Source organism: Halobacillus litoralis (assembly GCF_020524025.1).
GTDB classification, from domain to species: domain Bacteria; phylum Bacillota; class Bacilli; order Bacillales; family Halobacillaceae; genus Halobacillus; species Halobacillus litoralis_D.
In genome coordinates, this window is the sequence record NZ_JAIVKN010000001.1 from 346030 (window position 1) to 460136 (window position 114107).

At 40.9% G+C, this 114107-nt stretch carries 128 protein-coding genes, 1 other RNA gene, 2 pseudogenes and 1 other annotated feature (1 of these 132 running past the window's edge); of the genes and pseudogenes, 102 read left to right on the plus strand and 29 right to left on the minus strand.

All coding sequences use genetic code 11. The annotated features are described in order from the left end of the window. Positions 1–354: 354 nt before the first annotated feature. Positions 355–2583 (plus strand): YhgE/Pip domain-containing protein, encoded by a 2229-nt coding sequence (locus LC036_RS01880; protein ID WP_226577431.1) that lies wholly within the window; start codon positions 355–357, stop codon positions 2581–2583. An 88-nt stretch (positions 2584–2671) separates the two neighbouring features. Here LC036_RS01880 and LC036_RS01885 read toward each other — a convergent pair whose 3' ends face one another. Further along, the gene (locus LC036_RS01885) at positions 2672–3178 is read right to left on the minus strand and encodes a hypothetical protein (protein WP_226577434.1); all 507 of its coding nucleotides are present in this window, start codon (positions 3176–3178) and stop codon (positions 2672–2674) included. 48 nt (positions 3179–3226) lie between these two features. Here LC036_RS01885 and LC036_RS01890 point away from each other — a divergent pair, with 48 nt between their 5' ends. The 15 genes and pseudogenes from LC036_RS01890 to LC036_RS01960 all read left to right on the plus strand — a co-directional run. Continuing rightward, positions 3227–3433: a hypothetical protein gene (locus LC036_RS01890; RefSeq protein WP_226577437.1), complete on the plus strand. Its 207-nt coding sequence runs from the start codon at positions 3227–3229 to the stop codon at positions 3431–3433. A 39-nt stretch (positions 3434–3472) separates the two neighbouring features. Continuing rightward, positions 3473–4495 (plus strand): DUF2332 domain-containing protein, encoded by a 1023-nt coding sequence (locus tag LC036_RS01895; protein ID WP_319004422.1) that lies wholly within the window; start codon positions 3473–3475, stop codon positions 4493–4495. A gap of 19 nt (positions 4496–4514) precedes the next feature. Continuing rightward, positions 4515–5036: a GNAT family N-acetyltransferase gene (locus LC036_RS01900; protein WP_226577443.1), complete on the plus strand. Its 522-nt coding sequence runs from the start codon at positions 4515–4517 to the stop codon at positions 5034–5036. Between the two features lie 107 nt (positions 5037–5143). After that, entirely contained in the window at positions 5144–5584 is a 441-nt protein-coding gene (locus tag LC036_RS01905; RefSeq protein ID WP_226577446.1) for a hypothetical protein, read from the plus strand. A 119-nt stretch (positions 5585–5703) separates the two neighbouring features. Further along, on the plus strand, positions 5704–6783 hold the full coding sequence (locus LC036_RS01910) for a phosphotransferase (RefSeq protein WP_226577450.1): 1080 nt from the start codon (positions 5704–5706) through the stop codon (positions 6781–6783). Between the two features lie 360 nt (positions 6784–7143). After that, a complete protein-coding gene (locus LC036_RS01915; protein ID WP_226577451.1) occupies positions 7144–7422 on the plus strand; it encodes a hypothetical protein in 279 nt (92 codons plus the stop codon). Between the two features lie 100 nt (positions 7423–7522). After that, positions 7523–7672, plus strand: a complete 150-nt coding sequence (locus LC036_RS01920) for a hypothetical protein (protein ID WP_226577454.1) — start codon at positions 7523–7525, stop codon at positions 7670–7672. Positions 7673–7744: 72 nt separating this feature from the next. Continuing rightward, the gene (locus LC036_RS01925; protein ID WP_226577457.1) at positions 7745–8038 is read left to right on the plus strand and encodes a hypothetical protein; all 294 of its coding nucleotides are present in this window, start codon (positions 7745–7747) and stop codon (positions 8036–8038) included. Positions 8039–8331: 293 nt separating this feature from the next. Further along, entirely contained in the window at positions 8332–9516 is a 1185-nt protein-coding gene (gene nagA, locus LC036_RS01930) for an N-acetylglucosamine-6-phosphate deacetylase (RefSeq protein WP_226577462.1), read from the plus strand. Beyond that, a complete protein-coding gene (nagB, locus tag LC036_RS01935; RefSeq protein WP_226577465.1) occupies positions 9513–10253 on the plus strand; it encodes a glucosamine-6-phosphate deaminase in 741 nt (246 codons plus the stop codon). The genes nagA and nagB overlap by 4 nt, the downstream gene beginning before the upstream one ends. Positions 10254–10295: 42 nt before the next feature. Next, positions 10296–10521, plus strand: a binding site (T-box leader). Positions 10522–10582: 61 nt separating this feature from the next. Beyond that, entirely contained in the window at positions 10583–11827 is a 1245-nt protein-coding gene (gene tyrS / locus LC036_RS01940; RefSeq protein ID WP_226577468.1) for a tyrosine--tRNA ligase, read from the plus strand. A gap of 35 nt (positions 11828–11862) precedes the next feature. Next, positions 11863–12180 (plus strand): antibiotic biosynthesis monooxygenase, encoded by a 318-nt coding sequence (locus tag LC036_RS01945; RefSeq protein ID WP_226577471.1) that lies wholly within the window; start codon positions 11863–11865, stop codon positions 12178–12180. Continuing rightward, entirely contained in the window at positions 12170–12793 is a 624-nt protein-coding gene (locus LC036_RS01950) for a nucleotidyltransferase domain-containing protein (RefSeq protein WP_226577473.1), read from the plus strand. The genes LC036_RS01945 and LC036_RS01950 overlap by 11 nt, the downstream gene beginning before the upstream one ends. Before the next feature lie 223 nt (positions 12794–13016). Beyond that, positions 13017–13274, plus strand: a complete 258-nt coding sequence (locus tag LC036_RS01955) for a hypothetical protein (RefSeq protein WP_226577476.1) — start codon at positions 13017–13019, stop codon at positions 13272–13274. 116 nt (positions 13275–13390) lie between these two features. Beyond that, positions 13391–13564, plus strand: a pseudogene (locus LC036_RS01960) (alpha/beta hydrolase); the annotation flags it as partial. A 62-nt stretch (positions 13565–13626) separates the two neighbouring features. On the opposite strand, the gene LC036_RS18430 reads toward LC036_RS01960, so the two are convergent. Further along, entirely contained in the window at positions 13627–13749 is a 123-nt protein-coding gene (locus LC036_RS18430; RefSeq protein WP_264188058.1) for a hypothetical protein, read from the minus strand. 215 nt (positions 13750–13964) lie between these two features. Between LC036_RS18430 and LC036_RS01965 the strand changes: the two genes are divergently transcribed. Beyond that, on the plus strand, positions 13965–14180 hold the full coding sequence (locus tag LC036_RS01965; protein WP_226577479.1) for a hypothetical protein: 216 nt from the start codon (positions 13965–13967) through the stop codon (positions 14178–14180). A 108-nt stretch (positions 14181–14288) separates the two neighbouring features. Here the strand turns inward: LC036_RS01965 and LC036_RS01970 are convergent, their stop codons facing one another. Continuing rightward, on the minus strand, positions 14289–15173 hold the full coding sequence (locus LC036_RS01970; RefSeq protein WP_226577482.1) for an NAD(P)-dependent oxidoreductase: 885 nt from the start codon (positions 15171–15173) through the stop codon (positions 14289–14291). A gap of 153 nt (positions 15174–15326) precedes the next feature. Here LC036_RS01970 and LC036_RS01975 point away from each other — a divergent pair, with 153 nt between their 5' ends. The 4 genes from LC036_RS01975 to LC036_RS01990 all read left to right on the plus strand — a co-directional run bounded on the left by LC036_RS01975 (position 15327) and on the right by LC036_RS01990 (position 18814). After that, on the plus strand, positions 15327–15539 hold the full coding sequence (locus tag LC036_RS01975) for a hypothetical protein (protein WP_226577483.1): 213 nt from the start codon (positions 15327–15329) through the stop codon (positions 15537–15539). Between the two features lie 35 nt (positions 15540–15574). After that, positions 15575–15877, plus strand: coding sequence for a DUF3784 domain-containing protein (locus LC036_RS01980; protein ID WP_226577486.1), 303 nt, complete (start codon positions 15575–15577; stop codon positions 15875–15877). A 119-nt stretch (positions 15878–15996) separates the two neighbouring features. Then, on the plus strand, positions 15997–16293 hold the full coding sequence (locus LC036_RS01985) for a hypothetical protein (RefSeq protein ID WP_226577489.1): 297 nt from the start codon (positions 15997–15999) through the stop codon (positions 16291–16293). Between the two features lie 628 nt (positions 16294–16921). Then, positions 16922–18814, plus strand: a complete 1893-nt coding sequence (locus tag LC036_RS01990; RefSeq protein WP_226577492.1) for an LTA synthase family protein — start codon at positions 16922–16924, stop codon at positions 18812–18814. Between the two features lie 66 nt (positions 18815–18880). Here LC036_RS01990 and LC036_RS01995 read toward each other — a convergent pair whose 3' ends face one another. Next, the gene (locus tag LC036_RS01995; protein WP_226577494.1) at positions 18881–19501 is read right to left on the minus strand and encodes a TetR/AcrR family transcriptional regulator; all 621 of its coding nucleotides are present in this window, start codon (positions 19499–19501) and stop codon (positions 18881–18883) included. 240 nt (positions 19502–19741) lie between these two features. On the opposite strand from LC036_RS01995, the gene LC036_RS02000 reads away from it, so the two are divergent. Continuing rightward, positions 19742–20893 carry a YhgE/Pip domain-containing protein gene (locus LC036_RS02000; protein ID WP_226577496.1) on the plus strand — a complete coding sequence of 384 codons (1152 nt, stop codon included), beginning with the start codon at positions 19742–19744 and terminating at the stop codon, positions 20891–20893. Positions 20894–21283: 390 nt separating this feature from the next. Here the strand turns inward: LC036_RS02000 and LC036_RS02005 are convergent, their stop codons facing one another. The 6 genes from LC036_RS02005 to LC036_RS02030 form a co-directional block, all read right to left on the minus strand. After that, entirely contained in the window at positions 21284–21748 is a 465-nt protein-coding gene (locus LC036_RS02005; RefSeq protein ID WP_226577499.1) for a DMT family transporter, read from the minus strand. A gap of 28 nt (positions 21749–21776) precedes the next feature. After that, a complete protein-coding gene (locus LC036_RS02010; protein ID WP_226577503.1) occupies positions 21777–22208 on the minus strand; it encodes a DMT family transporter in 432 nt (143 codons plus the stop codon). 80 nt (positions 22209–22288) lie between these two features. Next, entirely contained in the window at positions 22289–22603 is a 315-nt protein-coding gene (locus tag LC036_RS02015) for an ArsR/SmtB family transcription factor (RefSeq protein ID WP_226577506.1), read from the minus strand. Between the two features lie 259 nt (positions 22604–22862). Continuing rightward, entirely contained in the window at positions 22863–23228 is a 366-nt protein-coding gene (locus LC036_RS02020) for a GntR family transcriptional regulator (protein WP_226577509.1), read from the minus strand. Continuing rightward, positions 23228–23881 (minus strand): ABC-2 transporter permease, encoded by a 654-nt coding sequence (locus tag LC036_RS02025; protein ID WP_226577512.1) that lies wholly within the window; start codon positions 23879–23881, stop codon positions 23228–23230. Before LC036_RS02025 ends, LC036_RS02020 begins: the two co-directional genes overlap by 1 nt. Then, on the minus strand, positions 23874–24728 hold the full coding sequence (locus LC036_RS02030; protein WP_226577515.1) for an ABC transporter ATP-binding protein: 855 nt from the start codon (positions 24726–24728) through the stop codon (positions 23874–23876). The genes LC036_RS02025 and LC036_RS02030 overlap by 8 nt, the downstream gene beginning before the upstream one ends. A gap of 312 nt (positions 24729–25040) precedes the next feature. On the opposite strand from LC036_RS02030, the gene LC036_RS02035 reads away from it, so the two are divergent. The 8 genes and pseudogenes from LC036_RS02035 to LC036_RS02070 all read left to right on the plus strand — a co-directional run bounded on the left by LC036_RS02035 (position 25041) and on the right by LC036_RS02070 (position 30586). Next, complete coding sequence (locus LC036_RS02035; RefSeq protein ID WP_226577518.1) at positions 25041–25523, plus strand: DUF2975 domain-containing protein; 483 nt, start codon at positions 25041–25043, stop codon at positions 25521–25523. A gap of 10 nt (positions 25524–25533) precedes the next feature. Continuing rightward, positions 25534–25758, plus strand: coding sequence for a helix-turn-helix domain-containing protein (locus tag LC036_RS02040; protein ID WP_226577521.1), 225 nt, complete (start codon positions 25534–25536; stop codon positions 25756–25758). A gap of 333 nt (positions 25759–26091) precedes the next feature. Beyond that, entirely contained in the window at positions 26092–26520 is a 429-nt protein-coding gene (locus LC036_RS02045; protein WP_226577524.1) for an ester cyclase, read from the plus strand. A gap of 104 nt (positions 26521–26624) precedes the next feature. After that, positions 26625–27128: pseudogene (locus LC036_RS02050) on the plus strand (DinB family protein). A gap of 206 nt (positions 27129–27334) precedes the next feature. Then, entirely contained in the window at positions 27335–28090 is a 756-nt protein-coding gene (locus tag LC036_RS02055) for an SDR family oxidoreductase (protein ID WP_226577527.1), read from the plus strand. A gap of 301 nt (positions 28091–28391) precedes the next feature. Further along, entirely contained in the window at positions 28392–29228 is an 837-nt protein-coding gene (locus tag LC036_RS02060) for an STAS domain-containing protein (protein ID WP_226577528.1), read from the plus strand. A gap of 327 nt (positions 29229–29555) precedes the next feature. After that, the gene (locus tag LC036_RS02065; protein ID WP_226577531.1) at positions 29556–29909 is read left to right on the plus strand and encodes a DUF2200 domain-containing protein; all 354 of its coding nucleotides are present in this window, start codon (positions 29556–29558) and stop codon (positions 29907–29909) included. A gap of 503 nt (positions 29910–30412) precedes the next feature. Beyond that, complete coding sequence (locus LC036_RS02070; protein ID WP_226577533.1) at positions 30413–30586, plus strand: hypothetical protein; 174 nt, start codon at positions 30413–30415, stop codon at positions 30584–30586. A 670-nt stretch (positions 30587–31256) separates the two neighbouring features. Here the strand turns inward: LC036_RS02070 and LC036_RS02075 are convergent. After that, positions 31257–31436 carry a hypothetical protein gene (locus LC036_RS02075; RefSeq protein WP_226577536.1) on the minus strand — a complete coding sequence of 60 codons (180 nt, stop codon included), beginning with the start codon at positions 31434–31436 and terminating at the stop codon, positions 31257–31259. 168 nt (positions 31437–31604) lie between these two features. Between LC036_RS02075 and LC036_RS18435 the strand changes: the two genes are divergently transcribed. After that, positions 31605–31739, plus strand: coding sequence for a hypothetical protein (locus tag LC036_RS18435; RefSeq protein WP_264188059.1), 135 nt, complete (start codon positions 31605–31607; stop codon positions 31737–31739). 46 nt (positions 31740–31785) lie between these two features. On the opposite strand, the gene LC036_RS02080 is transcribed toward LC036_RS18435, so the two are convergent. After that, positions 31786–32097, minus strand: coding sequence for a TIGR04104 family putative zinc finger protein (locus tag LC036_RS02080; protein WP_226577539.1), 312 nt, complete (start codon positions 32095–32097; stop codon positions 31786–31788). 284 nt (positions 32098–32381) lie between these two features. Between LC036_RS02080 and LC036_RS02085 the strand changes: the two genes are divergently transcribed. The 4 genes from LC036_RS02085 to LC036_RS02100 all read left to right on the plus strand — a co-directional run bounded on the left by LC036_RS02085 (position 32382) and on the right by LC036_RS02100 (position 36253). Next, positions 32382–33278 carry a S66 peptidase family protein gene (locus LC036_RS02085; RefSeq protein ID WP_226577542.1) on the plus strand — a complete coding sequence of 299 codons (897 nt, stop codon included), beginning with the start codon at positions 32382–32384 and terminating at the stop codon, positions 33276–33278. A gap of 171 nt (positions 33279–33449) precedes the next feature. Beyond that, positions 33450–35099 (plus strand): FAD-binding dehydrogenase, encoded by a 1650-nt coding sequence (locus LC036_RS02090; protein WP_226577544.1) that lies wholly within the window; start codon positions 33450–33452, stop codon positions 35097–35099. A gap of 122 nt (positions 35100–35221) precedes the next feature. Next, the gene (locus tag LC036_RS02095) at positions 35222–35527 is read left to right on the plus strand and encodes a hypothetical protein (RefSeq protein ID WP_226577546.1); all 306 of its coding nucleotides are present in this window, start codon (positions 35222–35224) and stop codon (positions 35525–35527) included. Positions 35528–35992: 465 nt separating this feature from the next. After that, positions 35993–36253, plus strand: coding sequence for a hypothetical protein (locus LC036_RS02100; protein ID WP_226577549.1), 261 nt, complete (start codon positions 35993–35995; stop codon positions 36251–36253). Positions 36254–36324: 71 nt separating this feature from the next. Here the strand turns inward: LC036_RS02100 and LC036_RS02105 are convergent, their stop codons facing one another. Continuing rightward, positions 36325–37842, minus strand: a complete 1518-nt coding sequence (locus LC036_RS02105; RefSeq protein ID WP_226577553.1) for a BCCT family transporter — start codon at positions 37840–37842, stop codon at positions 36325–36327. Between the two features lie 291 nt (positions 37843–38133). Here LC036_RS02105 and LC036_RS02110 point away from each other — a divergent pair, with 291 nt between their 5' ends. The 8 genes from LC036_RS02110 (at position 38134) to LC036_RS02145 (ending at position 43683) form a co-directional block, all read left to right on the plus strand. After that, positions 38134–38703, plus strand: a complete 570-nt coding sequence (locus LC036_RS02110; protein WP_226577556.1) for a GNAT family N-acetyltransferase — start codon at positions 38134–38136, stop codon at positions 38701–38703. Between the two features lie 316 nt (positions 38704–39019). Then, a complete protein-coding gene (locus LC036_RS02115) occupies positions 39020–39211 on the plus strand; it encodes a hypothetical protein (protein WP_226577559.1) in 192 nt (63 codons plus the stop codon). Positions 39212–39658: 447 nt separating this feature from the next. Beyond that, the gene (locus tag LC036_RS02120; protein WP_226577561.1) at positions 39659–39961 is read left to right on the plus strand and encodes a hypothetical protein; all 303 of its coding nucleotides are present in this window, start codon (positions 39659–39661) and stop codon (positions 39959–39961) included. 37 nt (positions 39962–39998) lie between these two features. Continuing rightward, on the plus strand, positions 39999–40421 hold the full coding sequence (fosB, locus tag LC036_RS02125; protein WP_226577565.1) for a metallothiol transferase FosB: 423 nt from the start codon (positions 39999–40001) through the stop codon (positions 40419–40421). Between the two features lie 123 nt (positions 40422–40544). Continuing rightward, the gene (locus tag LC036_RS02130; protein WP_226577568.1) at positions 40545–41645 is read left to right on the plus strand and encodes an NADH:flavin oxidoreductase; all 1101 of its coding nucleotides are present in this window, start codon (positions 40545–40547) and stop codon (positions 41643–41645) included. A gap of 163 nt (positions 41646–41808) precedes the next feature. Continuing rightward, a complete protein-coding gene (locus LC036_RS02135) occupies positions 41809–41997 on the plus strand; it encodes a hypothetical protein (RefSeq protein ID WP_226577571.1) in 189 nt (62 codons plus the stop codon). Positions 41998–42227: 230 nt separating this feature from the next. Next, positions 42228–43229, plus strand: a complete 1002-nt coding sequence (locus tag LC036_RS02140; protein ID WP_226577574.1) for an aldo/keto reductase — start codon at positions 42228–42230, stop codon at positions 43227–43229. A 229-nt stretch (positions 43230–43458) separates the two neighbouring features. Beyond that, complete coding sequence (locus tag LC036_RS02145) at positions 43459–43683, plus strand: hypothetical protein (protein ID WP_226577577.1); 225 nt, start codon at positions 43459–43461, stop codon at positions 43681–43683. A 130-nt stretch (positions 43684–43813) separates the two neighbouring features. On the opposite strand, the gene LC036_RS02150 is transcribed toward LC036_RS02145, so the two are convergent. Further along, complete coding sequence (locus tag LC036_RS02150) at positions 43814–45076, minus strand: hypothetical protein (protein ID WP_226577580.1); 1263 nt, start codon at positions 45074–45076, stop codon at positions 43814–43816. A 361-nt stretch (positions 45077–45437) separates the two neighbouring features. On the opposite strand from LC036_RS02150, the gene LC036_RS02155 reads away from it, so the two are divergent. Continuing rightward, positions 45438–45650 (plus strand): hypothetical protein, encoded by a 213-nt coding sequence (locus LC036_RS02155; protein WP_226577582.1) that lies wholly within the window; start codon positions 45438–45440, stop codon positions 45648–45650. Between the two features lie 124 nt (positions 45651–45774). On the opposite strand, the gene LC036_RS02160 is transcribed toward LC036_RS02155, so the two are convergent. Next, positions 45775–46143 (minus strand): VOC family protein, encoded by a 369-nt coding sequence (locus LC036_RS02160; protein ID WP_226577585.1) that lies wholly within the window; start codon positions 46141–46143, stop codon positions 45775–45777. 284 nt (positions 46144–46427) lie between these two features. Then, positions 46428–47654 (minus strand): hypothetical protein, encoded by a 1227-nt coding sequence (locus tag LC036_RS02165; protein ID WP_226577587.1) that lies wholly within the window; start codon positions 47652–47654, stop codon positions 46428–46430. A 359-nt stretch (positions 47655–48013) separates the two neighbouring features. Between LC036_RS02165 and LC036_RS02170 the strand changes: the two genes are divergently transcribed. Continuing rightward, positions 48014–48664 carry a hypothetical protein gene (locus LC036_RS02170; protein WP_226577590.1) on the plus strand — a complete coding sequence of 217 codons (651 nt, stop codon included), beginning with the start codon at positions 48014–48016 and terminating at the stop codon, positions 48662–48664. 101 nt (positions 48665–48765) lie between these two features. On the opposite strand, the gene LC036_RS02175 is transcribed toward LC036_RS02170, so the two are convergent. After that, complete coding sequence (locus tag LC036_RS02175; protein WP_226577593.1) at positions 48766–48954, minus strand: YjzC family protein; 189 nt, start codon at positions 48952–48954, stop codon at positions 48766–48768. Positions 48955–49266: 312 nt separating this feature from the next. Between LC036_RS02175 and LC036_RS02180 the strand changes: the two genes are divergently transcribed. The 9 genes from LC036_RS02180 (at position 49267) to LC036_RS02215 (ending at position 55114) form a co-directional block, all read left to right on the plus strand. Next, on the plus strand, positions 49267–50628 hold the full coding sequence (locus LC036_RS02180; protein WP_226577595.1) for a DUF2254 domain-containing protein: 1362 nt from the start codon (positions 49267–49269) through the stop codon (positions 50626–50628). Positions 50629–50813: 185 nt separating this feature from the next. Next, on the plus strand, positions 50814–51089 hold the full coding sequence (locus LC036_RS02185) for a hypothetical protein (RefSeq protein ID WP_226577598.1): 276 nt from the start codon (positions 50814–50816) through the stop codon (positions 51087–51089). A gap of 45 nt (positions 51090–51134) precedes the next feature. After that, positions 51135–51590 carry a hypothetical protein gene (locus tag LC036_RS02190; protein WP_226577601.1) on the plus strand — a complete coding sequence of 152 codons (456 nt, stop codon included), beginning with the start codon at positions 51135–51137 and terminating at the stop codon, positions 51588–51590. Between the two features lie 86 nt (positions 51591–51676). Next, positions 51677–52654 carry an HD domain-containing protein gene (locus LC036_RS02195; RefSeq protein WP_226577604.1) on the plus strand — a complete coding sequence of 326 codons (978 nt, stop codon included), beginning with the start codon at positions 51677–51679 and terminating at the stop codon, positions 52652–52654. Between the two features lie 63 nt (positions 52655–52717). Beyond that, positions 52718–52840, plus strand: coding sequence for a hypothetical protein (locus LC036_RS18440; protein WP_264188060.1), 123 nt, complete (start codon positions 52718–52720; stop codon positions 52838–52840). Between the two features lie 60 nt (positions 52841–52900). Then, positions 52901–53347, plus strand: a complete 447-nt coding sequence (locus tag LC036_RS02200) for a hypothetical protein (RefSeq protein WP_226577607.1) — start codon at positions 52901–52903, stop codon at positions 53345–53347. A gap of 152 nt (positions 53348–53499) precedes the next feature. Continuing rightward, positions 53500–53958, plus strand: coding sequence for a GNAT family N-acetyltransferase (locus LC036_RS02205; protein WP_226577610.1), 459 nt, complete (start codon positions 53500–53502; stop codon positions 53956–53958). Between the two features lie 131 nt (positions 53959–54089). Next, positions 54090–54566 (plus strand): GNAT family N-acetyltransferase, encoded by a 477-nt coding sequence (locus LC036_RS02210; protein ID WP_226577613.1) that lies wholly within the window; start codon positions 54090–54092, stop codon positions 54564–54566. A 122-nt stretch (positions 54567–54688) separates the two neighbouring features. After that, positions 54689–55114, plus strand: a complete 426-nt coding sequence (locus LC036_RS02215; RefSeq protein ID WP_226577616.1) for an NUDIX hydrolase — start codon at positions 54689–54691, stop codon at positions 55112–55114. A gap of 200 nt (positions 55115–55314) precedes the next feature. Here the strand turns inward: LC036_RS02215 and ssrS are convergent. After that, positions 55315–55491, minus strand: a non-coding RNA gene (gene ssrS / locus LC036_RS02220) — 6S RNA. A gap of 633 nt (positions 55492–56124) precedes the next feature. On the opposite strand from ssrS, the gene LC036_RS02225 reads away from it, so the two are divergent. The 3 genes from LC036_RS02225 (at position 56125) to LC036_RS02235 (ending at position 57632) form a co-directional block, all read left to right on the plus strand. Beyond that, positions 56125–56376, plus strand: a complete 252-nt coding sequence (locus LC036_RS02225; RefSeq protein WP_226577620.1) for a hypothetical protein — start codon at positions 56125–56127, stop codon at positions 56374–56376. A gap of 332 nt (positions 56377–56708) precedes the next feature. Beyond that, a complete protein-coding gene (locus LC036_RS02230; RefSeq protein WP_226577623.1) occupies positions 56709–57290 on the plus strand; it encodes a type 1 glutamine amidotransferase family protein in 582 nt (193 codons plus the stop codon). Positions 57291–57344: 54 nt separating this feature from the next. Then, a complete protein-coding gene (locus tag LC036_RS02235) occupies positions 57345–57632 on the plus strand; it encodes a hypothetical protein (protein ID WP_226577626.1) in 288 nt (95 codons plus the stop codon). A gap of 126 nt (positions 57633–57758) precedes the next feature. On the opposite strand, the gene LC036_RS02240 is transcribed toward LC036_RS02235, so the two are convergent. Together LC036_RS02240 and LC036_RS02245 are read right to left on the minus strand one after the other, a co-directional pair. Then, positions 57759–63305 (minus strand): lamin tail domain-containing protein, encoded by a 5547-nt coding sequence (locus LC036_RS02240; RefSeq protein WP_226577629.1) that lies wholly within the window; start codon positions 63303–63305, stop codon positions 57759–57761. Between the two features lie 241 nt (positions 63306–63546). After that, the gene (locus tag LC036_RS02245; protein WP_226577633.1) at positions 63547–63900 is read right to left on the minus strand and encodes a hypothetical protein; all 354 of its coding nucleotides are present in this window, start codon (positions 63898–63900) and stop codon (positions 63547–63549) included. A gap of 199 nt (positions 63901–64099) precedes the next feature. Between LC036_RS02245 and LC036_RS02250 the strand changes: the two genes are divergently transcribed. From LC036_RS02250 to LC036_RS02325, 16 genes are all read left to right on the plus strand, one after another. Continuing rightward, complete coding sequence (locus tag LC036_RS02250; RefSeq protein ID WP_226577635.1) at positions 64100–64567, plus strand: hypothetical protein; 468 nt, start codon at positions 64100–64102, stop codon at positions 64565–64567. A 306-nt stretch (positions 64568–64873) separates the two neighbouring features. Beyond that, positions 64874–65020 (plus strand): hypothetical protein, encoded by a 147-nt coding sequence (locus tag LC036_RS02255; protein ID WP_226577638.1) that lies wholly within the window; start codon positions 64874–64876, stop codon positions 65018–65020. 147 nt (positions 65021–65167) lie between these two features. Then, the gene (locus tag LC036_RS02260; RefSeq protein WP_226577641.1) at positions 65168–65794 is read left to right on the plus strand and encodes an FMN-dependent NADH-azoreductase; all 627 of its coding nucleotides are present in this window, start codon (positions 65168–65170) and stop codon (positions 65792–65794) included. A 180-nt stretch (positions 65795–65974) separates the two neighbouring features. Beyond that, entirely contained in the window at positions 65975–67021 is a 1047-nt protein-coding gene (locus LC036_RS02265) for a zinc-binding dehydrogenase (RefSeq protein WP_226577644.1), read from the plus strand. A gap of 151 nt (positions 67022–67172) precedes the next feature. Continuing rightward, complete coding sequence (locus LC036_RS02270; RefSeq protein WP_226577646.1) at positions 67173–67547, plus strand: DUF4440 domain-containing protein; 375 nt, start codon at positions 67173–67175, stop codon at positions 67545–67547. A 168-nt stretch (positions 67548–67715) separates the two neighbouring features. Next, the gene (locus LC036_RS02275; RefSeq protein WP_226577649.1) at positions 67716–67880 is read left to right on the plus strand and encodes a hypothetical protein; all 165 of its coding nucleotides are present in this window, start codon (positions 67716–67718) and stop codon (positions 67878–67880) included. A gap of 243 nt (positions 67881–68123) precedes the next feature. Then, positions 68124–68363, plus strand: coding sequence for a hypothetical protein (locus LC036_RS02280; RefSeq protein WP_226577651.1), 240 nt, complete (start codon positions 68124–68126; stop codon positions 68361–68363). Positions 68364–68631: 268 nt separating this feature from the next. After that, the gene (locus LC036_RS02285) at positions 68632–69873 is read left to right on the plus strand and encodes a Vpr/Vpx protein (RefSeq protein WP_226577655.1); all 1242 of its coding nucleotides are present in this window, start codon (positions 68632–68634) and stop codon (positions 69871–69873) included. An 83-nt stretch (positions 69874–69956) separates the two neighbouring features. Continuing rightward, positions 69957–70910: an NAD-dependent epimerase/dehydratase family protein gene (locus LC036_RS02290; RefSeq protein ID WP_413229844.1), complete on the plus strand. Its 954-nt coding sequence runs from the start codon at positions 69957–69959 to the stop codon at positions 70908–70910. Next, entirely contained in the window at positions 70898–71824 is a 927-nt protein-coding gene (locus LC036_RS02295; RefSeq protein WP_226577661.1) for a lysylphosphatidylglycerol synthase transmembrane domain-containing protein, read from the plus strand. The genes LC036_RS02290 and LC036_RS02295 overlap by 13 nt, the downstream gene beginning before the upstream one ends. 1 nt (position 71825) lies before the next feature. After that, on the plus strand, positions 71826–73322 hold the full coding sequence (locus LC036_RS02300; RefSeq protein ID WP_226577664.1) for an alkaline phosphatase family protein: 1497 nt from the start codon (positions 71826–71828) through the stop codon (positions 73320–73322). Further along, positions 73285–74043, plus strand: coding sequence for a glycosyltransferase family 2 protein (locus LC036_RS02305; RefSeq protein WP_226577666.1), 759 nt, complete (start codon positions 73285–73287; stop codon positions 74041–74043). The genes LC036_RS02300 and LC036_RS02305 overlap by 38 nt, the downstream gene beginning before the upstream one ends. 67 nt (positions 74044–74110) lie before the next feature. Further along, positions 74111–74869 (plus strand): hypothetical protein, encoded by a 759-nt coding sequence (locus tag LC036_RS02310; protein ID WP_226577671.1) that lies wholly within the window; start codon positions 74111–74113, stop codon positions 74867–74869. A gap of 27 nt (positions 74870–74896) precedes the next feature. Further along, positions 74897–75844, plus strand: a complete 948-nt coding sequence (locus tag LC036_RS02315; RefSeq protein ID WP_226577674.1) for an FTR1 family iron permease — start codon at positions 74897–74899, stop codon at positions 75842–75844. 164 nt (positions 75845–76008) lie between these two features. Beyond that, positions 76009–77493 carry a nucleoporin-interacting protein gene (locus LC036_RS02320; RefSeq protein ID WP_226577678.1) on the plus strand — a complete coding sequence of 495 codons (1485 nt, stop codon included), beginning with the start codon at positions 76009–76011 and terminating at the stop codon, positions 77491–77493. A 128-nt stretch (positions 77494–77621) separates the two neighbouring features. Then, entirely contained in the window at positions 77622–78122 is a 501-nt protein-coding gene (locus LC036_RS02325) for a GNAT family N-acetyltransferase (RefSeq protein ID WP_226577680.1), read from the plus strand. Between the two features lie 336 nt (positions 78123–78458). Here the strand turns inward: LC036_RS02325 and LC036_RS02330 are convergent, their stop codons facing one another. From LC036_RS02330 to LC036_RS02340, 3 genes are all read right to left on the minus strand, one after another. Beyond that, the gene (locus LC036_RS02330; RefSeq protein WP_413229812.1) at positions 78459–79403 is read right to left on the minus strand and encodes a glycerophosphodiester phosphodiesterase; all 945 of its coding nucleotides are present in this window, start codon (positions 79401–79403) and stop codon (positions 78459–78461) included. 223 nt (positions 79404–79626) lie between these two features. Beyond that, positions 79627–79800, minus strand: a complete 174-nt coding sequence (locus LC036_RS02335; RefSeq protein WP_226577683.1) for a hypothetical protein — start codon at positions 79798–79800, stop codon at positions 79627–79629. A gap of 278 nt (positions 79801–80078) precedes the next feature. Then, positions 80079–80261 (minus strand): sporulation histidine kinase inhibitor Sda, encoded by a 183-nt coding sequence (locus tag LC036_RS02340; protein ID WP_226577686.1) that lies wholly within the window; start codon positions 80259–80261, stop codon positions 80079–80081. Positions 80262–80518: 257 nt separating this feature from the next. Here LC036_RS02340 and LC036_RS02345 point away from each other — a divergent pair, with 257 nt between their 5' ends. Then, positions 80519–80809 (plus strand): hypothetical protein, encoded by a 291-nt coding sequence (locus tag LC036_RS02345; RefSeq protein ID WP_226577690.1) that lies wholly within the window; start codon positions 80519–80521, stop codon positions 80807–80809. Between the two features lie 188 nt (positions 80810–80997). On the opposite strand, the gene LC036_RS02350 is transcribed toward LC036_RS02345, so the two are convergent. Continuing rightward, positions 80998–82365 carry a DUF2254 domain-containing protein gene (locus LC036_RS02350; RefSeq protein WP_319004423.1) on the minus strand — a complete coding sequence of 456 codons (1368 nt, stop codon included), beginning with the start codon at positions 82363–82365 and terminating at the stop codon, positions 80998–81000. A gap of 281 nt (positions 82366–82646) precedes the next feature. Here LC036_RS02350 and LC036_RS02355 point away from each other — a divergent pair, with 281 nt between their 5' ends. The 3 genes from LC036_RS02355 to LC036_RS02365 all read left to right on the plus strand — a co-directional run bounded on the left by LC036_RS02355 (position 82647) and on the right by LC036_RS02365 (position 84395). Next, on the plus strand, positions 82647–83096 hold the full coding sequence (locus LC036_RS02355) for a GNAT family N-acetyltransferase (protein ID WP_226577692.1): 450 nt from the start codon (positions 82647–82649) through the stop codon (positions 83094–83096). 76 nt (positions 83097–83172) lie between these two features. Further along, positions 83173–83961, plus strand: a complete 789-nt coding sequence (locus LC036_RS02360) for a GNAT family N-acetyltransferase (RefSeq protein ID WP_226577695.1) — start codon at positions 83173–83175, stop codon at positions 83959–83961. A 74-nt stretch (positions 83962–84035) separates the two neighbouring features. Continuing rightward, positions 84036–84395 carry a hypothetical protein gene (locus LC036_RS02365; protein WP_226577699.1) on the plus strand — a complete coding sequence of 120 codons (360 nt, stop codon included), beginning with the start codon at positions 84036–84038 and terminating at the stop codon, positions 84393–84395. 230 nt (positions 84396–84625) lie between these two features. Here LC036_RS02365 and LC036_RS02370 read toward each other — a convergent pair whose 3' ends face one another. Then, on the minus strand, positions 84626–86341 hold the full coding sequence (locus tag LC036_RS02370; RefSeq protein ID WP_226577701.1) for a choice-of-anchor I family protein: 1716 nt from the start codon (positions 86339–86341) through the stop codon (positions 84626–84628). Between the two features lie 517 nt (positions 86342–86858). Between LC036_RS02370 and LC036_RS02375 the strand changes: the two genes are divergently transcribed. The 6 genes from LC036_RS02375 (at position 86859) to LC036_RS02400 (ending at position 90061) form a co-directional block, all read left to right on the plus strand. After that, on the plus strand, positions 86859–87062 hold the full coding sequence (locus tag LC036_RS02375) for a hypothetical protein (protein ID WP_226577703.1): 204 nt from the start codon (positions 86859–86861) through the stop codon (positions 87060–87062). Further along, positions 87059–88294: an aminopeptidase gene (locus LC036_RS02380; protein ID WP_226577706.1), complete on the plus strand. Its 1236-nt coding sequence runs from the start codon at positions 87059–87061 to the stop codon at positions 88292–88294. The genes LC036_RS02375 and LC036_RS02380 overlap by 4 nt, the downstream gene beginning before the upstream one ends. 137 nt (positions 88295–88431) lie before the next feature. Beyond that, the gene (locus LC036_RS02385) at positions 88432–88584 is read left to right on the plus strand and encodes a hypothetical protein (RefSeq protein ID WP_413229813.1); all 153 of its coding nucleotides are present in this window, start codon (positions 88432–88434) and stop codon (positions 88582–88584) included. Between the two features lie 23 nt (positions 88585–88607). Beyond that, positions 88608–88793, plus strand: a complete 186-nt coding sequence (locus LC036_RS18600) for a GNAT family N-acetyltransferase (protein ID WP_226579952.1) — start codon at positions 88608–88610, stop codon at positions 88791–88793. A 53-nt stretch (positions 88794–88846) separates the two neighbouring features. Continuing rightward, complete coding sequence (locus tag LC036_RS02395; protein WP_226577710.1) at positions 88847–89623, plus strand: GNAT family N-acetyltransferase; 777 nt, start codon at positions 88847–88849, stop codon at positions 89621–89623. A gap of 156 nt (positions 89624–89779) precedes the next feature. Further along, positions 89780–90061: a hypothetical protein gene (locus tag LC036_RS02400; protein ID WP_226577713.1), complete on the plus strand. Its 282-nt coding sequence runs from the start codon at positions 89780–89782 to the stop codon at positions 90059–90061. Between the two features lie 66 nt (positions 90062–90127). Here LC036_RS02400 and LC036_RS02405 read toward each other — a convergent pair whose 3' ends face one another. Beyond that, positions 90128–90568, minus strand: a complete 441-nt coding sequence (locus tag LC036_RS02405) for a cell wall hydrolase (RefSeq protein WP_226577716.1) — start codon at positions 90566–90568, stop codon at positions 90128–90130. A 281-nt stretch (positions 90569–90849) separates the two neighbouring features. Here LC036_RS02405 and LC036_RS02410 point away from each other — a divergent pair, with 281 nt between their 5' ends. Together LC036_RS02410 and LC036_RS02415 are read left to right on the plus strand one after the other, a co-directional pair. Next, positions 90850–91038, plus strand: a complete 189-nt coding sequence (locus LC036_RS02410; protein WP_226577719.1) for a DUF6366 family protein — start codon at positions 90850–90852, stop codon at positions 91036–91038. Between the two features lie 42 nt (positions 91039–91080). After that, complete coding sequence (locus LC036_RS02415) at positions 91081–91314, plus strand: hypothetical protein (protein WP_226577722.1); 234 nt, start codon at positions 91081–91083, stop codon at positions 91312–91314. Between the two features lie 123 nt (positions 91315–91437). On the opposite strand, the gene LC036_RS02420 is transcribed toward LC036_RS02415, so the two are convergent. Further along, entirely contained in the window at positions 91438–91764 is a 327-nt protein-coding gene (locus tag LC036_RS02420) for a YnfA family protein (protein WP_226577724.1), read from the minus strand. A 285-nt stretch (positions 91765–92049) separates the two neighbouring features. Here LC036_RS02420 and LC036_RS02425 point away from each other — a divergent pair, with 285 nt between their 5' ends. The 16 genes from LC036_RS02425 (at position 92050) to LC036_RS02500 (ending at position 111381) form a co-directional block, all read left to right on the plus strand. Then, entirely contained in the window at positions 92050–93588 is a 1539-nt protein-coding gene (locus LC036_RS02425; RefSeq protein ID WP_226577727.1) for a response regulator transcription factor, read from the plus strand. Between the two features lie 58 nt (positions 93589–93646). Further along, the gene (locus LC036_RS02430; protein WP_226577729.1) at positions 93647–95410 is read left to right on the plus strand and encodes a sensor histidine kinase; all 1764 of its coding nucleotides are present in this window, start codon (positions 93647–93649) and stop codon (positions 95408–95410) included. Positions 95411–95532: 122 nt separating this feature from the next. After that, entirely contained in the window at positions 95533–96828 is a 1296-nt protein-coding gene (locus LC036_RS02435; RefSeq protein ID WP_226577732.1) for an ABC transporter substrate-binding protein, read from the plus strand. A 435-nt stretch (positions 96829–97263) separates the two neighbouring features. Then, positions 97264–98196: a carbohydrate ABC transporter permease gene (locus tag LC036_RS02440; protein ID WP_226577735.1), complete on the plus strand. Its 933-nt coding sequence runs from the start codon at positions 97264–97266 to the stop codon at positions 98194–98196. Further along, positions 98193–99020, plus strand: coding sequence for a carbohydrate ABC transporter permease (locus LC036_RS02445; RefSeq protein ID WP_226577738.1), 828 nt, complete (start codon positions 98193–98195; stop codon positions 99018–99020). Before LC036_RS02440 ends, LC036_RS02445 begins: the two co-directional genes overlap by 4 nt. 127 nt (positions 99021–99147) lie before the next feature. Then, entirely contained in the window at positions 99148–100884 is a 1737-nt protein-coding gene (locus tag LC036_RS02450; RefSeq protein ID WP_226577740.1) for a glycoside hydrolase family 35 protein, read from the plus strand. A gap of 95 nt (positions 100885–100979) precedes the next feature. Then, the gene (locus LC036_RS02455; protein WP_226577742.1) at positions 100980–103208 is read left to right on the plus strand and encodes an alpha-galactosidase; all 2229 of its coding nucleotides are present in this window, start codon (positions 100980–100982) and stop codon (positions 103206–103208) included. Between the two features lie 212 nt (positions 103209–103420). Further along, positions 103421–103762: a hypothetical protein gene (locus tag LC036_RS02460; protein WP_226577746.1), complete on the plus strand. Its 342-nt coding sequence runs from the start codon at positions 103421–103423 to the stop codon at positions 103760–103762. Between the two features lie 224 nt (positions 103763–103986). Next, on the plus strand, positions 103987–104367 hold the full coding sequence (locus tag LC036_RS02465) for a VOC family protein (RefSeq protein WP_226577748.1): 381 nt from the start codon (positions 103987–103989) through the stop codon (positions 104365–104367). Between the two features lie 43 nt (positions 104368–104410). Then, positions 104411–104728 carry a hypothetical protein gene (locus tag LC036_RS02470; protein WP_226577751.1) on the plus strand — a complete coding sequence of 106 codons (318 nt, stop codon included), beginning with the start codon at positions 104411–104413 and terminating at the stop codon, positions 104726–104728. Positions 104729–104950: 222 nt separating this feature from the next. Next, on the plus strand, positions 104951–106882 hold the full coding sequence (gene fbp, locus LC036_RS02475) for a fructose-1,6-bisphosphatase (RefSeq protein ID WP_226577754.1): 1932 nt from the start codon (positions 104951–104953) through the stop codon (positions 106880–106882). Between the two features lie 359 nt (positions 106883–107241). Further along, positions 107242–108177: a cytochrome aa3 quinol oxidase subunit II gene (gene qoxA, locus LC036_RS02480; protein WP_226577757.1), complete on the plus strand. Its 936-nt coding sequence runs from the start codon at positions 107242–107244 to the stop codon at positions 108175–108177. Positions 108178–108201: 24 nt separating this feature from the next. Next, positions 108202–110145, plus strand: a complete 1944-nt coding sequence (gene qoxB / locus LC036_RS02485; RefSeq protein WP_226577760.1) for a cytochrome aa3 quinol oxidase subunit I — start codon at positions 108202–108204, stop codon at positions 110143–110145. A gap of 1 nt (position 110146) precedes the next feature. Then, positions 110147–110752 (plus strand): cytochrome aa3 quinol oxidase subunit III, encoded by a 606-nt coding sequence (gene qoxC / locus LC036_RS02490; RefSeq protein WP_226577763.1) that lies wholly within the window; start codon positions 110147–110149, stop codon positions 110750–110752. Between the two features lies 1 nt (position 110753). Next, on the plus strand, positions 110754–111131 hold the full coding sequence (gene qoxD / locus LC036_RS02495) for a cytochrome aa3 quinol oxidase subunit IV (protein ID WP_226577765.1): 378 nt from the start codon (positions 110754–110756) through the stop codon (positions 111129–111131). Between the two features lie 28 nt (positions 111132–111159). Next, positions 111160–111381 carry a hypothetical protein gene (locus LC036_RS02500; protein WP_226577768.1) on the plus strand — a complete coding sequence of 74 codons (222 nt, stop codon included), beginning with the start codon at positions 111160–111162 and terminating at the stop codon, positions 111379–111381. Between the two features lie 36 nt (positions 111382–111417). Here LC036_RS02500 and LC036_RS02505 read toward each other — a convergent pair whose 3' ends face one another. Both LC036_RS02505 and LC036_RS18540 read right to left on the minus strand, forming a co-directional pair. After that, positions 111418–111714, minus strand: coding sequence for a hypothetical protein (locus tag LC036_RS02505; protein ID WP_226577771.1), 297 nt, complete (start codon positions 111712–111714; stop codon positions 111418–111420). A gap of 368 nt (positions 111715–112082) precedes the next feature. After that, complete coding sequence (locus tag LC036_RS18540) at positions 112083–113501, minus strand: cell wall-binding repeat-containing protein (RefSeq protein ID WP_226577773.1); 1419 nt, start codon at positions 113499–113501, stop codon at positions 112083–112085. 395 nt (positions 113502–113896) lie between these two features. On the opposite strand from LC036_RS18540, the gene wrbA reads away from it, so the two are divergent. Continuing rightward, positions 113897–114107, plus strand: partial view of an NAD(P)H:quinone oxidoreductase gene (gene wrbA, locus LC036_RS02515; RefSeq protein WP_226577775.1) — the start only. Its footprint extends 401 nt past the window's final position; only the first 211 of its 612 coding nucleotides appear in the window; the start codon lies at positions 113897–113899; its stop codon lies off the right edge, out of view.

Here is a 114107-nt window from a genome sequence, read left to right on the forward strand (position 1 = left end):
GTCATACTAAAAACAGTTAAGAATATATGTTTAGATTTATTCTCTATGTTTAAAGGATTTACGTATGGATTCCTTATGGTCGGATTATTCATTATCATCGGGGGTGCTTTGCTTTACGGGGTCTTGTATTTGAAAAATATAGTTTTATAAAAGTACTTTTGGAAGGAACTTCTGAAGACTAAGAAAAGCCGGTACATTTCATTCCCATCGTTCGTTAAAAATTTTTCCCTTTACATCCTCCCCGCTTAAGCGTTTACATTAAAATGACATGTAGCAAACTCCTGTAAAAAGGAGTATAATGAACAATTGTTCAATGAATGAACGTTCATTATTATGTATACAGGAGCATCACGTATGAAACAGATATGGAAAATTTTCGCTAGAGATTGGAAAAGTATTTCGACAAACTGGGTGGCTATGATATTAATTGGTGGATTGATTGTTCTGCCTTCTTTATACGCCTGGTTTAACATTAAGGCTTCGTGGGATCCCTACAGTCAGACCGATCAGCTGCCTGTTGCCGTCGTTAATGAAGATGAAGGGGCCACAATAAGAGATACAGAAATAGATGTAGGAAATGATTTAGTGGAGAAACTGAAGGATAATGACAGCTTTGACTGGCAGTTTACCGATCGTGAAACGGCCATGGACAAAGTAGAGTACGGGGATTATTACGCCGTTATCGTCATCCCGGATAATTTTTCGGAGAAACTGGAAACTGTGATCAGTGATAAACCAGAAAAGTCCCAGGTGGAATATTATGTGAATGAAAAGATCAATGCCATTGCACCTAAGATTACGGAAAAAGGGGCAAGCGTCATCGTTGATCAGATTACCAGTGAGTTCATCTCGGTAGTGAACGGAACAGTCGCTGAGCTGTTTAACGAGCTTGGTTTAGAACTTGAAAAAGACCTGCCTGACATTAAGCGCTTTGAAGAATATATCTTTAAGCTGGAGGAAAATTTACCTGAGATTTATGATCTGATTTCCAGCGCTTATGATGATTCGAAAAGTGCAGCATCCATCATTAATGATGTACAAGGCCTCCTGCCCAGGGCGGAGAGAGTAACGGACCAAAGTCTTGACACAATAGAGGAAACAACAAACTTCTTAAATGATGCAGAAAAAAGGTTAAACGAAGTTGCGCCTCAAGTTCAATCTGACTTAAAGAGTGCGCAGCAAACAGCAGAAGATGTTAACAGCTTTATCAATGACGTCCAATCTGTAGATCTTGATCTAAGTGCCGTTACTCAATTGAAGGATGGCATCAACCAACGGACGAACGAGGCGTTGGAGCAGCTGAACACGGTGGAAGATTTACTGAAGCAGGTGCAGCAGCGACAGCAAGAGCAGCAGCAACAGCAGACCGAAGAAGATCCTGAAAATGGAGAAGAGAACCAGAACCAACAGCCTGGTCAAGAGCAGTCTCAAGAAGCCATTAATCAGGCTTTATCAGATATTGGGCTTATTCGCGAGGGACTGCAGAACGTCCAAAGTGACGCGGGTCAACTTGATTCAAGGTTAAAGGAAAGTCAACAGGAGATTGATAACACGCTGACGACTCTCGAGGAGAAATCTGGAGAGACGGCTGATCGAATCGATGCTTTTCTTAAGGAATACAATGAAAATATTGAACCAAGGGTGCTGAATGAAATCAATCAAGCCCAGCAAACCTTATCCGATGCCCGCAGCATCCTGACTGAGGCTCAATCGACGATCCCCCGGATCGATCGGATTCTAGGAAATACCGAAAGTAATATCGCAGAAGGTCAGGATATTCTTGAATACATGTTGAATGAATATCCTTATGTCAACGAGAAAGTCAATCAGATGGCCGATCGGATCCGAGATATCCAAGGGGAAACGGATATTAATGAAATCATCGAGCTTTTGAAAAATGATCCTGAAGCAGAAGAAAGCTTTTTTGAAGAGCCGGTAAGCTTGAATAAGAATGCCCTCTTCCCAATTGAAAATTACGGGACAGGGATGACTCCGTTCTATACGGTGCTGGCTTTATGGGTAGGGGCTCTTCTTTTGGTTTCGTTGTTAGCGACCGAACCGGTGCACCCTTCTGAGTATCGATCATTTGAGCAGTACTTTGGTAAGCTTGCGACTTTTGTAAGCATTGGCTTACTGCAGACCTTAGTTGTTACCTTAGGGAATCTATTTATATTAAAGGTCGGGATTGCTGAATCTCTATACTTTGTACTCTTTGGATTTGCGATCAGCTTTGTTTTCATGACGATTGTCTTTACACTCGTATCCGTTTTGGGAGATGTAGGTAAAGCGGGAGCCATTGTCTTTCTTGTCCTTCAAATCTCAGGTTCAGGCGGTACGTACCCGGTGGCACTGCTTCCGGAATTCTTCCAGAACATTCATCCATTCCTCCCATTCTCCTATGCGGTTGATTTAATGAGGGAAGCGGTTGGAGGAATAGTTGTGGAACGCGTTAAAACAGATGTTTTCTTCTTATCTGGATTTGCTGCTTTGTTCCTGGCGATTGGAACCTTCTTAAAAGGACCACTGCATGAAAATTCAAGAAAACTGATGAAAAAATCAAGAGAATCAGGTTTATTCCATTAAAAGTAGAGAATGTTATTCCTACTATTAAGACTTTAAAAAAGGAACTTCCAATTTGGAAGTTCCTTTTTTGTATTCAAGCAGAATGTAATTAACGAAAGTCTAATATCTGATGGTACCCGATGAATAAACCAATCACATACCAAAGCGTGACGATAACTACAATAATGATTTCTTTATAGACCTCTTTGATTGCACCGCGGAACGTCAGCTTGGTTTTTTCGATGCTTTCCACTGGCTGGAAGGGTATTCTAAGAAGGAGGCTCATAAGAAATAAAAAGACATTTTTGATTTTTCGATGACCAGAAATCATTGCGATTTTGTAGAAGATATAAAAAGTTAGGAAGAACGTAAGAAACAGATAAACCATGGTAGCAATAAAGATATAAAATTCGACCTGTGATGCACTTTTCGCTTCAGGAAACAAGCTTTCGTCCACCCTTTCTGTAGAAGACTGCTGATGATACCTTATCGGATCAACAGGATCCACACAATTGGTAACTTGTGGTAGGATAAAATGGAGGCAGCTAACGTAAAAGCAGTTTAAAAAGTACCTATCGTTTTTAATGACCAGACACCCAACAGCTCTTAGATGCATTGAATGATCTGATTTCCGTTGTCCATCTTTTTTGAAAGGGGTACGGGTATGGATTTTCTGAATTGGTTTGACTGGGTTACACCGACAAGTGCAGCCGCTTCCATCTTTTTTGGTCTGGTGTTTACGCTTATCCTGGGAATAATGGTGTGGGCGGAAACAAAAGAAAGAAAAACCGTCATAATCATCGGAGCTGCAGGAGCTGTGGTCACTTTTCTTGGGGTAACCGTCCTGCAGTTTGCAGGTTTTTACGGATAGAGCAGGAGATTCTAATAAGAGCAGAGAGGAGAAGGTATGATGAGGGACTTGCAGCAGAAGTTTAAGAATTTTGGTTTGCTTGAGTGTGAAGGATCGAGTCCTTTTTATCAGTCGCTCTCTTTAAAAATAGCAGAGGACGACCAGCTGCTTCAATTAGCTGATCGTACACAAGAAGGACAGCCGGTTCCGAACATGTTTTTTGGAGCTGTCCACTATCTGCTGATGAAAGGGTATGATCATCCGCTTCGTCAGTTTTATCCAAGCCTGGTATCTCATCCACGTCCTGAACAGGAAGCCTTTCCTCCCTTTAAAAGCTTCTGCCTTGAAAATAAAAGGGATATTCTATCGCTGCTTAAACAGAAGAGGGTACAGACAAATGAAGTCGGAAGGTGCGCGTATTTATATCCAATTTTCTGCTATATTCAGCAGAAAGCAAATCAAAAGTTAGCCCTTATTGAAATTGGCACGAGTGCTGGACTTCAGCTCCTATGTGACCGATACGCGTATTCTTATGGAGGGGAATCTGTTTATGGGAATCCTTCTTCTTCTCTTACGATCTCTTCAAAAGTGAGAAGGGGAACTTTTCCTGCCTTCCTCACGCAGCCGCCAGTGATCGCAGAGAGAGTAGGTGTTGATTTACATATCAACGATTTGTCTAAAAAGGAAGATGAGCTTTGGCTGAAAGCTCTCATCTGGCCGGAACATAGTGACCGGAGGGAAAACTTTGAGCAGGCCGTCCGGCATTGGCTGGCCGCTCCTCCTGAATTAAGGGAAGGAGACGGCGTAAATGAGATAACTGAACTATCTGCTGATATCCCCTCTGACCGTGCTCTTTGTATTTTTCATACTCATGTAGCTAATCAGATACCGGAAAACGCCAAGAAAGAGCTTCTACATAATATAGAAAAGATTGGACGCACCCGTACAACTTTTCATGTCTATAACAATATCCATGACAACAGGCTGTATATAGATGCTTATGTCAATGGAAGAAAAGAGCAGAAAATCGTGGGAGAAACGGAAGGCCACGGGCGATGGTTCGATTGGTCCTTCGATTTTTAAGAAAAGAGTGAGATGACAAATGAATCCATCGTTTATAAAATTAACAACGCCGACAAACGAGCAGATTGCATCCTTTAATCGCTGGAATAATGATCCGGCACTTATCCCGTTGACTCGTCCGAATAAGAATCAGGAGGAGCTTGACCGGCGCGGGGAAGTGACGTTAGAAGACTTGAGAAATCACCTCGTAAATCATGAGACGTATTTTATCTATTGGAATCATCAGCTGGTAGGTGAAATGAATTATATGATTGATCCGCCCCACCTTCACAGAAAAATTCCAGGCACTGCATGGATCGGCATTACGATCGGCGAAGAAAAAGGACGCGGGAAGGGCATTGGATTAAAAGCGATGGAATACCTGGAGGGACAGATTAAAGAGGCAGGCCTTGGCCGGATGGAGCTTGGAGTGTTTGAGTTTAATGAAACCGCTCAGCGTCTTTATCAAAAGCGAGGGTTCAAGCCATTTGCCCGTTTAGAAAACTTCACCTATTGGAAAGAAAAGATGTGGGCGGACATCCGGATGGAGAAACTACTTTAACACAAGGCTGAAGATATGAATAAACCTGAACTTCTTCTCTGTAGAAGTTCTTTCATTATGGTTTTTACCTCAACATACTTAAAATATTGATAAAAAAGGTGGAGAAGATGGATAGAAAGAAAATGGTTATGAATTTGTTTTTAATCTTAGGAGTGATAAGCGGGGGATCGGGCTTCCTTTATCGTATGCTCATTACTTCTGATATTCCTGTTACCTACTCTATTTCAGAAGCTCTTGCTGTGCATGTGCTGTTTGCCTTATCGGCTGTATGTTTTTTAATCGGTTCAAGCTTATTACAGACCCTGAAAGAAAATGCCGTCGCAGGGATGTGTTTCGCATTTATATTAATTGTGAACTTGCTGTTCCTAAGCGTCCATATAGGAGCGGAGTACTTCAATTCTTCCTTTGCACAGCTGGAACTTTCAAGTTTGCTTTATTCAAGTGTCGTGCTGCTTTATAACGGTTACCTGATCATCAATCAGGTGGTTCGTACCAGACAACGTTCCTCTTACACTATGAACGGTTCATTTATTAGAGAGGATAGATGAAGTTAAAAGGTAATTGTCATTCGTTTATAGCTGTGTTGAATAATAGATAACGAATCACATGTCTGTACTGAAATTAAAAGGTGAAAACATAGTTACTATGTAGAAAAGAGGGGGATCTCATGCAGGATGAACTTATATGGAAGGAAGATTTAGTTAAGGCAAAAGAAGCGAAGCAATGGTTAAGTTCAAATATTCCAGGTGTTACAAGTGTGGAGGGGCCGGTTCAAGTATTCAGGTCCAACGACTGGGGAATGACAGCTTTATTTAAAGTTGTCAAAGCAGGTGAAACGAAAGAAGTGGTCTTAAAGGTAGGGTTTTTACCTCTATTTAAGACATCCCCATCCATATATGAAGCGTTGGAAAGCTTACATTCTAAGCATGTCCTATCCTATATCAAAGGGGAAGTAAAGGGTTCTCAAACGTGGCTGCTTTTTGAAAAATTCGAAGGGAAACAAGTGAGGGAGTTAAACAATCCGGATTTGATCTATGAAATGGCCGGAACAATGGCACGTTTACAATCGGAGTTTGAAAAACTAGATGAACCGCTTAAAAAAGGTATTCCTGTATATGACTATCAGGAGTTAAAACATACGCTGAAGACTTATATCATTAAGGCAATGAATGAATTTGCCCCCGTGTGGAAGTCTGATTCCTTACAATTACATAAACAGTTTCATTTGTCTCTCGAAGACCTCGAAGAAATTTCCAACCCCAACCATCTCATGAAAATGATCGAACTCACTCAAGAGATTTGTGATGAATTATCCATTATGGATGCTCCTTTATCCATCTACCATATCGATTTTCATACAAACAATGCTGTTGTAACCAAGGAGCAGGAAATCATGCTTTATGATTTTGAAGAGGCCGTCATTTCAAACCCGTTCTTTTCATTGGACAAGTTATTGAATGAAGTTACCAAATACGAGGTAGAGTCAGATGAGGAATATATTTATATCCAATGGACGCCTGCCCAAAGAGAGCTCAGGAATGCTTATTTAAAGGAATGTAATCACTCGAGTGAGTTGTTGAAATTGAAAATGTTTGATTTGGCGATGATGGTGTCCCCGCTCTTTTATGGTTATCTAGGTCAGTTCTTCCTTAAGCAGGTAGGCTGGGAAAAGTCGATGCCGGGCTTGATGGCAGAAAGCTTCATTACTGCAAATGCGCGGATGAAACGTTATAAGAATAGACTCTGAAGTATATATAGACAAAGGTGGTGAAAAGTTTCTATGCGTATGTTTATCAGCAGAGTCTCTAAACTTTTAATCTCTTTGTTTCTATTCTATATGTTCATAACAAATGATAATTGGCTGGACTTTATCTATGTGAACACTTTAATCTATACCACTATCGTATTACTCTTTCTTTTAGGTGCTTTCTGGATCGGACGGCATTTAGTTCAATAGACAAACCCCCTGCGCTTTTCGTTTTTTATACAAGGGGTTTTAAGTCTCTGCATCATTCTTTTCTTTACTTACCAGATGTTTACGCCTTATTTCTACACAACGAGTTATTTGCAGAGGGTGGGTGAGGAAAACGTTGAAGGGTATTACGACTTGTCAAACAAAGAACAAAACAACAGAGAACAGAAGAAAATGAGGAAATCCTTATTAAGTGAAACGATGGCTTTATCAATGAATCCCCATAAATTTTTCTCTGGAAAAGATTTAGTGGCTATTGAGATAGTAGAAATCAGCCGAAGCTATTACCTATACTACATGACAGCTGAATTAATAGAGAAAACGGATGGGAAAACCAGACCACATACATACCGGTTCACATTTATTAAAGAGTACGGAGGGTTTAAGCTGGAAGGCTTTGAAGAGGTCACTTGAGAAGGGATGTCTGGAAGCCCCTTTCTTAAAAGTTGTCCTTTATTAGTCTGAGGGATCCTCTGACTCATTTGATGGTCTAAAGATGCGTTAGGAGGAAATAATGGGATTATTTATGCTTGTATTAATCATCATCGTTTTGTATCTTCTTTTCACAATCAGTGATATGAAAAGAATGATAAAAAAACAGCAGACCGAAATCGAAGAGGTTAAATCCTTGATGAAAGTGATGATAAAAGGAAACCAAAAATGATGCGTACATAGAAAACAGCCGGACAGTTAGAGTACGAAGCTTTTATAATCAATGATGAGAAAGGAACCAACAATGAAGTTTATTTATTTTTTCTTGTACAGCTTCTTTCTGCATACCGTTTTTCAATTAGCTTTCTTCTATGCAGAGGACAACTTTCGAAAGCCCCTGGGTGGTTTCAGTCAGCCTGACATGTTTAGGGTGCTCCTGATCCTTGTCGTTCTGCTTTCGTATTTTCGCTTAATTCCTCAGTTATTTGACCGGTTTGAGGAACTATCAAAGAGATCTAAACTTGGTTTGACTATTTTATCTTTTATCGTCTCTACTGTCTGTACCGGCTTTTTACTTGCTGTTTATTTTGAAAGGTAATTAAAAGCTGATACTCGTAAAAGGGTGCCGTCTTTATACTAAAATAAATAAAAATACGTTAGTGAAGGAAGAAGAGGAAGCGCTGTGGTTTGTTTTACACCTTATAATTGGTATAGATAACTATAATTTGTCTATCTACTGACAAGAATGTCCAACGCTTATAGCGGGGGAATTTCTATACATAGAATACCGTTAGGCCAGGGGATAATGGTTTCTGCTTCCCTCTTTTGTGGGAAAAGAAAAATTAGAATAGATTGGAAGTTATTCAGTGTGGATGGAAGGGAGCAGGCGTCATGAGTGATCTAATCATAACCAACGTGAAGATTATCAGCGAAGGTGGGACAATCCCAGCCGGGACGATCCGTATCACATCCGGTAAAATAGAAAGCATTTCACAGGTAAGCAAGGAGGTGCATGATGCGCACGTGATTGATGGGAAGGGAGAAACGTTCACTCTGGTGCCTGGTTTTATCGATGTTCATATTCATGGTTCCAGTGGTCATGATGTGATGGATTCCTCCAAAGAAGCCCTTGGAGGAATCGCTGCTCAACTGCCAAAAGAAGGGACAACGAGCTTCTTGGCGACCACGATGACTCAATCCGAAGAAAATATCCACCAGGCGGTGCAGACGGCTGGAGATTATCTGGAATCACAGCCGGCAAATGGACAAGCTGAATTGCTTGGTATCCATCTGGAGGGTCCTTTTTTATCAAAGAAAAAAGCAGGGGCCCAGCCGCTCGATCATATTATTGCTCCTTCTCTTAAGCTTTTCAATAAGTGGCAGGAAGCAAGCAGAAACAGTATCCGTCTTGTTACGCTTGCTCCTGAAATAGAAGGAGCGCTATCGTTTATTAAAAATGTGAGCGGTACTGGAGTCATTTGTTCCTTAGGACACAGTGATGCGAGTTTGCATGAAGCAAGTGAAGCGGTGGCGTGCGGAGCGAGTCACGTTACTCATTTATACAATCAGATGAGTGGTCTGCATCATAGAGAGCCGGGACTTGTTGGAGCGGCATTGACTCATCCGCAGCTGATGGTAGAGCTGATCGTTGATTTCATTCATGTTCACCCGGAAGCGGTTAAACTTGCGTATCAACTGTTAGGCCGGGAACGTACGGTTTTAATTACGGATGCCATGCGGGCAAAGTGTCTGTCTCCTGGCATGTATGATCTCGGCGGACAGGATGTCATTGTGAAGGACGGTGAAGCACGACTTTCCGATGGTACGCTTGCCGGAAGCATCCTGACGTTGGAGGAAGCTGCCCAAAAGATGAAACAGGCTGTAGGTGTAACGACAGAGGACCTGGTTCAGATTACTTCAACGAATGCGGCGAGAGAGCTTGGAATCGATGAACGAAAAGGCAGTATTGCAGTAGGAAAGGACGCAGACCTGGTGCTGCTTGATGAAAACGGCAGGGTTGTGATGACGGTTTGTAGAGGAGTCATCAGCTATGATGGAAGGGAGCGTTGGGCGTGAATATCATTGTCGTTAAAGATTATAAGGAGCTGAGTGAGCGGGCTTGCTCTATTATTGAAAATCAGATAGAGATGAGAGCGGCTTCTGTATTAGGTTTAGCTACCGGTAGTACGCCGCTCGGCACCTATCAAGAACTGATACAGGGGTATGAGGAAGGACGGACGGATTACAGCCGGGTTTCAACTTTCAACTTGGATGAGTATATTGGTCTCAGCCCTGATCACCCCCAGAGCTACCGTTATTTTATGAATCAAAAATTGTTCTCCCACATTAATATATCTGATGAGAACACGTATATTCCTGACGGGAAGGCAGAAGATCTACAAAAGGAATGCATCCGGTATGAGCGACTGGTTGAAGAGATCGGACCGCCTGATTTACAGCTGTTGGGCATTGGTGAAAATGGACATATCGGCTTTAATGAGCCTGGTACGTCGTTTGAAAGTGAGACGCATATCGTTCAATTAACGGATTCAACGAGAGAAGCAAACGCCCGCTTTTTTTCATCAATGGAAGACGTACCTACACAAGCGGTGACAATGGGAATCCGCTCCATATTAAAAAGTCGGCGCATCCTTCTATTAGCTTCAGGTGAGAGGAAAGCGACTGCCATTAAGCAGTTTATTGAAAGTGAACGGACGGAACAATTTCCAGCCTCCTCGTTAAAAGATCATCAGGATATGACCCTGATTGTCGATCAAGCTGCCTATCAAAAGGCAATTGAAAAAGAAACTTGACAGGGATGAGGAATAAAAGTAACATTATTCTAAATTTAATAAAAAATGGTGATGACAGAACGAAGTAGTGCAGATATCCCTGTTTCAGAGAGTCGGTGGCTGGTGAGAACCGATACAAATAGCTGGACGAATTACTTTCTTGAGCTTCTTTTACGAAATGAATAAGAGTAGTAAAAGACGGATAATCCGATATCTTTTTGAGGGGAAGAAAGAGGGAAATCTCATTCTTCAACTTGGGTGGTAACGCGTGATAAGACACGTCCCAATCGATGGGGCGTGTCTTTTTTATTGGCCATTTTTCATAAAAAAACTTGTTGGAGGGGTAGAGAATGAATCATATCGAACAGTTAGACCAGAATCAAAAACAGGAATTAACGAGACAGTATGAGATTCTCTCCTACGGGGTGGAAACGATTCTTCCCGCAGATGAATTTAAACAGAAAATCGCTAAGTCCATCCATACAGGAAAACCTCTAAAGGTGAAACTGGGTCTCGACCCCACGGCCCCCGATGTTCATATCGGTCATACGGTTGTGTTAAATAAATTAAAGCAGTTCCAACAGCTCGGCCACACCGTCCAGTTGATTATCGGTGATTTTACAGGGAAGATCGGTGATCCAACTGGAAAAACCGCCACACGTACGGCACTGACTGACGAAGAAGTCCAGCATAATGCAAAAACATACTTTGAACAGTTCGGAAAAGTGGTGGATATGGACAAAGTGGAACTGCATTATAACAGTAAGTGGCTCGCAGGTCTTGGCTTTGCGGAAATTCTGCAGCTCGCAAGTACGGTCACCGTTGCACGCATGCTTGAAAGAAATGATTTTCATAATCGATACCAGGCAAATAAACCGATTCATCTGCATGAATTCTTTTACCCGGTCATGCAGGGCTATGATTCTTTTGCGTTAGAATCGGACATCGAACTAGGTGGAACCGATCAGGAGTTCAACGTCCTGTTTGGACGACAGATACAGGATCATTACAGTCAGGAAAAACAAGTGATTCTCACACTGCCGCTTTTGGAGGGCCTTGATGGGGTAGAGAAAATGTCGAAGTCTAAGAACAACTATATCGGGATTGATGAACATCCGAATGAGATCTTCGGAAAAACGATGTCGATTCCAGATAAGCTGATTGTAAAGTACTTCCGTCTGGCTTCCAATCTTTCTATAGAAGCCGTTGGTGAGTTGGAGGAGAAACTTGCAAACGGTACGCTGCATCCAAGAGATGCGAAGGTCCAATTGGCTCAATCTTTTGTCGAGTTATTTTATGATAAGAAGACGGCCGGACAGGCGAAAGAACATTTCCAAAACGTCTTCCAGAAAAATAAAATCCCGACGGATCTACCTGAAGTATTGTGGGAAGGCGAATCTCCTATTTCCATCGTTGATCTGGTGAAGGAACTGGATTTACTGCCGTCGAAAAGTGAGGTAAGACGGATGATCAAAAACGGAGGGGTCCGGTTAAATCAAGAGAAAGTAATTGACCCTTCTCTAGAGATTACCGTTACAGACGGTCTCATTCTGCAGGTTGGCAAGAGGAAATTCGTTCAGTTGAAACGAAAGTAAAGCTTCATAGACTTCACAAAAAAGGAGGAACACACATGTATGTAAAAGTGTATACCTATCATGTCCAGCCGGATAAAACGTCTGAATTTCTAGACATTCTTAAACAGGCGCAGGCGATTTATGAACGGGAAATAAGCACAGAGATGACGGTCCTACAAAGCAAAGATGACCCGGCGAAGTGGATGGAAATCAGCCGTTACAATAGTGAAGAAACTTATAGAAAGGGAATGGAACAACTCGAGGGGGATGAAGAGATTCGAAAGCTCTTCATAGCCTTTCAGTCAGTTCTAATACCAGAAAAAAATGACGTACAGGAAGGGAGTTTTGAGGAGGTGTCCATCCATGATCGTTAAAGAATTAATCAACGATATCACCGCCCGCTTGAAAGAGAAATACCAGTGTCATACGGTTATTCTCTATGGCTCCTATATGACAGGGGACTATACAAAGGAAAGTGACATTGACCTCCTTGGATTTACCGATACAACAGAGCAGGAGGAGAATGAAGTTGATCTCTTTCAAGGGAAGCAGCTGGATGTTTGGGTTCATCCAACTCCTCACATGGATAATCCCGGCCGGTTTCTAAAAGCTCATCAAGGACAGATCGTGCTTGATGAAAAGGGAAAAGCGGCTTTGTTTCTATCAGAAGTTCACCGTGTTTTTGAGGAGGGCCCAAAGAAGCTTTCTGGAGAAGAAAAAACGTTTTTAAGGACATGGCTCAGGAAAATGGAAGTAAGGTCGCAAAAAGGGGACCTGGAAGGAAATTACCGGTTCCATTGGATGCTGAAAGATAGTCTTGAAATCTATTTTGAACTGAATGACCGCTGGTATTTAGGTCCGAAGAAGTCGTTTGAGTGGCTGAAGAAAAATGATCCGGAGGCGCATGATCTTTTTCAAAGGTCTTTACAGGAATCATGGGAGAAAGATCACGTCTCTCGTCTTATTAATTACATAACCAGCGAGTAATCTGCCACTTCCTTTTGGTTCCCGGACTCAAAGAAAACGTAGTACAGCCGATAAACAAGGAGAGAAAAAGGGAATTCCAGGCGTTCCATCAGCCTTAAATGACAGAAATGAAAAGGATGAAACAGCAATTTCAAATTTTTTCAATAAAAAGATTGTTTTATATTCCAAATTTTGAAATAATTACATTTGTGTTAAATTTATAGAACAGATAGGTGGGACGTGGATGAAACAAGTCGTTGCGATGTGGAAAGATGAGAAAAACAACCTTGGGGTTATAGAAGTGAAAGACCATATATTTGGTTCATCCTTCCATCCCGTTGCTTTTAATTCTGGTCAACCGTATGAATACGAGATTATCAATAATCTCTGGTATACGACCTATCATGGGGCTCGGCAGTTTTTTAGGTCAAAGACAAATACATATAAAGGCAACGGGCGGATGAGGAAGATTGGTCAAGAGAAAGAGCAGGAAATTTGCTGATGCATTCTTTTAGAAATCGAAACGGGCGGCACAGGGGATAGTTGTGTGGATAATCTTAAAGATCACCAAATATACTCTGTGTTTGACAGCCTGTACTCGGAAGGGGCAGCATAGAGATGAAAGTGGATGTGAAAACAAAAAAGACCGGGGATAAGGAAATCCGCTACACACATATTCAAAATGAATCTGAAACGATCTGCTTTATGTTCTCCGGGGCTGGCTATTCCTATGACCGGCCGTTATTCTACTATGCGACAATGGCGATGCTTGAGGAAAAAGATGATGAGATAGTAAAGAAAGAAACCATCCAGCTCCTGCAGATATCCTCTGAAAACCCCCATATTCACAACTATTAGCCGCTCACGACAGCGGGAATGCCATTAACTACGGCATCCAAGAAGATACAAGCATCCATCCTGGAAGCGGTCTCCGTTGTACCTGTGATTAAATAACTTAGAATAGTTTGTTCAATCAAGGCAATGACCTGACCATTCAGCTCTGAACGGCTTTTTTGGCATGGTACTTTTTCAATTGGGCTAAAGAAAAAAGAAGCTGTTTAAGCCGAGGTTATCATAATGTACATAAGACAGTGCCTGTTTATTATAAGAAAGTTCCATAATTTGTGAAACCTTTTCATCCCTATACCCGTATACAAGGGAAAGGAACGAATAAGAAAGGACGGGACAATTTATGTATCTCATCTTAGGTTTTGTCGGAATTATAGGTGGTCTTCTCCTTTTTGGGTGGATTCGGGATGAATTGGGATGGAACACCAACAAGTTTTATGGTGATGAAGCAAATAAGAATAAACGGACACCGAAGGAAGAAGCTTTTGATAAGAGCTCCCGGTATTATGCCAGCGCGAAAAATCAGAGCTTTGGAAGTTCAGACGGACCCGGAGATTAATAGAATAGGCACACAACATGAAAAGAGCTCAGCGGTAAAGGATACGCTGAGCTCTTTTAGTGAATTGATCTATTTATCCAAATCGTTATGATAATAAAAGAATATTTGTCAGCTCTCTGCCATCATATGCTTGTAGTAAGTATACAAGGCCTGCGTTCCTTTGTTCGCTCCACCTGCTTCACTGAGTTGATCATACAGTTGTTTAGCGAGTTTTAAACCAGGAACAGGGACGTTCATTTCTTCAGCAGCATCAATGGCAATCTGCATATCTTTAATAAAATGTTTAACATAAAATCCAGGGTCAAAATTCTGGTCTATCATCCGCGGGGCAAGGTTGGATAACGACCAGCTCCCGGCTGCACCAAATGAAATACTCTTAAGCACTTTCTTTGGGTCAAGCCCCGCTTCTTCCGCATAGAGAACCGCTTCAGTTACACCCATCATTCCGGAAGCGATAGCAATCTGGTTCGACATCTTTGTGTGCTGACCGGCGCCTGCTTCCCCTTGAAGGACAATGTTTTCCCCCATCACTTCAAAGATCGGGAGGACCTCTTCAAACAAGCCTTCCTCTCCACCGACCATAATCGTTAAAGCGGCATTCCTTGCTCCGACATCTCCACCGGATACCGGTGCATCATAGGCATGAATTCCTGCTTCTTTTGCTTTGTTGTAAATCTTTTCAGCAAGTTTTGGTGAAGAAGTAGTCATGTCAATCACATAGGAACCTTGCTTTGCGTTATGTAGAAGGCCATCTTCCCCAAAATAGATCTCTTCTACATCTTTTGGGTAACCAACAATCGTAATGATGACATCAGATGCCTGCGCGAGCGATGCCGTATCTTCTTTCCATTCGGCGCCTGCCTCAAGTAAGTCGCTGGCTTTTTCTTTTGTCCGTGTGAATACATTTAGGGAATAACCTGCTTCCATTAAGTTTTTCGCCATGCTTTTTCCCATAACTCCTGTACCAATAAAGCCGATGGTTTTCTTTGTCATTATGCCTCTCCCACTTTCTGCTGGTTGTATAAACCTTTACATAAAAGTATAGCAAGGAACCAGCAGCAGCCACAAATAGAAAAGGGGCTGTTTTAAAAATAAGGGAACTTTTTCCTTTTTCATTCGTAAATCATTAGGAGGGGAGGGGTCGTTATGAAACATATAAAGAATCTAGGGATATTAAAATACATGATTGCTGTGTTTAGCCTTATTCTATTAGCGGGGTGTCTCGGTTTTCTGACGATCTATAACAGCCACCTGAAAGTAAGAGAATTAACCAATGAGTGTTATGACAAAGGCGGAATGCCTTCAATAGAAAAATCAGGTATTAGAATCGTAGACTTTTCCTGCGATGTGAGCTCGTAGAAGATTAGACCCTATGAGATAAAGAGGTGATCCGAATGCTGGTTTCCATTATGACTTGTTTTCTACTTGGAATGTTGATTCTGTTCACAGGGTATCTCACATGGTGTAAAAAGAAGCTTTTTCTTATTGCCGGTTATGATCCAAAAGCTTACAAGGGGGATAAGGACCAGTTAGCGAGGCGGAGCGGTCTCTATTCTATCCTGGTTGGACTTTGTACGATCCTTCTGCCATTCGGGCTTGAGTACGTAGGCCCTGTAACGGGTGTCCTATACGGGGGGATTGCCTTTATTCCAGGCATTTTTCTAGCTGTTCATGTTCTACGAAAACAGATGGGATAAACGATAGACGTTGTATTTATGAAGATGAAAATAAAACGCTTTTGGGATTATATCTATTGAGGAGATCACGACTACGAATCCTGAAGTACCTGCCCTTTTATTTATAAAGGAGGGATATTTTGAAGAAAATCTATATTCATATTTTAAACATAGCTGCTTTGATTGTATTATTAGTATTTAATTTTTTTGCTTACCTTGGTATGAATTTCACTCCACCAACGGAACCCTATACGGCAGAATATACTTTTTTAGCTAGTTTCTATCTAATTTGGGGGATTTTTTATTATCTGCAAGTAAAACAAAACTCATTTAAAAAATTTCTAGTCTTAATTTTGATTGAGTTGATCTTCCTTTTCGCGTGGGGATCATTCTGGGGGTCGTTTGGACATACATTACTAGAAAACTTACTGGAATAACTTCTCAAAATACATGGAGTTAATGAAAGTGTGTAGGAAATGAACACAGGGGTGGTCTTGTATTCAAGCCTCTCAGAAACGGAGGAGTTTTTGGAAGACTCGCTGCTGGTGAAGGTTCCTATTATACTTCTAATTTCGGCACTGCAAATACGCTTTGAAGATATACGCTTCTGGTGATAATGTAAACTTCTTAAAATTCACAAGTAGACCATTTTTATATAAGAGTTTATGATCCTTGAATTTTAATTCCATAAAGTGGTTTTAATGCCAAATAATTAGAATTTAACAGTTTTCGTTGTCTATGTATAAAAGGAATAGAAAAGCAGTTCCATCAGTACTTCTCTTACTCTAATACAGGCGGATCCACTTTTAAACCACCAGGTATGAAATGGGAAGGATGGTTGCAATTCTAAAATGGATCATTATAATGCTGTGAGGGTAGTGGTTCAATTTCATGTTTAAGCCCTGCTCCAGTCGGTTATAACTATACGTGCTGATAGAAAACTACTAAGCTTACATTGTAACAAATCCTTAACAACTTGGAACCTTTATGTAGTTTACTTCATGTAATTTTTCTGTTAAATTATATAAATATTTACCTATCGTTAGGTACATCAGGAGGTTAATCATGTTTAACCAAAAACAAAATCTATTAAACAAAGGCTGGTTTTTCTTTGCCATTGCCGCTTTCTTTCTTTGGGCAAAGACGTACTACGCCCTGCAGACTGCATTTACGTTAGATATTGAAAATGGGATTCAACAATTTATTTTAATCATTACACCAATAAGTTCATTGCTGTTTTTCCTGGGACTTTCCCTTTTCTTCTCACCGAAAAGACGGAACAAAGCATTTATGACTATTTATTTCTTATTATCTTTCGCTCTTTATGCGAACGTTGTGTATTACCGGTTTTTCAATGATTTCATTACACTACCGGTCTTAATGCAATATAAAAACTTCGGTGATCTTGGTGGAAGTGCTAAAGCCTTGACGCATCCGTTGGACTTTTTATACTGGGTGGATATTGTGGTATTAATTACCTGGCTCGTTGTTAAGAAAACGAAGCCGACGATTGAATTCCGAAAACGTACAATAGCCATGATTTTCGCAGCTTCCCTCGGATTTGCTGCTGTCAACTTGAGCCTTGCAGAAATGGAGCGGCCACAGCTTCTGGTAAGGACCTTTGACCGCGCGAAATTAGTCAAGCTTCTGGGGATCTACAACTATCATATTTACGATACGGTCATGACGGCAAAAACGTCTTCCCACCGTGTTTTAGCTGATAGTAACGAATTGAGCGAGGTACTAAACTACGTGAACTCTCAACAAGGGAAGATGGGAGCACATGGTGAGTATTTCGGGAAGGCTGAAGGAAAAAACGTAGTGCTTGTTTCCTTAGAGTCTACTCAGAACTTTGTCATTGACCGCAATTTACACGGTCAGGAAATTACACCATTCCTAAACGATCTTAAAGATGAAAGTTTCTACTTTAACAATTTTTATCACAATACAGGTCAAGGGAAGACGTCCGACGCTGAGTTCTTAATTGATAACTCTATGTATGGACTTCCACGTGGAGCTGTATTTACAACTAATGCGAATAATGAGTTTAATGCTACACCTGAGATTCTGAAGGGACACGGGTACACGCCTGTAAGTTTCCATGGAAATCACGCAAGCTTCTGGAACCGTGATGTCATGTATCAAAGTCTTGGATATGACCATTACTTCTCTAAACGAGAATATAATGTAACGGATGAAAACTCTGTGAACTACGGATTAAAGGATATTCCATTCTTTGAACAGTCTATGCCGAAATTAAAAGGATTGGATAAACCGTATTATGCGAAATTCCTAACCATGACGAACCACTACCCATATATTACAAACAATGAAAATATGGAAATGATCGAGCCGGCTGATACCGGCGACGGATCAGTCGACCGTTATTTCCAAACGGTCCGTTATGAAGATGAATCCATTAAGAAATTCTTCCAGATGATGAAAGAACAAGGGGAATATGAAGATACGATCTTCGTATTATACGGAGACCACTACGGAATATCTGAAAACCACAACCGTGCAATGAGTGAAATTCTAGGCAAAGAAATCCGTCCATTTGAACACACTCAACTGCAAAAAGTACCATTGATCATTCATATCCCTGGAATGGAAGGGAAACAAATGGATACTGTCGGCGGTGAGATTGACTTGAAACCGACGATTCTTCATTTACTGGGAATAGAACAGGAAAATGACGTTCAGTTTGGTACAGACCTCTTTAAGAAAGATCGTGAAAGTGTCACAATTTTCCGGGACGGCAGTGTTGTAACTGATGAATATGTGTATGCCGCTGAAGGGGATCATTGTTACGACAAATCGTCAGGAGAAGAAATAGACGCGAAGACGTGTGCTCCTTTGAAAGAAAAGGCAGAGACAGAACTTAATTATTCAGATAAAGTTGTTTACGGAGACTTATTAAGGTTTCTAGACAGCGAAAAAGAAGAAACAGAACAATAATCTTTTATAACCCACTCCCTGTAGTACAGGGAGTGGGTTTTTCATTTCGGACATTCATCTTTTTATTTACTTTTTCAACCCAGCCGCATAAAAGGGACCGTTAATTGTCAAATTGATTAAAATATGGGCCATTTCCTCGGGTGACTCTTCTCTTTCACTATTCAGCCATTGCTGTATGACACCTATATGGGCAGAAGCTACATAGGACACCAGGAATTCACCTGGAACTAACAAATTCTCCTTCTTAATAATAGGATGATTGTTACTTTCAAAAATTGTTTTCCAGACGAACTTCTTCAACTTTGCCTGAAAGGATACATCTCCTTTTGGACCAAGCACAGCTTTCATAAACCTTCTGTTTTGATCTAAATATTTAAAAATTGAGACAAGAACGGAGAAGGGGGTAGTAGCTGAAGATGTATCTTCTTGAGGAGATGCAATAATATTTGGAACGTTTTTCAGCACCAGACCTGCTAATTCCTTCATAATTTCTTCCTCGCATTTGTTCATTAAATCATACTTATCCTGGTAATGGCTGTAAAAGGTTCCACGGTTGATTTTGGCCCGGGTGGTTATGTCTTTAACTTTTATGGCTTCAAAACCTTTTTCTTCCATTAATTCTACCAAGGCATCCCGGATTGATTCTTTCGTACGTAATACCCGTAAATCGGTGATTGTCTCCTTCATTTCGCTTCCTCCCTGCATGTAATCGAACACCGTGTTGATTAAGATTATAATCCAGCCCCGGATTAAATAAAAGGGAGTAAACCAGAACTACTGTATCGGTAATCTGAATTTTATCCAACACATTCAATTTTATGTCTATTAACCGACACAATGGAAGCATCTGTTTATTGTAGATGGATTCATCCAAACATATAATAAAAAAACAACACGTTGTCCAATTATTAAGAGGGAGAGAGTAAGATGTTTAAAAACAAACTTGTTATGGCATCACCAATTATTGCGCTGGCTGTCTTATTTATCTTTTCATTAACTTTGATTCCTTCGTTGAATGTTCAACCCAAAGATCTGCAGATTGCTATTGTAAATATGGATGAGGGAGCGATGGGACAGACGATAGTAGATACGATGAATCAACCTTCCGATACGGATGATGATTCAGTTGTTGAATGGGTGCAGGTGAAAAGTGAAAAAGCTGCTCAGGAGGGTTTAGACAAGCGAGCGTATTATGGAGCTTTAGTAATTCCAAAAGACTTCAGTGAGAAGCAGGCTTCCTTACAATCGGCTGCACCTATATCTCCTGAAGTTAAAATCTATGTCAATCAGGGTATGAATATGGCTGCTTCAACTATGGCAGGGCAGGTGATGAATGGAGTAGTTGACAACATGAACAATAAAATTCGAACTCAACTGCTGGAAGGATTTAAAGCGCAGGACACTGCTTTGACAATTGAGCAGGCTTCCATGTTAGCGACACCAATCAGTAAAAATGTCACAAATGTAAACGAAGTTGGAGAGAATAGTGCAAATGGTAACTCGCCAATTACAATGTTCCAACCCCTATGGATGGGAAGTTTAGCTGGTGCGGCTATCATTTTTATGGCCATCAGCAAAATGAATATCCATTCCAGGAAAGAAAACCTTCTTACAAAGATGGGGCAGATCATCATGGGAGCTGTAGTGGCTCTTGTAATCGGATTTGGCTTTACTTGGATGGCCGATGGAATGCTGGGACTTAACATTCCTAATTTTATAGATACCGCATTATTTTTATCCATTACCTCCTTCAGCTTCTTTCTATTGATATCTGCTGTCCTTTCATTAGTGGGATTCAAGGGGATCGCCATCTTTGTTTTATTACTTTTCTTTGGAGGCCCGTTATTAGCACTGGCACCTGAAATGATGTCTCCATTTTATCGAGATTGGATTTACTCCTGGCTGCCGATGCGGTTTATGGTGGAAGGTCTCCGGGAGTTATTCTTCTTTGGAGAAGAGTTAACGTGGAGCACTCCTGTTGCAGTCCTTGTGTGGATTGGAGTAGGGAGCATACTTATTATTCTGGCTAATGCTTTTAAGCCTACGAGTAAAAAGCAGGATACCGAAGTGAACTCTTAATCAAATTTAATCAGCTTTAAACCGTTTCTATAAAATGAAACGGTTTTTTCTTATAAAGAATGTGAAATTACGAGGACTGTAAATTTGGTAATGGGGATGAATCTATAAATGTATACAATGTTCCCTTACGGTGGGACGGAAAGTACCCTGCAGGAGAGGGATTTTACAAGGGTATCATTGCAAATACAGAGCTGGTACGGATTGAACAGGGCAGGGATGAGGATGTTATAGAATTGATTAAAGTACTACATATTCAATAAAAAAGAGCTGAAAGGAAACCACTCTTTTTAATGTAGGAATGCCGATGACAGCAATTCTTATATGATCGAGTATTTATTTGATTTCATACAAAAAAGCATTTGACCACCGGCGTCAAATGCTTTTTGTGTATTAACTTACCGCTTCTGTCTGAGTTTTTTTATTTCCTTTGTATATGAAGTATAAGGCCAAGGCCATAAACGCCAGTGCAAGTACACGAGGTCCATCCAGATCAATCTGAATACCTCCAAACCAGCCAAAGTGATCAATAATTAAACCAATAACGAGCTGACCAACGATGGTGGTCAGGTTCGTTGCGATGACTCCAATCCTTGGGATAGCTACGATGGTGAAGGATAGGTAAAACACACCCATAAACACACCGCTTAACTGCCAGTTCGGTGCATTCATAATGCCTGACAAATCCCCTTCACCGAAGAATAGAATAATAATAAATAGAAAAATAGACCCTGTCAAAAATGTGAGGAGGGCTGTTTCAATGGTGCCGGCTCCTTTACTGAATGTCCCGTTAACGGCTGACTGGGCGCTCAATGTAATTCCTGCGAATAATGTGAATAAAACCATTAATATATCCATAAATCATCTCTCCTCTCGTTAGAAATCTCTACTGATTAATTAAAATAAGCGCTATGATCATGGATAGTACCGCAAAGACCTTTTCTTTATTGATCCTTGAAGCGGCACTTCCAAGCCAGCCAAAGTGTTCGATAATCATGCTCATTACTATTTGACCAATAATAACGGCGACCATTGTAATGCCTACTCCCACGAAAGGAACACTGATTACAATCGATAAGAGATAGACCACACCCAGAATTCCTCCAATGAGAGACCACTTCGGGGCTTCCATCGTATAGGAAAGCTTGCCTTTTCCAAAAAACAACCAAATCAACCCCAGGATTAAGGAGCCTACAGCAAAGTTATAAAACGTTGTTTCCAGTTCACCAATTGATTTACCTAAGTCGCCATAAAGTGCACTTTCAAAACTGAGTGCAGCACCTGCTAAGAGTGCAAAAATATAAGAAAAATACCGCATATCTATGATCCTTTCATCATTATATTTAAATATCTAGAATTATCGATATAAACAAATGAAAAATATACAGAAATCATATATTAGATTTCTGTATGAAGATACTCCGCCAGCTGACGAATCAATTCATCATTTCGTCTGTAATACGTCCACTGACCATAACGTACAGATTCAAGTAACCCGGCTTTCTGCATCATGTTTAGGTAATGGGAAACGGTAGATTGAGAAGCCTGAGCTTTTTCCTGGATATCCCCTACACAAACACCGCCCTTAATACTTACCTCCTTAGGGAGATGAGCCTGCTGTTTGGGGAAATGCTTCTCTGGTTCCTTAAGCCAATGCAATATGTTCAGTCGGGTTTCATTAGACAATGCTTTGAATAAATCGATAGGTTCCATGCTTTGTATTATAAATCGAAAAAATTCGATATGTCAAAAGGGGAGTTCAAAATCGAGAAGAGATGAACTTTCCTCTTGGAATAACTTTAGGTTATGATCTGGATAACGGGACCCAAAATAGTGGGATATCATTTGGGAATGAACATGAAACATAAGAAATTCCACCTCACTTGGCTATGCATAAGTAAGGAGGGGGAATTCTTTTTTATATTTAGATTGGTTAAGAGTATAATCGTGAACGTCTAATTCATATCTACACCTAATACACCTTTTTCAGAAGTTCAATTACTTCTTCTAAAGTAAGTCCAAAGGATTTGTAATAGGAAATGTCAACAGCCATTTGCTTTTCAACCAGTTCATTACGCTTTTTTAAAATATCCTCAGATGAAAGTTCGGCTACAAAGCATCCCTTTCCAGTTACAGTATAGATTAAACCACGTCGTTCAAGCTCTTCCCAAGCTTTTTTTATGGTGATAATACTGACACGTAATTCCTTGGCCGCCTGTCGAATGGATGGAAGACTATATCCTTTTTCAATCTCACCCTTGAGAATTTGGGCACTAATTTGTTCAAAAAGCTGCTGGTAGATTGGTTTTTCTGAGGTGTTTGAAATAGCTATATTCATTAGATATCCACTTTCCTAAATTGTTTAATGGCAATATGATAAGCAATAATCGTAAATACTGCAAATATTGCAATCCCTGCGAACAAAATAGGTAAGTGAATAAATAAATTGTTAGAATTGCTCCCTTTAAACAGGTCAAAGAACATAGAATTTTGTATTCCTAACCACTCGGCACCTCCTGCAAACAGCATAGCGCCTGTAATTGCTGCTATTGTCGGGGCACCAAATTTATAGGCTGTCTTGAAATACATTGATATGAAAATGAAGTTGAAGATAGCAAACATTATAAAACCAAGTCCCCAAAAACCTACAGTTGGTCCAAGGAAGAAGTTGTTGATATTAGGATACAGTTGAGTATTCATAATACCAAAGATAACGGCAACTACAATATGCAGGAACTCCAGGATTACAATAACCGCTATTTTTGCTTTTACGATATCATTTTTAGTAACAGGCATCATAAAAGAAAACTGTAAATCATTTTGAGCTTTATAAGTCCCACAGAGATTCGGCACAGTTATCCAGCAAAAATATAGGAGGACTATAAAGTATATCCATCCGGGAATTAACATTAATGCTCCTGTCAAAAAGGGCAATATATAAAAGAAGGGGCTTACACCAAGCTTTAATTCCTTCAAAAGTAAGTTATACATACATATCCTCCCGCTTTGAAAAATAGATCATGATCTCTTCAAGATTGGGACGGGCTGCGTTAATATTTGAAGTTGGATCAAAGTCTTTATTGTGGATCAATCCTGTAAAGCCAAATGAATTTTTTTTGTAGGAAATTAAATGGTTTTTAACCTCTTCGAGTTGACTATTATCTCCATTCAACAATCGATAGGCGTTAATAAATTCTTCTTTCTCAGAACTATTGATGATTTCTCCGTTATGGATATAGGTAATATAATCGGCACATTTTTCTAAATCAGAAGTAATATGAGTCGAGAAAAGGATACTAATTTCTCCTTCTTCTACCAGCTCTTGAAATAAATCCAAGAGATTGTCTCTTGCTACCGGATCAAGTCCACTTGTTGGTTCATCAAGAATGAGGAGCTTTGAACCATGGGATAAAGCAAGAGCCAAATTGTATTTAACTTTCATTCCTTCTGACAATTCTGCGATCTTTTTATTTTCATCCAAATCAAACCTCTTAAGATAACTGGAATAGACTGCTTCATCCCAGTTATGATAAAACTTCTTAATCACATTCGTTACTTTCTTAACTTTGCTCCTCGTATAATAATTGGCTCCACCAAACGCATACCCAATCACCTGCTTCATGTCGAGTTCGTGCTCAATAAAATTCTTTCCCAAAGTACTAATTTCTCCACTATCTATTTGGGTCATATTCAAAATTGATTTTATAGTGGTTGTTTTACCAGCTCCATTAGCGCCGATAAATCCCATAATATAGCCTTTTTTCAGCTGGAAGGAAACATTTTTTAATTGAAACTGCTCATATTTCTTATTCAGATTTTTAACATCCAAAGCTAACATATGATAGCTCCTCTCTAAATGACTGTGTATATCGTATATACACAATATACTCTCTGGAAAATGTTTATGTCAATAAAATTCAAATATGTACGTCCAATCATTCGAATGCTGTGCTTTTTAGTCTGGATGTCTTGGAGTTGAGTGTTATGGGAAAAGCTCCATTAAGAATATGCGCCCATTTGGTGCGAGGGGGAAGCTGGGATAAGGATATAAATGCAAGGTAAAAATTTATTTATAAACGGTATATATTTATTGATAAACAATAAATATAACTATATGATAGACGTAACAATAAGAAGTGGGGTGCTTATTTTGAAACGTGGAACGACCATCTTTTTGAAGCTGTCGGTTATTCTTATAGGAATTCCTATCCTTGTCATGTGTATATTTGTTGTACCTGAGATTGCGAAATATGCATCAGATCTACTGCCGGGTATTCCGGTAATTAATACCTTCGTTTTACTTTTTATGTATTTGCCAGCACTGCCGTTTTACTTTGCCCTGTATCAAGCTTTTAAACTTTTAAGTCATATCGATAAGAATCAAGCATTCTCGGATTTATCTGTACATTCCCTCAAGCTGATCAAGTTTAGTGCTGGAATCATTAGTATTTGTTATGTTTTCTTTATGCCTCTACTCTATATGATTGCAGAGGCCGGTGATGCCCCGGGCTTTATAGCGATCGGGATGGTCATTATTTTTGCTGCCATGGTTATTGCCGTATTTGCTGCAGTTCTTCAACGACTATTACAAGAAGCGATTCGTATCAAATCAGAAAATGATCTTACTGTCTGAGGTGAATATTATGGCGATCATTATCAATATCGATGTCATGCTGGCAAAAAGGAAAATGAGCGTTACGGAGCTGTCTGAGAAGGTGGGAATTACGATGGCGAACCTGTCTATCTTAAAGAATGGCAAGGCAAAAGCGGTTCGATTCTCAACGTTAGAAGCCATCTGTAAAGCATTAGAGTGTCAGCCTGGAGATATTTTAGAATATAAATGTGAAGAGGGCGGGCAGGATTCGTAGAATGATGGATGACTTTTATCAAGTCCTCAAGTAATGAGGATTATCCATAATGGATTTATACCTAAAGAAGCAGTGTACTCCATCAAATGAGAGTACACTTTTTTTCTCTTTTATACGCTGGGAGGAGAACGTGTATTCTGTTATTCTGAATTTATAGAAAAAAACATTACTGGATGATGCGGTGGGATGGAAGAAGTCAGGTACCCGGCTAGAACGTTGAAGATTTCATAGAAGTAAGTGAAAAAATGTATAGGAATTTCTAAGACTTCAGCCATCTCATTATATGAAACGGTTATTTGTATAATGGAGCTGACCAAAAGGAGGAAAACAAATATGACAAGGAATGAAAAAAAGAATATCGTGAAGAAGTGGTTCGAAGAATACTTCACTAAAGGTAATTTAGAAATTCTGGATGAACTTACAACGCCGGATTTTGTATTTCACTCCCGCAACGGTGATCATACAACAGAAAAAATGAAGGAGTTTATGAAATGGTATCGTTCTGTTTTTCAAGAGGATGAATGGGAATTGAATGATTTCATAGAACAGGAACAAAAGCTGGCCGTTCGTTATTCGGGCTGGATGACCTATAAGGGTGGATGGTTCAATATACCATCAGAAAACCAGCGTGTTAAAGAAACAGGGATCATGATTTTTTATTTTAAGGGAAATCAGATTCAAGAACTCTGGTGTGAAAACAGTGATGCGGCTATCCTATTTGATCTGGGCGCACTGCAAAAGAACACTCATAAAGTTTTCTAAGGAGTAAATGGTGTGGATATTTAACAACGCCTTGATATCTTACCATCGAGTCTATTAGAAAATGGAGAGGTTAACTAATGATGCGGGAACAGGAGGTGTAAGAAATGGAATATAAAATCGATGCATGGAAAGGGTTCACTCCACAAATCGGTCATCTGGTTTCACAAATGAACTATGCTAGAAAAACAACGTTAGAAATTGTATCGGGCCTGACAACTTCTGAATTGGATTTCTTACCAGCTAAGGATGGGAACAGCATTGGAGCTCTCTTATTACATATAGCAGCTGTAGAAAAAGGTTTTCAAATAGAGATTTTTGATGGACGAAGCCCAAACGAGCAGGAAATGTTGGACTGGGGATCTCCATATAGTCTTGGAGAAAAGGGGAGAGAGGAGATAAAAGGGTACCCGTTAGATTTTTACCTTACAAAACTTGAAGAAGTTAGAAAAAGGACGCTTTAGGAATTTGAGAAGGTGTCGGATGAATGGTTATACGAATCCAGGCTATGGGACAATCATCCTTCTAATAACTATTTCATTTGGTTTCACGTAACTGAAGACGAGATCAATCATCGGGGGCAGATAAGAATCATAAGGAAAATGCTCTAAAAAACTTTACGCAAGTTTAAAAAGAAGATCAATAAATAAAAAGATTTAAAGCAGATTTGTTCATTTGTAATAACCATTCAAGGGGATAGGTTTGGACTTATAGAAGCCCCGTGAACGAAGCAGGTATCTCTCTACCTGCTTTTATTTTCGTGGTGAACCATAAAATTTTTTCATAACTTTATTCTACATAAAGAAAGGAATAGATCATGACATATTCACAGCCTAAAATTGCTTTAGTAACAGGTGTTGGTAATCATAAAGGAATAGGAGCAGCTGTATGTCGGAAGTTAGCTTCTCAAGGAATAAGTATTTTCTTTACCTACTGGAAGTCTGAAACTGGCTTTGCCAATCGTTTTAAACGTGAGATTTCAGAACGGGGTGTTCTGTGTGAGGGCTTAGAGGTTGACTTGTCTACAAATAATGCATACAAAACATTAATAAAAGAAGTATGTGAACAACTAGGTTGTCCTACGATCCTGATTAACAATGCAGCACATTCAATAGATTCTAACTATACGGATTTAGATGGGAAGACCTTAGATGATCATTACAATGTAAACGTGAAGACGACCTTTATGCTTTGCGTAGAGTTCGCGCGTCTTATAGAGAAAAATGAAATGAAGAAGGGACGTATTGTTAATTTAACTTCTGGTCAAGGAAAGGGACCAATGCCCGGGAATTTAGCCTATGCAGCAACGAAAGGGGCCATTTCTTCCTTTACAGAATCTTTATCATCCGAAGTCGCAGAGTTAGGTATAACCGTCAATGCCGTGAATCCCGGCCCGACAGACTCGAACTGGATGACAGATGAAATAAGGGAGTACCTTCTGCCAAAGTTCAAAATGGGCCGCATCGGAAAACCGGAAGATGCTGCAAACCTAATTGGATTTCTCTGCAGCGATGATGCCCAATGGGTTACTGGACAGGTCATCCATTCTGAGGGAGGATTTCTTAGGAGTTAACAACAGGGGTGATCGCTTATTATATGGGAGTTGTCCTGTATAGGAGTAAAATATTTGACCGATATATGGGGATTACAACAAAGAGCTGAAAAGTAGAGGTTATACGAAGTTTGGGGCAGATTCTCATCACAGGTCTGTCTCTTTCAAAATGCCTGGAATCTATTAGTTTTTTATTTCCACTCGAAATTTAAAGCTTATTATTGTACCATATTAATGAAACCTAATAGTTATTATAAAGAAGCCCAGCAAAGAGGAATAAGATATATCTCAATAGTAGGTGGACATTTTGAGGGGGAAACTTATGACACCTGAAACAACAGCAACATTAAAACCTGTAACAAAAAAAATAGTTGAACAGAAAGAACAGTTAGCGCGCGCAGTTTCAATACCTGGTGAAATAGGAAAAGAAGCATCGGAACAATTAATTACATGGAGAATGGAATTGATTGAAGCCTACGCAGACTCTTTAAGGCAAGATGCTAAGCAGGTTACTCAGAGTCTGGAAAAATGGAGTGATAACGTATCTGGGAAACTAGTAGAACTAAGGTTACCCTTGAATTTAGCACTTGTTGAAATAAGTGACTATAGAGAAGTCATTGGGTCTATTATTAAAGAAGAAGCAAAAACACAGAACCTTTCATATGACGATTTTTATGAGATCCTTACCCAGTTTAATAATACGGTTGACCAAGCGGTGCAGTTAATGAGTCAATCCTATATGGAAGATTTTAAAAATACCATACAAAATGCTTATTATGCGGTAAATGAACTATCGGTTCCTATTGTCCGTGTTACAGAGACGATCGGTGTCATTCCAATCGTCGGGGAAATAGACACAAATAGGGCCCAGCTCCTAATGGAAAATGCCTTGAAGCAGGGGGAAGAATACGAGCTGGAAACGATTATTATAGACTTATCTGGTGTAAGTGTGATTGATACAATGGTTGCCCATCAACTATTTAAAGTCATTAATGCCCTTGAACTTACAGGTGTGAAAGGAATATTGAGCGGCATCCGTCCGGATATTGTCCAGACCATGGTTAGTCTAGGGATTAATATGAAAGATGTTTATACATTCAGCAGTCTACACAGGGCTATTGAATCTTTACAATCGACTGTTGGAAAAGTCAACATTTAATGTTGGCTTTTTTTATGGGGAAAAATGAAGTTATGGAATGAATGGGAGTTTCGAATGTAAATTATTTATACGAAGGACTAGAACAGAAGCTGGTCCTTTTTTATTTGCTTATTGTTCAAATGTTAAGGAGATTCAGGCCCCAGTAGTAAAAATGGTGAAGTAGAAGGAGCTAAGTAAGTTTGAAAATTTGTAACTGTTCCAGCTTTTATTCGTAATAAGTTGGAATGAGATACGAAGGAGAATATTTGTATAGGAAAATAAAATATCTAATGGATGGTATAATTAGAAAATAACGAATTGAGGATTAAAGAAAGGGTGAACCTATCCATGGCCAAACACAAGGTTTATACGATGAGTTTTGCAAGTGTCTACCCTCATTATGTTACAAAGGCTGAAAAAAAGGGACGTACGAAAGAAGAAGTCGATGAAATCATCCGTTGGTTGACAGGATACAGCCAGGAAGAGGTAGAAGCGCATCTGGAGAAGAAGACAGACTTTGAGACTTTCTTTGCACAAGCACACAAGCTGAATCCTTCGCGGAAGATGATTAAAGGTGTCATTTGTGGTGTCCGAGTGGAGGACATTGAAGAACCAACCATGCAGGAAATCCGCTATTTGGATAAACTGGTTGATGAGCTGGCAAAGGGAAAAGCGATGGAAAAGATTTTAAGGACCTCATAAATACTATGAAAAACACTGCCTCCATTTAAACGAATAAAGGAAGCGGTGTTTTTTTATTGAATTTAGTCTTTAAGAGCACCCAGAGCTGCCTTACGTTTTATTTTTCTTCCTTTGTTCCATATATCTTTGGGTAAAATACATGACTGAAATTACCATAACTATTGAAAACTGAAATTCATTACTCAGCTTTGAGTCAGTCACCCATTCAAAAAATAAAGAAAACAGGTAAACATAGATCGCTGCTCCTATAGATTTAAACAAAAGTCTATATTGAATAGATACCCACTCCTGCTACATAAGGTTGAAAATCGGATAAGATTTGTGTCACATATGCATTTTTATATTTCCATTCCCCTTTATAAAAAGCATAAGCGTTCTAAAAAAGAAAAGGGAGTAACTCATGATGGATCCGTTCGATATTTTTTATTTGAGGAAAAGTTTGTAAACATTCTCTTCTGGTAATAGGACCCTGTCAACCTATAAATGGTAAATGGAGGTTCCTAATGAATGATATCGTTTTGACAATACTCGTGGTCTTATTAGTGGTTGGTGGCTGGGGAGCCATCATTTTAAAGGACTTTGCGCATATAAAAGGGAAAGCGAAAGGGAACTGGGTTCATACGGCAGCTGCTATCCTATTCGCTTTAATACTTATATGGATAGCCACAAGCTTTTGAAAAATTTTTTTGAGGCGTGTATTCCTTTGTAATGGTGACTTAATAGGATGAATGGGCTCGCTGTTATAACATCGGGATAATGGGAAATTTTGAAACAAAAATTCACCTTCATACGTATAAATGGTTGAACCGTCTATATTGGTTTCAAGGTTTTGCTAAGGTACTTTGAATAGATGAGGCTTTCCGGGATGGGATGAATAAATGGTGCTTGGGGGGGACAATTTGGAAAATAAAAGGACTTCAAAATCAGTTGGATGGCGAGCGAAGTATGGGGCATTCGTCATATCATTATGTTGTCTCTTGAGTGCAATCAGCAGTTGGGGGCAAAACTGGATCCTTACAAGTGTTTTAGTTTTAGGCATTTTTGTTTGTGGCTTGATTGGTATCTTTGACATTCAAAGAGAGAGGAAAGAAGAGAGTGATGGATGACGATGCAGTAAGTGAATTGGGGAGGGGATAAAGTAAAGGTAACCTGGAAGCGTAATCGGTACTTCCTCCCAAAGAACTTATTACAAGTGTCCATGGATTCTGTTTTAAAGGTGGCAGGCTGCCACGTACATGTGAATCATATATAGGCTGTATAAAACGCCTGGAAATGGTTTATTCAATTTATATTCTCATGTACAGGGCCTTCCTATTTTAATGGTTGAAGGAAGTCCACTTTAATCATCTATTGATTTGACTTATCTTTCCCTTTCATTACCATGCCCACACCATACATGACGGCACTATATAAGAGTAAGTATAGGATGAGTAATGGAAAAGAATTAATTCTTTCATTTAAGAATGGTAATAAGATGATGAGTAGACCTAATAAAATAACTCCTGCTCTTCTTTGGTACTTGTTCATATTAAGCAATACTCTCTCCTCCTTTATTCGCTGTTCAAACAAACGGATATTATGAAGAGTAGCCATGGGTGCACCAACTTATCAAAGTCGGTTATACACTTTAAATTAGAATGATCATACAGCCCATGGGGCAAGGGGTTGGAATTTAGTTGCGAAGGTGGGATTGGTTTGGGAATCATCATTCTTTTCTTATTAATTGGTACCATTGTACTTATTGGATATTCCGTCTATAAATTTCCAGGTTATCAGAAGGGTAATATTGTACTGCACTTGGATGAATTAATTAGTTTAAAGAATGAATAATACAATCAGCTTAGTGTAATAGATGTTTAATCCCCCACCATTCTACCTAAAAACGTTTTTTACTAGTTTCTGATTTCATGCCAAACGGAAGTAAGAGCAATGAAACAGCCAGCAGAGAAGCCGTTATTGAGATCACATAAAGATCCTTCTCGAAATTTGATAATAAGAACGCTGTTGCTATGATATGAATGACAAATGATTTTCGATTCCCCGTTAAATATTGTTCCTTCCCACAATAAGGGCACGAGACTTTCTTATCTTTTAACTTGGGCATCTTTGAGAATGTATCTTTCCATGTCCATTTTTTCCCGCATTTTATGCATGTGACGATTATTTCCCCACCCCCCCGCCTAATCATTTCATCTCTTTCTGACCTTTACCCCTTACATATGTTTCCAAATCAATAGGAGAGGATGGAGTTCATGTAGTTATTTTAAAATGATTGGAATTGGATTCTGGTTTAAATGATATAAGACGCGCGGTACGTTTGCTGTGGGAATCATTTGTAGACTGGACTAATCAAGTGCATGGAATAAAGTTGAATAATAACCACTTACATTTGATCTAAAACAACCGATTGTAAAAGAAGAACGAACAACTCACACATCACCTGAGGAAACCAAAAGAAAAGGGAGAATGATTATGATTAAACCATGTGCTTTACAGGAAGGCAATCGGGCAGCTGTTATTGCCCCGGCCGGGCCGCCAGAACAAGAGCATTTAAAACAAGGGATACGTGTCCTGGAAGATATGGGGCTTGAGGTCGTCATTGGAAAACACGTGTACGATGGAGAGGACTCAGATGAGAAGCGGCTTTCAGATATACATGAAGCCTTTTGCGACCCTTCAATCAAGGCAGTCTTTTGTGCTAATGGAGGAGCTGGGTCAGCCAAACTTGCCCCTATGATCGATTATGAAATAATTCAGAAGAACCCTAAAATCTTCTGGGGTTACAGCGACATCACTTATCTACTACATGCGATACATAACTTCAGTGATATGGTCACCTTTCACGGGCCGATGGTCTCGTCCGATCTGAATGATGAACAAAGGTCAACGGAGACTGAATCCTCTATTCTGCCTCTGTTGACGGGAGAATCTTATATCTATGATTCTCACAAGTCGCCATTAATGACGCTGTCTCATGGCACAGGGGAAGGACGTTTGGTTGGAGGAAACCTAACGCTGCTAACCAACGGGATGGGGACTCCGTTTCAGGTGAATACGAAAGGAGCAATCCTTTTGATTGAGGATGTCGCAGAACCTGCGTTCCGGATTGATGCCATGCTTACTCATCTTAAACAGGCAGGAGTCTTCGAATCTGTGAAAGGGGTAATCCTCGGTCACTTCCAAGACGACCCTGAAGAATACGAAAAAATTAAAGAGGTACTAAAGGATTTCTTTTCTGATGCACCTTATCCTGTTGTGGAGAATTTTTATATCGGTCACTGCAATCCTAACTATGGTGTGCCGCTCGGGGTTCAGGCGAAACTTACAACCTCGCCGCCTCAATTAATCATTGAATCCGGGGTTGTGTGAAAGAGTGTGGATTCAGTGTTTTCTATTATGATTTCTCTGTGTGGATGTAAAGAGTCATTCACTTTTCCATTTCGGCTGTTTACTCCTGTGTGAAAAGTAAACCTTGGGTTTTCCATATCTTGTCTATATACTTATAATAGAGTGTATTTTCTGACAATTGGGAGGGCTCATATGAGTGCAGATGCTATTGTTGTTGGAGCAGGGCTTGCTGGCTTAGTAGCAACCGCGGAAATCGCTGACCGGGGCAAAAAGGTTCTTCTCGTAGATCAAGAACCGGAATCGTCATTTGGTGGTCAGGCGTGGTGGTCGTTCGGAGGTTTATTTCTAATCGATTCACCGGAACAGCGGAGAATGGGCATTAAAGATTCGAGAGATTTAGCCTGGCAGGACTGGCTCGGAACTGCGGGATTTGATCGGGAAGAAGATGAGGATTACTGGGGCAGAAAATGGGCAGAGGCATACATCGATTTTGCTGCCTATGAGAAGAGGGATTGGTTACATAAGATGGGCGTACGCCTCTTTCCAGTCGTCGGCTGGGCTGAACGAGGGGGACACCTTGCTGATGGACATGGCAATTCCGTGCCGCGTTTTCACATTGTGTGGGGAACAGGGCCTGGAATCCTTGCCCCTTTTAAAGAAAAGGTAAGCAGGTATATAGCAGAGGGACGTGTGAAATATCTCCCCCGCCACAGGGTGGACGAGCTGATGATTGAGGAACGGGCGGTTATTGGCGTCCGTGGAAGTGTGCTGGCACCAAGCAGTGCATCCCGCGGGGAAGACAGCAACAGGCAGGTCGTCAAGCAGTTTGAGTGCAGAGCAGATTCGGTTTTGATATCCAGTGGAGGAATTGGAGCCAACCTCGACCTTGTCCGTGATCATTGGCCGGAACGGTTAGGGAAGCCTCCGAAGCGGATGATTTCAGGCGTACCTGCCCATGTGGACGGTCGGATGCTGGCCATTTGTGAAAAAGCAGGAGCGAGGATCGTAAACCGCGACCGCATGTGGCATTACACAGAGGGGATTAAAAATCATGCCCCTGTATGGAGCGACCATGGAATTCGTATTCTGCCGGGACCGTCTTCCATCTGGCTGGATGCGACTGGAAAACGTTTCCAAGCCCCAAATTTTCCTGGGTTTGATACATTAAGCACACTCGAAGCGATTGGAAAGACCGGCTATGATTACTCCTGGTTTATTTTAACCCAGAAAATCATTGAAAAGGAATTCACCCTCTCAGGATCGGAACAAAATCCTGACCTGACAGGAAAAAGTATAAAAAAAGTATTGAATCGTGCCCTTTCCGGAGTATCAGAACCTGTTCAGGCGTTCCTGGATAAGGGAGAAGACTTTATCGTGGCGGACACCCTTCCGGATTTAGTGGGAAGAATGAACAGGTTAACTGAAGAACCGCTTCTTAAAGTAGAGGAGATTGAACGGCAGATTAAAGCTAGAGACCATGAAATGGCAAATACCTTTACGAAAGATTCACAAGTGACTGCTATGCGTATGGCGCGAAACTATATCGGGGATAAGCTTATCAGGGTGGCCCCTCCACATGAAATTCTCGACCCTGAAAACGGACCTCTGATTGCAGTGAAATTAAATATTTTAAGTCGGAAAACACTCGGTGGGTTACAGACAGATCTAACCGGTGTTGTGTTGGGGGCGGACGGCTTACCGATTGAAGGGCTGTATGCTGCAGGAGAGGCTTCCGGATTTGGAGGCGGCGGTATGCATGGATATCGAGCCTTGGAAGGCACATTCCTGGGAGGGTGCCTGTTTACTGGTCGAGAAGCCGGCCGGACGATTGGAGGAAGGTAAGTGAGTTTAACGTTCCTACAAAGATAGAGCCCTGTCATGATTAACTGACAGGGCTCTATTAGGAGTGAGGAAAGTCTAAGAAGCACTAGATGAATGAGGTTTATTTTAAAGGAGAATCAGGAGTGAGAAAAAAATTAGTCGTCGCTGCAGTGGTATTGGCAGTTTTAACAGGGGCTTTTTTCTTCAGCCCATATAATCCAATACTTGAAATGATGGAAAGGCAGACTCTCAAATCCTTCATATCCTCTAATAATACCTTCAAAGGATTAGAGGTAGTAGATGTTGATTACAGAGGGTCAGATACATATTTGATTCAGACACAGGACGGGGATAGTGAGAAAAATTTTGTCGTTATGAGGTATAACACTTCCGTGATGAATGGGCATTGGAAGGTGTTTGAAGAAATCGCAAAAGAGAACTACTATTAAGAGCTTTAAGGTAAGAGGAAGGTTAAGGGGGAAATTCTATAGCAAAACGAACTTAGTCTTACTGGATTGCGAGGATAACAAGCTCCTTCTTCTCTTGGATATTGTAAAAGATGAAGTGTTTCGTTTATTGCTGGACAAATAGGGCATAGAATTATAGTTTTTTATTCTCCATGGCTTTGGTGGTCATTATTAAATAGGAATATTTCTCCTATAAAAGCACCAATGACAACAGAAGCGATCAGAACGGTGATCAGGTTTACCATTCTGACAAATAAGTAAGTTCGGCATGAATTATTCCACATCTCTCCAATGGGCCTAAAGATAGATCGATGACGGCATTAACTCTACCATAAGCCTGGATGCAGGCAAGGAATTCTATTATTTTTGAAGAATAGTAAAGGTAGAGCTATAGACTGAATTAAAAGAAAGATCATGGTGGTGTGATCAGAAGGTGGAGGTGCGTGAATGAGTGAAGAGAAAAAGGTAACGTTTATGCTTCCTGATCAACAAAAAGAGGTATCGATTGCTGATACCTCAAGTGAAAAGTACTTAGAGTTTCTACCGGATGAACTGACGGAATTGGTCAATCGTTTTGATGGGTTTGAGCTTGATACGATTGAGTTACATGTGACAGGGGCACTTGATTCCGGAGGAGCGACCAAGCTGTTTGTGGATTTTTCAGGCGAAGCGGGCATGAAATTTACTTTGAAAAAGAAAAAGGAATAGAGAAAAGAATAAGGGTGAAAAGCTGAAACGTTCAGCTTTTCACCCTTACTTAGTACTCAATATTCCGTGTTTCAGCTTGCTTTGGATTGTTCTTTTTTTGTTTCGGTTTTTGGTTCTGTTCGAAACTCTGATCTAAAGGACTTCAGTAAACTGGCGATCATAAGCAGTAATATGATGGTGAGCGGGAATCCGCTGATGATCGCAGCCGCTTGTAATCCTTCTAATCCTCCAGCCCACATAAGAATGACAGCAATGGCTGTTAGAATCACACCCCAGCTGAACTTAACAAAGAACGGCGGGTTAAGATCTCCATTGGATGTCTGCATAGCTAGAACAAATGTAGCGGAGTCACCGGATGTGACAAAGAAGGTCATAATAAGAATCACGGCGATAAATGAAAGCAGTCCGCTGAATGGAAGCTGGTCAAAGACATAGAACAAGGATGATTCCAGGCTCTGTCCTGCCACATCTAAGCCTTGTACGAAATCGAAATAAATGCCGGCTCCTCCGAATACACCAAACCAAAGGGTACATACAATCGCTGGTGCAATGGCAACAGCAACTAAGAATTCACGTACGGTTCTACCTTTAGAAACACGGGCGATAAAGCTTGAGACAAATGGTGTCCAGGAAATCCACCAGGCCCAGTAGAAAATGGTCCAGTCTTTGACCCACTGGTTATTCTCAGAATCGAATGGAGAAAAACGCATGCCCATCTGTACAAAGTTCTGAAGGTACGTACCAAGGGTCGTGGAATAGGTTTCCATAACAAATTTCGTTGGTCCAAGAATTAAGAATGCAAAGAATAAAACAACTGTCAAAATTAAGTTGGTTGTACTTAGGTATTTAATCCCTTTAGATAGTCCAGAAGCCGCTGAATAAATGAACAAGACGGCTGTAACTCCCATAATGATGAGCTGAATAGGGAAAGAAACAGGGATATCCCATAAATAATTCAGACCACTGTTGATCTGCTTAGCTCCTACACCAAGCGATATAGCTACACCAAATAAGGTAGCGAACACGGCAATAATGTCTACAATATATCCTGCTTTTCCTCTCATACGTTCTCCAAACAGAGGAATAAGCGTCGCACTCATCACTCCTGGTAAGTCCTTTTTGAAATTAAAGTAAGCGAGAACAAGAGCAACGATAGCATAAATAACCCAGGCATGAATGCCATAGTGAAGGTAACTGATTTCCAGTCCCTGCTTGGCTGATTCAATTGTCTGCGCTTTTCCTACCGGGGGATTGGCATAGTGGGTGACGGGTTCAGTTAATCCGTAGAATAAGAGGGTGATTCCCATTCCTGCGCTGAACAGCATCGCAAACCAGGTCATTGTGCTGTATTCCGGTTTGTCTGTATCTTTTCCGAGTTTTATTTTTCCAAACTTACTAAAAGCAATAATAAATGAAATGATGAGCATAAAGGTTACAGCAAATTGATAGAACCATCCAAACTGATCTAAGATCCCGTTACGGATAACCATCATGGTGCTTAGCAGATGATCGGGAAAAACAGCACCCCAGCTGACAAAAATAATGCCAATGCTCAGGGCAATCCAATACATCGGTGTAAATTTCTTCATGAAAATCCTCCTAAAATTGTCTGTAGCGAATGTATAGTATGTACAGAAAAAACTTTACGAACTTTTTGCATTTTGTATTATATCTTAGGAAACCACTGAAATCTATAAGTGAGGAAATAGAGCTAATATTATGAAAATAAGTCCGGGAGCTGGTAAATGTTCTTGAATTCCTATAGTAACAAGGGTTCCAGCAAGGTTTACATAATGAAGAAAATCAAAAAATTTGTTCTTTTTTTACACAAGTTTTACAAGCTTTTGTCGATAAATGGTGCAATAGAAAGGGAGATAGAAATGAGGATTCACCCAGAAAAATGCTGCGTAAGTGGCAAGGCTTATGTGATTAGATCCGCCCGCGAAGAAGATGCGGAACAGCTGTCAGAAGTCAGGATGAAAGTGGATGCGGAAACCGATTATTTAGACCGTGAACCCGGCGAATCTTTTATGAGCACGGAGGCGTTTAAGAAGTTGATTCTCCAGGATTCCGAAGGAGGGAAGCGTCTCTTTTTAGTGGCCGATTACGAGGGTGAAATTATTGGCTTCAGCAGGTGTGAAGGCAGCCCATTGAGAAGGCTCTCCCATAAAGTGGAATTTGGTGTGGCTGTTTTAAAAAAGGATTGGGGATACGGAGTTGGACGTAATATGCTTGAGACATCCATCAACTGGGCAGATGCGAATGGCGTGAAGAAAATTACCTTGAATGTCATAGAAACGAATGAAAAAGCGATTGCGTTATACAAGCGGTTTGGTTTTGAAACGGAAGGTGTCCTAAAGTATGACAAACAGTTATCCGATGGAAGGTTCTTTCATACTCTCCTTATGAGCCGCATTCATCCATTTCTGCCAAGAGAGTGTAACAACTGATTTGATTCCAAAGAATTTCTTGCGTGCAAATTGTATACACAGGTGTAAGGACAGGGGGACTCTTCTTAATTTTCTAGAACTTGAAACGTTTTGGTAGGAGAAGTCGTATGCATATAGAAGAAAAGGTTTATAAAGGGGTATGAAAAGTGAAGGAGAGGTGACCCATGGGGTTTTGGACGACGATTCTGGTTGGCGTTCTTTCTATAATAGGATGGCTGAGTATTTCCTGTTTCGTATCTAAATCAGAAGAATACGATAAACAGAATCTTTCTGAGTAACCGATAATTCCATAATCATTGAAAAGGGGGGATGGTTTATGAAGACGTATCAAGTTTTATTTCTACTTCTATTTATCATGCATCTGGCTACACTCATTAATGTTACGATTTTTGACGGAGAGTGGAACGGAATTGTATTAGCGGTCTCCAATCTCCTGTTTCTTGCCGGGGCTGTTTTCTTTGGCGTTGAGAGTAGAGCAAGGAAGAAGGTGAAAGGGGAGGGTGTTTAAATACTTCTTTTTTCCTATTAAATACAGGAAAGAGAGGGATTTTCCACTGGTGAAAAAATTGAGAAGCATTATCCCGTACATATGAGGTTCCTTATATCCGTCTCTCTCTTTATCTATAGAGGGAGCGGATATCTTTGTTTACCCGTGAAAGAATAGTCATATTCCATGCGGTTTTCGAAGGAAGCGGTCTGTTTTACAATAGTAAAAGAGATTTTTTACCAGGATGGACAGGGGGGATTGGATGTCTGAAGTTCAAGAAAAAGAAATTCTATATGAATGAAAAGAAATAAATAGAAAGCTAGATGAGTTAAATCAGCCAAATCCACTGATGACTCCTATCTTAATGATCATTGGAGTCACTGGCCTTATCATTTCAGCCCCGGTAATAGTCGATTTCATTACCCTGCTCTTCAAAGGCAGCAGTCAGTAAAGAAAGGAGGGGAAAAGTTGTATAAGAAAAAGAGAAATCCTTTGTTAACCATCCTTCTGACTATTATGTCCCTCTTTCTTCTCATCTATGGAGCCGTGACTTTATTCATCCAGATAAAATTTCATCAAGTAAAAGAGGAAGTGATGGAACAACATTCGGAAATCACTTCTATTGAAGAGGTGAACAGCCGTGGTCAATGGGGAGAGTTTTTTGCAGAGTACGTTATGGAGGTTAAGAAAGGGTCTGACGCCACCTTTAGGATCTGGACAACAGAAGAAGGAGATATTACACATGAGGAGGTAGTGAGGAGTGAATATTGAGCTTATAGAGGAAAAGAAAGGAGGAAGGTGATGAGTTATGAAGATTAAAGGGGTGAATCATTTCCTGTTTTCGGTATCAGATATCGATCAATCGACTGCATTCTATCAGAATGTTTTTGATGCGGAGCTTCTCGTAAAAGGGAGGAAAACAGCTTACTTTGACCTTCAGGGCATTTGGCTGGCCTTGAATGAAGAAAAAGAGATTCCAAGAAATGAGATTTCAGAATCCTATACGCATATCGCCTTTTCTATAGATGAAAAAGATTTTGATCACGCTTATGAAAAATTAGAGGCTTTCGGTGTAACTATTCTTTCTGGAAGAGTACGGGACGAGCGTGATAAGAAGTCCATTTACTTTACAGATCCCGACGGGCACAAATTTGAATTGCATAATGGAACTATGGAGGATCGGATCCGGTACTATAAAGAAGCGAAGCCAGAAATGGATTTCTTCACTTAACCCTTTTAGATTGGGACATATCTCCTAATTGAATATTGAATGGGCTGTACAAAAGCAGATTTCTTTTGTTTCCTTCTTTCATCTGTAATAATTACATACATCGTTGAAAAAGGAGGCAGATCTATGACAAACCAAACAACAACGAAACCTTTATTTGAATCATTTTTAAGTGATAAATTAAGTCTTCCAAACCGGACCGTTATGGCACCGATGACGCGGGGGTTTTCACCTGGTAACGTTCCCAATGAAGATGTTGCGGCTTATTACCGCAGGCGTGCAGAGAATGAAGTCGGGCTGATTATTACAGAAGGAACAGGGATTGACCATCCAGCTTCTGTATCTGGTGCGAATATTCCTGTGTTTCATGGAGAGAAGGCATTGAACGGCTGGGCGAATGTTGTGAAAGAAGTACATGACGCCGGCGGTAAAATTGCTCCACAGCTGTGGCACGTAGGAATGACTCGCAGCAAAGGTGATCTTCCCAATGAAGAGGCGTGGCCTGTTGGTCCTTCTGGTTTGAGCTTAGATGGGGAAAAAATCAATGAACCACTGTCTACAGAAGAAGTAGAGGCTTTGGTGGAATCTTATGCTAAAGCAGCAGCGGATGCGAAACGTCTCGGTTTTGACGCGATTGAAATTCATGGCGCTCACGGCTACTTGATCGACCAGTTCTTCTGGGAAAACACCAACAAGCGTACCGACCGTTATGGCGGCGATTTTGTTAAGCGGACACAGTTTGCTGTTGAAATCGTAGAAGCGTGCCGTCGGGAAGTCGGGGAGGATTTCCCTATCATTTTCCGTTTCTCTCAGTGGAAAATGAATGACTTTAAAGCGAAACTTGTCAATACTCCTGATGAGCTGGAACGTTTCTTACAGCCGCTAGTTGAGGCCGGCGTTGATATATTCCACTGTTCCACCCGTAGGTTCTGGGAACCTGAATTTGAAGGTTCTGACTTAAATCTTGCAGGCTGGACGAAGAAACTATCTGGCAAACCTGTCATTTCCGTCGGTTCTGTCGGTCTTGATGGTGTCTTCACGAACTTCTCAGCTGCCGGGACAACAAGCCTTGATGGTTTAGTAGAAAAGCTTGACCGTGAGGAGTTTGATCTTGTTGCAATTGGCCGTTCCTTATTAATGGATCCCGAATGGGTGAAGAAAGTCCATGATGGAAGAGCCGATGATTTGTTAGCGTTTGATAAAGAAGCGCTGCAAAAGCTTTATTAATGATAGAGATAGAATGGTAAAGGCAAGTATAAGCAGGCGCCCTATTTATCAGGGTGCCTGCTTTTTGCTGAAGGAAGGCATTTAAAAGGGCTCGGAATACAGTTTTTTAATAGTATAGAAGGCTATGTTTCTGCCCATACTTGTACTAGAAAGGGTGATGGACATGAACTATATGGAAAGAACCAATCAGATTATGGGGGAGCTTCAATCAGGAGAACGTGTACAGTTTGGTAACTACTCCTACCATTCATCTGGGTTTACGGATGGAAAAGTAGAAGTGGAAGAGTGGGAAGTCCGTCAGTTTGTCCTTAATTATTTTTTGACTTTGGAAAACTTAAAAATCAATGCATGAAAAACTTCCTGAGGGGAGTTTTTTTATTTTGCTTTAAAAAGGTAATGTTGAAACAACTACTATTCTTAAAGGTATCGTATGTCGGTTATAGGTAAACGTTCTATGAAATCTTTCATGAAGCTCCTTTTAAAATTACGTAGAGAAAAGCAGTTTTTAAATTGCTGGGAACACCCACAGGTTTCATTTTCTGTCAGAACGGTTAAAGTTTCCATTACAAGGAGGGACTTTTAATGAAGAAAGTGAAATTGGGACGTAGTGATGTAGAAGCTACACGCATCGCCCTGGGTACATGGGCTATTGGAGGTACCGGCTGGGGCGGCACAGATGAAGAGCAATCGATTGAAACGATAAAAACAGCCATTAATAAAGGTGTAACCACTATTGATACGGCCCCTGCTTATGGACAGGGATTATCCGAAGAGCTGATAGGCAGAGCCATCGCTGATTCTAATGTGAACCGGGAGGATCTCGTTCTTGCAACGAAAGCAGGAATTGATTTTACCGATGATGGCAATTACCGGGACAGCAGGCCTTCTCACTTAGAAGAAGAACTGCAGGCAAGTCTCGACCGTCTGCAGACGGACTATATTGATCTATACCAGATCCACTGGCCGGATACCGATGAATCTATTGAGAAAACAGCGAAAAAGATGAAAGAGTTCTATGAACAAGGCAGAATCCGCGCGATTGGCGTAAGTAACTTCAGCCCGGAGCAGATGGATGAATGGCAGAAATACGCTCCGATTCATACGTCTCAAATGCATTTGAATATGCTGCAACGGTACTTAATCGAGTGGTTTGAATACTGTCACAACCACGAAATTTCTACGTTGTCCTGGGGATCTCTTGCCCACGGGATGCTTACAGGCAAGTATTCAAAGGATGCATCCTTTCCAGATGATGACCTCAGAAGCAATATCGAACTGTTCCAGGGTGATCGTTTCCCAAGTCTGATTGACGCGGTGGAGGAACTCCAAAGTTTCGCTGAGAAACGAGACCGTAACATTATTCAACTGTCTATCCGATGGCTTCTCGATCATAAACCAGGAGCGGATGTTGCTTTGTGGGGTGCACGTAAACCATCTCAGCTGGACGGTGTAAATGAAACCGATGAATTCCAGCTGACAAATGATGAATTGAATGAAATCGATGAAATTCTTTACAATCATGTCAGTGATTTAGAAAATGGCACGCTGAAAGAATATGGTCCACCTGTACGTTCGGAGTTGTAATTCATATTAAAAACAGCCTTCTTTTATAAGGAGGCTGTTTTTTTTGACATTCCAGCCGGATTGAAACGAAATGAGATTAATGTCGTATAGGTAAGGTAAAAAGAATAAGAGAAAGGTTGATATCTTTTAAAGCAGATATGAACTCGTTTATTAGTAATGAATAGAAATTTATGCGCTCAATAATGCTGTAGCCCTTTAATACCGAAGGATGGAAGGGAGTGTAAAGGAAATGAAGAAACTCGTACATTCTGAATGGAGATTAAGTGTGATGGCTCTGGCGGCATTCATTGGTGGAATGATTGGAAGCACTCTCGTTTATCGTGAATTAAATCTAATGGCTGTCTACGGGTACTTAACCGGATCTTTATGTTTAGTCGCTGCAAATGTAATTTACGTTCTCTATAAGAAAAAGAAAAACAAAGGGTCGGAAAATGAGAAGGAAGAGAGCGGTTAGGCCTGCGCCAAACTGGGACATGAACGCCATGCTTCAGCTATATGAAGGACGTGGTCAACCTTTCAAGTTTGTCGCTCAATCTCCAGTGTATGTAAAAACGCCTCCCTGAGGAGGCGTTTTTACATACATATTATCTTTCTAACCCCCATTGATAGTAAGCCCGATAGTGGGCGTTATGACCTTTGTAATCAAAAGTTTGGATCGGTGATTTTAAACTGCGGTCAAATGTAGTATCTGCGGATGGAAGGAATAGTGTTGCGATTTTAGGTTTGAAAATGTCGTCATTAAATGCATTTACTATACTATTTATGGCATAATCAATTGCAAGTCCAGCCAATAAACCAAGAGCACCGCCTATCGGTCCGCCTAACGCTGTTCCTATAGTCCCGCCAATGGCTGCTCCAATAGCGCCTCCTATTGCTGTAGAGAGATACTTCAGAATAACTTCAATTTCTTTTTTGACTGATTGATATAATTTACTAAGGAAGGAGCCAAAGCCGCCATTATCCTGTTCGGCGAGTCCAAGGAAAACTGTGAATAATTTTCCTTTCTCATCTTCAGTAACATCATTAGAATAATCATCATTCAGCGGGAAGGAATGTAAAACTTTACTTGGGCGGTATCTTTTCGTCTCTCCATCATCGAAGTTTCCAACTTTAAATTCATTTATCATCGCACTTTTTTCAAATTCATCAACAGCCGTTCCACCCATGTAGATTTCATCTTCTCCCAACTCCTGCCAATACCCGGAACCGGTTTCATCATAGCATTTCACACGAATTAAATTGAAGTTTAACCCCTTATTTAGATAAGGGGTGTCATTAGTGTTTTCCTCTTCTTCATCGTCACATTCAATAGTTGTTTGTTCAATTAGTCTAGCTAAGTAAACTTTAATTCTTTCGATCACTTTTACGTCTCCAAGAAGGGCGAACTTTTTCTTTAAATCTATTCTATTTATGATGTGATTGTTATTTTTCTCAAGTGTTGGGAACTGAGGAAGTTTTGGTTTGAGTAGAAATCTTCTATCAACAGTATACTTATCAACGGGAGAATAGTTAGAGAGCTGAGGGAGAAAGGGATGGATTATTTTATCATCATCCAAGAATAAATCAGGTATTGTGGGTTCAGTTAGTCTTTTTATATTTTTAAATATTATTCTTTGTTGAGAAGAGGACTTTTCTTTTAAATAATTGAATGCAACGGTACCAACAGAATCATGTTCTTCACCATCAAGATATAACTTAGGAATTTCAACATCTTTGTCTTCCATTTTCATTATCATTGTTTCTGAGAACTCGTCCTTAATTAATTCACCAATTTCGGTAACCAACTTCAGTACGTATGGATCTTCAACATCAGAGAGAGAAAGGTTTGACATTTTTACATAATTCAAACTTCATACCTCCTTTGTAATTTCGTACAGTTAAGGTTTAACCGAAATAAAAACATTAAAACCATATATTGTAAGAATGGTTCCGTGGGTCTATGTTCTTATTGATGAACAGGTACAAAGTATTGTTTTAAGATGTTGTATTATAGAATCATGAAAGATACATAAACTTGGTGACTAAAGGTGATAATTTTTGTCATAGAGAGTCAGAAGTGAGTGACTTATAAATATTGTAATCTTCCTACTAGAGCTGCCGTGAAAGCTTTTAGTAAACTCAAATCAGCTGTTTCCTAAGTCTATGACTCACATGTATTTCGTTAATAGTACTTATCAGAATGTTATAGGTAAGTTAGGAGGTTCAAAAATGGATTTATTTCTTTGGGTATTTATAGCTTTTGTTGTGATTGGATTAGTGACTAATGTTATAACAAGCGATCTGAAGGATAGGAATAAGCATATTTTATGTAGGTTAGGAATTCATAGATACAAGCATGTAGATTGGGAAGAAAAATCTCCAGGGGCCATTTATAAATGTGAGAAATGCGGCAAAACCAAAAGAGTTATAAGGGGGATGTAAGATCCAGTCCCTCATTACCGGAGGCTGTCAGGCAGATAAGTTTTATGATGAGTCATAATTTTCATTGTTAATAGCTGCCCAGACATGAGCAGCTGTATCCGCTTGTTATCTTTAAAGGGAACATTCAGTTATGTATTTGGAGTTTATTCCCACTGGGATCATAGAAGTGGAAAAAATGATGCCCTGCATCTTCCTCGATAGACTCAACTTTAACACCTTGGCTGACTAAATAATCGTAAAACTCTTGAATATTTGAAGTGGTGAAACCGATCGAAAACTCAGGTTGATCATTTTTGAAAAAATGTCCCCGGGATTCCTTGTCGGCTTCCACTAATACTAACAGCGGGCCTGAATGAAGCTCGTAAACAGCGAAGTCCTCTTTGTTAAATTTCAATTTCAAATTTAAACACTCTGAATACCATGTAACTGATTCACTTAGGTCGGTGACTGGTATTCTAAAATAATGAATAGCATCGATTAAAGAATCGCTCATCTTCTTCCTCCTTAAGTTATATGCACTCTAGTATACTTCGTTTGTTTTCTGTAAAGTCCTTTATTTTAGAGAATACACAGAGGCCAGACATTCCTATTTAATCGATAGAATGCTTGGATAGGAATAGTGTCAAAGAAGTGTTTCAGTTACCTCACTGATTCAAGTGGTCTTTCATAATCTTTAAAGGAAGCTTGTGTTTTATATGATTTGGTACCCTCTCTAAGTTTTGATATTTTAAGCGCAGATAATGAAAAGGCAAATGGACAGAGCTGTCTGGGCTTGTCTCAATTTGCCTTCTTTGTTTTTATAGGGTCAGAAGAATAGTCCTGCTGTTTGTTTCCGACATCTCCTTTGAGGGAGCCATTAACGGTTTTATATCGCTGCTGTTGTCGATATCCATAAGTGGAAGAAAGAACGACTTCCTCATTTTCTAAAGCTGATCCAAGGGCGCCGATAATGATAGAGATACTAGTCGCTGTCCAGGCAATATAAAAATAATTATCATAACCAACAGGACCGGTTAGTTGAGACTCCAACCATTCCATTGGAATAAAGGCCAGAACTGCCAGGGAAAACATCCCTAGTAAGATGGTGTAATAAATAGAGACCGTAACAAACAGGGTGAGGATGGTTGCCCCATTGTATAACTTTCTATGATAGGAAGCACTATTTTCATTTACTTTCTCCCATAAATTATGGGCGACCACGACCCAGGCAACCATTAGAAAAGTAGAGAGAATAGAAAGCATAAACATCCTCCACAGTCCGTAATGGTTACTTAACTTCCAGAGAGTAGGGAAGACGAGAGCATACGATCCAGTAGCAAAGGCGAACATGATGACTTTTTTAAACGCAGGAAAAATGGCCCATGGGCGATTCGCTCTCACCATTCCTGTTACTATCCGAAGGGCGCCGCTGATTCGTGACTTTATAATGAATCGGACATCCATGGAGCTCCCTTCTGGAGGTCTAATACGTTTTAAAGGGGAGAAGTGCTCAAAGCTGCGTTTTTCAAATAATCTTCTAGCACCTTTTTCTTTTAAGTGTTTATGCCCCTGACTCTTTTTTATTTTTAAATGGTATTCAGCTTTATCTCTGTCTTCTTCTGTACTTCCATGGTACATCTCATTAACCAATTGGAGTATGGATTCTCTAATCCGTTTGACCATAGGTGTAGATCCAAGTCCCGGAAGGCTGATAATGGCTACATTCTGCTCTGTAGAAGCTTCTGCCATAATCGGTCTTCGATCCTGAAAGAATGGCAGGTCAGTCAAGCAGATAATAAAGTCCCAGCCCTCTTTTTCCCTTTTCTTTAACCCCGCTTTCAACACTTCTTCAGAATCTTCTGTGACTCCTGTGAGTGGATCAACGGTGGAATCCACTTCCCACTGACACTCTTCTCTCACATAATAACTAAGTAGTTCAGGTAGTTCTCCACTTAACCTTTGACTCAATTTCTTTGGATATCCAGGTGGTGTAACTAATCCCACAGATACTTGCTTATGACTCAAGAGTTTTACCTCCTATTCATGCTTTTTGTAACTCTAGAAATACTTAAAGGTTTCCCTTTATCATGTCTGCAAAACTATCTACCATAAAAAAGTATATAAAAATAATGTCATGAAACTCTCTGAAGGTGGTACTTACAGGGGGGTGTGGAATAGGATAGTACTTCTTTCTATGTATATCAGGGTCGATTAAGAGAGGGGAATTGGAGGAGAACACTCAGTGTAAAGCGATAAACATTAAAAATTCACTTATCTGTCTGATTATTATATTGAAAAAACAGTAGATTCTTGAGATGCCTAAGAAGAATAATCCTGGTAATCCTTCTTAAAGGGAGAGGTATTTTGTGAAAAACCTTGAGGATATGGGTTATAAATTTTACATATACGAAGAGAATAGTATTGCGAAGTCCTTATCTGAAATGAAAGGAGAGGACGGGGTGAAGCGGAATTTCTTAGATCAATTTTATACCATTGATCCCGAAACTGGCGAGTACATAATTGAGATTGGTTTGAATTCGTATGATGATATTTTCAATAGCTGGGATTCATCGGTCTACAACATTCGAGATTTGGATGCGAGTCTGAAGTCTTTTCTTGAAGAATGTTCCTATGATATTGATCTGCGCAATGTAATTACGCTGAGGTTTCATATGCAGAATGAAAAAGAGGATGTAAATGTAGAGGATACTGTTATAGCCGGACTGCGTAACTATTTTAATTATCGGCTGCATTTTATTAAAAAAGAAATGGATCAGCAACGAAAAAAAGTGGTGTCCTATGTGGTAGTTTCATTGGTGTTGACATTTTTTTCTCTTTATTTACCTAAGGTGATAGAAGGGGAAATCATGTTCAAAATTATCTTACAAGCTATCCAGCTTGGTGGATGGGTGTTTTTATGGGAAGCATTTACCATAGGTTTTTTACAAGGAAGAGGACCTCGGAAAGTAAGAAAAGAGTATAAAAGACTGCTGGATGCACCGATTCGTTTCCAGTATAAAAAGGAAAAGAGATAGGAAAGATGAGGGAATACACGAGTATTTTGAATTGCAACAGGGGTTGTTAAAAGGGAAAAAAGTCCCCCAAGACTTTAGAATCTCGGGGGAGGATGGATCCTTTAGTTAGATTTCTTCCAATAAGCAGCTTCTTTATTAGAACGAATAGGAGGGAATTGGTCCCCGCTGCTTAGTTCAATATGTTTTTCGTCTTCTGTTACCTCATTGTCATTTCCTTCGTTAACGAGACCATCAAATTTGTACGTTCCATTTTCGGGTGCTTTTTCTCCAGTTTTAAAACGTTCTGCCATCATTAAAAACTCCTTTTTTATGTTTTGGTTACATGGAAAATATACCCATTACGTGGAGTGTAAAACATAAATAGAACATCCAGGCCCGATTCGATTCCTAATATAGGGAATCAGATGAGTTTATTTCTAAAAGAAAGCTTCCAGGGTAAGGAACCTGGAAGGCTTTTCGTCACTTTTCCCTATTTTTCGTAAATACATAAAAATCCAGGTTATTATATTTCTTTCCAGGGTAGAAAGTAGAAGGATTTAAACTCTTTAGTAAAGAATGGTGAGCATATGGGTTTCTTTTACTATATAAAGAAGTATTTTAAAATGTCGAGACGTCAGCGGAAAAGTGAGTTGAAGTCAACCCTCTGGTTTATGCCTTTTTGGTATATCGTTGGTGCGGTAGCTTTATCCGCTTTTACTTTTTACCTTGATTATGTGGTTGATGTCAGTTTATACCTGCCTGCTGCCATAGGCTTCAGCGGACAGACCCTGCAGGTGCTCTTAAGTGCACTTGTAGGAGGGGTTCTGACCTTAAGTGCTTTTACAATTAACTCACTGCTTGTTGCCCTGACGACGTTCAGCGGGCAGTTTTCTTCCAAAATGCTTGTCAACTTTGTCAGTGACCGGGCGACCCAGCATGTACTCGGTATTTTTAATGGCAGTTTTATTTATGTACTCTTAAACTTCTTATATGTAACACATGAAGAGGAAGAGTATATTGTTGCGACACCGGTTTTATCCATTCTGACAGCCATTACGGCTGCTGTGACCTTTATTTATTTTATTAATCACACCACCACGTGGATGCAGGTTCATAATATCAGCTTCAATATGAATGCCAAGTCAAAATCGGTGCAGGCTTCTCTGGAAAAAGAATTAAATCCGTACCACCTCGATAAGGAGGTAGAAGAAGAATCTCTTCCTCCTGAGTCTGAAGGAAAGGTGTTAAAAGCCAGCCAGTCGGGTTATCTTCAAGTTGCTGACTTTTCAAGGCTGATTAAACAGACGGCTGGTGATGACACCCTTCTGAGGCTGGATGTGAGGATTGGAGAATTTGTGGTAAAAGGGGCACCGCTGCTTACGTATTGGGAATACGGACAAACCATTAACCCTGCCCGCTACATGAAGTCTATTGAAGTCGGTGTTAAACAAACTGAAATTCAGGACCTGGAGTATGGACTGATTAAGCTTGCCGAAGTCGGCATCAAGGCTTTAGGTCATAATGACCCTCTTACGGTTACGAATACCATTCATCAAATAGCCGATTTGTTGAATAGTATCGGCCGGTCTACGAATTTTTCTCCCTACCTTTTCGACCAGGAACAGAATCTTCGTATGATTTTAAATCAAAAAGATTTTCGTTATTACCTTCATAAGGGATTTGCGTCCATTCGTGAATATGCAGAACAGAACTCGACAATCATGACGGAGCTGATCACAATGATCTCTCTGCTTAGTAAAACGATGGATAAAGAGGTACACGAAGATTTATGGGAATTTGCCCGTCAGACCATCTTAGGGTTTGATAACTACAGCTTATACGAAAATGACTGCCTGTATATTTTAGAGCAGTTATCCGACCTCGCAAAAAACACAGGGCATCAGAAGGACTATCTCTTCCTGCTTGAATATATGCTGCAGCGGGTCAGTTCAAAGAGTGCCTCCGAAGTTCCTGCTTCTTTTTAAGAGTTGCTAAAATAAGGACCAAATTGAACGTAGCTTTTAAGAAAATTGATCTTTAACTATCACAGGGCTTATCTCTAGTAAAGGTAAGCTTCTTTTTTTGTCATCAAAAGTGGATTTTTCGAACCTTATTTGAAATAATTGGAACTGATTGGATTATAAGTCTATGAACAGCTCAAGGAGGTTTTATGAAGAGAATCTTATTATCCTTATCAGTCCTTGTTAACCTGTTTTATTTAATCAATGTGCTTGGCGGTTTTGGAATCAGGATGCCTGATCTATTGAATGTAATCTTTGGACTCATTTTTGTTGTAAGTATTCTGGGGTCGATCATTTTTTTAATCCGTTTTAAACAAAATCGAGGGTATCATCCTTACTTATCACTTATGGTGCTTACATTAAGTTTAGCTTCTTTCGGATGGTTTGCTTTTATAAACTTCTTAACAGGAATCATGGGAGTATGAATCGATTAAATAAAAATTTCATTTATAAGAAGAGAGGGGGATGAGATGAGCGAAACCGATTGGGATATACAAGAAGTCAAGCGCTTAAAGAAGAAGCTTCTGATTCAATATAATCTGATCATGCTTTTGATTATCGTTATGTTTGCTTTTTATATAGAATCCGGAGGTCCACCTGGATTTTTGTTTGGTTTATGCTGCGTACTTATATGGTTCATAGCTGGACAAATGCTGTTTACTCTTAAGACCGGCAGGATAATCGGTACAAAAACAAGCCGGCTTGTTCAGGCTTTTGATAGAGACCGTCAGGGCGAGAAGCGTTGGAAGAGAAAGAGAATGGCAGGTGGAGTAATCTTCAGTATTATGGCCGTCGTTATTACAGGAATGTTTTTTATTCTGGATTATAATTCTGTACAGTTGGAATTTCCGCTTGATGCTCTTCCATTAATCGGAGCGGGGCTCGGTTATAATATTGGGGAAATTACTAGAATAAATAACTTATAGAGTGTGACATTTTATGATACATTCATTCTTTTCATATTCTTACATTATAGAAAGACTAATGCCTGTACTGTGCGGGGGAGGAACTTATGGTTATATCTGATGAAATATACGGAGAATTTAAAGTAGATCAAGTCATTGAAGAACTCATACATAGTAAACCCATGCAACGGTTAAAAGGCATACATCAGGGCGGGGCGGGTTATTTGGTTCATGAACAGTGGAATGTCACTCGTTTTGAACATTCCGTCGGCGTTATGCTGCTTATCAAGAGGCTTGGCGGGTCAGTAGAAGAACAGATAGCCGGGCTGCTGCACGATATTTCCCACACGGCTTTTTCCCATGTGGTTGATTATGTTTTTGAAAATATAGAAGAGGACTATCATGAAAAAATCTATCCCTCTGTTGTTAAAAACTCCGCTATTCCAACTATTTTGAGGAAGTATGGTTTTCAATATGAACATCTATTACTTGATGATACGAAGTGGACATTACTGGAACAGCCAGCCCCTGAGCTGTGTGCAGACAGGATCGATTACACGCTTCGTGATATGTATAGATATGGGTTTATCTCTTTAAAAGAGACAGGGCTCTTCCTGGACAATCTAGTCGTTTTTGAGGGCAGAATCTATCTTCATCATTTAGAAATTGCGGAATGGTTTGTTGAAGTGTATTACAAAGAGGTGATTGACTTTTTTATGGATCCTTTAAATATTTATGGTTCCGATCGGCTGGCTGAGACATTGAAGCGTTCTTTGGAAAAAGGTGTACTGACGACGGATGATTTTCTTAAAGAGGATGAAGAAGTAATTGATAAAGTGAGGGCCTCAGAAGATGAAGAATTACTCCTTTTATTAAAGGACATCCACCAAGATGTTCAAGTAGAAGAGAACGTAGAAGAATACGATTTACATAGAAAAAACAAACTCCGCCTGATTGATCCTTCTATTATCAAAAGCAATCAATTAGTGCCATCCTCTGAGCTATCAGAAAAGGTGAGGGTGATGGGAAGGGAAGCCTGTGAAAAAGCGACGAAGGGAATGTATGTCCGGATACTTTCCAGCTAGGTTGTATGAATCAACACGGGCGTCAGTGACCAAAAAGAAGGATTAACGAAGTTAGGTATGCACATGGAGAGGTTTAATCAGTGGGTTCACTTGGAAGATTTAGTGAACCATGGGATTTATTATGTCGTATTTTTAGGTGGTATAGAGAGGGAGATTACCAAGCTTCTTGGAACTGCTGCTGAATAGTGAGGCATTTGTAACTTTCCCTTATCAGCTGACGTCAAATGCTGTAAGGAGGCGATCGGTATGAAGTCGAAGTATCTTGTAATGTCCTTCTTCCTGATTTGCATGTTCGTCTCAGGCTGCTCCAATTATGCCAATGGAGAGCCTCCAGAGTTAACTGTACAAGTGGGAGAAGAGTCCATATCAGCAGTAAAAGGAACCTATATGTGGGAGACAGAAGATTTATTTTCTAATAAATCGGTCGTCGCTGATGCTATGGCGCCTCATCAGATAGCTGAAGATATAGAAATTCAAATTGTAAAGCCCGGTCAGACAGCTGCTTTCACCTTCTCTGACAACAGCAGCCCAGAAGTAAATGCTTATATTTGGGAAGAGAGTCGTGGAAACGAATTGAAAATGGATGGGAATAATGTTGTCCTGCCATCTGATAAAGGAAAATATATAGTTGAAGTTATGGCACGTTGGGAAAATGGAGAGAGTTCCTACACGTTTGTGATTGAGGTGAGGTAGGAGTGTTGAACGTAGGGGCGTTTTTTAAAAAGGGGTGCGCCCTTTTTGTATGTCTGATTTCATTGTAACATTTTTCCTTGAGAAATTTCAGTCTGTATTTTTCTGAATATATTGATAACCTTATTTACAGAGATTGTTAAGGAGGAAAACAGATGGTCAGGTTACAACCTATGAACAGAAATGAATTCGAGAAGTTTTATGAAGCATCCATTACAAATTACGCCAATGAAAAAGTGTTGGCAGGGAATTGGAAAGAAGAAGAGTCTGTCGAGAAGTCGAAGGAAGAGTTTTCTAATCTCCTGCCTGAGGGAAGGGGTACAAAAAACCACTATTTATATACCATTGTGAATGATCAGGGCGAGAACATTGGAGTCATCTGGCTTGCCAGGGAAACGGATGAGAAAGGGTTTATCTATGATATAAACATTGATAAGGAACATCAAGGCTGCGGTCATGGAGAAAAAGCAATGAGAAGAATGGAAGAGGAAGCGGGACGTTTAGGCATGAAGAAAATAGGACTGCATGTATTCGGCCATAACACCGTTGCGAGGTCTTTGTATGAAAAGTTAGGGTATCAAAAAACAAATATCGTAATGGAAAAATTCATTTAGATCATCTTCCAGTACAGTTCTGATTATATGAAGAAAATATGCTGGAAAGCTGGGATTCAGTTCTTTATTCTAAGCATTTTTTCTTTAATGATGGCTAAAGGCAGGAAAGTGAATGCAGGAGGTGTGAGAGTATGGTTCATTTACAAAAAGTCCAATTAGAAGAATTGTCGACCTTACATAATCTCATGCAGTTCTATATCTATGAATTTAGTAAATACCTACCTGAAATAAAGCTTGGTAATGACGGATCGTACCAACCTTTTCATCTTGATAAGTACTGGACTGACGATCACTTCCACGCCTATTTTATTAGGTTAGATGAGGAACTCATTGGGTTTGCCCTGGTGGGAAGCGCCGTTGATTCTACTCCAAACACCATTCAGGAATACTTTATAATGGCTAAGCATAAGGGGAAAGGCTATGGAAAAGAAATCGCCAAAAGACTGTTTAAGATATTTCCTGGGGAATGGGAGGTTATCCAGATAGAACAGAATAAACCTGCCCGTGCTTTTTGGAGTAGTGTTATAAAGGAGATAAGTGGGAGGAACTATACAGAACGGTACGAAGATGGAAAGTACATTCAGAGATTTCAAACGAGAAATGATTGAAATCTATTTATTACTCCGACATTTAAATCTTTGTAAAAAGGGGCGCTTTCCTACAGGGGATGGCGTCTCTGTTATTGAATCCGTTGTTAGTATGGAGACTTCGTAAACGATGGAGGGTACTGATGAAACCTGTAAAGAAAGCCTATGGCTATGTCGTCCGGTATCAAAGTGGCGAGCCTCAAGTATTAGTTTTTCGACACCCTATTAAGGAAGCGGGAATTCAAATTCCAAAAGGAACCGTACAGGCAGGGGAAGATCCTTATGATGCCGTGGTTCGAGAAATTAAGGAAGAGACGGGGTTGGAAAACGTAATCGCTGATCAATGGATAGCTGATGATTTATGGGAGAATGATGATGGAGCGCTGCATCATCGTTTTTTCTACAAACTGCATGTGTCAGAGGAAAGAGATGACTGGTCCTACAGTCCGACTGGAGGCGGGGAGGAAAAAGGGCTCACCTTCCGTTTTCTTTGGATATCCTCAGCTGATGAAGTGGAGCTGATTCGGGGGCATGGGGACTATTTGAATGCTATCTTTAAGCAGAGTTAAGGAATTGAAAATTACAAACTGTGCAAAGGGTATCTAGGTATGATAACCACCCTTATTTTCAAAGAAGTTCCAAGAGGGTGGAATCGCATTTTTGATAGGATAGAAAGCAAGAATTGCGGCCGGAAGTGTTGTGTATGTAAATTATAAGTATATAAAAAGCCTCTCCACTAAAATGGAGAGGCTGGATAAATCGATTATGTAGGTGTCCCGCTCTGCCGTGTTTCTGTTGCCTCAAAACCCGCATCGGCAGGTGGGTTCTCGCATCATACCCTTCAACGTCCCGGAAAACGGGCATGTTGGCAGGTATGAAATCTAAAGATCCCTAAATTAAAGCATCGGTTTGAGACATACTGAAATGACGTACATTGCAGGGCACCGGTCTTCCCTCTTTAAGAGGGGTTAATTTCTATCCTCTACAATACAAGGAGTCCGCCTTTTTTTCAAGGGGGATGTTTTATTAAATTTTTTCCAGACTCTCTACATCCTGCTATTCTACTAATTTAGTGTGGAGCGTTAAAATGGATCATCTTATGGATCGGGATCTCCCATACAACATGAACTCTATGAAAGTCCTATGAAATATTCTTATATGTTCGTTTTGATTATAGGAAGCTGGTTTGAGGTGGACTGCTCGCATAGGTGAAATGGTTACAGAAGATTAGGAGGGTATCATGTCTGATTTCAAATTAACGATAGAAATAAGAAAGCCTTCGTATGCTCAAGAGAAAACGGTGAGGAATTCAATTCCTCCATCTTTGTGGAAAACTGTCCGGACATATGTTCAAGAGGTAAACGGTTATAAATGCCAGATATGTGACACATATGCTGGAGAAAGCCTTCATGCTCATGAGGTTTGGGATTATGACGAGGAGAAGTTTCTTCTCATTCTAAAAGAGGTTCAGGCTTTATGTAGGTCCTGTCATGATTTAAAACATATTCATCATGCAGCACTGAGAAGTAAAAATGGAACTAAAAAAAACAGAGTGATGCAGAAGCTAAGAAAACATTTTATGAGAGTCAATAAGTGTACGGAAGATGATTTCAGCACACATTACCGTAATCAATTAGCCAAGAATGACCCACGTCCGGTGAAAAGATCTCTGGAAGACCTCATAGAATTGAGGGAGCTGAGGGAAAGAGAAGAGTTCCTAAGAGGACAGGAATGGAAGTTTGTCTTAGAAGAAAGTATTCCATACAAACAAGAGATCGCATCTGTACTCAATAAGAAAGGGTTACTTTATAAGGAAGAAAAGGAGGGGTAGTTTTTAATTTCTCACAGGCTCTCCTTTTCCTGAGTTTATTAGGATCTGAGGCTTATTTTATGAAACAAAGCATGTAAATCATACGTACATATAGGGGTAGGTGGATAGATGTGGATGATCTTACATATTTTTATGCGTTAGCTGCCATATCGTCAGCCATTCTTAGCCCATATGGATTGATAAGAGATGTTTCTAATTCTATGACAATCTTTCTTATAATTGATGATTTATAACTGAACAAGTTTTGGATGCTGTGACTTAGCTACAACAGCTAATGTAAACAGTAGACCTGAATAATGGACTTTTCTAATGGAGAAAAAAGGAGATTACATATGAAAAACGTACTGGTATTTGTGACAGATGGCTTTGCTGATTGGGAAGCTGCTTATGTGACAGCCGAGTTAAACAAACCTGGAACGGGTTATCAGGTAAAAACTATTGCCATAGACAACCAAGTGAAGAGATCGATGGGTGGATTGACTGTACGGCCGGATTACAGCTTGCAGGAGTTTTCCTATGATTTAACTTTTGACATGGTGATCATTCCAGGCGGTACGGGATGGAGAGAAGAAAAGAATCACCAGGCTGAAGGTCTTGTGCGGTATTGTTTTGATAAGGGGATTCCAGTAGCTGCAATTTGCGATGCCACTACATTTTTAGGAATTTACGGGTTTCTTGATCATCGCAGACATACAGGAAATTCACTGCCGTATTTAAAAGAAGGAGCGCCTGATTACCGAGGTGAGGAAAAGTATAGAGCTGAGCAGTCTGTTCGAGACCGTGGTCTCATAACAGCAAATGGAAGCGCGGCTTTAGAATTTTCAAGAGATATATTGAGTGAACTTGGTGTTTTAGATGGGGAAGAGGTTAAGGAATGGTATGACCTGTTTAAACATGGATTTATTAGAAATTAATGGAGAGTAATTGTTTCGAACAATAGATTATGAATGAGGAAGGAGTTCCATCTCATGCCAAAAACATGGTCTGGAAAAATGGCCGGAATTGTATTAGGTGTTTTTCTTGTTCAGTTCATCGTATTCATTGTTCTAGTATTAAACAATGATGGTCTGGGTGCGATTGTGAATTTTATTAAACTATCACCAATGACCATTATTTTAGGGCTTGTCTTTGGTATTATCGGGACGAAGAAAGAAGCTGGAACAGATAAGGTTCTGCCTGTTTTAACATCTATACTTAGTGTGGTCTTTGCAGGTTTTACATGGTTCTTTTTATATGGATGGTCCTTTGGAGGATAAAGGAACTGAATAGAACGTTAGGTTCTGATGTCTCTAAGAGGATTATTCTATAAAAATATTATTGTTGATAAGTATGAATGAAAAAAGACCGTCGCGCTTAACATCCGCAACGGCCTTTTTCTATGGTTAATAATCAAGCTCAAAAACCAGCTCTTCCTCCAACTCTTTTACGGACAGAACATACGTATCGTCTTTAGATTGACTGTTCTCAGGTGTGAATTCGATCGTTCTGCCATCCTTCTTAACAAGGATTGTTCCTTCAATCCTTACATCTTGATCATTCTTAATACTGATGGATTCTTTCTTTACATTTTCGTGCTTAAATGTGTTTGGAAGTTTGATTTCCCACTTCCCTTTTTTCTCTTTTACCTTCAAAGGTTTTCCTTCATCCTGTTTGTTTTCTTTATCTTTTTCATCTTTTACTTTTTCTTTCTTCTGCTTGGACTCTGTTGTGAAAGACCAGACAGGTGAGATCGTTTCGCCTCCAAATTGATCAGAAACCTTTACATACCAGTTGTATTCTGTTTCTTCATTGAGATGTTTCCAAGAGACCTTGGCCTTATGGTCGGACTTCGCTGTTCTTGCTTTTCCGACTTCCTGATCCGTGAAGACATTGACTTCAAAATGGTCTGTTGACACCTGCTTCTCTTTCGGTTGAAGCGGGAGGTCAATGATGAATTCGTCTTTTCCTGGATAGTTGCCGGCGTCGTAATAATTGTAATCATCCAGATAAGGGGAGTACGTTTTTACATAAATTTTGTTTTCGTTCGGATTCACATGGAGCAGACGCAGATACCCTTGTCCACCTTCCGGCCCGCCTTGGTAGTCAGCAAGCATTTGATAGACTTTCCTGTCTGCTGTGCCGTCCCCGTCATCATCGATTTCGTCGATGAGTGTTTCGCTGTCGTGGTAGTGTCCACTTAATACAGCTACGACATTTTCATTTGGTTCTACGACCTGCTTATAGATATCTTCTCCGAGCGGACTGCGGTTTCCTGAAACCAAAAGATACTCATGCAAGCTTAGGAACGCCATTCGATCTGGATATTGAGCTAGAACGCTGTTCATCCAGTCCAGGTCTTCCTGTGTGACGCCCCAGCCCATGTAAAGCATTAGAAAGTCATTGCCATTTACACTGAGGAGATCGTAATGTCCACGATTGTCTTTATAAGATTCACCATAGGTGGGCTGGTTATTAAACCGGGATGCCCCAAAATATTTCGAGTACTGGGTATAATCGTTGTTCTTCTGATTAACATCGTGATTTCCTGCAAGAACACCATAAGGAAGTCCGGCACCTTCAAGCACATTCATATACTCATCGGCATAGTTCCACTGCTGATCATCATCCCATTCATCCACCAAATCTCCGGTGTGGAAGACGTAAGGGATGTTGAATGTTTCTTTGTTGGCTGCCACCCAGTCGACCATATCCTTATAAATATAAGGGTAACTTTCTGAATAATACTGGGTATCTGACATCCACACAAGGGTGTAGTCAAACGGCGTTTCTTTTGCAATTTCATCCTGAATGAGTACGTGTACTTTTCCTTCAGAGATATAGCTCATGTCCTTAAGCTGGGTGGTGAGTGAGAAATCCTGTTCTTCTGCTACTTTCCACTGCTTCAGGTCCCACTCGTTGGTAGAGAAGTTCCACACGTACATGGAAACTTTTCTTCCTGGAAGTGATTTTCCTTCCCAGTTCAGTTCCACGCGATCTGATTCCGTCAGCTCCTGCCCCACTTCCACTTCAAAGCGGTGATAAGGGAACTCTTCTGTTGATTTCGTTGTGAAATAGGCTTGATCGTTGGATGTAATCTTTTCTATATCCGTTTCTTTAAGCGGTTTGTCGCTATTGCTGCTGAGTTCTGTAGGAGGTTCTGTCGTTGAACTATTGGAGAATACCTGGATTTCCGAATCCCCCGGCTTGTATTCAGCCCCTTCAAAGTATTCAACAAGCATGTCATCAGACGTTGGATCGCTCACTTTCACAGAAAGAGAAGCGTTGGTTTTTACATTTTCCGCTCCGTCTTTTGGAGATAGTACTTCTGGTTGATACGGGTGTTCTTCAACAACGTTAAAAGTTACCTGCTCCTGCGCCTGGTTTCCGACGAGGTCTGTAGCTGTTACTTCAAAGCTGTGTTCTCCGGGAGTAAGCTTCGCTGACGATGTCTGATAGGGAAGCTCGATCGGTTCTCCATCCAGGAGAGCGGTTACCTCTGTCACGCCGGAGAATTGGTCTTCCATGTCCGCATCTATCGTAAATTCTCCTTTGTACTCCGTATTTTCATCCACGGAAGCAGTGACTACCGGCGCAGAATTATCGACAACGACCTCTGCTTGTTTTGTGTCTTCGCCATCAGATGTTTCAATGGTGTGGTTTCCTTCCTCATAAGCAGTGGTATCCCACGTGTATGTTTTTGAGATGAACGGTTCATCTGGCAGATCGAAGCTGAATTCAAGGGTGGGAATGGACGCCCCTCCATCTCCAATAGACAGCTCCTGATCCGGTTGATTGTATTTCGGATCATAAATGACCGTGCCGTCGCTCAATACCATCCGGACATTTTTCACATAAAAGTCATCCCGGTTTTCCTCAGATTCCTGATCAAAAGGGGAGACCTTCGTTCCGGACCGGATGGCGATCGTTGTTGATTCCCCGTACGGAATGTTTTCTGGTTCAACAGGGACCGTCATTGTCTGATATGTGTTGATGGTATCATCGAAAATAAGAAGGGTTTCTTCGTCCATCGTTACCCCATTCTTAAAGTACAGATTTGTTTTCTTTACATCAAAAGCGAAATAGGCAGGTTGTTCAAGTGAGCGGTACGTTTCAGACGTTACCGAACGGCCGTCAATGCTCAGGTCAATCTGATCATAATTCTCACTTGAAGACGTGGCTTTTAAGAGCGTCTCTCCTGTTAAGACTTTTTCATCCTCTACATTTAGTCGGAGGCCTGTCTGCTGTTCGTTTCCGATAATTTGGACGTTTTTCTTTTCTGTCGAGATGGAATTTGTACCGTCAGAAACTTCTAGATAATAGTCAATATTTTCTTTGCCGATCATCACAGGGGAGTAAATCGTATGATGATAAAACCCATCATCGTAGTCCTCTTGAAGGTCAACGCTTGTATATTCCTTCTGGGCATTGTTCTTGTAGTAAAGAGTGACGGTTTTTACTTCCTTGTTGTCGCTGGCGTCAAATCGCAGCTGGAGATTATCTTTTTCATTGACTTCTTTAATGTTCGTCAGATCCTCTACCTGGGGTTCTTCCTGATCTTCAGTCGTCTCTACAAGCGTTTCTGGAATCTGGTAGGTTTCTACAGCAGCAGGCGTTGCTTCTTTTACAGCGCTGCTCACCTTAACCATCTTGTTGGAGCCGTCGGTAGGAAAGGCATAGACAATACCCTTATTGGCAGATGGATCTTTTTTATTTGCCTCATCGTTGTATTCGGTCGTGACGATTTCATGTCCCGTATTTGTAGCTACGACGAGACCTCGATTGCCTGAGTTTGACATGCCGTTGGATTGAATAGTAAAGAGATTCTGCCCAACTTCTAAATCTTTCCCGTAGTTCTCGTTAAAATCACCGGCGGTTTTATCCTGGTTACCGGTGTTTTTAATCCAGAAAACAACACTTTGACCGGAAGGAATGATGACATTCTCCTGCTCTGGACTCCAAAGCAGGTCTGCAGCGGGTCCTTCCATTGGATATCGATAACGAAGCTTATAATCTTTAAAGTCGATATCTTTGGAACTGTTGTTGTACACTTCTATATACTCATAACCATCAAGTCCATTGACGTTCACTGAATCAGGAACGACTTCTGTGATTAAAAGCATCGGCATCTGCTGAGCGTCATAGTCAGCTGCTTGAACATCTACCGAATAGAGTTCTGTTTCTGCCACATTGACACTATCCGAAGCCTCAATCTTGTAAGTGAGGTTACCTGTTCTTGTATCTCTGGAAGGGATGACAGCTTCATAAACATCCGCTTTTCCTTGGACAGCTTTCATTTCAAGACGCATCCATTCCTCTGCATCTACATTTTTATAAGAGAGAGAAACGGTGTTGATTTGTTTATTATCTGTCACCTGAGCCTCAATCTTCAGGTCACTTCCACTTTTTACTGAAGCGGACGGCTCGTGGGTAATCGATGGGCCTTCGGTATCATCGGAAACCTGTACTGGTTCTGCGGGTGTTTGTCCATTCAACAGGGTCCCAGGGGTTGCTAGAGGAGCGGTTCCTGTTTTCACCATGGATGTGCCGGATACAGGATACTTGTAAGTGATGCCCTGATTTTCGGCTGTATCCTTTTCAATCGCATTGTACGTACTGACGGATAGTTCAGTCCCAAGGTCATCGGCAATAATAATGGAGCGCTGGCTGCCGTTGGCCATTCCATCAGCCTGTACGGTCGTCAATTCTTCTTTTGTCAGGTCCGTTCCGAAGTTGTCGTTGAAATCTTCAATGGTGAGATCATCATTGGCGCCATTCTTAATCCATATAATAAATGGCTGCTGGGGTTCAATGACCAAATCCTCCGTTAAATCCCATTCGAGTTGAGAAGAACTGGGATAACGGTAGAGGATTTGATAGTCTTTAAGATTTATGGGCTGGCTAGTATTGTTGTATCCTTCGATAAATTCATACCCGTCACTGCCGTCTACATTGACGGTATCCGGCGTCACTTCTGTTAGTAACAGTCTTGGCACGGATTGAGGATCAATTGAGCTTTCAATAGTTACCGCTGCTGAATAGGGAGCTGTTTTGTCTTCAGGAGATGTAACGGTGTTTGACCCATCTGTCACTTCAATATAATAATTCAGTGATTCTCCCAAAAACTGTTCGTAAGGAATTTCGGCTGAAAAGTTGATTTGGTCCTCTGATGTAAGCGGAACAGTCTGCCAGTTCAATTTCGGATGGGTCTGATAGTGTAATGTTGCAGTGATTAAGTCCTGGTCATCTTCTATTTTCGTCTGGATGGTTAAATTCTGACTGCCGTCTACGGTTGTAACTGGAGTATGCGTGATGACGGGTTCAGGGTTATCCGCAGATGGTATGGTTACCTGTTCTGCATGAATGTCACCCGGCGTAGCAGGGGAGGAGGTTTGATATGTATTCATTTCTGCTTTTCCAGACTGGATTTGAAAATGTTTGGAGAGATCCTCCGAAACTTCCTCTTGTAAATAATCGGCAGAACTAACAAGGGATTGATTGGCATCTGTAATTGTAATGCCCCGGTTCCCACCGTTCGACATTCCGGTGAATCCATCTCCACTAAACTCTAAAATCGTCACGTCATCTCTTGTAGAGGGGAAATGTTCACGGAAGGATTCGGTGGCTGCTCCCGTTTTGTTAAACCATAAAACGACCGTTTCCTTTGATTCAACCGTATAGTCGGGCACAGAAAGATTGATATTATCATAACTTCCATCCGTGTAGACATATTGGAAAGAATAATCTGCGAGATTGACCTTATTTGTAGAGGCATTATGTACTTCAAGATACTCATAATCCTCAGGCCCTTGAATATTGGGAGCTATTTCAGTCACCAGCAGGCTTTGGGTCTCATCTGCCTGTATGGCGGAATTATCACCTAATAAAGCTGCGCCTACAAGTAAACTCGTCATCACAAAACTTCCGAACATGCTCTTGTTTCTGCTCTTCATTTATATCCTCCTTTTGGAAACTCTATCCAAAGAGTAGAGGGGAAGTGTGATGGTCATGTGAAAGTATCGTAAATAGAATGTAAATATTGGATGATTTTGTAAATTGGTAGTTTGGTACTGTGAAAAAAGGAGGGGTTCAGTTTTGAAAGAAAAGGAATGGGTCGCGTCAGCCATCAAAAAAAGCCCATTCATTTTGAATGAGCTTTATTAAAGGTAGAACGGATAGAGATCGGAACGTATTTTATGCTAACTGCCGCTCATACACTACTTCTTTGGTTTCTATATCTAATGCGTCTACTTTCATATGTAACACTTGATGATCTTCATTCTTTTTAGCACCCCAAAGGCGTATGAAATTCTTGGTCTTATGATCGAGAAAGTTTACTTGAACCGTTCTCACTTCCATGTCGTCTTTTTGTTTATCCTCGATCCAGCACTCTTGAAAGACCATCGTTTCTTTCGGCTGGCTCAAAATGTAGTCCTCCATAATTTTTTTGAACTCAGGAAAAGCGAGACCGTCATTTTCAATACAGACGCTTTGGAAGTCATGGAACTTCGTAATGTGATAATTCGCTTTGGAATCTTCGGTTGTCATTGTCTTTCCTCCTCATTAATCAGGTTTCACACACAACCCATTCCCTAAAGAAAACGACTGAAAACAACAATGGCTTTGAAAAATGCAAAGGAAATTCCACCTCTTACTTATCATAGTGAGATCTAATTGTGTAGGAACTATAGTGGCCTGAGGGAAACTTTGGTATATTGATATATGGAATTCAGGGGGGATGTAAAATATGGAAATGAATAAGCTGCAGTTTTATGAGAAGAGATATAGACCTTTATTGTTTTCATTCTTTTTAAGCTGTGCAGTAACGGCAATTTTAAATGATGGTATAGGAATTAATCCGTTCGTCAAGTGGACCGGCGTGCCAATCTTAACGATTCTGCTCACTCCCGTAGGAAGAGCCTTTTCCAGCAGTTTGGAAAACTTTTTCTGGGAAGACTTTGATTGGGAATCCCTTTGTGAAATAAGGGAAGGGAGAGTATTTAGGAAAGTCATGCAGTCGGTGTTGTTGATTTTCTTATCTTTTTTCATACACTTTGCATCGTCTTATCTATTCGTTCCTTTGCTATACGATTTTCAAATCGTCAATGTGCCGGTCATCTGGCCGATCATCGCTTCCAATACCTATCTTGTTCTTTCATTCTATAACAAATATATCTGGAGGGACTTTTCTCATCTGGAGTTAACAGAAGAGTAATGTTGTAAATTTCCATTAATTACCACAGGTGTGTGTCTTCTATTATAAAGGAATTTTTATTCGAATGAAGAAGAAGTAAATAAGGGAAAGGTGCTTCATATAATCTTACATTCACACGTAAGTGTCCAAAATTATGATTGTATTATTGGCTTCCATCTGAAATACTAACAGGGGCAGTCATAAAGTCATGATTCGATATACATAGACTGTAGAAAAGGTTCCTGATAAAGGACCCTTAATAGGAAATCGGATATTTATGAAAAGAAAGTAAAAGCTAAAAAAAATACTTTTTTAGGAGGAAGCGAAATGAATGAAAAACCGCTGCATTATGATGGAAGTGCACCATTAAGTCAGGAAGTTACTGCTCATGAGCCATTCACATTGAGTGATGAGGCAAGAAAAAACATTTCCGGAAACCCGTATTCGTACGTTCCTTTAACGGAAGAAGAATAGAACAAGGAAAAGAATCCATGACTCATGGGTTCTTTTTTTATGGTTAGACAATTGTCTTTCTGCCATTCATTTGAATTCAAGATAAATAGTAATAAGCATCGGTTTGATACAAACTATACTATCTATACTCAGAGAGGAAAGATGTTTATGTCGAAAGTATTATACATTACTGCCCACCCCCATGATGAAACAGCTTCCTACAGCATAATGGTGGGCAAGGCATTTATTGAAAGCTACAAAAAATCGAATCCACAAGATGAAGTGATCCATCTTGATTTATACAAGGAGGATATTCCTCAAATTGATGCCGACATTTTCAGTGGCTGGGGCAAACTTCAGTCGGGCGATGAACTGTCTGCAGAAGAGCAAAGAAAAGTGCACCGTTTAGGAGAGTTGAGTGATCAGTTTATCTCCGCTGATAAGTATATTTTTGTTACACCAATGTGGAACTTTTCATTCCCTCCTGTAATGAAAGCCTATATCGATTCTGTGGCTGTAGCTGGTAAAGCCTTTAGATATACAGCAGAGGGCCCTGTTGGTTTATTAACGGATAAAAAAGCGTTTCACATCCAGGCTTGCGGAGGGATTTACTCAGAGGGACCAGCCGCTGGTATGGAAATGGGAAATAGGTATTTAAAGAATGTAATGCAGTTCTTTGGAGTTCCTTCTTTTGACAGTATTTTTGTCGAAGGGCACGCAGCCATGCCTGACAAAGCAGAAGAAATTAAAGAAAAGGCGATTGCCAGAGCTGAAGATGCTGCGCAGTCATTTTAAATCACCATTGAACTTATGAAAAAGGTTTAGAGTCTGACTCTAAGCCTTTTATATGGTTTTTATGTGTGAAGAGCGAATTGGTGATATCGATAAAAATCCTGATAATACGTATGAATGGATAAAATTACTTCGTTGGATTATCCTTTTACTGAGAGGCTACAGCAATGAGGAGTGATGATGATGAAAGCCGTACAAGTTACAGGGTATGGAGATGTAGACAAGTTAGAAGTAAGAGATCTCCCTATTCCAGAACCAAAAGCAAATGAAGTGCTCATTCAGGTAAAAGCCTGTGGTATTAATAATACAGAAATATGGATGCGTGAAGGCGCCTATGGAACAGGTGGAAAGTCTGGATGGCGTCCGGAAGGCGTACAATTTCCGAGAACACCAGGATCAGACATAACAGGGACCGTGATTGAAACAGGCGGCGAAGTGGATGAAGCGATGAAAGGAAAGGATGTCGTTTTATTCCCGTTCACTTCCAGTGGTGAAGAGGGGCATGAGCATATTTCTGAAGATATGTCCTTTATTGGATCAGAATATGACGGGGGCTATGCGGAGTATGTCGTCTGGCCGGCGGATCTTTGTTTTGATATGCCTCTAAACGATTACACCGAAAGTGCTGCCTTCTCTGTCAGTGGCATGACCGCCTGGCATATGGTCGAGCAGATTCAGGCGAAACCCGGAGAAACGATTGTTGTCACTGGAGCGAACGGAGGCGTAGGATCGTTAAATATCCAGATCGCCGCCAACGTATTTGGTGCCGAAGTCATCGCCATTGTCGGTGACCTGTCCATTGAGGAGAAAATGAAGGAACTCGGGGCGACCCACGTTCTCTCCTATCGTTCAGAGAATCTCGCGGAACAAATCCTGGAAGCCAATGGGGGACCTGTTGATTCTGTTCTGGATGTCGTGGGGGATGCATTATTCTCAACTTCTCTTCAAGTTCTTAAAAAAGGCGGGAAGTTCTGCACATCCGGATCTGCCGGAGGGCAGAAAACAGAACTTGACTTCAGGACCCTGTACTTAAAGCACATTACGATGTATGGATCAGTCTTAGGTACAAGAGAAGAATTCGGAAACATGATGAAGGCGATCTCTCAAGGGAAAATTAAACCTGTCATTGATCGGACGTTCCCTCTTGTAGAAGCGAAAGAAGCGCAGCAATACTTTAAGCAGGCCGGAAAGCTGGGTAAGATTGTATTGGTGCCCGGTCATGATTCATAAGAGTCGGTAATCAAACGTTTCTTTATAAGTTAGAAAAAGAACGGACATAAAAGCCAAATCACAGAGTGATTTGGCTTCTTTTTATAGAAAGGAAGACTCGAGAAATAAGCATCCGTTCAGCATGAATGGATGAAAAGCAAGGGGTGACTTTATGAATCAACGGTTAAAAAGTGAACTTCAGGCTTTAGAGGAATCTCATATTTCTCATGCCGTACGCTCTTCCTCTAAGGAACTGGATAAAATTCTGGCTGATGACTTTTGGGAAATCGGGAGTTCCGGCAGGATTTTTAATAAGGAGTACTGTCTTAAGCAAGGCGTAGTCCTTTCAGAGATGACGCTGCATAATTATCAGATCGAACAGTTGGCTGAAGGTGTTGTACTGGCTACTTATTATATCGAGGATCGGACTCGGAACAGGAATACGTGGCGGAGCTCAATATGGAAGTGGTTGGATGAACGCTGGCAGCTTTCTTTTCATCAAGGGACCATTACAGACCAGAGTCTTGATGAACTCAAATATGAATAGAAAGATTCTACGAAACGATCGCTTGTTATAAATAGTTGATTTAGAGATAAGAACACAATTCGCTCATGGAATTGTGTTTTATAGTGCAGCTTGAAATCCACTAAGGGTAATGGATACTCGTTTATATTAGATAATAGAACTTAGTCCACGTCCAGGGAGGGGCAGGTTATGTATGGAGCGATCACAATCTTTTCTCTTACTCTAATAGCTCTTTTGGTATTCTTGTATCGGAAGCCCTTATTTTCTGACCGGAACAATATAAAAGTGATTCTAATGATCTTTGTCTTTCTCCCTATCCTGATCATTGGGATTGTCATTGCTGCTTTGTTTTGAAATAAGAAAGGTTTTTTGATAAAGGTGGATCTGCTCGCTCTAAAGGCGGTTACTTCAAAAAAGTAACCGCCTTTTTTCATGTTAGGAAGTATGTAATGCCAGGTGATGTAACATTAGTGTCTTATATAGAGAGCGTGAGGGAATGCGTATGATAGGTCGTGAAGGATTTAGGTTCACCTTGAAGGAAAGATACTCCTTCAACTAAAGGACATCATTAAAACACTTATGGCAGGAGGGCCATGAATGAAAAATATAAATTATGTCTATCTCATTTACTGGATCATTGTTATCGTCGGTTTTCTATCATTTTTAATGCCCTGGATAGAAGAGTACGGCATCATACACACGATTCTTTTTACATTTATATGCGGTCTGTTCAGCTGGGCATTTGCGATGATGATTGGGAAACGCAGTTTGATCTATATCAGTGTCCTGTTACTTCTAAGTCCTTATCTATTTTTATTTTCAATAAGTATCTTTTAACTGCGGGCTTTCTCACCCAATGGGCATTCTGGAGTCGAGTTTTGTACAAGGAAGAGGGAGGAACGGACCTTCCTATTACGGATGAGTGTCTCTACCCACATCTGCTTTATGTCCATAGATCCCTCACACTTCTTTAGGACCGAACTCCGGAGTTTCAGTCTTTGTTAATGGCATGATCATCCGGTTGACATTGAGAATCATTCTCTATATAATAAACTTGCAACTGAAATTCATTATCAATAAGATACATAAAAACAGGGGGATTATGATGTTCTTGAAAAATAAGCTTGTTTTACTATTAATCGTCATGGGACTTGTCCTTTCAGCATGTGGACAAGAAGAACAAAGTAGTGCAAATGGTGAGAGTTCTAATGAGGAAAACGCCTCTCAAGAGGAAGAAAAAGCTCAGGATTCTGAAGAAAGCACGGAAGATGAAGAAGAGAGTAAAGAAGAAAGTAAAGAAGAAAGTGAAGAGGCCAACGATCAAGAATCTGATTCTGAATTCGTAAATGCTTATCGAGATGGAAAAAACGAGCTGGCTAAAGCAGCTGAAGGTGAAGAAGTAGATTACGAGAAAGTCATCGACCTATATAATAACAACTTACAATCACTGGTAGCTAATCGTGATGGTAAGATTGATCAACAGATTTCTACCGCCCTAGAGGCTGGTAAAAATGGGGAAATGGATGGGCAGATCGTCAAACAAATTTTTGACAAGCTCACTCAAAAAGTGTTTTATCTAACGATCAAACATGAGTTCCAGGAGATCAGCGAAGGATGGGGCGATAAAGAATTAGCGGAAGAAGAAATCGCCGAGGCCAAAGAATTTTATGAAGTTCTAAAAGAAACAGTTCAAAAGCGTGATGCAGCTTATGAAACCAATATGGTTGATCAGATCGATGCTGGGTTCAATGAAATTGAAAAAGCAGTAGCTGATGATGATAAACTAGCTTTCGAATTAGGAAAGCAAGTAGTAGATAAGACAATGATGAAAGCATTCTATCTTGCTTCTGGTGCTGAGCCTCATGGCTATGCTTTCAAAGCTGCTAAAGAAGCCAAGGAAGATGCCGAGCATGCAAAAGTAGAACAAGCAGAAGGATGGGCATTCTATCAATCTGTTTCTAACTATGTTAGTGAGTATGCTCCAGAAGATGCGGCTATTATTGAAGAGAACTTCAACCTTGAGAGTGATGTAAAAGAACTGGATGCTGAAGCAGTGAACCATGCATTCGTACGCGGTCTTTCTAAAGTAGCCCTGCATGAATACGAAGAGAGTGAAGAATATTGGGGAGAAGACAAATCTGCCATTACAGCTCTTGAGGGTGCGTTGTTTATTGATATGATTGCTAGTGATATCGAGCGTATCCAAGGTGAAGAGACGTATACGACGTTGAACGAACAAGCGCAGACTTACTTGGATGCCGTTAAAGCTGATGAAAAGGATAAAGCGATGGAAGTTCTTAGTGAAATTGAAGGAACGCTTCAATCCATCATTGAGGAAGCAAAGTAAAACAGCTTGAAATAGGTTATGATAGACGTAAGAAACCTTGTTTTTCGAAACAAGGTTTTTTACTATGAACATTGATGATTGAGGTGGCAGGATTGCACATTCTAGTTACGGGCGGAGCAGGATTCATTGGAATGCATGTATGCTCCAGACTCATTAAGGAAAACCATGAGATAACAATCGTAGATAATTTCGATCCTTATTATGATCCAGCAAGGAAAAAGCAGCAGTTAGATCAAGTTAAGCAGGCAGGTCATTTTCAATTTTTTAACCTTGATTTAAAAGATGAGAACGAGTGCAGGAAAGTGTTTGAAGCCAATCAGTATGACGCAGTTATCCACTTGGCAGCATTGCCGGGGGTGGCCTATTCAGTAAAGAATCCTTTGGCGTATGTTCAATATGATATTGAAATGACAATTAATGTACTGAAGAGCGCAGGAGAAGCGGGGATATCTCATGTCATTTTTTCTTCTTCCTCCTCTGTCTATGGAAATAAAGATAAGAAGCCGTTGTCAGAAGAAATGGCTGATGGAAAAGTGGTATCTCCTTACGCTGCTTCTAAATATGGGGCAGAGTCTTTTTGTCATTCCTACCAGCATATGTATGGGTTCCAGTTATCCATCCTACGTTTTTTTACCGTTTATGGTCCCTTCGCAAGACCGGACATGGCGATCCCAAAATTCGCCGAAAAATTAGAAGATGGACTTCCCATTGAAATTTTTGGGAGAGGGACGTCCCGGGATTATACATTCATCGATGATATAGTAGATGGGGTGGAGGCGGTTCTCCATTCTAAGCACGAAAATGAAACGTTCAATATCGGTTATGGTGAGCCTGTGACAATGGAGCGGCTACTGAACAGTTTTCAAACCTTTTATCCTGACATGGAATTGATTCAAAGACCCTGGCGGACGGGAGATGTTATTACGACCTGGTCTGATATTTCCAAAGCGCAGTCTGAATTGGGCTACAGTCCCAAAGTTTCAATAGAGGAAGGTATTGAACGGATGGTTCACTGGGTTAAATCATGCCGGGTCTAAAGCGGTCTGTGCAATGGGGAGGCAGGCTGCTTGTAGGGGTGTGCTTTTTGTGGCTGTCTTATTTAGCCTTTGACTTTTCCTACATACTTATAGAATTAAAAGAACTTTTCAGTAACTTTTGGGTCATCGGTGCGATGACGGCCGCTTATTTGTCAGCATTCCTGATAAGAGCCAAAGCGTGGCAGCTTTATGTGGACAAATCGCAGCCTTTGAAGCAGTTTGTTGATGGATTGTTATATAGTCTGTTTATCAATCATTTGCTCCCAGTTAAAGCCGGGGATGTGGTCCGGGCTGGTTATCTAGTGAATTCAACGAGAATCAGCTGGAAATCTGCTATAGAATCTGTAGTGGTCATGCGCTCTCTGGATTTAATGATCCTAGGGTCCATTTCCTTAGGAGGAGTGCTTTACTTAGGCTTGTCCATTTCTTATCTTTTTTTGATTTTACTGGTGCTGGCCGGCAGCTTAGTTATGGTTCTAATTTTTTTTAAGGAAAATTGGCGGACTGTCATCATCTCACAAATCAAAAGGGTTGGATCTATTTTATTTTCTGGTCAAGGGGTTCTTCTCTTTTTTCTAATTGCAGTCAGCTGGGGGCTCGAAGCGATTATTGTTTTTGCTGTGGCCACTCAGTTCAGTTCTGCTCTGGGCTTCCTGCAGTCCCTATGGGTCAACAGTTTTACCATCGCGGGCCAGGTCTTTCACTTTTCACCTGGAGGCATTGGTACTTACGAAAGCTTTATGAGCTTTGCGCTGCGTGCTTCTGAAGTACCTATTAAGAATGCCTATACGATCGCCATTCTTACCCACGGATTTAAGTTTATTTTTTCATTTGCGGTCGGATTATATTTAATATTATCGGTTCCCATATCCTTGAAAACGATAAAGGGTTGGTTGAAAAGAAAGGAAGATTAATATGAAGCAAGCCTCCACATTTGAGGTGATTGCTGCACGATGTTGGAATTTATTAAATGAAGGGAAACCGTTCACGCCTATTTTTGTTGTCGGGACCATGCTTCTCTTTTACATACAAGAGTGGGGGGACCCATCTTTCTGGCAGGTGAGTGGAATTAGCTTTTTATTTACTCTCCCGCTGCTTGCGCTTTACTATCATTTTGACTTTCCACTCTTGTTGCGTAATTATTTATGGATACCATTTGTTGGTTATCTTATTCTGTTTGGAGATGTAAACCTCTTGCTTTTAGCGTTTGCTCTCGGACTTTATTACTTCTTCACTGTCTTTTTCTGGGGAACCTTTTATTATCACCTCAGAATTGGGACGTCATGGCTGAACTTCACCCGGTTCTGGAAACTTGTACTGAAAAACAGTGACTCCACTAGTGGAAATGCGCAGGAACAGATGCCGAAGTTTTTATTGATCCTTTCTGTCTGGCAGATGTTCATGACTAAGGTCGAAACTGGGAGTGCGGTCCAAGGGTTGGCTTACACTCTGTTTCTTCTCGGTATTTTCGCATTTAGCTGGGTGCTTCACCGTTATCTGTTCGATTGGCAGCCGGATGTTAAAGAAACACGGACGGAAGCTGTGGATCCAATTGGTATACCTAGTGATAGAGTGATCATGATTGTGATCGATGGGATGCGGAAAGAGCGTTTCCATGAAGCGGATACGCCCTTTTTGGACAAACTGAGAAAAACAGGTACTGAGTATGCTCAGATGGAAACGGTCTATCCTGCGAGAACGGTGGTTTGTTTTTCTTCCATGATGACAGGGACCTATCCGAAAGAACATGGAATTAAATCGAACATGGTTTGGAAGCTTGGCATCAAAGTAGAATCCATCTTTGACTCTCTAAGAAAAGCAGGAAAGAAAGGCCGTCTCCTCGGTGTTGCCCACTTAATTGATGCTATGGGGGATGATGTCGATTCTTATACGGCTGTCATGGACAATGACTCTGTAGATAAAGGTATTTTAGAAAATGCGAAACAAATCATGGAGAAAGAAAATCTGGACTTTTTCAATATCCAGTTAATTTCAACAGATCAGACCGGGCATAGCCGTGGAGTACTATATGATGAATACATCCAGAAAATAGAGGAAGCGGATCGATTGATAGAGGAATTTGTTTCCTGGCTGGAAGAGAAGGGATATATGGATAACACAACGTTACTCGTCTGTGCGGATCACGGTCAGGCTGACGGAATTGGCGGCCACGGCCACCTTGATGAAGGGGAACGCTATGTACCATTCTTCATGTGCGGTCCTTCCATTGAAGAAGGTAAAGTAGTGGATGATAAGCACAGCCTGATTTCTGTCGCACCAACGGTCGCCCATCTATTAGGTGTCCCTTTCCCGGATCACAGCCGTGGATCTGTCCTCACTGATGCACTTAAACAAACAAGAAAGGAACCTCACAATGAATCAGAAAGTCATCGTATTTTTACCAGCTCATAATGAAGAGGAATCAATTGCAGAAGTTATTCGTAGAATCCCGCGTCATTTTCACCCGCAGGTGGATGTCGAGATTCTTGTCATCAATGATGGGTCATCGGACCGCACGGTGGAAGCTGCACAGGAAGCTGGGGCTGATCATATTTATTCTCACTCTCAAAATAAAGGTTTAGGGGCTTCAGTACGGGAAGCCCTCGAGCAGTCCTATGAACTTGGAGCAGACATTAGTGTCATGATTGATGCGGATAATGAGTACCCTGCCTGGGAAATCCCTGAACTAATCGAGCCAATATTGGATGGCGACTATGACTATACGATGGGCTCAAGGTTTCTCGGTACGATCAAAGGGATGAGAATCCATCGTCGTTTAGGTAATTACTTCTTTACTTTCCTGCAGTCGCTTCTTCTTAGAAAGTGGATCTATGATGGACAGTCAGGTATGCGGGCGTTTTCCAGGCAGGCAGTGAAGCATGCAGAAATCATCCATGATTACAACTATGCCCAGGTACTGACATTGAACCTGGTCAGAAAAGGATTCCGGGTGAAAGAAGTACCCATTACGTATCAAGTGCGTTCGAAAGGTCAGTCATTCATTAAATTCAAATCCTATATGACTTCGGTTATCCCAGCGATTATCAAAGAAATGGCACGGCCGGTAGAAAAAGTTCAAATTGATCCACACCCGATAAAACGTGAAGAGTCTTCCACAAAAGAAGCACAATGAAAACGCATTTAATCCTTGACAATGATATTGATAATCTTTATCATTTAATTGACAGGAGTTGCTACGCATGAAAAAATTCAGTTTAATTATAGCCATTATGCTATTGCTTAATCTCTCTATTCAAACCAATGTTGCTGCATACTCTTATGGAGATCCGAGTGAGGAAAAGATTGCCGAAGTGTATAAGGACATGGTTGTGAAGTTGAATCAATCGCCTCCGAATTTTGAGGAAGCGAAAGCCCTGTATGACACGATTAAAGAAGAAGTCGATCTGCATATGGGGAAAGAAGTGTCTGAAGTTATTTTGAACTCCATTGAAAATGAAGATAAAGAAGCGACAATCAATCAAATGCAGAAGCTTCTGGCTTTGAATATTTCCAGACGCCTGGAAGCAATTGAAAAGAATTTTGATGACTACGATATGAGCAAGAAGCTGTTAGCAAAGGGGTTTGCTACATATGAAGCGTTATCTCCTGCACTAGCAGAAGAGAACCCGGAATTGGATTCGCAAATGAAAGATGAATTTGATACAGCCCTTGAAAGTCTTGGGAACCCTGGATTATTCGGGGTCGGGGAGAAAGAAAAGGATAAAGATCAGTTTCTTTCAAGTAAAGCGTTCATTTTAGAAGAGTTGAAACAGCCGTTTGATATTGAAGAATACAGCGCTGGACACTTTTCAGATAGTGCAGATGTTAATGAAAGTGAGAACCAATCAACTGTCGACAGATACACGGATTTTTCAGAGTGGAAAAATTGGCTGCCTATTTTAATTATAGGAGGCTTCATCGTAGCTGTTATCATTTATTTTGTAAGAAGAAAGAAATGATCCCAAGTGTAGAAGAGGTGTATATTCATGGAAATACAAGCGTTGTTGATTACTTTTCGTGAAGTGTTGGAAGCCCTTTTGATCGTAGGTATCATCACCACGTTTCTTAAAAGGACGAATAACAAGAAATTCACTAAATATGTGTGGCTGGGAGCAGGACTCGCTGTACTTGCAAGTGTAGGTGTTGCCATGTTGTTCCAAGTTGTATTCACCAGCTTTGCAGCAATGGGCAGCGAGGTGTATATGAAAGTCGGGATTATGCTCATATCCTCTATTTTACTGACCCAGATGGTGTTTTGGATGGCAAAACACAGTAAAAACTTAAAAGGGCAGATGGAAGGGAAAATGAGTAAGCTCGTGACAACCGGCAATGTTGTCGGCATGGTCATTCACTCCTTTCTGGTTGTATTGCGGGAAGGTGTAGAAACAGTCTTCTTCTTTGCAGCTATCACCGGTGGAGACATCGAAAAGGGCTTTCAAGGATGGGGTGCGATTACAGGGGTCATCATTGCGTCTACCATCAGTTATTTCTTCTTTAAAGGAACCATGCGTATACCTTTGAAATCCTTCTTCAAAGTTACTGGAGCGTTTATTGTAATGATTGCTGCAGGACTTCTTGTACAAGGGATTTCCATGATGCAGGACTTACAAATTATCGGAAGTGTTATGCCTCATGTCTATAATATTACTTGGTTACTACCAGAACACCCAATCGATTATGCACATTTCTTAAGGGATACCGGAACGGCACCTCTTCTTTCTGGGGATATAGGCATTTTTCTAAAAGCTCTGTTTGGATACTCCTCCATGCCATCGCTTGAAGAAATTATTGCTTATGTCGGCTACTTTGCTGTTATCTTTATGTTAGTTACAGCAAACAATCAAGAACCTGCAAAACAAAAGGTTGAAAAAGTACAAAAACAAGCGAAACCTGCCTATACGAATCAAGCAGCAGGTCAAACGTTGAATAAATAGTTCAACTGCAAGGCGTAATTTTCCATTACGCCTTTTTTTTATATGTGAGATTAAAGGGCTGTTAAAGTCTACTGTTGTTCGTTCATTTAAGCTTGCAAAAGAAATCCAAATCAAACGAAACAATAAACTTTCACAGAGCCAAGATTAAAAAGGAGCAGTCAGTAATGAAAAAGGGGCTGGACGATTCTAATAATACGTTTAAAATAATTGCCTGGGCAATGTTCTTGGTTTTTGTGAGCTGTACGTTGTACTTCAGACTCGCGGATGGAAGTGAATGGGCAAGGTCCTGGGACCAGGTGGACTTTGCGCTTGGAGTTAAACAATATGACCTCTTTTCCATGCAGCCACATTTTCCAGGATACCCTTATTTTATCTTGGGTGGCATGATAGTACATAAGTGGGTGCAGGATCCTGTCTACGCCCTTTCTGTTTTTAACACGATTCTGACGTTGAGTTCTCTTGTTCCAATCTTCTTATTATTTAAGAGGAGGTTTCCTGTTCTCCAAGCGCTCTTGTTCACGTCTGTCATTCATTCGATGGGATACTTGTGGGTTATGAGCACGGAAGCGATGAGTGAGGCTTCAGCTCTATCCGTGCTTTGGTGGTATATTTGGAGTTTATATCAGGCAGACAGGTCTTCTGCGTTAAGGTGGCGGATTCTTCCTCTCCTTGTATTCAGTATATTAATGGGAGTACGGTTATCCTACCTTCCCTTCGGTTTAGGAATTCTTTGGCTGTGGTGGAGGGAACGCAGGGCTTTTCAAACGAAAAAGTCTTACGTTCAGTATGTATTAAGCAAGGCGGGGATTGCTGCTGCATTTCAATTCATCTGGGTCGTTGGATTGGTGCTATCTACAGGGAGTACCAGTACATTTATCGAGCTTGCTTTTGGTTTTGCTGCCGGCCATTTTACCGAATGGGGAGGAGCGGTTACCGCAGATTCCATGCCGCTGTGGGAGAGAGTAGCTCTGCTTCTTTTCTACAATCTAATTTGGACAGCCCTTAGTGCCAGGTCCTGGATCATCCTTGGGTTATACGCATTATTAACGCTGTTGGTTATCTTTCAGTTCTCAAAGACAAAATTAAGGAAGGATGCATTCTTACAAGGGATATTGCTCTTATGTACTGCATATTTTTTATGGGCGCTGTTTGCACAAAACGTTGATAAGCCGAGACACATTCTGCCTTTATCAGGTTTATTTGTATATTTGCTGCTTCATATCTATGCAGATCGTGCAAAGGTGTACATCATCGGGGTGTGTTTATCTCTTGTTATCGTCCAGACTTGGGTCGGGCAGGGTTTGGCTGAGGAAAAAGCAGAGAATCCACCTGCTGTTTATCAACTGACTCAATATATAAGTGAGTTAAATGGACAAAAGGTTGTTTATACTTGGGAAGAGTCACGTGTGATGAGTTATCTTCAAGTGGACTACACACATAAGAAGATTCTTACGTATGACTATTTTCAATCTGAATTGTCCTACAATAAGGATAAGCGAGTGTTATTAACCGATCATGTCGTAAAGGGATTTGAAAATCAAGGCTATGATCTGCAGGGCAGAGTAAGAAAGATAGCAGAATTCAGCTCAAGTAACCTGTTTGATCCCGTTTATGGGAAGATAGAGCTTTATGAATGGACATGGAAGTAAAAGGTGGCTGCTGGTGAATTCAGCTATAGTAAAATTGCAGAAAAACGTAAGGAAACACCGAGTGCGTGGAGATCTAATCATACTATTTAATCTCTATTTCTTTACCTTTCTAAGTGAGGATGAGCCCTATGTCATTACATTTAAAAGCATTAACAAAATGGGACGGAAGAATGATATACGAAATGCTCCAGGAAATTGACGACAATGATCATGGATTTAAGAATGAAGTGAAAGGGAAAACCTATGAGGAATATGGTGAATGGTTAAGTAAGAATGAGCAATTTTCAAGAGGAAGCGGATTAGAGACCTGGATGGTTCCTCAAACCATTTACTGGATGTATTATGATCAAACACCAGTAGGATATGGCCGCATTCGGCACTGGTTAAATGATAATCTTAAAGAAAACAGCGGTCACATTGGATACGCGATTCCTCTATCGCAACGGGGGAAGGGCTATGGAAACGAGATCTTACGCCTGCTCATACATGAATGCTATGATTTAAAAATTAATCCCATCCAAATTGGTGTTAACCCTTCCAACAAACCTTCAAATAAGATTGTGAAACGTAACGGCGGGGTCCTTCATAAGGTTTCTAAAACCAAGAATATTTATCATATCACTCTGTAACGGAGTATTTTTAAGACAAGTCTTTACCTCAATGTAAAATCGTGGGTCTGGAAACTGCCGGACTCCCACGGGTAGAAGAGACTAGGTGAGATCACGGAAGGGCGGAGCCTGAGAAAGTTCAGGAAAGCGAGTGGTTGTTCAGGTCTGCCTTATACTCAACTAAAATACACGGAAACCAATAAAAGGTCACACCCTGATGTTTCGTATGGTGAGTTAACATCAGGGGTGTGACCTGCTTTCGTCATTTATAACAAATTTAGGATATTGTTTATTATGATTCTCCACATACATGACCACTTCGGTGACAGAGGGTCAAGGTTTTATGGTATCCCGTTATTAGTGATGAGTGACCTCGAATAATTTCCCTGAATAGTTCGTAAACATGCCTGTAGCTCCCCAGTCAAGAAGCATGTTCATATCTTCTTCTGTATTCACGGTGTAAGGGTGGACGAGTAATCCCAGATCTCTTGCCTGTTCTATAAAGCTCTCATCGTAAAACAATTCTCCATCATAACGGTAATTCATACCGATACCGACTGCATATTCATCAATTTCCTTGAAGTCAGCTTTTGTTATTTCAGAAGGAGATGGAGTGATATTTTTGTATTCGACGTAAGTGCCATCTTCACCTGGTTCGTACCACAGCAGTTGGACGAGGGGAAGGTTTGGATTCATTTCATTCACTTTAAGTAAGCTTTCCTGACTGAATGATTGAATAATCACATGGCTGGATCGTTCGTTTGGACCGTCAAGCTTATACTTCTCTATTAGATCCAGAAGTTTTTCTTCCATACCAGGGTAGACATCCGGGGATTTTGTCTCAATATAATAGTTTGCGGATCTTCCGTAGCGTTGGAAAACTTCTTCAAGCGTTGGTACTTCCAGACCATTGTAAGAGGCATCCGCTTTCTCTGGATAAGCTTTATTGAACCAGGAGCCTGCATCAAGCTGTTTGATTTCTTTGAGGGTATGATCGCGTACTTCCCCGGTACCATTGGTTGTACGTTCGAGGTTCGTATCGTGCATGGCTACAAGCCTGCCATCCTTTGTCATTTGAATATCCACTTCGATATAGCTGCCTTTTTTTTCTTTGACAAGGTCATAAGCCGGAATCGTATGTTCAGGTGCTAATCCACTTACCCCTCTATGGCCAATAACTAAAAAGCGTTCATCATTCATCGTAGGGTCCTCGTGTTTTTGTGCAGCTAAGGTGGTTGTAGGTCCCATTACCATCCCCAGGGCAACAGTAAAAAGAGTCACTTTCTTAAAAAATTTTTTCAATAGATTCTCCTCCTTTAATAGATTTTGATTTACTCCAATCATAATAAAGGAGGAGATAATGAACTTTAAGTGAATTCATTGATTCTTCATAAACCTTAACGCGAGGGTTATAAAACGATAGAAAACTTTTACAATTTAACAATTAGAGAAATAAACGCTGGTGAAACTGTTACCCTGGTTAAATCCTGGAAAATAAATAAAGTAAGCAGAATGAACTGCTTACTTAACAATAGTTACTTCTTTCTACTCTCCAAGGGTTTTCAGGAGCAACTGATTTATTTAGTTTATGGCAGAGAATATTGGCTGATTGGGATGTAGTAAAGGTTTTAGCCATCTGGCTGTTTGAATCCTTTAAGGTCTTTGTTTTCCCATTAAGTGTTTTAACAATTAGAAACATGAGGGGAAACCCTCCTTCTGGCTGATAAAGCCATAAATTATCCTACAAAAATATTATCTCATATTTTGTCCTAATCATATACAGTTTAGCGGAAATTCCTGCAATTTAATAGCAAGGTAATGGTTGGATTTGAAAAGTATATGTAACGGATATTAGATTCAGGTCTTTATGAAACAGTCAGCTGCTTAACATACTTCCCTATGAAAAAGTAAGGAAAGTTTCTGACCCCCGCTCTCCTGGTCATTCACCTTAGCAGATCGGGGGTCAGTCCACGCTAATTATGACCTTCTTGTTAATTCGGGGGAAGGTTTTTCTTTCCCATAAAGGGACGTGTTATAGGAGCCACTCTCCTGCCTTCTGTGTATTTCCTGGTTTAGGATTTCAATGAAATCATCGGGAAGGTCAAGTTTGTGGGCTTGAATATAAGTCTTAAGCAGCAAATGGTCCGTTAACTCTTTCAACCTCAATTTTCCTCCTTAAGCTAATAGTTAAGAATGATTACAGCACCTTTATTAACTTCATAGAAACCAATCGCATACAAAGTGAAAAAATTACCCACCTGGAATCGGAAGAAATGCCCAATAACTATAGGATAGAACAAGAAAATGTGACTTTGTTTCCATGCATGAAAATGATACGATTGAATTTTCTATATTATATGAAGAACTAACGAGGCAGTTTAGTTCAAGAAAATAGATAAGTAAACGGAGGCTTGCTATTGAGAAATGATGCAATAATTTTTGTTTTATGGTCCATTGTATTTATTACTATTGCAATATTTTTGTCCAGATTTCTTGCGAATAAAGGGTCTAAAAAAGGTGCATTAATTATTCCGAGTCTTATTATGGGGATAGGGTTCGGACTTGTTATAAGCATTATGGCAAACGGAACATTTCTAGAGTCTCTAGTTGTTAGTGGAGTAATGATGATAATTTCATTAGGATACACTTTAGGGCTGGAAAGAAAGAGAAAAACATACCAATCATTATGGGAAAAAAAGCAAAAATAAATAGCTTATTCCTTCAACTATCGGGTGGGTTGGTTCAATAAGACAATAAACCAAACAGAACTTCCATTTTTATGGAAGTTCTGTTTTTCTGTAAATATCAACATTAAACTTTAACAGAGCCATCTTTTTTGTGCTTTACCGACCAATCACATTTGAATAAAAAGCTGGCAGCAGTTGGTTAGTCATACTTAAGTAAATACCCTTGTTGACATGATCTCTTCTAAATTAGGAAAAGCATCCTCGTTGTTGGTGTGGATAGCTACGGCTTTTAAATTCTTTAGAATATAGTGACAATCGGACTCATAAAGGGAATGCTGTTGATAGCCTTTGATCGTTTCCTCTGCAAATTTCCATAAGTCATTGTGAACCTGGCTGTCCATGGATTGGGCTAGAAGGTTGAGCATTTCCAGAATAGTAATGATGACCGTAGAATTCTGCCCGGCATATTCACGGATATACCCATAACTCTTATATAAGTAATAATCAAACCCTTCATATTTCAACTTCAACCTTACATGGTTTTCGTCGTCTACTAAAATAGGAGAGAAGCTTGTAGCATTTCCAATTTCCTTTAATAAGTCTGCAATTTGATATAACGTGTTGTTGACAGTTAACGGGTCATTATTCCCCAGCCCTTTAGTAGCAACTTCAACTAATTTTTCCAATCCAAATTCTAAATCCTGGACTTCGGTTTTTTTCGTGTCCACTCTGACAAGTCTCCGATACTTTTCTTCATCAAAGTCCTTGCTGTCCTGCCAATAATCAAAGAGCGGCGTATTTTCAAGGATAAATTGACCGATTGAGACTCGTAATTCAATGACGATGTTATCTTTTTTTGCCTCTTCTATAATGTTTTGGAAATTTGCGGATTGCAGGTGTCCGGATTCATTTGCGTATATTGTTTTTACAGGACATTGATTTGAGATGTTGTCCTTAAATTCCTTTCCTTTAACCTGGTAGGGGCCGATTTCCTCCAATAAAGAACTTCTTATCGTATTTCTCGTCGTCTTTTTCATATTTGAGGTGATGTTATGAACCTGCAGCCATGTAGATGTATGGTTTACGAAATATATAAAGGTTACAGCAGCTATAAATGTTATGATTATTGAAAGAACAGGAATAACAAAATAGAATTCGTTATTGCTATTGCTTAAGTAAAGGATATTAAATAATACATAAATGAAGCTTCCGTTAAAAATTCCAAGAACGTGCTGGGTAGGAGGTTCACTGATGAAATTCAATACCATTCTCGAAGAATATTGTCCGCTCAGGGTAGTTAAGGCTACCAACAATGAGTTAATCGTAAACGCACTTAAAGTAAGCACACCTCCCGTCAGGGTTGTAATGACCAAGCGAGTGGTTGACCCGGTAAAAACAATGTCAGCAGGTAGATGTTTATGTATATCTAAATAAATATCAAGAATGGCACTCACTGCTGATAGAGCCAGTGCAACGGCGATATAACGGAGGGGCATTAACCATAAAGTTTGGTTCAGCTCATTCCGCCTTTCTCTTTTTGACATGAAGAAATATCTTTGGATGTCTGGTATTTTCATTTTTACACTCCTGTATAATTTTCTATCTACAGCATTACCACTCTTGTAAAGTTTTTAATCATTCTTCATTTGATATAAGGTTGGAATACGAAGCAATTGGAGTGTGCTTAACCATTAAAGAGTATAAGATATGGATATGCCTCGAATTCTAGTAATCAACAGATGTGGGAAACCCAAAACGGTGGTTTGTTTTGGAATATCATTAACTGCCCCGGTCCTGCCGCTTACAAGTCGGTGTGAATGGTCGGTTTAGTTGTAAAAAAGGTAAGGGGGAAGGGAACGTGTATTTTAAATTTGCTCCTATAAATATGGAATATGTAATAGAAATTGACTCATGGAATTATGAGGGCTTTATTGAAGAAGTAGGAATGAAACCATATTTTGAGTCATACAGGAATACGAAAAGCTTGAAAGGTCCAGGGGGCTGCGAGGGGTTTGTCGCATTATTGGATCAGGAGGCTGCTGGATTATTTGAATTCAATATAAACGAAAGCGCAATGGAGATAGGCTTAGCTCTAAGACCTGACTTAGTGGGGAAAGGCCTGGGGGCAAAGTACGTCCAGCAAGGAATAGATTTTGGTCTTCATTACTATCCTACGAACGTTGAGGTCATTCATTTAGTCGTAGACTCAAAAAACAAAGCAGCTATTCGTGTGTATGAAAAAATAGGTTTTAAAAGAAGAAAACAAAATGATAATGAAATTGAAATGACGATGAGAATCTCAAAATAACAGGACTTCATAAAATTAGTCTTAATGAACTTAAGCTGAATGACTGGATAAACAAACAAGAATAGGCGGAATACAAATGGATCTGATCAGCCAAATGGAAGAGCTCAATTTTGCACTTTTACAATCTTTTTCAACGAAACAAGATCGACCGTGGGGGGCATTGTTTTGGAATCAAAATCAACCAGACTATTATGATGCGAACCATGCCCATGTGAGTGACCCACCTGACCACCCTGAAGAAGTGGTTGATGAAGTTGTTTCATTTTATAAGTCTTTACATATCATTCCTAGATTTTATTTATACAAACTGGAGTCCTTAACAAGCTTTGTTTCTCTATTAAAAGAGAGAGGCTTTCAGTTTGAAGAGTTTTCACAGCCCATCCAGCTGTGGAATGAAGAAATTAAACAGCTGCCATTAGATGAGAATATTACAATTGAGAGAGTGACGAGTAATAATTATGATGAAGCCTTATCGGTGGAGTGTCAGATTGAAGAATTCGGAGGGAAAGCCGTTCGGGAAAAGGCTTTTGAATCTGAATTTAACGATCACCGTTATACTCATTACGTATTGAAATATAATGGAGAACCCTGCTCGACAGCCTGTTTATTTGTTTATGGCAGTCAAGGGAGGATAGAAAGCGTCGCTACAATCGAAGAGTATAGAGGAAAAGGATTAATCGGTCTGCTGCTCCAACATATACAAAAAGAAGCTCAGCATCTACAGCTTGAAAAACTATGGGTTCATCCCATTAATGAACGGGTGGAAAAGGTTTATAGTCGATACGGATTTGATACAGTCCTTACATTACAGACTGGTCATGCTTTTTTTAGTGGGAAAGGGATTAAGGACATGCAGGGGCGTTAGGGTGGATTAGCCTTGGCAGGGCTATTCTAACCCAGCCCCTTTTTTATGAGAAAGGGTTTTTAGGAGGAGGACGAATGAAACGGTGGTTAAGCTTGGTTCTTGTGGTATTCACTCTTGTCGGGTGTAACGAGGGACAATTCATCCAGAAGGAAGAAGCAGAGCGCATCGCCATCCAGGAGGCGGAAGAGAAAGGCTACCATAACCCTGAGTTATGGACGGCATTTGGAAATCAGACCACACTCGTCTACCAGTATTCCGTGGAAGATCAACAAGATGTAAAGGCCTGGAAAGTAGAACTGACCTCGGATGAGAAAAAGCGGAAAGATTCCCCTGTGGTCATGTATTTAATCAAGGAAACCGGCGGCGCTGTTATTAAAGAGATTGGCATCGATGTCGAGGAGAAAGAGAAACCAAAAAAGCCTTCTTCTGATTAGAATTTTTGTGTATAAGGGGCGCGAAATAATCGAAAGAAGAAACTCTATGATGGTGACAGTAACAGTCAGGAACCTCCTTGATCTTATAAAGAAACACATGACGACCGATTCATAAAAGGAACTGGAAGGTCCACTAGATTTCCTGTACCATTTATATTTTGCTCCAAACTAAAAAAGGCGGAGAAGAATTCAAGGATTCTTCTCCGTACCGAATTAGGTTTCCATCGGGATTATTTATTTTTTTGTATCCCTAGCTTTTTTCCCTTATTCCCATTTAGAGATTTCTTGGTCACTTCATAAGCGGCTACCGTTCCACTTACTTCATTCCCAGTCAATAGGAGAGGTAGTTTTGTCGGGCTTTCCTCGGCTGGGATGAACTTCAGTCCCTCTGGAGCAACATCTCCCCCGGGAACTTCCCCTGAGAAATCGCGGCTATGAATGTATTCTACAAATTCAGGCTGTTCAGGATCATCAATATTATAGATCATGATCCCGCTCATTCTTTCTAAACCGATGAAAGCATAATCACTGCCAGCTATTTCTCCAGTTACTACAGCTTCCGGCTCAGGTCCTTTGTCGTCACTTCGGGAATCAAATTCATTTTCATCATTCGTGGTGTTAAAATAATCAGGGATTTGATCAGCGATAATCTGCTCAAAATCGCTGCCACTATCATATACCAGGGACATATCTTCGGCGTTCCAAATGGAGAAAGAGCGTGCTCCATATCCATAGATCGCTTCATAATTGCCTTCATTATTGACAGGCATAGCTGTAGTCGTTTTTAGACGTCCAAGGTTTTCTTCCTTGAATAAACCATTGGCAACCAGCTTATCCAATTGGTCCTGGGTGTATCCTTGGTAATTTTCTGCATTTAGATCATACTGATTCTTCAAATCTTCCACACGGACCTCTTCGCTGAATCCATCATAATCCATGGCATCTCCTTCATTCGGAGTCAAAATATAATTTTTTCCATCCTTACTGTAATAAGCGATTCCATCGGGCATGTACATTCCGAGTACCGGCCAATCAGTAAGATTGATTTCTCCATCTTTATTGGAAGCATCGAATGAATTCTGCTGAAGGGAATGATCTTTGAAACCAAGTCCGTGGACATGAGTGAACCTGCCTGTTTCAAGGTTAAGCTTAGCAATCGCGTTGGCTTCTTGCAGGGCTACATACGCCCATTTGTCATCTTTGGAAACTGAAATATACTCCGGTTCAAAATCTTGTGCCGCGGTGGCATTTGGTTTGACCACGCGGACGTTTTCGTCGATTTGGACTTGATCAGTGAAAGCAGCAGTCGTTATTGACTCTTGGTCTATATCTTTCACATTTTTTGTAACATCGATAATAGAAACCGAACCCTCAGGATCTATGGTAACATCCTCGTTTGGCTCTCCCTCGTTTGCAACTAGAAGTTTCTTCCCATCATGAGTGAATGTCACCATATCAGGGAGTGAGCCTACTTCTACTTGATTCAAGTAGTTCCCCTCCAAATCCAAAAATACAATATGCCCGGCTTCCGTTTTGGGTTCTGCAACTACAGCCACTGCGATATAATTTCCATCCGGGCTTACAGCTATGCTTGTCAGTCCATCAACGCTCCCTAATTCTGGTGCTAATTCTGCTAGTGAAACGCGCTTATAAAGCGGGATGTCCTGTACTTTTTTTCCATTACCTTTATGTAGTTTTGACATGTCCAGAATATCCAGGGCATTTGCCGCACTATTAATGGAATAAGCACGCTGCACTCCTGCATTATAGGCTACGATTTCTGCGCCTCCCTCATCGAGTCCGGCCCCGCTGTCATAGTTCCCCAGTAAATGCATCTCTAAATCTTCTGTTGGTTCTTTAGCAAGAGCTGGGTTGGAAAGTGACAGAGTTGCAAATGCGGTCACTACCGCCGCGCCCGCAGCTAACGTCTTTCTAATTGTAAACATTTTAATTCCTCCATATTGTTTTTCATTCTACTAATATTTTACTGGATAGTTATTTAGTCAAAATCAATAGGAAGTAAAGGTGTCGTAAATTTCAGAATAGTCATGGTGGGATAGGGAGTAATAGAAAAAGTGTTCATGCGCTAATTAATTATTTTTCTATTAAAATAAACCTGCTCTAATATCTCTGAATCAAGTCTTACCTATAGGGGGGCGATTGTTCAATATGAGCAATCGCTTTTTTAGCATATGGATAGTTTAAAACTTACTTTCAAGGTAATAGAGTAATTAAACAAGAAATGGAAGTTTCATGGGTTGATAAGGTGGGATAATTTGATAACTGCACTAAAAATTATAGGAATACCTTTTTATATTTTTGGAATGAGTTTATTGATCCATCCCATCTTCGATATCGATTTAAATTTATTCGGGCATATAGTAATGGTTATTCCTATTATCTTAATCGCGTATTGGCAAGTGTTCTTTTATAAGAAGAATGGAAAATAATGATTCCTTATAAATGATCAGCATTTTACGTTTCAATTCTGAATTAGATAAAAAGAGCAGCGCTTTAAGAGGCTATGACTTGATTGTATATGTAGCTGGATTCTTCAAATATCTATTGAAATGTGGACTTATAAAAACTGGAACGATTGTCAAGAGCAATCCTGAAGCTGTTTACTTTGATAGCGATATAAAAGAATCAGAAAGGTTGATTGTATGAATAATGGTACGAGTCGTTTAGAAAAATATGCTGATATTACGGTAGAGATTGGTCTGAACCTTCAAAAGGGCCAGACACTCATTATTGATGCCCCCATCCATGCCTCAGATTTTGTACAGCAGGTTGTGAAAGTGGCTTATGACAAGGGTGCAAAGGTTGTGATGGTTGAGTATACTGATGAACAAGTTTTGCTGACCAAATATGAAAAAGCTCCGGAAGAGGGCCTGAAACACTACCCTCAATGGAAAGCAAAAGGGTACGAGAAAATGGCTGAAGAAGGTGCAGCCTTGTTACAGGTTTTTTCTCCGAACCCAAATTTATTGAAAGACGTGGATCCTGAGCGTGTATCTATGGCACAAAAAGCAATTGCAGAAGCATTGCGTCCGTTTAAGTCTTATCAAATTTCAGGGAAAATGAACTGGTGTATTGCAGCTGTCCCATCAAAAGAGTGGGCTCAGCAAGTGTTCCCTGATCGTTCTGAAGGAGAAAGTATGGATCTGCTCTGGGAACAAATTTTTGATGTGACCCGGACAAATACAGATCATCCTGTTCAGACATGGAAGGAACACGTTGAAACGATGAACAGTTCTGTACGCTTTTTGAATGAGAACAACTTTAATAAGCTTCACTACAGAGCGAAGAATGGGACCAGATTTTCTGTTGAATTACCTAAAGTACATAAGTGGATGTGTGCGAATTTCACAAGTGAAGGTGGGGTTTCGTATGTGCCAAACATACCGACGGAAGAAGTGTTTACGGTTCCGAAGAAAGATGGAGTGAACGGTGTGATTAAGAGCTCCAAGCCATTAAACTATAATGGATATTTAATCAATGAATTCTCGTTGACTTTTGAAGAAGGGAAAGTTATCGATTATAGTGCTGAAAAAGGTTATGAGGTGCTTAAATCGATATTAGAAGCGGATGAAGGTGCAAAATATTTAGGTGAAATAGCACTCGTTCCGCATAACTCACCGATCTCTAATTCAGAGCTTGTTTTCTATAATACGTTGTATGATGAAAATGCATCCTGTCATGTGGCGCTCGGTAAAGGTTTACCAATAGCGTTAGAGGGTGGGCCAGATATGAATAATGAGGAATTAGCAGAGCAGGACTTGAATGAGAGTCTGATTCATGTTGACTTTATGATAGGAACTGCAGACCTCAATATAGATGGTGAAAAGGAATCAGGGGAGGTCGTTCCGATTTTCCGGGACGGAAATTGGGCATTTTAAAATTCGATCATAGATTAGAAGTAATCCAATGTTTTAAAAGTAATAAAGTATATTAGTTTATCTCAAAATCGAGCCTTCCACACATGAAGGCAAATCTTAACCTTTGTTTTTGCCATGACTTGCAAAGGAGACTAGTAATGACAACCAAATACGTGAACTGGGGAGAAGCGGTAGTTAAGTTAACGTGGGAGTATGATAAAGTGCTTCCACCGAAAAGTCTTATTACAAGTGTGCATGGATTCTGTTTTAAAGATAATGGCTTGGAGAATCCTTTCAAGGAAAAGGATTAATAACAAAGTCGTGTCAAGAAGTCATAAATCACTGCTTTCATGAACTTAAACTTAAGCGTATAGCAATACGCGTGGCAGCTGGTAATGAAAGAAGTTTATCCATTCCACAAAGGTCAGGCTTTAAAAAAGAAGGCTGTCTTGAAAAATCTGAATTGCTGTATGACGAGTATGTAGACCATTACGTTTTCGGTTTAATAAACGAAACTTAATGTAAGTGTCACGTTTTCTTATGGGCTTAGCCTTAGTGAAAGGGAGTTTAGCAATGGACGTAGTGAAATTGGAAAAGTATCTCAACATTAAAAACTTTCTCAGAGGCAAAGCCTCTTTTATCCCTGTTTTTGCTTATTCAGTACTCGACGGTTATATTACCGGGGAGGTGTACAGTGATTCTGCATCTCTTAGAACAGTGCTGGTTAAGACAAATAGTGGGCTGTTCTTTATATGTGGGGATGCAGATAATTACACATTCAATCATTGGCTGATCAACGAATTCATAAAAAATAAATCCGATGAACAAAGGTTCACCATATTTACAGCTTCAAAAGAATGGGATGCGTTGTTTAAAAGTCAACTTAAAGGGCAGGCGAAGCAATTAAAAAGATATAGCTTCGAATATATAACTGTTGGTAAACAGTCTTTTACACTTGACCATCATGAAAATTATAAATTAAAACGGATAAACTCCGCCCACATCGAACAATCCATCGAGTTTGGGACGTCCTATTATGAAGAATACTGGGGTTCTGCATCTGAATTTCTTAACAATGGCTTTGGGTTTTGCATGCTTTCTAATGGAAAGGTGATCAGTGAAGGGACATCCATATTCTGTTCAAATGATTTTGCAGAAATAGATATTGCTACGAATGAAATATACAGGGGGAAGGGTCTTGCAACTGAAATTTCTAAGGCTTTCATCTGTCATAGTTTGGAGAATGCGAAGATCCCTAGATGGGACTGCGATGTAACGAATACCTCTTCAATTAAGTTAGCGGAGAAACTTGGCTTTAGTAGTACTTCTACATACTCTGTTTTCATATAGAAAATACGATAGTGTATCCATGCTTATAAATAGTTTTCAATAACACCTAGAGTAAACCACCCTATATGGGTCTTACGGATACATCGATATATAAATATGAGGATGAGATTTTTTTGTATCTACATTTGATCAGCATTTGAGGATTGGAGGATGTGGATGAAGGGGAAGCTGTTTCATATTCTTAACATTACCGTTTTAATTCTTATGTCAGCAGTAAACTTGCTCGGTTGGTTCGGAAATGCGATGAGTCAGGTGACATATACTTCGATAAACTTTGCCATTGTAACGACTTATGTATGGTGGGGTGCTTTTTTTTGGCTTCAGTTATCGAGAAGAGAGACGGCATGGCGGGTGGTCTGGTTCCTCATCTCCATCATTTTTTTATTCTACTGGATGTCTGGCGGAGGGGCATCGCTTTACTACTCGTTTTTTAGGTGAAGCAAAAGCTCCCTTATTCTGCACAGGCAGGTAAATAGAATCCCCCACTAGGTGTGGGGGATTCTGTTAATATCTATAAGCACTTGCGCATGTATTCGCTGCTGGTTCATAGTAGCAATGCTGTTTATATTGTCCTGCAAATGGCTGGCCGTACCATGTGGAAGGACATTCAGCATACGGATTATAATACCAGAGCGCATATTTAGCAGGATGCTGCCTCCAATACTTAATGACTTTTCTAGCTAAATTTTTTTCTGTTTCTCGTGCCGGACTGTAAAATAAATTCCCTTTTTGTACGGCTTCGAAAGAATAATTTCCGCCCTGCACTTGAAAAATCACATCACGTATAGACCTTAGCCCTTCAAAATCTAAACAATCAGCTCGTGCTCGATTTACGATGACATTTCCCACCATAAGCATCCCCAGCCGTCCTTCACCAACAGCTTCTGCTCTCATCATCCTTGCGATTAAATTGATGTCATTTTCTCTATAGGGTACTCTTGCCATAGACTTCACCTCTAAAGAATTGTATGAAATAATCTGGAAAAAATGAGCTTTCTCAATTTCAGCTGTACTGTTAATTTTAACGGAAAGCTTGAAAGTTTTAAGGAACGAAGGGCCTATATACGTGAGGATGAGCATCTTATTTCTGAACACCTATTGAGTTTCCTTTAACATTTTGAAACACTAGATGGAAAAGGGAGAGTTTGATACTTTTTACGACTTGGATGATTTGGAGAGGGGAGGATTTCCTTTCGTTCATGTTAAAGAGTGGGGGAGGTGTTTAATTGAGTCAAGAAAAGCCTGAAACAAAAAGGGAAAAGTTAAGACAAGAGGAATTAAAAAAAGATCCCTCCGGAAGTATTCACGGTGGAGGACTCCCTGACTTGGTGGGTAATTTAGGCTGGAAAGGTACTGGAATGATTATTCTCATACTCTTAGCGGGCTTTATCCTCTATACCATTTTTTTAAATTAAGATAACATGAACTCAGCATGGCAATGATAAGGAGGTAACGTTTTGGAAAAATTGTTAGTGAAAACGGCTGTTTATACCTTTATCCTTTCTTTTTCCGTTTTCTTTGTTTGGATAGACCGGGTAAAAACAGTGAAAGATTCCTCGGGGATGTATTCCGGTGTAGAGATCCCTTACGCGCAGTTCTTTTTCAATATTACACACCACGCAATCGTAACCACTCTTATTATATTGGCTGGTGTTTGTTTCGTGATGATATTGAGAAAATATAAGAATTAGATATACATATGGTTTAACAAATGAAAGTTTCTAATGGTTACATAAAATGGGGGTCTGACGGATATGTATATCGGCTTGGAATGACTGCTTTGAGAGTCGTTTCCCCTTTTAAAAAGTATTCCTTTATTGACGCGGAGCAAACAGCATAACGGCAGCACCCAGCAAGCATATGGCTGCACCAACCCAGTCATATACATCCGGTGTTTTTTTATCGATGCCCCATCCCCATAGAACAGATAGAATAATGAACACTCCGCCGTATGCAGCATAGACTCTTCCGAATGATGGAAAGGCCTGAAATGTGGCAATAACTCCGTATAAAGCTAATGCGATTCCTCCCCCTAATCCCCAATAGAGAGGCTTCCCTTCTCTCAGCCATAACCAAATAAGATAACCTCCACCTATTTCAGCTATTCCTGCGAGTATAAATAAGAAAAGAGCACTAATCATTCGAATCACTTCCTAAAGCGTAAGGTATAGATCAAAGTATATCTTAATCTATTAGAATTATCCTGCTCGATTAGTTAACGGTTACCCTGTAAACGGTTACTCTATTCACTTCTCACGAACACCTGGTTCGTTTAAACTTCCCCCGATTCTATTTACGCTTTAGTGAAATCCCTTTAAAATAGAAGTATATTAAATTCAGTCAATTCCCCTTAGTCCAATGAAACGGGCTCAGCAGCGGAGAATATAAGACATCAGGATCGTGTAAGCAGGAAGGGAGAGGTTGATATGGAAAGTCTGTATAAAGTTGTAGTTGTAGATGATGAGATGCTCATCAGACAGGGCATTATCAACTATATCGATTGGGAACGTGAAGGGTTTCAAATTGCCGGTGAGGCATCCAATGGGAACGAAGCACTTCAACTTGTGGAAGAGCTGAATCCGCATGTATTAATTACTGATGTGGTGATGCCTGGTATGAATGGCATTGAGTTAGTGCGCATCGTGAAAGAAAAATATCCGGCGATCGAAGTGATTGTTTTAAGTAGTTTTGAAAACTTTGATTATGTTCGTTCGTCTTTTCAGATTGGAATTGCCGATTATATATTAAAGCCGAAATTGAATGGAGAAGAACTGATCAAAACACTGCAGCGGGTGGTACCGGATTCTAAGTCTCCCCCTGAGATAGAACAACAGGAACTCTCTATTGAACAAGTGTTACAAAAGCAGTTATCCGGCTCCTATTTAACGCCGGAAGAAACTGAGAAATTGGAAACACTTTCAGAAGGGGTCTATACACTTCTGGGCATCTGCCGCAAGCTTGAGGAAGAGGAAGATGGACATTTAAGAATAGAAAAAAGATTAGAGGAACACCGGGATCTTAAGATGGTCAAATGGATTGACAATAATGAAAGCGATTTCTCTACCGCGTTGATTATTCAGGATACGCTTCATTCTTCGACCCTATATGAAAAATCGGTTTCTACCGCCCGTGAATATCACGGTGGAGGGGGCGGCCAGTGGATTCTTAGTGATTCTTTCTCATCCCTTTCTGAACTAACGAACGTTTATGAAAAGCAGCTGCTGAAAATGAAAGAGTATGCCTTTTATCTTCCTGATCTTCCGGTGTTAATGAAAGGGAACCTCCCTGACTTATCACGGAATGAACGGCCGTTCGATTTGAGCAGGTTTATTGATCGGTTCAAGCAAAAGAAATTCGATATCGCTGTTGAAGAGTTGAGGCGGCACCTTGACTCGCTGACCAAGGATTATACGTTGGATGTGTTTGAATTCAAATCGTGGATGGAAAACGTTATTTTCAACAGTATCGTCCTTTTAGGCAATATGAAATACCGGGTCGATGAACTGGAAACATTGAAATATGAGTACTTCGCAACAATTAATGAAGCGGCGAACGTGGACGATGCAGCTGCTCCTTTTCATGATTTTCTAAAGAAAGTACAAGGCATTGTCCAACTGGAAGAAGGACAGGGGGAGCATCCGGAAAATGTGCGGCGGCTGCTTGAGCATATTGAAGACCATTATGCGGAGCCTTTGTCGCTCACCACTCTGGCGAACTGCTTTCATTTTAATCCCTCTTATTTATCCAGCTACTTTAGTACTCATTTGAAAGTCGGTTTCGTTGATTATCTGAATAAAGTAAGGATCGAAAAGGCGAAGCAGATTTTGGAAACCACAAAGAAAAACATTGGCGAAGTCAGTGAAATGGTCGGCTACTCGGATCCGAGTTATTTCTGTAAAGTGTTCAAGCGGGTCGCTGGCTCGTCCCCTGGTAAATACCGTAAGAAAGCGCTGGCAGCGAATTGAGGATAGAAAGATGATACAAAAACGGATGAAGGATTTTTTTCAAAATAACCGACTCTTTATGAAGATGTTTCTTGTTATGGTGATCAGTATTATTACGGTATCGGTGTTGATTACGTTCAGCACGATACGGATGTCGAACAACCTTTTCATGGAAACATTCAGCATCACGAATACAAAAGTGCTTAACCAGATCAAGCAGCAGTTTGAATCGTACAGCTATTCTGTCGCTTATACGACGATGAATGTTCAGGACAATGGAACGATAAAGAGGCTCTTAAATAAAGAGGATTTAAATTCTCTTGAAGAATACAAGACCTACTATGCCATTACCGAACAGATGGAGCGTATTTATTCAGACAGTCCGGATCAGACCAATATGATCGTTCTAGGAAAAAATGGCCGGCTGTTTAATATGAGATACAATTACTGGCCTGTGACAGCTGATGAACTGCTTCATCATCCTATCACTGACCGTCTAAATGAAAAACCGAATCAAATTTTGTATCAGTATATTCCGAGTAGTGACATCACCCACGGTAGAAATATGATTGTCGCTTCCAAGGCGCTGACAGAAAGGTCGACAGGAGATGTTTATGGATATGTGTTCATTCCAATCCATGAGCGTGATGTCCAGGCCATCTATGAAGGGTTTACCAATGACGGCAACAGCGTAGTGATCATGAATGGGGATGGAGACGTTGTTTCAAGTAATCAGAAGCAGTGGATCGGAGAGAGAGCACCAAACTTATTGGCTGCAGCAAGCAGGGAAGCTTCTGGTCCTGTGAAGTATGAAGATGTCACGGCTTTGGATAAGGAATATATGATGATGGCAGAGTCGCTCCCGGCTCTGGATATGTATATTGTTAATTTAATAGACCAGGAAGTGGTCATAGATAATTTGATTGATACCAAAGAGCTTGTTCTCATCAGTGTCGGTATTGTAATCCTTGCGGTTGGAGTCGTCTTTATCATTTCGAGAAGGATGACACAATCTCTAAGCCGGTTAGTCGGTCAGATTTCGAATATGGCTAAACACGATTTCCGTAAACCGGTGGATGAGAGTGGAGGGTATGAAGCAAGGGAGCTAGGGGCGGCGTTTAATTATATGTTGAATGAGCTGCAGGATCATGTCGACATTCTGCTTAAGACTCAACGGCAAGCTCGAAAGTCAGAACTTGAGGCCCTGCAGCATCAAATCAATCCACACTTCTTATATAACACGCTGACTTCTGTGAAATTTATGGTGAAAGACGGAAAGAAGGAAGCGGCTTTTGATACGATTGATGCGCTCATTCCACTTTTGCAGAATGCTTTAGGAAACGTGGATGAAACGATTACTGTCGAACAAGAAGCGGCTAATATCGATCATTATATATTGATTAATCAGATGAGGTATGGAGACCGGATTAAAGTGAGTACGTTGATCTCCCCGGACTGTCTCCATTATCACTTACCGAAATTAGTGATCCAGCCTTTCCTTGAGAATGCTTTTTTTCACGCTTTTACGGAAAAGAAACGAGGATACATCCAGATTCTTATTGCTCAACGGGAAAACCGCCTTGTGTGTGAAGTCGTGGATACAGGAGACGGGATGCGCGTGGATACATTTAATGAAAAGAAAGAGAAACGCAATTTATTCAGCGGTATCGGCATCCGTAATGTTCACGACCGGATTCAACTGCTCTTCGGCGAGGAATATGGGGTGGAAATTTCGAGCGAATTGAAAAAAGGAACAAAAGTAAAAATTATCCTCCCTTTAATCGAAGAGAATCCTAAAAATAGAACCATTTCTAAAGATAATACCAATTTGGGAAAATCCTAATAGGGAAAACCTCTAAAAATAGTTAAATCATTTTCTAAAGATCGTTCTAACGGTCTTTTTTTTATGGTGATATGATGAATACAGGCGTTGTGATAACGCTTACATTAAAAGGGGGACTGGTTATGAAAAATTATCTTTTTAAGAAAAGCTGGGTGTTCGCACTGGCTGTGTTTGCACTTATCGCATTGGCTGCTTGTTCATCTGAAGAATCAAGTGGAGATACTGAAGGCGGGGAAGAACCGGATACAATTACAGCATGGGCCTGGGATCCGAATTTTAATATAGCTGCTCTTGAGATTGCGAAAGAATCTTATGAAGGGGATGCTGAGATTGATGTCATAGAAAATGCTCAAGATGATATCGTTCAAAAATTAAATACAGGACTTAGCTCCGGAACGATGAAAGGAATGCCGAATATTGTCTTAATTGAAGATCAGCGTGCTCAAAGCTTCCTGAAATCTTACCCTGATGCTTTTTATCCGATTGATGAATATATGAATCCAGACGATTTTGCTTCCTACAAATTGGCTCCGACAAGCTATGACGGTAAACAGTATGGTCTGCCATTTGACACAGGTGTCATGGGATTGTACTTCCGTACGGACTACTTTGAAGAAGCGGGTTACACGATGGAAGACCTTAAGAATATTACATGGGACGAGTACATTGAGATCGGGAAAGATGTGAAAGAAAAGACTGGAAAAGATATGCTTACCCTTGATCCAAACGATCTTGGTCTTGTAAGGGCGATGATTCAAAGTGCAGGTTCCTGGTATGTGAAAGAAGATGGAGAAACATTGAATATCGAAGGAAACGAACAGTTGAAAAAAGCACTCCAAACGTATAAAGAGATGATGGAAACGGATTTCGTAAAACCTAATTCTGACTGGAGCCAATATGTCGCTGCCTTTAATAGTGGAGATGTAGCTACTGTCCCAACAGGAAACTGGATTACTGCGAGCGTAATGGCTGAAGAATCTCAAGCTGGTAAATGGGCGGTCGCTCCCATTCCTAGATTGGATACAGAAGGTGCTGTCAATGCCTCCAACTTAGGCGGAAGTTCCTTCTACGTGTTAGACATTCCTGGGAAAGAAAAAGCGGCAGAATTTCTTGGTCAAACGTTTGGCGGAAGCAATGAATTCTACCAAGAGCTTGTGACAGACGTTGGCGCGATTGGTACGTACACACCGGCAACAGAGGGAGAAGCTTACCAGAAAGAGAGCGAATTCTTCAGTGGCCAGCAATTGATCTCTGACTTCTCTACATGGACAGAAGAAATTCCAAATGTCGATTATGGAACGCACACATATGCCATTGAAGACATTCTTGTAGCAGAAATGCAGAACTACCTGAATGGTAAGGAACTGGATCAAGTCCTTGCAGATGCTCAGGCACAGGCAGAAGCTCAGCTTAAATAAATAGGTACCTTCCTTTGGAAATAAGGAAACCATATGAAGGGATTCTTCGAAAGTCAGATACTTTCAAAGAGTCCCTTTCTTTACAAGAGGGCTCTGTTAAACCTTATTGTTGATTTCATGCAGACTCTCTTACTTGGGAGTTCTAGTTTCGACATTGTTGAGTGTAACGGGGCTTGCAGCTGCTCTCTTTCCGCGGGGAAGACGGAAAGCCTCCTCAAGCTTCGCTTTGTGGGGTCTTTCCAGTCTGTCCATTCCCGCAGGAGTATCGCAGTTTCCAGTCCCTTTTACAAAAATCAGATTCTCGAAACTCTAGTAAATGGGGATATCTAATCAACACGGAGGTATAACAGAGCCTTTAAAAAATCTGAAGTAGCACGTAGGAATCTTTAAAATAAAAGAAAGCTTTTCTTCACGGAATAAGAAGGAGGAGAAACAATGAGCAATTCAATGGAAAGTACCAGCTCTGCTTATGTAGAAAAGAGTAAGAACAAATCTACGCGCCGCTGGTTCAAAAAGAACTATATCGGATGGTTGTTCATCCTCATCGCTGTTATAGGTATTGGCATCTTCTATTTTTACCCGATGCTTCGGGCTTTGCTGCTTTCTTTCCAATCAGGTATGGGGGCAAACCTTGAATACGTTGGATTGGATAACTATATGCGTCTGTTTGGGGATCCGACGTTTATTGCGGCATTAACCAATACGTTTATTTATCTATTAGTACAGGTACCGGTCATGATTATTCTTGCACTCGTCTTTTCTGTGATCTTAAATGATGCGACGTTAAAGTTTAGAGGATTTTTCCGTACCGCCATTTTCCTACCCTGTGTGACGTCTTTAGTTGCATATGCAGTCATCTTTAAATACTTATTCGGTGTCGACGGATTAATCAACCAGGGGCTTTTGAGCTTATCTCTAATTTCTGAACCGCTCAACTGGCTGGCTGACCCCGTGCTCGCTAAAATCACGATTATCCTTGCAATTACTTGGAGATGGACCGGGTACAATATGATTTTCTATTTGTCCGCCCTGCAAAATGTTGATAAATCCATGTACGAAGCTGCGAAGATTGATGGTGCTTCCAGTATTCAGCGCTTCTTTTACATTACCGTTCCAATGTTAAAGCCGATCATTTTGTTCACATCGATCATGTCTACAATTGGAACGCTGCAAATTTTTGATGAAATTATGAATATCACGAATGGCGGACCAGGAAATGCGACACTTTCCATTTCGATGTATATCTATAATCTATCTTTCAAATACACGCCTGATTTTGGATATGCTGCAACGGTTTCTTATGTGATTGTTATTCTAGTCGTCTTGTTCTCTCTTATTCAATTTAAAGTGGCAGGTGATGATAAATGAAGAAATTGAAACGAACGGGTGTCTATCTTTTCTTAAGTGTTGCTGCGCTTGTTTCCATCTTTCCATTTTTATGGATGATTATCAGTATGACGAATAAATCTGTGGATGTTACCCAGGGACGTTTAATTCCAGGTACCCACCTTTTTGAAAATTTGAAAGTGCTCTTTGAAACGGTCGATGTCGTGACCGCTCTAGTCAATTCAACCATTATTGCTGTTGTTACCACATTCTTAACATTGTTGATCGGTTCATTGGCTGGTTATGGCTTTGAAATTTACCGGTCCCCGGGGAAAGATAGGATCTTTAATATCCTGCTTTTATCGATGATGATCCCATTTGCGGCGATCATGATTCCTTTATACCGTCTGTTTGGAGGAATTTCTTCATCCATTCCGTTTCTTGGAATCGATACCCTCTCAGCAGCGATCCTGCCGACGGTCGTCACAGCGTTTTTCATCTTTTTCTTCCGACAGAATACGAAGATGTTTGCTAAAGAGTTGGTCGAGGCTGGAAGAATGGATGGGTTAAGTGAACTGGGTATCTTCTTCCGTATTTATCTGCCGACAATGAAAACGACCTACGCCGCTGCTGCGATCATTGCCTTTATGAACAGCTGGAATAACTACTTGTGGCCATTGGTCATTTTACAGTCTCCGGAAAAGCAGACGATTCCATTGCTTATTTCAAATCTTGGAGCGGGCTATTCCCCTGACTATGGTGTCATTATGACAGCGATCGTTATTGCTACATTGCCGACTGCTCTTGTTTTCTTCATTATGCAGAAACACTTTGTAGCTGGAATGATGGGATCTGTCAAAGGATAAAGCGGATGGGCAGGAGTAAGGAAACGGGTAGTTGCTCCTGCCGGACAAGAGGTTATTTCGTATCTCCGATAATTAAACTGCCTGAGTAGAGGCAGACAAAAGGGAAAGAGAGTAGAGGAGGAAAACGATGTTACAAGCGAAAAACAGCCAATTTTATTTGGACGGGGAGCCCTTTCAAATCCTATCCGGTGCGCTTCATTATTTCCGTACGGTCCCCGAACATTGGGAAGACCGGCTGAAGAAGTTAAAAGCGCTTGGTTTAAATACGGTAGAAACTTACGTCCCTTGGAACTTACACGAACCGAGGGAGGGAAAATTCCACTTTACTGGAATGGCTGATATCGAACAGTTTATTCAAACAGCGGACCGCCTCGGCTTATATGTCATCATCCGTCCGTCTCCTTACATTTGTGCGGAATGGGAAATGGGCGGTCTTCCTTCCTGGCTTTTGAAAGATAAAGATATCGTTCTAAGAAGCAGTGACCCTGCTTATCTCTCGCATATAGAATCCTATTACGAGGAGCTGCTTCCTAAGTTTGTTCCTTTTCTCTATCAAAATGGCGGACCGGTCATTGCTATGCAGATAGAGAATGAATACGGGGCTTATGGCAATGATCAAGACTACTTATCCTTTTTTAAAGATCAGTATGAAAAACATGGACTCCATACTTTCTTGTTCACATCGGATGGTCCTGATTTTATTAACCAAGGGTCCCTGCCTGATGTAACGACAACACTGAATTTCGGATCGAAAGTCGACCAGGCTTTTCATGAGCTGGAGTCTTTTAAACCAGGTTCTCCGAAGATGGTAGCGGAATTCTGGATCGGCTGGTTTGATTATTGGACGGGGGAACATCATACAAGGGAAGCCTCCGATGCGGCGGCCGTTTTTAAAGAGCTGATGGAGAAGGGAATTTCGGTTAACTTCTATATGTTTCACGGGGGAACGAACTTTGGCTTTATGAACGGCGCCAATCACTACGATGTTTATTACCCGACCATTACCAGCTACGATTACGACAGCCTGCTGACGGAAAACGGGGAAATCACTGAGAAATACAGGGCCGTCAAAGCGGTACTGAGTGAGTTCAAACCTGTCCCTGAAGACTATGTGTCTGAGATCCTAACAAAAAACTACGGTTCTGTTTCTTTAAGAGAATCGGTCAGTCTCTTCGACACGCTTGATCAAATCAGTGATCGGATTGAACATCTGACACCTCTTTCAATGGAAGAGATCGGTCAATCGTATGGATATACGCTATACAAAACGGAAGTGAATCGATCTGGTGAATTAGCGATGAACAGCCGTGATATTCATGATCGTGCTTTTGTTTATATCAATGGCATCTACCAAATGACGCTGTACAAAAATGATCAAGAAAAGAACGTGACACTCGAATTTCCAAACGATAGGAACACGTTGGAAATCCTGGTGGAGAATATGGGAAGGGCGAACTACGGAGAGCACTTGTCGGATCGTAAAGGAATCACGAAAAACCTATGGCTTGGAGAGCAGTATTTTTTCAACTGGGATATCTATGCGATTGAAATGGATCGTCTGCCGGAAGATTATCGAGCGGATTCAGAAGATCGTTATCCGAAGTTTTTCCGGGGAACCTTTGATGCAGAAGGAACGCATGATACCTTCATTGAAAGTGAAGGATTTACGAAAGGCAATGTGTTCATTAATGGATTCAACTTAGGGAGGTATTGGAACACCGCCGGTCCTCAGAAGCGGATTTATGTACCTGGACCTTTACTGAAGGAAAAAGGGAATGAACTGGTTGTTCTTGAGCTTGAACATACATCTGTCACAGAAATTCAGCTCGTCGATCACCCTCAATGGTCCACTGTTGAAGCATAGAAATATCAGGGTTCAAGAGGACATACGCTCCCGAACCCGTAATAGAATGACGAAACAAAATGGATCTACATTCATTTAGAAAAGGAACGTTGTTTATGACTATTATTGTGAATGAAAAAACGAAGGAATTCCATCTGCAGACCAGCGGTTCCAGCTACCTTTTTACGGTGCTTGAAAATGGACAGCTCGGACATCTCTATTATGGAAAAAAAGTGAACCATAAAGATTCGTTTCAACACTTGCTGACCAATGGAAACCGGCCAAATACGGCGTATGTGAAAGAAGGAGATATGAGTTTTTCCCTTGAGCAGACAAAGCAGGAATATCCCGCCTATGGAACAACAGATTTCAGGGAGCCGGCTCTTCACATCGAGCAGGTGGATGGGAGCCGGATCAGTGATTTCCGTTACAAGAGCCATAGGGTTACTTCCGGAAAGCCAAAGCTTGATGGACTTCCAGCTACGTATGCAGAAGATGGAGATGAGGTGGAGACGCTCGAGATTACGCTTTACGATGATTATCTTGACGCGGAGTTGACGCTGCTTTATTCCGTATTTGAAGCTCATGATGCGATCGCAAGAAGCGCAAGGCTCTCCAATCATGGGAAGGCAAACCTCAACGTATCGAGAATCATGAGTGCGAATGTAGATTTGTTTGACTCGGATTACGAAATGATCCAGCTTTCCGGTGCGTGGGCGAGGGAAAGGCATGTGAAGAACCGACGTCTGGAAAGCGGTCTTCAGAGCATTTCCAGTACGCGTGGAACGAGCAGCGGACATCAGAATCCTTTTCTGGCGTTGAAACGTCCGATGGCAACGGAATTCACTGGTGATGTGTACGGATTCAGTCTCGTATACAGCGGAAATTTCCTTGCTCAGGTCGAAGTCGATTATCTCGATGTTGCCCGCGTCAGTATCGGAATCCATCCGTTCGATTTCAACTGGATGCTTGAACCGGGCGATTCGTTTCAGTCACCTGAAGCGGTCATGGTATACTCGGGAGAAGGGCTGAACGGCATGAGCCAGCGTTTCCACGAGCTATATCAGACCCGTCTTGCGCGGGGGGGATGGCGCGACCAGGCCCGGCCGATTTTAACGAACAACTGGGAAGGTACCTATTTTGATTTTGATGAAGAAAAAATTCTCGATATGGCCAGGCAGTCAAAAGAACTCGGTGTCGAACTGTTTGTCCTGGATGACGGCTGGTTCGGAAAGCGTAACGATGATACGACCTCTCTCGGGGACTGGTACGTCAACTATGATAAGTTACCAGATGGAATCACGGGCTTAGCGGACAAAATTACGGACTTGGGCATGGATTTTGGACTCTGGTTCGAACCTGAAATGGTGTCAAAAGCAAGCAGGCTGTATGAAGAGCATCCGGACTGGATTCTCCATGTCCCGGACCGAAGTCTTTCACACGGCCGCAATCAGTATGTGCTCGATTTTTCAAGAGGAGAAGTCGTTGATGCTCTCTATGAGATGATGAGTAACATTCTGAGGGAAGCGGATATCTCTTATGTAAAATGGGATATGAACCGCTACATGACGGAAATCGGCTCTCCGGCCTGGCCCGCAGACCGCCAGAAAGAAATTGTCCACCGCTATATACTTGGCGTGTACGATTTATATGAACGGCTTACGTCTGAATTTCCTGAGGTTCTGTTTGAGTCGTGTGCAAGTGGCGGATGCCGGTTTGATCCGGGGATGCTCTATTATGCTCCGCAGGCGTGGACAAGTGATGACACAGATGCTGTCGAGCGTCTGAAAATCCAGTATGGGACTTCGTTCGTTTACCCGGTCAGTTCGATGGGGGCTCACGTCTCCGCTGTTCCGAATCATCAGGTCGGAAGGGTGACGAGTCTTGAGACGAGAGCGAATACGGCTTATTTCGGAGCTTTCGGTTATGAGCTTGACGTGACTTCAATGGCAGAAGAAGAAAAAGCTGAGATGAAAGCGCAGATCGAATTTTACAAACAGCACCGTGACTTGTTCCAATTCGGGACATTTTATCGTCTGGAGAGCCCTTTTGAAAAAGACGGCAACCGTACGACATGGATGATGGTATCCAAGGACCAGTCCCGTGCGGTTCTAGCAGATTATCACGTGCTCGACCGTCCCAACCAGGGCTTCACCAGGCTTCAGTTCAAAGGACTGGACCCGGATGCTGCCTATGAGATCGAAGGGTATGAAGGTTTATATAATGGAGATGAACTGATGGAGATCGGTCTTCAGCTGGGGCATGAGCGCTTTCGAGAGCGTGATATTCATGAACCGGCAGGAGATTTTCACTCAAGATTGTTCATCTTAAATAAAAAGCCTTAGGAAGCGGGAGGACGGGAACATGTCTTCATTCGTCCTGTTACCTTAAACCAAATTCATCTTTTACTTAAAAATGAAAGAAAAGGAAGTGCTGGATCTCTGCCGGCACTTCCTTTTTTATGATTACAAAATACAACAGAATCTTGAGGAGGCCTTCTTTCTTTGAAATAATGGAAGCGTCTATGAAAAGTAAAAGGGAAATAGAGGAGGAAAGAATGAAACAAAATCTAATAAGTTTGTCTCTCGTGTTTTTAGGCGTTTGTATCTTAGCCGGAGCTTTCATCGTTGCCGGCGCCATAAACAATGAGACGCAGGCAGAAACAGAACCGCCGCAGGTCCAGGTCAACGCTCATACAGAAAAACAGTTGATGAGTCATTTAGAATTAAAACAATACTTAGGGATAACTGATGAGCAGTTAGCAAAGATACTCCCTCAAGAAGTTGATGGTGTAACGAAAAGCAGTATTCCTTACATAAGGATCGGCTATGAATATTATTTTCCTGTAAAAGCCGTCGATCAATGGCTGACAGAAACGGAAGCTATAGTGTTTAGATGACCGTTCATAATTTTAGACTTGCACGAAAAGTGTTTTTTACGGAATATAAACGACTTGTCATTTTTTAAGAAGAGAGGACACATAACTAAAAAAACGGCATGGATTTTTTCCATGTCGTTTTTTTAATGTTGAAGAATTTTAAGAAGGGATAATGGAGGATTTTGCAGAATTTGGTTAGAGAGTAGGAGTTTTTCAATGATATCGGTTTTAGGAGGCTGATGGATATGGAATTAACCCACACCCGCTTACTTGTTGATCATTATAAGGAATGTTTTTTGTTTTATAGGGATGTTCTTGGCTTTGAAGTTTCCTGGGGAAATGAAGATTCAAAGTATGCCGATTTTAAATTCAATGGGGCGGCACTTGGAATATTTGACCGTCAGCAAATGGCTGAAGCCACAGGCACGGAATATTCGCAAGACGTGAATCAGACTGATCGGACGGCCTTGATTTTTAAAGTCCGTAGTGTTGATGAAACATACGAGGAGCTGAAAGGTAAGGTTGAATTTATTACTCCACCTACAAAGCAGGAAGGGTGGGGGATTAAAGTCGCTCACTTCAGAGATCCAGCAGGGTCGCTTTTAGAGATTTACGAAAAGATATAAATGTATGGAGGGAACCACACGTGATCCATACGGGGGGTGACCTATGAGGGAGAAAATTCTTGTCACTATTATTTTACTGCTATGCTCCGGCTGCTATGGACCAGGTGAGACCGTTGAATGGTATGAGAGCTTTCGTTTTCATGGTGTCGTGGTTCATAAAAATATGAAAGACGAGCTTATTGTCTTAGAGGAAGTGGATGCACCTGAAAGCAGGAAAGATGGAAACCGATTTGAAATTCCGGTGGATGATTTTGAAAAGTATCAAAAAGGGGACAAGGTCCATGTCATAGTTGAAACCAATACAACTAATGATGTGTGGGACTTAGACCATTTGAGGTTTCATATCAAACCACTGGAATAAGGAAAATAAAAACCGGAAAGCTAGTAAAGAATGATGAGATCTTTTCGTGTTTCTTTCGAATTAGAGGTTGAGCAAAGAGAGAACGTTTGAAATAATGAACGTATAAGGTTTCCTCAATCATTGAAATATAAAAGACCGTTTCACCCCGGATCTCATTTAAGATCCTTTATAGTAATGAAAAGTTCTTTAACCGTAATGAATTTTGAAAGGGGATACATAGTCTTGAACACAAAATACTTAGATATACTGGCCCAAAAATACGATTGCGAAGAAAAAGTAGTGACAGAAATCATCAATCTGAAGGCAATTCTTAATCTGCCAAAAGGAACAGAGCATTTTGTCAGTGATTTACACGGGGAGTATCAAGCCTTTCAACATGTGTTAAGAAATGGATCAGGCCGGGTGAAGGAGAAGATCACCGACCTTTTTGAAGATGAATTACGTGAAGAAGAAATCAATGAATTTGCCGCACTTGTGTATTACCCGGAAGAAAAAATCAAGTTGTTGAAGAATGAGTTTGATAATAAAGAAGACTTAAACCAATGGTATTCAGCTGTCATCGACCGGATGATAAAGCTGATTGCTTATGCATCATCTAAATATACGCGTTCTAAATTACGTAAAGCTTTGCCTGATCAGTTCGTCTATATCGTTGAAGAGCTGCTGTATAAAACGGATGAGTATACGAATAAGGAACAGTACTATACAAAAATGGTGCAGCAGATTATTTCTCTCGGCCAGGCGGATAAGCTCATCATCGGCCTTGCTTATACGACGCAGCGGCTGGTCGTGGATCACCTTCATGTCGTAGGGGATATCTATGACCGGGGGCCAGAGCCGGACAAGATCATGGAAACGCTTACGAATTATCATTCGGTTGATATTCAGTGGGGAAATCATGATGTGTTATGGATTGGTGCTTACGCCGGGTCAAAGGTGTGCTTAGCTAATCTGATCCGTATCTGCGCACGCTACAATAATCTGGAGATTATTGAAGATGTGTACGGCATCAATTTAAGACCGCTGCTCAACCTTGCTGAGAAGTACTATGACGATAACCCGGCTTTCCGACCGAAAATACAGGGTGGTGAAAAACCATCGAACTTAGAAAAAGAACAGATTACAAAGATTCATCAGGCGATTGCGATCATCCAATTCAAGTTGGAAAGCCGGATTATTAAGAGGCGGTCATACTTTAATATGTCAGAACGGCTGATGCTTGAAAAGATGGATCAGGAAAACAACGAAATCACCATTCATGGAAAAACATACCCACTGGAGAATCCTTGTTTTTCAACGGTTGACCCGGAGCGCCCGGATCAGCTCCTGGAGGAGGAAGAGCAGGTCATCGACAAGCTGTTGTTCTCCATCCAGCATTCAGAAAAGCTATCGAGACATATGAACTTTCTTATGAAAAAGGGCAGCCTGTACTTGAAATATAATGGCAATTTACTCATCCATGGATGTATTCCGTTAGATGAGGAAGGAAATATGGAGAGCATGAGTATTGAGGGCAAGACCTATGCCGGTCGGGAATTACTCGATATTTTTGAACATTATTTACGCTACGCTTTTTCACACCCTGAAGAAACGGATGATCTTGCGACCGATATGGTCTGGTATTTATGGACAGGGGAATATTCCTCGCTCTTTGGTAAACGGGAAATGACAACGTTCGAGAGATACTTTATTGAAGATAAGGAAACCCATAAGGAGAGAAAGAATCCTTACTATTATTTACGTGAAGATGAAGATGTGTGCCGGAAGATCCTGAAAGATTTTGATCTCAATCCTGAGCAGGGTCATATTATCAACGGCCATACCCCTGTAAAAGAAATCGAGGGGGAAAATCCAATCAAGGCCAATGGAAAGATGGTGGTGATTGACGGAGGGTTTTCTAAGGCATATCAATCAAAGACAGGGATTGCCGGATACACATTACTGTTTAATTCCTACGGGATGCAGCTGGTCGCTCATAAACATTTCAACTCCAAGGAAGAGGTTCTCAGAAACGGAGCTGATGTTCTTTCTGTGAAACGGCTGGTGGATAAGGAATTAGAGCGGAAGAAAGTGCTGGAGACGAATGTCGGAGAAGAACTGTTACAGGAACTCTATATCCTGAATAGTCTAATGGAATACCGCTATATGAATTAATTTAATTGATAAAAAGAAGAGGGACAAATCTACCATAGATTTGTCCCTCTTCTTTTATTAGTCATCCAGCCCAATACGGTAAAGGCGCATGTTATAAGACTTTTCTAAAAACTTAGTATTGTTATCAGGATGTAGTTTTTTTGTATGATATTAGCATTAACTAGATAATTTTTCCTTGAAAGCGTCTAACATGTGTCCAAATATTAACAAAGTCTTGACTGTTCTTTGACAAAATCGTGAACAGTTATTTGCATTTCTACATTTTCTGATATAATTTATCAAGTCCTATGATGTATAAGAACTATTAGATTCTTAGTTTTATACTTATAAATGATTGTTTGATAGGAGGGTTAAAACCAATGAAAGCTAAACATCTGCTAGGATTGCTTCCACTAGGCTTAATATTGTTTTTGAGCGGATGTGGGCAATTGGAAATGACTGTGCTCGATCCGAAAGGGCCGGTTGCAGAAAGTCAATATGAACTAATTAAATACTCCCTTTGGTTTATGCTTGGAATCATTGTTGTTGTATTTGCTCTATTTACGTTCATGCTCATTAAATATAGAGAAAATCGACCTGGAAGAAAAGAAAGCGACTATGACCCGAACTTGCACGGGAACACGGCGATTGAGATTGTCTGGACAGTTATCCCAATCGTGATTGTTATTCTACTTTCGATTCCGACGGTTACAACTCTATATGATCTTGAAAAATCTCCAGAACCTGTTGAAGGTCAGGAAGCAAAAGAACCGCTCGTCATTCACGCGACTACAGCTGACTGGAAATGGTTCTTCAGCTATCCAGAACAGGACATTGAGACGGTCAACTACTTACACATCCCGGTTGATCGCCCGATTGAATTCCGACTTACATCAGCGGATTCAATGACAGCTCTTTGGATTCCGGCTCTTGGCGGTCAGAAATACAATATGGCTGGGATGATGAACAAGCTGTACCTTCAAGCGGATGAAGAAGGAATTTACGATGGACGTAACTCCAACTTCAACGGGGAAGGCTTCGCAGCTCAGACGTTCAAAACGCATGTCGAGAGTGAAGAAGCGTTTGACGCCTGGGTCAATGACATTAAGACCGAAAAACCTGAGCTGACAAAAGAACAATATGATGAGCTTCTTAAACCTGGATTGACAGGCAAAGATGCGTTCTCCTCAACACACCTGGAGTACATCAACCATGCATCTAGTGATGGTATGGGCTATGTCGTAGACAACTACGAAGAGTTATTTGAAGAGAAGCTGCACCTGGAAGAGATTGAAAAACAGGAAAGCTTCCAATAGAACGTTAAGAAAGCAGGTGAAGACATGCACATTACAGATATTTTAGTCACCGGTGAACCCATTATTTATGGGGCTATGGTTTCTATTGCATTAGTTACAATCGCCATACTCTTCCTGTTAACGTATTTTAAAAAATGGGGTTGGCTTTGGCGTGAATGGTTGACGACTGTTGACCATAAAAAAATTGGGATTATGTATATTTTAAGTGCGCTGGTTATGTTATTCCGTGGCGGTATGGACGCCCTGATGATGAGGGTGAACCTCGCTTTTCCGGAATTAGGATTCCTAAGTTCCCAGCACTACAATGAGATCTTTACAACACACGGCACGATCATGATCATCTTTATGGCGATGCCATTCTTGATCGGTCTGATGAATATTATCGTTCCATTACAAATTGGAGCCCGCGACTTTGCGTTCCCTTACTTGAACGCGATGAGTTTCTGGTCCTTCTTCATCGGAGCGATGCTGTTTAATATTTCCTTCGTTATCGGTGGTTCACCGGACGCAGGATGGACAAGTTACACTCCGCTGTCAGGAGCAGCCATGAGTCCCGGTCCTGGTCAGAACTTCTACTTGATGGGTCTTCAGCTATCGGGTATTGGTACGCTTGCGACAGGGATTAACTTGATGGTTACCATCTTGAAGATGCGTGCACCTGGAATGAAACTTTTCCATATGCCGATTTTCACGTGGTCCACACTTGTTACTTGTTTCATTATTGTATTTGCATTCCCGATTCTAACAGTAGCGCTTGCGCTGCTTACCATTGACCGTGTATTCGGTTCACAGTTCTTTACATTGACAGGAGAAGGGCTTCCGATGATGTGGGCCAACCTGTTCTGGATGTGGGGACACCCTGAGGTTTACATCGTAATCCTCCCAGCCTTCGGTATTTTCTCCGAGGTTATTGCAACATTTGCGAAAAAACGTTTGTTTGGTTACAGCGCAATGGTATGGTCCATGATCATCATTGCCCTGCTAAGCTTTATCGTATGGGTCCACCACTTCTTCACGATGGGTGCCGGCGCATTTGTCAACTCCGTATTCTCGATTTCAACGATGTTGATTGCGGTGCCTACGGGAGTTAAGATATTCAACTGGCTTGCGACCTTATATAAATCGAAAATCGAGTTCACCGTACCGATGCTTTGGTCACTTGCCTTTATCCCAAGTTTCATTCTTGGTGGTGTAACCGGGGTTATGCTTGGTATGGCAGCTGCGGACTATCAGTTCCACAACTCTTACTTCCTGGTCGCGCACTTCCACTATGTGCTGATTGCAGGAACCGTATTTGCCTGCTTCGCAGGACTTGTATTCTGGTATCCGAAGATGTTCGGCCATAAGATGAATGAGCGCATCGGTAAATGGGCGTTCTGGTTGTTCTTTGCCGGGTTCCATATCTGCTTCTTCCCGCAGTATTTCCTAGGTCTTGATGGAATGCCGCGTCGTTTGTTTATTACAAACATTGCAGAATGGTTGCCTCTAAACGTCATCTCTACCGGCGGCGCGTTCTTAATGGGAGTCGGTTTCGTTGTCTTCGTTTACAACGTATACTACAGCTTCCGCTACAGTGAGCGCGAAACGACAGGAGATTCCTGGAACGGAAACGGTCGTACGCTTGAATGGGCGACAACAACTCCGGTTCCGTACTACAACTTCGCTACAGTACCGTATGTGGATGAAATTGATCCATATGTACGTATGAAAGAAGAAGGTAAAACAACATTTGATGAATCACAGCTGAAGCCGATTCACATGCCTAGCTACACAGGAGCACCAATCATTATGATGTCCTTCCTGGGTCTTGCAAGTTTTGCCTTAGTCTTCGAATGGATTCCTGTTGCGATCTTCGGTCTAGTCGGAGGACTTGTGATGATGATTCTACGTTCCTTTGACTATGATGACGGCTATTATGTAAAAGTCGATGAAATAAAACGCATCGAGCGAAAAGCAAGGGGGTTATGATATGGCTGCAGAAGAACTGAAAACAGGTCCTTTAGAGTATCGGACACAAGAAGGACGGATGACCATCCTTGGCTTCTGGATCTTCCTCGGAGCCGAAGTTGTCCTGTTTGCTACTTTGTTTGCAACCTACGCCGTACTCTTCGGTCGTACGGCGGATGCACCGTCTCCAATGGAATTGTTTGAGCCGGGCACCGTGCTTGTCATGACCTTTTTGCTTTTGACAAGTAGTTTTACCTGTGGTCTTGCCGTTCATGAAATGCGCAGAGGCAATAAAAAAGGCCTCACGCTTTGGATGGCGGTCACACTCGCTCTCGGTCTTGGATTCCTGGGCTTTGAGATTTATGAATTTGTGCATTACGTCCATGAAGGAGCTAGTCTTCCTTCCAGTGCCTACTGGTCAAGCTTCTTTGTTCTTGCCGGGACGCACGGACTGCACGTAACCTTGGGAATTGGCTGGGCGACTCTGCTCTTGATCCAAATCTCTAGAAGAGGACTTACCAATGTAACGAGCCGTAAGTTCTTTATTATCAGCTTGTACTGGCACTTCCTAGATGTCATTTGGATCTTCATTTTCACTTGTGTCTATATGATTGGGATGGTGATCTAAGATGGCAAAAACAGATAAACGCGTACCGATGAATCACGTCATTGGATTTGTCCTATCTTTGGTTATGACGCTTGTAGCTGCCTGGGCAGTAATCGGGTCAAACCTATCGACAACATGGGTGATCATCTTCATTATGATTCTGGCTCTGCTTCAGGCGGGTGTGCAGCTCTTCATGTTCATGCACATCACCGAGGCGGAAAGTAAAAACGGCCATGTCCCTTGGAATATGATGTTCCACGGATTTGCGCTTGCAGCGATCCTTGTCGCCGGTTCCCTTTTCACAATGTCCTTTGGTTTCGACCACGGAGAACATGGCAACCACGGCGGTGAAGGCGAGCAGCACGAACAAATGGATAGTGAAGAACACAGCAGTCATTAATGAAGAAAAACGAGGGAGGTGAGAGGAAATGCAGTATAAACGTCAGGAAAGTACGGAAGATTCAACCATGGTCAGCCATTGGCCCTGGAAAGATCTAATTGGCTTCATCCTTTGTATTGCGTTGACAGCCTTCTCTTTAACCACGGTTCTGTATTCGTCTTACCAACCTACGTTTGTCTTTGTGATTTTGACTGGACTGGCTTTTGTTCAAGCAATGATCCAGCTGTTTAAATTACAGCCAAGACAGTAAGTGTTTCAATAAAAAAGACACGCCTCTTCCTGAGAATCAGGAAGGGAGCGTGTCTTTTTCTTTTGTTAAACTTGCTTGATAAGCCGGGCTTTGTTCGACCGTCGCTATGATGAAGAGAATCCAGGCAATCTGGGAGCCTACAAGTCCAATGTAGAACATGGACCAGGTGACCGTAAATGCGGCAGGCGCCGTGTAGAGAATGACTTGGAAATAGTACACCCACATGCCGACAAGCAGGATGGACTGTACGATGGCAAAGGCCGGTTTTTTCAAGAGCAAGAACAAAAACGGAGTAATCGTTGATAACAGTAAGAACATGACTATGACACCCATGAACAACATCTCCTTTATGTGTAAATACTTGAAAGCGTTTTCCTTATAAATCTATTGTAACAAATAATTCTTATTTTGGACACAAAATGTTCAAAAAGATTTTAAAAAAAGGCTTGTTTCTATAGTATAGGATTATTTTTACAGGATATGCACGCGTGTTCAAAGCTGATATCAAGGGGTTTTCGGTGGGTGACGTACCTTTTAGAAAAATGTCACATTTAAAGGAAGTCTGTGAATATTTGTGTCACAAAGATGGAATTTATGAGGAAGAAGGAGGGGGAAGGTCCTTGAGGAATCAATGAAACTCCGTGTGATTAGAGTATAGATTTAAAAAAAGCTCAGAGCCATGGCTCTGAGCTTCGTTACACCTATTCAAATAAAGACCAGATGTCATCTTCCACTTGTTCGCTGACGGCCCCGGTCCCGCCGAAGATACGGAAGTAGAACGATTCATTTTCCTTAACATAGGATTTCACCTGAGGGTCCAGATGATCTTTTGGTGTTAATAATAACGGTTCTCCTACACCATAGACCGACCCGCTCAGAGCGTCTGCAAAGTTAGCCCCTGTAGCAAGGTTGACTAAGGCAGGGTCTAAGGAAAAGTACTTAGCAATGGCTACGGATGTACTGTAACGGTTTTTTCCTGCAATACGTTCAGGGTAGGGAAGCTGTGTCAGGATGTTCTCTGCGATGACACCTGAGCCCCCAACGACATAACTGTAGTCATAGCCGCGGATGGCTTTTTGTGTGGCTGAAGGCAGGTAATCCCTTTCGGTCAAAAGGATCGGCATACCATTCATGGCTGCTACAGGTGCAATCGCTAAGGCATCCGGGAAGTTTCTGCCGTAAGCAATGACCGCTCCATCACTAAATGGAATTTCCGCGGCAATTGCTGCCGCTGTCTCATAACGGTTAGATCCTGATATTCTCTCTACATCTATACCGAGGCTCTTGAGTTTGTTTTCCACTTCTTTAGAAACGGCTCCAGTACCTCCAAGGATGGTCACATGGTCGGTTTCAAGTACCTCAAGCGTTGATTCTGTAATTTTTGGAAGACTGTTTTTCGTTGTCAAAAGAATCGGGGCATCGGATTGAAAAGCAAACGGTGCACCTGCAAGCGCATCAGGGAAGTCTGCCCCTGTTGCCAGAACAACGTTTTCAGATGGATAGCCTCCACTCCGACGGACAGCAATGGAAGCAGACGTATGATATCGATCTTTGCCGGCTATTCGTTCGATGTAGGGTTCATCTTCAAAGATATAAGGGCTCAGCATATAGGTCTCCCCATTATTGAGGTTGGCTGAGTCAGAAGCTTCCATGTAATAAACGCCGGGTTCTACGTAAAAACCGCCCGCATATCCATATTCATCACTGTCCTCGAAATAGCTGTCCACTTTAGAACCACCAGTGTCATAAAGGTTTACATTCAGCTCCATATCTGTGGTTTCTTCCTCGAAAATAAATAAGGAAACAATCAAATCTACTTCCTTATCTCCATTGATCTCGAGCTTGTAATAATCTTTATCATCATCTGAAAACGTACCAATCGCTACGTCTTCCGGTGTAATAGGATTAGCTTGTGCTCTCGTGTTGTTCGGTTCCTCTTCTTCAAATGCTCCCCAGTCATTATAACCGAGCAGCTCAACCTCCAGAGCATTCGGAGTCTGTTTCTGCTTTTTAAATTCCTCAAGATTTTTAAACTCCTGGCTGCTCCCAGCCAACACAGGACTCGTAAATAAAGTAGCCGCCAACAAAAAAGCTGCTGTAAAACCGATCGTTTTTTTCACTGGATTCTTTCTCTCCTTTTACTTTTTCTTCATGACTGTCGATCGCTGATCCCCATGTATCCTTCCATCACCTTCCAATTCATGATACTAAAAGGATTATATAGCAGGAAATTAACAAAAGCTATCTCTTTTAATTGACAAAATTCGACCTTTTCATAAAAAAACTAAGATGGATCAGGATCGTTAAAAAACTGATGTTGACAGATCTAAAGAAAGTCCTATATAATTAATCTCGAATTCAAGATATTTAGCAGCTCAAAAGTTGGGCTTTCTTTTATGTCTAATATCTCGAAGTCAAGAATATAGATACAAAGATGGTTGAGAAGACAACGGGGATGGTGACTCATATGGGTTGGATAGAAAAATTATTTGGAAAACAAAAGGAGATGGAAGATATGTCGAACGTTAAACTTGCAGTAATCTTTTATACAATGGGTGGAACGAATCATCAAATGGCCAAGTGGGCGGAAGAAGGAGCAAAAGAAGAAGGAGCTGAGGTGCGGGTGCTTAAAGTAGAGGAACTTGCCCCGCAGTCGGTTATTGAGGCTAACGAGACTTGGAAAGCAGCAGTCGAAGCTGCAAAAGACGTTCCAACAGCAACGTCTG

Excerpts from the sequence above, each read along its gene's own strand:
- LC036_RS01880 (WP_226577431.1), top strand. The coding sequence starts at position 355 with ATGAAACAGATATGGAAAATTTTCGCTAGAGATTGGAAAAGTATTTCG.
- LC036_RS01885 (WP_226577434.1), bottom strand. The coding sequence starts at position 3,178 with ATGCATCTAAGAGCTGTTGGGTGTCTGGTCATTAAAAACGATAGGTAC.
- LC036_RS01890 (WP_226577437.1), top strand. The coding sequence starts at position 3,227 with ATGGATTTTCTGAATTGGTTTGACTGGGTTACACCGACAAGTGCAGCC.
- LC036_RS01895 (WP_319004422.1), top strand. The coding sequence starts at position 3,473 with ATGAGGGACTTGCAGCAGAAGTTTAAGAATTTTGGTTTGCTTGAGTGT.
- LC036_RS01900 (WP_226577443.1), top strand. The coding sequence starts at position 4,515 with ATGAATCCATCGTTTATAAAATTAACAACGCCGACAAACGAGCAGATT.
- LC036_RS01905 (WP_226577446.1), top strand. The coding sequence starts at position 5,144 with ATGGATAGAAAGAAAATGGTTATGAATTTGTTTTTAATCTTAGGAGTG.
- LC036_RS01910 (WP_226577450.1), top strand. The coding sequence starts at position 5,704 with ATGCAGGATGAACTTATATGGAAGGAAGATTTAGTTAAGGCAAAAGAA.
- LC036_RS01920 (WP_226577454.1), top strand. The coding sequence starts at position 7,523 with ATGGGATTATTTATGCTTGTATTAATCATCATCGTTTTGTATCTTCTT.
- LC036_RS01925 (WP_226577457.1), top strand. The coding sequence starts at position 7,745 with ATGAAGTTTATTTATTTTTTCTTGTACAGCTTCTTTCTGCATACCGTT.
- nagA (WP_226577462.1), top strand. The coding sequence starts at position 8,332 with ATGAGTGATCTAATCATAACCAACGTGAAGATTATCAGCGAAGGTGGG.
- tyrS (WP_226577468.1), top strand. The coding sequence starts at position 10,583 with ATGAATCATATCGAACAGTTAGACCAGAATCAAAAACAGGAATTAACG.
- LC036_RS01945 (WP_226577471.1), top strand. The coding sequence starts at position 11,863 with ATGTATGTAAAAGTGTATACCTATCATGTCCAGCCGGATAAAACGTCT.
- LC036_RS01950 (WP_226577473.1), top strand. The coding sequence starts at position 12,170 with ATGATCGTTAAAGAATTAATCAACGATATCACCGCCCGCTTGAAAGAG.
- LC036_RS01955 (WP_226577476.1), top strand. The coding sequence starts at position 13,017 with ATGAAACAAGTCGTTGCGATGTGGAAAGATGAGAAAAACAACCTTGGG.
- LC036_RS01965 (WP_226577479.1), top strand. The coding sequence starts at position 13,965 with ATGTATCTCATCTTAGGTTTTGTCGGAATTATAGGTGGTCTTCTCCTT.
- LC036_RS01970 (WP_226577482.1), bottom strand. The coding sequence starts at position 15,173 with ATGACAAAGAAAACCATCGGCTTTATTGGTACAGGAGTTATGGGAAAA.
- LC036_RS01975 (WP_226577483.1), top strand. The coding sequence starts at position 15,327 with ATGAAACATATAAAGAATCTAGGGATATTAAAATACATGATTGCTGTG.
- LC036_RS01980 (WP_226577486.1), top strand. The coding sequence starts at position 15,575 with ATGCTGGTTTCCATTATGACTTGTTTTCTACTTGGAATGTTGATTCTG.
- LC036_RS01990 (WP_226577492.1), top strand. The coding sequence starts at position 16,922 with ATGTTTAACCAAAAACAAAATCTATTAAACAAAGGCTGGTTTTTCTTT.
- LC036_RS01995 (WP_226577494.1), bottom strand. The coding sequence starts at position 19,501 with ATGAAGGAGACAATCACCGATTTACGGGTATTACGTACGAAAGAATCA.
- LC036_RS02000 (WP_226577496.1), top strand. The coding sequence starts at position 19,742 with ATGTTTAAAAACAAACTTGTTATGGCATCACCAATTATTGCGCTGGCT.
- LC036_RS02005 (WP_226577499.1), bottom strand. The coding sequence starts at position 21,748 with ATGGATATATTAATGGTTTTATTCACATTATTCGCAGGAATTACATTG.
- LC036_RS02010 (WP_226577503.1), bottom strand. The coding sequence starts at position 22,208 with ATGCGGTATTTTTCTTATATTTTTGCACTCTTAGCAGGTGCTGCACTC.
- LC036_RS02015 (WP_226577506.1), bottom strand. The coding sequence starts at position 22,603 with ATGGAACCTATCGATTTATTCAAAGCATTGTCTAATGAAACCCGACTG.
- LC036_RS02020 (WP_226577509.1), bottom strand. The coding sequence starts at position 23,228 with ATGAATATAGCTATTTCAAACACCTCAGAAAAACCAATCTACCAGCAG.
- LC036_RS02025 (WP_226577512.1), bottom strand. The coding sequence starts at position 23,881 with ATGTATAACTTACTTTTGAAGGAATTAAAGCTTGGTGTAAGCCCCTTC.
- LC036_RS02030 (WP_226577515.1), bottom strand. The coding sequence starts at position 24,728 with ATGTTAGCTTTGGATGTTAAAAATCTGAATAAGAAATATGAGCAGTTT.
- LC036_RS02040 (WP_226577521.1), top strand. The coding sequence starts at position 25,534 with ATGGCGATCATTATCAATATCGATGTCATGCTGGCAAAAAGGAAAATG.
- LC036_RS02045 (WP_226577524.1), top strand. The coding sequence starts at position 26,092 with ATGACAAGGAATGAAAAAAAGAATATCGTGAAGAAGTGGTTCGAAGAA.
- LC036_RS02055 (WP_226577527.1), top strand. The coding sequence starts at position 27,335 with ATGACATATTCACAGCCTAAAATTGCTTTAGTAACAGGTGTTGGTAAT.
- LC036_RS02060 (WP_226577528.1), top strand. The coding sequence starts at position 28,392 with ATGACACCTGAAACAACAGCAACATTAAAACCTGTAACAAAAAAAATA.
- LC036_RS02065 (WP_226577531.1), top strand. The coding sequence starts at position 29,556 with ATGGCCAAACACAAGGTTTATACGATGAGTTTTGCAAGTGTCTACCCT.
- LC036_RS02070 (WP_226577533.1), top strand. The coding sequence starts at position 30,413 with ATGAATGATATCGTTTTGACAATACTCGTGGTCTTATTAGTGGTTGGT.
- LC036_RS02075 (WP_226577536.1), bottom strand. The coding sequence starts at position 31,436 with ATGAACAAGTACCAAAGAAGAGCAGGAGTTATTTTATTAGGTCTACTC.
- LC036_RS02080 (WP_226577539.1), bottom strand. The coding sequence starts at position 32,097 with ATGATTAGGCGGGGGGGTGGGGAAATAATCGTCACATGCATAAAATGC.
- LC036_RS02085 (WP_226577542.1), top strand. The coding sequence starts at position 32,382 with ATGATTAAACCATGTGCTTTACAGGAAGGCAATCGGGCAGCTGTTATT.
- LC036_RS02090 (WP_226577544.1), top strand. The coding sequence starts at position 33,450 with ATGAGTGCAGATGCTATTGTTGTTGGAGCAGGGCTTGCTGGCTTAGTA.
- LC036_RS02100 (WP_226577549.1), top strand. The coding sequence starts at position 35,993 with ATGAGTGAAGAGAAAAAGGTAACGTTTATGCTTCCTGATCAACAAAAA.
- LC036_RS02105 (WP_226577553.1), bottom strand. The coding sequence starts at position 37,842 with ATGAAGAAATTTACACCGATGTATTGGATTGCCCTGAGCATTGGCATT.
- LC036_RS02110 (WP_226577556.1), top strand. The coding sequence starts at position 38,134 with ATGAGGATTCACCCAGAAAAATGCTGCGTAAGTGGCAAGGCTTATGTG.
- LC036_RS02115 (WP_226577559.1), top strand. The coding sequence starts at position 39,020 with ATGAAGACGTATCAAGTTTTATTTCTACTTCTATTTATCATGCATCTG.
- fosB (WP_226577565.1), top strand. The coding sequence starts at position 39,999 with ATGAAGATTAAAGGGGTGAATCATTTCCTGTTTTCGGTATCAGATATC.
- LC036_RS02130 (WP_226577568.1), top strand. The coding sequence starts at position 40,545 with ATGACAAACCAAACAACAACGAAACCTTTATTTGAATCATTTTTAAGT.
- LC036_RS02135 (WP_226577571.1), top strand. The coding sequence starts at position 41,809 with ATGAACTATATGGAAAGAACCAATCAGATTATGGGGGAGCTTCAATCA.
- LC036_RS02140 (WP_226577574.1), top strand. The coding sequence starts at position 42,228 with ATGAAGAAAGTGAAATTGGGACGTAGTGATGTAGAAGCTACACGCATC.
- LC036_RS02145 (WP_226577577.1), top strand. The coding sequence starts at position 43,459 with ATGAAGAAACTCGTACATTCTGAATGGAGATTAAGTGTGATGGCTCTG.
- LC036_RS02155 (WP_226577582.1), top strand. The coding sequence starts at position 45,438 with ATGGATTTATTTCTTTGGGTATTTATAGCTTTTGTTGTGATTGGATTA.
- LC036_RS02160 (WP_226577585.1), bottom strand. The coding sequence starts at position 46,143 with ATGAGCGATTCTTTAATCGATGCTATTCATTATTTTAGAATACCAGTC.
- LC036_RS02170 (WP_226577590.1), top strand. The coding sequence starts at position 48,014 with ATGGGTTATAAATTTTACATATACGAAGAGAATAGTATTGCGAAGTCC.
- LC036_RS02175 (WP_226577593.1), bottom strand. The coding sequence starts at position 48,954 with ATGGCAGAACGTTTTAAAACTGGAGAAAAAGCACCCGAAAATGGAACG.
- LC036_RS02180 (WP_226577595.1), top strand. The coding sequence starts at position 49,267 with ATGTCGAGACGTCAGCGGAAAAGTGAGTTGAAGTCAACCCTCTGGTTT.
- LC036_RS02185 (WP_226577598.1), top strand. The coding sequence starts at position 50,814 with ATGAAGAGAATCTTATTATCCTTATCAGTCCTTGTTAACCTGTTTTAT.
- LC036_RS02190 (WP_226577601.1), top strand. The coding sequence starts at position 51,135 with ATGAGCGAAACCGATTGGGATATACAAGAAGTCAAGCGCTTAAAGAAG.
- LC036_RS02195 (WP_226577604.1), top strand. The coding sequence starts at position 51,677 with ATGGTTATATCTGATGAAATATACGGAGAATTTAAAGTAGATCAAGTC.
- LC036_RS18440 (WP_264188060.1), top strand. The coding sequence starts at position 52,718 with ATGGAGAGGTTTAATCAGTGGGTTCACTTGGAAGATTTAGTGAACCAT.
- LC036_RS02200 (WP_226577607.1), top strand. The coding sequence starts at position 52,901 with ATGAAGTCGAAGTATCTTGTAATGTCCTTCTTCCTGATTTGCATGTTC.
- LC036_RS02205 (WP_226577610.1), top strand. The coding sequence starts at position 53,500 with ATGGTCAGGTTACAACCTATGAACAGAAATGAATTCGAGAAGTTTTAT.
- LC036_RS02210 (WP_226577613.1), top strand. The coding sequence starts at position 54,090 with ATGGTTCATTTACAAAAAGTCCAATTAGAAGAATTGTCGACCTTACAT.
- LC036_RS02215 (WP_226577616.1), top strand. The coding sequence starts at position 54,689 with ATGAAACCTGTAAAGAAAGCCTATGGCTATGTCGTCCGGTATCAAAGT.
- LC036_RS02225 (WP_226577620.1), top strand. The coding sequence starts at position 56,125 with ATGAGAGTCAATAAGTGTACGGAAGATGATTTCAGCACACATTACCGT.
- LC036_RS02230 (WP_226577623.1), top strand. The coding sequence starts at position 56,709 with ATGAAAAACGTACTGGTATTTGTGACAGATGGCTTTGCTGATTGGGAA.
- LC036_RS02235 (WP_226577626.1), top strand. The coding sequence starts at position 57,345 with ATGCCAAAAACATGGTCTGGAAAAATGGCCGGAATTGTATTAGGTGTT.
- LC036_RS02240 (WP_226577629.1), bottom strand. The coding sequence starts at position 63,305 with ATGAAGAGCAGAAACAAGAGCATGTTCGGAAGTTTTGTGATGACGAGT.
- LC036_RS02245 (WP_226577633.1), bottom strand. The coding sequence starts at position 63,900 with ATGACAACCGAAGATTCCAAAGCGAATTATCACATTACGAAGTTCCAT.
- LC036_RS02250 (WP_226577635.1), top strand. The coding sequence starts at position 64,100 with ATGGAAATGAATAAGCTGCAGTTTTATGAGAAGAGATATAGACCTTTA.
- LC036_RS02255 (WP_226577638.1), top strand. The coding sequence starts at position 64,874 with ATGAATGAAAAACCGCTGCATTATGATGGAAGTGCACCATTAAGTCAG.
- LC036_RS02260 (WP_226577641.1), top strand. The coding sequence starts at position 65,168 with ATGTCGAAAGTATTATACATTACTGCCCACCCCCATGATGAAACAGCT.
- LC036_RS02265 (WP_226577644.1), top strand. The coding sequence starts at position 65,975 with ATGAAAGCCGTACAAGTTACAGGGTATGGAGATGTAGACAAGTTAGAA.
- LC036_RS02270 (WP_226577646.1), top strand. The coding sequence starts at position 67,173 with ATGAATCAACGGTTAAAAAGTGAACTTCAGGCTTTAGAGGAATCTCAT.
- LC036_RS02275 (WP_226577649.1), top strand. The coding sequence starts at position 67,716 with ATGTATGGAGCGATCACAATCTTTTCTCTTACTCTAATAGCTCTTTTG.
- LC036_RS02280 (WP_226577651.1), top strand. The coding sequence starts at position 68,124 with ATGAAAAATATAAATTATGTCTATCTCATTTACTGGATCATTGTTATC.
- LC036_RS02285 (WP_226577655.1), top strand. The coding sequence starts at position 68,632 with ATGTTCTTGAAAAATAAGCTTGTTTTACTATTAATCGTCATGGGACTT.
- LC036_RS02295 (WP_226577661.1), top strand. The coding sequence starts at position 70,898 with ATGCCGGGTCTAAAGCGGTCTGTGCAATGGGGAGGCAGGCTGCTTGTA.
- LC036_RS02300 (WP_226577664.1), top strand. The coding sequence starts at position 71,826 with ATGAAGCAAGCCTCCACATTTGAGGTGATTGCTGCACGATGTTGGAAT.
- LC036_RS02305 (WP_226577666.1), top strand. The coding sequence starts at position 73,285 with ATGAATCAGAAAGTCATCGTATTTTTACCAGCTCATAATGAAGAGGAA.
- LC036_RS02310 (WP_226577671.1), top strand. The coding sequence starts at position 74,111 with ATGAAAAAATTCAGTTTAATTATAGCCATTATGCTATTGCTTAATCTC.
- LC036_RS02315 (WP_226577674.1), top strand. The coding sequence starts at position 74,897 with ATGGAAATACAAGCGTTGTTGATTACTTTTCGTGAAGTGTTGGAAGCC.
- LC036_RS02320 (WP_226577678.1), top strand. The coding sequence starts at position 76,009 with ATGAAAAAGGGGCTGGACGATTCTAATAATACGTTTAAAATAATTGCC.
- LC036_RS02325 (WP_226577680.1), top strand. The coding sequence starts at position 77,622 with ATGTCATTACATTTAAAAGCATTAACAAAATGGGACGGAAGAATGATA.
- LC036_RS02335 (WP_226577683.1), bottom strand. The coding sequence starts at position 79,800 with ATGTTTCTAATTGTTAAAACACTTAATGGGAAAACAAAGACCTTAAAG.
- LC036_RS02350 (WP_319004423.1), bottom strand. The coding sequence starts at position 82,365 with ATGAAAATACCAGACATCCAAAGATATTTCTTCATGTCAAAAAGAGAA.
- LC036_RS02360 (WP_226577695.1), top strand. The coding sequence starts at position 83,173 with ATGGATCTGATCAGCCAAATGGAAGAGCTCAATTTTGCACTTTTACAA.
- LC036_RS02365 (WP_226577699.1), top strand. The coding sequence starts at position 84,036 with ATGAAACGGTGGTTAAGCTTGGTTCTTGTGGTATTCACTCTTGTCGGG.
- LC036_RS02370 (WP_226577701.1), bottom strand. The coding sequence starts at position 86,341 with ATGTTTACAATTAGAAAGACGTTAGCTGCGGGCGCGGCGGTAGTGACC.
- LC036_RS02375 (WP_226577703.1), top strand. The coding sequence starts at position 86,859 with ATGATCAGCATTTTACGTTTCAATTCTGAATTAGATAAAAAGAGCAGC.
- LC036_RS02380 (WP_226577706.1), top strand. The coding sequence starts at position 87,059 with ATGAATAATGGTACGAGTCGTTTAGAAAAATATGCTGATATTACGGTA.
- LC036_RS02385 (WP_413229813.1), top strand. The coding sequence starts at position 88,432 with ATGACAACCAAATACGTGAACTGGGGAGAAGCGGTAGTTAAGTTAACG.
- LC036_RS02395 (WP_226577710.1), top strand. The coding sequence starts at position 88,847 with ATGGACGTAGTGAAATTGGAAAAGTATCTCAACATTAAAAACTTTCTC.
- LC036_RS02400 (WP_226577713.1), top strand. The coding sequence starts at position 89,780 with ATGAAGGGGAAGCTGTTTCATATTCTTAACATTACCGTTTTAATTCTT.
- LC036_RS02405 (WP_226577716.1), bottom strand. The coding sequence starts at position 90,568 with ATGGCAAGAGTACCCTATAGAGAAAATGACATCAATTTAATCGCAAGG.
- LC036_RS02420 (WP_226577724.1), bottom strand. The coding sequence starts at position 91,764 with ATGATTAGTGCTCTTTTCTTATTTATACTCGCAGGAATAGCTGAAATA.
- LC036_RS02425 (WP_226577727.1), top strand. The coding sequence starts at position 92,050 with ATGGAAAGTCTGTATAAAGTTGTAGTTGTAGATGATGAGATGCTCATC.
- LC036_RS02430 (WP_226577729.1), top strand. The coding sequence starts at position 93,647 with ATGAAGATGTTTCTTGTTATGGTGATCAGTATTATTACGGTATCGGTG.
- LC036_RS02435 (WP_226577732.1), top strand. The coding sequence starts at position 95,533 with ATGAAAAATTATCTTTTTAAGAAAAGCTGGGTGTTCGCACTGGCTGTG.
- LC036_RS02440 (WP_226577735.1), top strand. The coding sequence starts at position 97,264 with ATGAGCAATTCAATGGAAAGTACCAGCTCTGCTTATGTAGAAAAGAGT.
- LC036_RS02445 (WP_226577738.1), top strand. The coding sequence starts at position 98,193 with ATGAAGAAATTGAAACGAACGGGTGTCTATCTTTTCTTAAGTGTTGCT.
- LC036_RS02450 (WP_226577740.1), top strand. The coding sequence starts at position 99,148 with ATGTTACAAGCGAAAAACAGCCAATTTTATTTGGACGGGGAGCCCTTT.
- LC036_RS02455 (WP_226577742.1), top strand. The coding sequence starts at position 100,980 with ATGACTATTATTGTGAATGAAAAAACGAAGGAATTCCATCTGCAGACC.
- LC036_RS02460 (WP_226577746.1), top strand. The coding sequence starts at position 103,421 with ATGAAACAAAATCTAATAAGTTTGTCTCTCGTGTTTTTAGGCGTTTGT.
- LC036_RS02465 (WP_226577748.1), top strand. The coding sequence starts at position 103,987 with ATGGAATTAACCCACACCCGCTTACTTGTTGATCATTATAAGGAATGT.
- LC036_RS02470 (WP_226577751.1), top strand. The coding sequence starts at position 104,411 with ATGAGGGAGAAAATTCTTGTCACTATTATTTTACTGCTATGCTCCGGC.
- qoxA (WP_226577757.1), top strand. The coding sequence starts at position 107,242 with ATGAAAGCTAAACATCTGCTAGGATTGCTTCCACTAGGCTTAATATTG.
- qoxB (WP_226577760.1), top strand. The coding sequence starts at position 108,202 with ATGCACATTACAGATATTTTAGTCACCGGTGAACCCATTATTTATGGG.
- qoxC (WP_226577763.1), top strand. The coding sequence starts at position 110,147 with ATGGCTGCAGAAGAACTGAAAACAGGTCCTTTAGAGTATCGGACACAA.
- qoxD (WP_226577765.1), top strand. The coding sequence starts at position 110,754 with ATGGCAAAAACAGATAAACGCGTACCGATGAATCACGTCATTGGATTT.
- LC036_RS02500 (WP_226577768.1), top strand. The coding sequence starts at position 111,160 with ATGCAGTATAAACGTCAGGAAAGTACGGAAGATTCAACCATGGTCAGC.
- LC036_RS02505 (WP_226577771.1), bottom strand. The coding sequence starts at position 111,714 with ATGGGTGTCATAGTCATGTTCTTACTGTTATCAACGATTACTCCGTTT.